Source organism: Stenotrophomonas aracearum, assembly GCF_031834615.1.
Taxonomy (GTDB): domain Bacteria; phylum Pseudomonadota; class Gammaproteobacteria; order Xanthomonadales; family Xanthomonadaceae; genus Stenotrophomonas; species Stenotrophomonas aracearum.
Window position 1 is genome coordinate 2,892,864 of sequence record NZ_CP115543.1, and the last position, 113,516, is coordinate 3,006,379.

Consider the following 113,516-nt stretch of genomic DNA (forward strand, 5'->3'; position numbering starts at 1 on the left):
GCCGACCTGCTGGCTGAGCCGCTCGGCGTGGTAGATCGGGCTGGGCCGGCCCACGTAATGGGTGAGGTCCTTGTCGTAGGCGGCAATGAAGGCCGGATCGCGGCGCGCTTCATCGTAGGCCGCGGCCAGTTCCTGCAGCGGGCCGATCAGGGTTTCGGCGACAAAACTTCCGCCGTAGCGGCCGAAGTGGCCCTGGGCGTCGGGATAGGCGTGGAAATCTGCGATGGGGGATGCGGGGGATGCGGACATGACGCGACAGCCGATGGAGACAGGCTGACAATCTAACGCACCTGTCCCGACCGGAATATCGATATTATCTGCATCGACCCGTCAGGAAAACTCACATGAGCCAGACGCCCCTGCCCCCGCTCAATGCCCTGCGCAGCTTCGAGGCTACCGCCCGGCTGGGCGGCGTGGGTCGGGCCGCCGAAGCCCTGCATGTCACCCACGGGGCGATCAGCCGCCAGTTGCGGCTGCTTGAGGAGCATCTGGGCGTGACGCTGTTCGAGCGTGAGGGACGCGGCGTGCGGCTGACCGCCGCCGGTACCGCGCTGCAGGCCGCGTGCGACGGCGCCTTCACCCAGATTCGCGATGCGGTAGACCGCCTGCAGCGCCGGCAGCGCCCCGACGCGCTCGTGCTGGGCTGCAGTGGCAGCATCCTGGCGCGCTGGATGATTCCGCGCCTGCCAACCCTGCAGGCCGAGCTGCCGCAACTGGCGCTGCACTGGTCGGCGCAGGACGGCAGCTTCACCGAGCAGCAGCAGGCGCTGGACGCGGTACTGCTGCTGGCGCAGCCGCCGTGGCCGCGTGGCTGGCAGGTTCGCGAACTGGCCCCGGAACGGGTGGGCGTGGTGGTCAGCCCGCAGCATACGGCGGCCGCACGGCTACGCCATCAGCCGCCGCATGCCCTGCTGGGCGAACCGCTTCTGCACACCACCTCGCGTCCGCAGGCCTGGCCGGAGTGGGCGCTGTCGCATGGCCTGGACCCGGCGCAGCTGCAGCTGGGCACCGGGTTCGAGCACCTGTACTTCCTGCTGGAAGCGGCGGTGGCCGGGCTGGGCGTTGCGATCGCGCCGGAACCGCTGGTGGCCGATGAGCTGGCGGCCGGGCGGCTGTTGGCGCCATGGGGGTTCGGCGCGACCGGCGGATTCTGGGTGCTGGCAACACGGGCGGGCGCGCAGGATGCGCGGGTCGAGGCGCTCAGCGATTGGCTGGCAGAACAGCTTCGGTAGGGTCGCACCCCAGTCGACCGCCGGTAACGGTGATCGGTGCATTGGGGCATGGACCCTGCCGGGGAACGCGCCTCGCTCCACGGTCATGCCTCCCCGGGTGTTGAACGGTTCATGGCGGTCGATTGGGATGCGACCCTACCGGGATCACCCCGTCGAGTCGGTGGATCAGCGATCGGAGCTCAATCCGCCTCGTGGCAATCCGCGCGGCGGACTTCTTCCACGAACTTGCGCATCTTGTAGCCGTCCTTGATTCCCGGCTCGGATTCGATGCCGCTGGAGACATCCACGCCCCACGGCAGGGTGGCGACGATGGCGTCGAAGACGTTGTCCGGGGTGATTCCGCCGGCCAGCAGGAACGGACGGTGCAGGCCGGTCGGCAGGCGGGTCCAGTCGAAGGCCACGCCGGTGCCGCCGCCGCCGCCTGGGGCGTGGCTGTCGAACAGGAAGCCTGCCGCACTGGGGTAACGCAGCTGCAGCTGGCGCGCGTTGACCTCTTCACGGCCGCCCATGGCCACCGCCTTCAGGTACGGCATGTTGAAGCTGCGGCAGAACGATTCGTCCTCGTCGCCATGGAACTGCAGCAGGGTCGGGCGCACCGTGCGCAGTACCTCGCGCACCTCTTCCTTGCTGTTGTCGCGGAACAGCGCGACCACGTCGACCATCGGCGCGATCGCCTGGCGCATCGCGCGCGCCTCGGCCGGGGCGACCCGGCGCCGACTTTCGCGGGCGAAGATGAAGCCCACCGCGTCCACGCCCAGTTCGCCGGCCAGGCGCACGTCGCCGGCGCGGGTCATGCCGCAGAACTTGATGCGGGTGCGGTAGAAGGAGCGGCTCATAGGGTGACCTCGGCAGGAAGGTGCCAGTTGTCGGGATACAACGGGCCAACGAATACCAATCCCTGCGGCGGTGCGGTGGGCCCTGCCACGGTGCGGTCCTGGCCAGCCAGCAGTTCGGCCATCCACGACACCGGCTTTTCCCCACTGCCGATCAGGATCAATGAACCGACGATATTGCGCACCATGTGATGAAGGAATGCATTGGCCTGAACGCAGACCTCGATGATCTCGCCCTGGCGGGTCACGCTGATCGCCTGCAGCTCGCGGCGGGCATGCAGGGCCTCGCACTGGACGCTGCGGAATGCGCTGAAGTCGTTTTCGCCCAGCAGGGCCTGCCCGGCGGCGTGCATCAACGCCGCGTCCAGCGGGCGGCGCTCCCAGCTCAGGCTCTGCCGGTACAGCGCCGGGCGGATCGCCCGGTTGAGCAGGCGGTAGCGGTAACGCCGTGCACGCGCGGAAAACCGCGCATGGAAATCGTCGGCCACCGGCACGCACCAGCGCACGGCGATCGAGCGTGGCGCCCGGGTGGTGGTACCCAGGGTCCAGCTGCGCGGGTCGCGGACCACGTCGGTGTCGAAGTGGACCACCTGGCATTCGCCGTGCACGCCGGCGTCGGTGCGGCCGGCGCAGACCACCTGGATCGGCGCATTGGCAATCGACGACAGCGCGTCCTGCAGGCTGGCCTGCACGCTGGGACAGCCGCTTTCACCCAGCTGCTGCCAGCCCTTGTACTCGCTGCCGTCGTATTCAACCCCTAGTGCGTAACGCATGCTCAGCCGAGCCGGGCCAGCAGTTCACGGGCCTGTTGCTGGCTGTGGAAGTCGCCTGCCTGGGCGACTTCCAGCAGCAGGGTGCGCGCGGTGTCGGCATCGCCCAGGTCGAGGTAGGCGATGGCCAGTTCGAGGCGGTCGTGGCCCGGGGCGCCCAGCGGTGCGACCATCGGCTCCGCGGCGGGCGGCAGCGCATCGGCCTCGGCCTCGGCAGCCTGCGGGGGATTCCATTCCGGAATCTCGAACACGCCACGGAAGGACGGCTTCGCTGCCGCTTCGCGCGCGTAGGCCGGCACCCAATCGTCGGCCGGTGACATCTCGCCAGGCGATGCGGGTGCTTCCACTGTTTCCTGCGCCAACTGGACCGGTTCCGGCTGCGGCTCAAGAACGAATGCCGGTTCACGACGCCCGTAATCCTGGTCACGGCTGTCCTCGGCGGCCAGCACATAATCCGGCGCATCGCGCAGGTCGGGTTCGTCGGCCTCGACCTCGCGCTGCGCGGCCAGTTCGTCCACGTAGTCGGCTGCCGGGACCGCAGCCGCCAGGCTGGCGGCATCCAGGCCGTCGCGGCGCAGCGGCGGAAGCGGCGAGGGCTTGCGGCGGCGCGAGAGTGCCCAGCCGGCCACCGCCAGGAGCAGCACCGGCAGGCCGAGCCAGGCCCAGCCGCCACTACCGCCTTCGCGCGCGGCCGGGGTTTCGGCCAGGCGCTGCTGCGCGGCGGCCAGGTCGGTGTCCTTCATCGCGATCAGCGAGGCCTGCTGCTGTTTGAGCTTTTCCAGTTCGGCCACGCGGTTGCGCAGCTCCTGGATCTCGGCATCGCGGGTGGCCACGTCTTCCTTGGCCTGGCGCAGTTGTTCGTTGCCCAGCATGTCACCCTCACTGCCGGCGGCGGTGCCGGTGGTTGTACCTGCGTTGTTGTCGGTGGCGGCGACCGCCGGGGCGATCTCCAGGCGTCCGCCTGCGGCCGGAGCGCCGGTACCCGAGGCCGGGGCGGCCGTGGCCGGCGGTGCAGCGGCCACACCGCTGCTGGCCGGTTGCGGAATGGACGAGCGCGCCTGGCGCCACTGCGCGGCGTGCTCGCGCACCATCGCCGCGGCCTGGGCGGCATCGATCTGGGCGTCGGCGCCCGGGTTGCGCAGCACCGCCCCCTGCTTGAGCAGGTTGAGGTTGCCGCGGATGAAGGCTTCGGGATTGGCGCGCAGCAGCGCGATCATCGCCTGGTCGCGGCTGATGCCCTGCTCGCGGGCGACGCTGCCGGCAATCTGCGACAGGGTCTGGCCGCGCTGCACGGTGATGCTGCCGTCGGCGGATACGGTGGCGGCCGCCGATGCGGCGGCCTGGCGCGGCGGTGCAGCCGGGCGTGCGGGTGCGGGGGCAGCACGCGGCGCCGGGGCTTCGGCGGCGACCGCCGGGACCGGCGCCTGCATGGCCTCGGCTTCACGGGCGATGGCATTGGACATGGCACCGGCCGGCGCCACGATCTCCGGTTCGGCCACGGCCAGCGCGCTGTCGGGTGCATCGACCAGCGCCGAATACTCGCGGACCAGGCGGCCCTGGCCCCAATCGGCTTCGATCAGGAAGTTCAGCGACGGCGTGGTCACCGGCGCCTGCGAGCTGACCCGCACCACGGCGCGACCGTTGGCATCGCGGGAGAGTTCGAACTGCAGTTCGCTGACCAGTCCGGTCGGACGGTCCAGCCCGACCCGGGCGAAGGTCACCGGCGAAGCCAGCGCCACGCGCAGGTTTTCCAGTTCGGAGGGGTCGGCGGAAATGACCGGGATTTCAGCCAGCAGCGGCTGGCCAGGCTTGGACAGGACCCGGATGTCGCCCAGCCCGAGGGCCATGGCCGAGCTGCTGGCCAGGGCCAGCAGCAGGGTCGATACCACCTTGAGCGGGCGCGTTGCGCCCGAAGCTCGTTTCTTCATGGCGGCAATATAGCGATTCCCGGCGATTCCAGCCACGCGGGAATGCGCGTGGATCACCCTTCGGCAGCCACCAGCTCCGCCAGCTGTACCGCGTTCAACGCTGCACCCTTGCGGATGTTGTCCGACACGATCCACAGGTTCAGGCCACGCGGGTGCGACAGATCCTCACGGATGCGGCCGACATACACCGCGTCGGTGCCCGAGGCATGCGTCACCGGGGTCGGGTAACCGCCGGCTTCATGCTTGTCCACCACTTCCACGCCGGGCGAACGCGACAGCAGTTCACGCGCCGCGTCCGGGGTCACCTTGTCGCGGGTTTCGATGCTGACCGCTTCGGAGTGGCCATAGAACACCGGCACGCGCACCGCAGTGGGGTTCACCAGGATGCTGTCGTCGCCGAGGATCTTGCGGGTCTCCCAGACCAGCTTCATTTCTTCCTTGGTGAAGCCGTTGTCCTGGAAGTCGTCGATGTGCGGGATCAGGTTGAAGGCGATCTGCACCGGGAAGCGCTGCGGGTCGATGTCCTGGAAGCTGAGCAGCTGGCCGGTCTGCTTGCCCAGTTCCTCCAGCGCCGAACGACCGCCGCCGGAGACCGACTGGTAGGTGGCCACGTTGATGCGCTGGATGCCGTACTGGCGGTGCAGCGGTGCCAGCGCGACCAGCATCTGCATGGTCGAGCAGTTCGGGTTGGCAACGATCCCGCGCGGACGGTTCTTCAGCGCCTCGGGGTTCACTTCGGACACCACCAGCGGCACGTCTTCGTCGTAGCGGAACGCCGAGGAGTTGTCGATCACCACCGCGCCAGCGGCGGCGAACTTCGGGCCGAATTCCTTGGACACACTCCCGCCGGCGGAGAACAGCGCGATGTCCACGCCGCTCGGATCGAACGTGGCCAGGTCCTGGACCTTGATCTTCTGGCCTTCGAATTCGATTTCGCCACCGGCCGAACGCGACGAGGCGAGCAGGCTCAGGGTGGCGATCGGGAAGTTGCGCTCGGCCAGGATGGACAGCATGGTTTCGCCAACGGCGCCGGTGGCACCGACGACAGCGACGTGGAAGCGACGATCAGGGTTGTTCATGGGGTTTCGCTCGGTGATCGAATCAAGTATCAGGCAGGGCTGCAATGCGTCATGGTTGCCGCACTGCAATGTCGCGTGGGGACGCGTTCTTCAGAAGGGTGACGTCAGGGAACCGGGGCGCGGTTCCCTATCGTTTTGCGTCGATTTTTTTGCCGCCCACGGTGGCACCGCCGGCTTTCACGGCAGCGACGGCGTCGGCGTTGAGCGCGCTCGGCGGGCGGCCGGCATGCGGCCCCTGGCCCAGCGCGGCGGTCAGGTTGTCCACTGCCAGCTGCACCATCGCCCGGCGCGTGGCCTGGCTGGCACTGCCGATATGCGGGGTCAGCACGATGTTGCGCAGCGCCAGCAGTTCCGGGCGCACGGTGGGTTCGCCTTCGAACACGTCCAGCCCCGCCGCAGCCAGGCGGCCGTGCGCCAGCGCGTCGGCCAGGGCCAGTTCGTCGACGATGCCGCCACGGGCGATGTTCACCAGGGTGGCGGTGGGCTTCATCTTCGCCAGCGCGGCCGCGTCGATGATGTGGTGCGAAGACGCGCTGTACGGCAGCACGAGCACGAGGTGGTCGGCCTGCGCGAGCAGCGTGTCCAGGTCCACGTACTGCGCGCCCACCTCCGCTTCGGTGGCCTCGGGCAGGCGCGAACGGTTGTGGTACAGCACGCGCATGCCGAAGCCCAGCGCGCCGCGGCGGGCAATGCCCTGCCCGATCCGGCCCATGCCGAGGATGCCCAGCGTGCTGCCGTGGATGTCCGCGCCGAGCATGGTCTGGAACGACCATTGCCCCCACTGGCCCTCGCGCAGCCAGCGCTCGGATTCGGTGATGCGACGCGCGGTCGCCATCAGCAGCGCGAAGCCGAGGTCGGCGGTGGTTTCGGTGAGGACGTCGGGCGTGTTGCTGGCCAGGATGCCGGCCGCGCTGAGCGCGTCCAGGTCCAGGTTGTTGTAGCCCACCCCCACGTTCGCGATGGCGCGCAGCTGCGGCGCCTGCGCCACTTCCGCCGCACCCACGCGCTCATTGAGGGTGATCAGTGCGCCGTCGACCCCGGCCAGCTGCGCGGCCAGGGATTCCGGGGTGTAGCGGGTCACGGCGTCGGTCGTGGTGAGATCGAAATGCTGCCCGAGCTGTTCGATGACGTCATCGAACAGCGGCTGGCTCACCCAGACCTTCGGCCGCGTTTCAGCCATCGATGGACCCCGGAATGCGCGGGGTGATTTCGCCCACGTCGCCGCACTGGGCGCGGTGGCGCAGCGCCTGGTCCATCAGCACCAGCGCCATCATCGCCTCGGCAATGGGGGTGGCACGGATGCCCACGCAGGGATCGTGGCGACCGGTGGTGATGACCTCCACGGCCGCGCCGCTGGCGTCCACCGTCGCGCCGGGCAGGCGCAGGCTGGAGGTCGGCTTGAGCACGATCGAGGCGGTGACCTGCTGGCCGGTGGAAATGCCGCCGAGGATGCCGCCGGCATGGTTGCTGGCGAAGCCTTCCGGCGTGATCAGGTCGCGGTGTTCGGTGCCCTTCTGCGCGGCGCTGGCGAAGCCGTCGCCGATCTCCACGCCCTTGACCGCATTGATGCTCATCAACGCCGCGGCCAGTTCGCCGTCGAGCTTGCCGTAGATCGGCTCGCCCCACCCCGGCGGCACGCCGTCGGCGACCACGTTGACCCGCGCGCCGACCGAGTCGCCGGACTTGCGCAGCGCGTCCATGTAGGTTTCCAGCGCAGGCACCTGCTCGGCCACCGGCCAGAAGAACGGGTTGTCTTCCACCGCCGACCAGTCGTGCCCGGTCGGGGTGATCTCGCCCAGCTGCGAGAGGTAGCCGCGCACGGTCACCCCGTAGCGCTGCAGCAGCCACTTCTTGGCGATCACGCCGGCGGCCACGCGCATGGTCGTTTCACGCGCGGACGAGCGGCCGCCACCGCGCGGGTCGCGGATGCCGTACTTCTGCCAGTAGCTGTAGTCGGCATGGCCCGGGCGGAACTGCTGGGCGATGTTGCTGTAGTCCTTGCTGCGCTGGTCGGTGTTGCGGATCAGCAGCGCGATGGGGGTACCGGTGGTGCGGCCTTCGTACACTCCCGAGAGGATCTCGACCTCGTCGGCCTCGCGGCGCGCCGAGGTGTGCCGGCTCTTGCCGGTGGCGCGACGCTGCAGGTCGTGGGCGAACTCGTCGGCACCGATCTCCAGCCCCGGCGGGCAGCCGTCGATCACGCAGCCGATCGCCGGACCGTGCGATTCGCCGAAGGTGGTGACCGAAAGCAGCTTGCCGAAGGTGTTGGAACTCACGGCCGTTGTGCCGCCAGTTCGGTGATGCGGGCACTGTGCGCGATCAGCTCGCGGCATTCGACCGCGAAGATGCCCATCTGGCCGACCTTGAACTCGACCCAGGCGAAATCCACCTCCGGCAGCAGCTTGATCAGGTGCTGTTCGGACTCGCCTACTTCGCAGATCAGCAGGCCGTCTTCGCTCAGGTGCAGCGGGGCGTCGCGCAGGATCTTCAGGACCAGGTCCAGGCCGTCGTCGCCGGCACGCAGGCCCATTTCGGGCTCATACGAGTACTCCTGCGGCAGCGCGTCGGTTTCGTCGTTGGTGACGTACGGCGGGTTGGTCACGATCAGGTCGTAGTGACGACCGGTCAGGCCGTTGAACAGGTCGGACTTGAGCAGGGTCACGTTGTGCGCCTGCAGGCGTTCCTTGTTCTCTTCGGCCAGGCTCAGCGCCTCGTCGCTCAGGTCCACGCCGTCCACTTCCCAGTTCGGGTAGTAGTGGCCCATGGCGATGGCGATGCAGCCCGAGCCGGTGCACAGGTCCAGCGCGCGGGTGACGTCACGGCCAGCCAGCCACGGTTCGAAGCCGGATTCGATCAACTCGGCAATCGGCGAACGCGGCACCAGGGCGCGCGTGTCGCTCTTGAAGCTCAGGCCGGCGAACCACGCCTCACCGGTCAGGTAGGCGGCCGGAATGCGCTCGTCGATGCGGCGCTGGAACAGGTCCAGCACCTGCAGCTTCTCTTCACGCAGCACGCGGGCCTGGCCATAGGCCGGGCCGAGGTCGTGCGGCAGGTGCAGGGCGTGCAGGACCAGCTGGGTGGCTTCGTCCAGGGCGTTGTCATAGCTGTGCCCGAAGGTCAGCCCGGCGGCGTTGAAACGGCTGGTGCCGTAGCGGATCAGGTCGATGATCGTATGGAGTTCGGCGGCCGTTTCGGCGGTCATGGCAGGGCAACAGACAAAGTGGCCCCAGATTATAGGCGCTGCGGCGCAGCACGGCATCCGTTGCAGTCGAAACGGTGCGGCCGCCGCCCCATCCCCTATCATGGTGGCCCCCTTCGGGAACGGGCTTACATGTTCAATCGCAATGTCGGCATCATCCTGCTCATCGCGCTGGCCGCCGGTCTGGGCCTGGTCGTGGCCCAGAAAGTGTTCGGGCCCGCGCCGACCGGCAACCGCCCGGCCACCGAGTCGATCACCTTCTATCCGCAGCCGCGCCCGCTGCCGGACTTCAACCTGGGCCAGTCCGACGGCACCCGGCTGATCCCCGGCGAGCTCAAGGGCCACTGGACCCTGGTGTTCCTGGGCTTCCTGGCCTGCCCCGACATCTGCCCGACCACCCTGGCCGACCTGGCCCAGGCCCAGAAGCAGTGGGAAACCCTGCCGGACACCCTGCGCCCGCGGCTGGTGTTCGTCTCGGTCGACCCCGAGCGCGACACCCCGGCCCGGCTGGGCGAGTACGTGCACGCCTTCCACAAGGGCACCCTGGCCGCCACCGCCGACGTGCCTTCGCTGGAGCGGTTCGCCACCTCGCTGGGCTTCGTGTTCCAGAAGGTGCCGGGCAAGGACTTCGAAACCAACCCCCAGGACTACACCCTGGAACATTCGGCCAGCCTGGCCGTGCTGGACCCGGACGGCAACCTGGCCGGCCTGATCCGCCCTCCTTTCAATGCGCAGGCGATTGCCCGCGACCTGAACCTGTTGACCGAGAAATCCGCCCCATGAGCCTGACCACCACGCTGAGCTACGTCCTGCCCCACCGCCTGCTGTCGTCGATGGCGCGGCGCCTGGCGTATTCCAGCAACCCGCGGATCTCGCGCTGGCTGATCGACACGGTGACCGAAAAGTTCGGGGTGAACCTGGCCGAGGCGGCCAACCCGGACCCGCGCAGCTACCCCACCTTCAACCAGTTCTTCACCCGCGCCCTGAAGCCGGGCGCGCGCGTCCCCGACGCCGATGCCCGCACCCTGGTAATGCCGGCCGACGGCCGGATCAGCCAGCTGGGCGCGATCGAAGACGGCAACATCTTCCAGGCCAAGGGCCAGTCGTTCACTGCGGCAGAGCTGCTGGGCGATGCGGGCGATGCCGAGGTGTTCCGCCACGGGCTGTTCGCCACCGTGTACCTCTCGCCGAAGGACTACCACCGCGTGCACATGCCGTGGACCGGCACCCTGCGCGAAACCGTGCATGTACCGGGCCGCTTGTTCAGCGTGGGCCCGGCAGCGGTGAACAACGTGCCGGGACTGTTCGCCCGCAACGAGCGGCTGGTGTGCCACTTCGACACCGACTTCGGCCCGATGGTGCAGGTGATGGTGGGCGCGCTGCTGGTGTCGGGCGTGGAAACGGTGTGGGGCGGAGAAGAGATTCCGGCCTATGGGGACCGGATTACCCGCAAGGATTACCGCGGGAAGGGCATTACCCTGGAGCGGTTCGCCGAGATGGCGCGGTTCAACTACGGGTCCACGGTGATCGTGTTGTTGCCGCCGGGCGTGGCGGAGTTCGCGCCGCACCTGGATGCGGAGCATGCTGTCAAACTCGGACAAGCACTTGCTACGTTGCGGTGACGTGCTGACACGCGTGGCGTGCCACTACGCACCATGAAAAACGCCCCGCTTTCGCGGGGCGTCTTGTTTCAGCGGTTGTCCGGGTCGTGCGCGAACTCGACGGGCCCTACGTCCATGCCGTCGTAATCTTCTACGCCGTTGGCTTCGGCCACTGCCTGCAGCTCGTGGTTGCGCTGGTCCAGCGAAGCTTCGCTGTGCACTTCGATCCGCTCCACGTGCAGCACGTGGTACGGCGCCTCGTCGGCTTCCAGCTCCGGCTCGAACACTTCCACCACGGTGTAGCCCTGCCCTTCCAGCACCTTGGCCAGGCCGTGCAGCGGCTCGGGCGTCGTGTTGACGAAGAAGTAGCCCCACACCAGGTCACCGTTGAGATCCCAGTCGGTGTTCTCGCGGATGTTGGCGAACATGTCGTTGATTGCGGTGATGTCCATCTGTAGTCCCTCGGGGGTTATTTGCCGCAGCCCTGCAGCTTGATCGACTGGCCCTGGCGCAGCGCGTACGCCGGCGCCTTCAGCCCGTTGGCCCTGGCCAGCTCGCGCACGTCGCAGTCGAACTTGTCGGCAATCCGGCCCAGGGTCTCGCCCTTGCCGACCTTGTGGCTCTTCACCGCCTTGGGCTTGGCCTTGGCGGCCGGCACGGCCACCGGCGCGGCCGGTGCGGTCGGTACCGGGGTGCTGGACTGCACGCCGGCCATCGGCACCACGCTGCCCACCGCGACGTTGCCGGTGTAGCTGGCGGCCGTCGGGCGGACGATGGCGGCGTTGAGGTCGGCGGTGATCAACGTGCGTGCCAGGTCGGCGCGCGGGCCGCTCACGCAGTAGCGGTTGTACAGGCCGGCGATGCGGGTGGTGGCGTTGATGATCGTGCCGGCCGGGATCCAGCCATCGGCCTCGTAGCGCGGGTTGAGGTTGCGCAGCGCGCGCATGTAGCCGTCGCGGGTGCCGGTGCTGCCCAGGCAGATGGTCAGCTCATAGATGGTGGTGGACTTGGCCAGGCGGATCGTGGCCGGCTGCGCGCTGACCTTGGGGAAGTCGACGCCGTACTGCTGCGGGTGCAGGTAGATCCAGGCCGCGGCGATCACCATCGGCACGTAGTCCTTGGTTTCGGCCGGGAACTGGTTGTACACGTTGTCCACCCAGAAGCTCTGGCCGACATTCTGGCGGTACACGCGCCCCGCACGGCCTTCGCCGCCGTTGTAGCCGGCCAGCGACAGTTCCACATTGTTGTTGAGCTCGCGCATGCGCTCGTTGAGGTAGCTGGCGCTGGCCTCAGCGGCGCTGCGCGCGTCGAAGCGGGTGTCGAAGCCGGTGCCATCCGGGCCCAGCCCGAAGCGGCGGCCGGTGGCCGGCATGAACTGCATCAGGCCGGCGGCGCCGGCGCGCGAGGACGCGTGCACGCGCCCGTTGGATTCCTTGGCCATGATCCCGAACAGCAGCGCCTCGGGCAGGCCGCGCTTCTCCCACTCCGGCCACATCACTGCGCGCAGGGTCTGGTAGTTCTCATAGGTGTTCATCAACGCCGGGCGCATGTCGGTCAGCCAGCGGCGGATGCCGGCCTGCACCGCCGGGTTGTACTCGACCATGTTGTCGAAGGCGTGGCGCTTGTCGTTGAGCAGCGCGGCCGCGCGTGCGGCTTCGGGCACGTCTGCAGCCAGCGGACCGACGTGGTCCGGGTCGGCTTCGAGCAGGCCGCCATCGTTGGCGATCACGTCGCTGTCGTCGCTGTCGCGGGTGTCGGCGTTGTTCTTGAGCAGCCGCTTGTAGGTCACCAGCAGGTTGCTGACCTGGCAGCCCTTCTGGGCCACGCAGTCGCTGATCACGTCTTCCATGTCCTCCAGCGCGGCGTCGCCTTCGTTCTTGCCCTTGGGGTCGGCATTGGTGACCAGCACGAGTGCGTCGGCGTAGCGCTTCTCGGCGGCGGTCATGCGCTGCTGCAGCACCTCGATCTTCGCCTTGTCGCGGGCGGAGACCCGCTGGGCATGGGCCTCGGGCGCGAAGGAGATCAGGGACGCGAGCGCCAACAACGGCCAACCACGGGCAAGCAGGACAGGAACGGGCATTTTTGGCACTGTGGGCGAAAGACAGGGCAGAGTAGCCGTGCCGCTTGTACCGGGGCAACCCGGTCAGCCCGCCTGCACCCGCTCGGGTTTAGAATCCTCCCCATTCACACAGGCCGTCCACTCAGGGAGTTGACCATGGATCCGATCCTGCTCGGCAAAGGCATCACCGACGACATCCCCGTGACCCTGCTGCCGAAGCTGGGCAACCGGCATGGCCTGGTGGCCGGTGCCACCGGTACCGGCAAGACGGTCACCCTGATGACCCTGGCCGAAGGATTCTCGCGGATCGGCGTGCCGGTGTTCCTGGCTGATGTGAAGGGCGACGTCTCCGGCCTGGCGGTGCCCGGCACGGGGACCGAGGCGCTGCTGCAGCGTGCGCAGGAGATCGGCGTGGCCGACTACGCGCCGGCCGGCAGCCCGACCCTCTTCTGGGACCTGTACGGCAAGCTCGGCCACCCGGTACGCACCACCGTCAGCGAAATGGGCCCGACCCTGCTGGCGCGCATCCTGGAGCTCAACGACACCCAGGCCGGGGTCCTGGACATCGTGTTCAAACTGGCCGACGACCGTGGCCTGCTGCTGCTCGACCTGGACGACCTGCGCGCCCTGCTCGGCCTGGTCGCCGACGAGCGCAAGGACATCTCCACCGAGTACGGGCTGGTGAGCGCGCAGACCGTGGCGGCGATCCAGCGTGCGCTGCTGCGCCTGGCGCAGGATGGCGGCGAGGCGTTCTTCGGCGAGCCGGCGCTGGAACTGGCCGACCTGATGCGGGTCAACCATGACGGTCGCGGCGTGATCGGAATCCTGGCCGCCGATCAGCTGGTGCTGAAGCCGCGCCTGTATTCGACCTTCCTGCTGTGGCTGCTCTCGGAGCTGTTCGAGACGCTGCCGGAAGTGGGCGATCTGGAGAAGCCCAAGCTGGTCTTCATCTTCGACGAAGCGCACCTGCTGTTCGACGACGCCCCGGCCGCGCTGGTGCAGCGGATCGAGCAGGTGGTGCGACTGATCCGCTCCAAGGGCGTGGGCGTGTACTTCTGCTCGCAGTTCCCCGATGACGTACCGGCCAATATCCTGGGCCAGCTCGGCAACCGCGTGCAGCATGCGCTGCGTGCGTTTACCCCGCGCGACCAGAAGGCAGTGAAGATCGCTGCGGAAACCTTCGTACCGAACCCCAAGCTCGACGTGGTGGCGGCGCTGTCGCAGCTGGGCACCGGTGAGGCGCTGGTATCCACCCTGCAGGACAAGGGCATTCCCTCGCCGGTGCAGCAGACCCGGATCGCGCCGCCGCGCTGCCGCATGGGCGCCATTACCGACGCCGAACGTGCCCAGGTGCGTGCCGGCAGCCCGGTCGGTACCCGCTACGACACCGCAGTGAACCGCGAATCGGCCGCCGAGCTGCTGGCCCAGCGCGCGGCCAAGGCGGTGGAACAGGCCGATGCACCGAAGGCACGCACGCGGCAGCAGGACGAGGAACAGGAAGGTGGCTTCGGGCAGTCGATCAAGGATGCGATCTTCGGCACCAAGCGGCGCCAGGGCATGATCGAGACGATGGCCAAGCAGACCACCCGGACGGTGGGCACCAAGCTGGGCAACCAGATCGTGCGCGGGATCCTGGGCGGCATCTTCGGCGGCAAGCGCTGATGTCGCGTTGGCGTCCGCCGGCGGAAAAAAGTACGGCGCTGATCACCGCGCAGGGGCACCAGCGCCTGAAGGCCGAGCTGGACGAGCTGTGGCGGGTGCGGCGGCCGGAGGTAGTGAAAGCGCTGGCCGCTGCGGCGGCTGAGGGTGATCGCTCGGAAAATGCCGAGTACACCTACCGCAAGAAGCAGCTGGGCGAGATCGACCGTCGCGTGCGTTACCTGACCAAGCGGCTGGAATCGCTGCGCGTGGTCGACACCGTGCCGACCGATCCGCAGGCGGTGTTCTTCGGTGCATGGGTGGAGCTGGAGAACGTGGACAGCGGCGATGTGAGCCGTTACCGGATCGTAGGACCGGATGAAACCGATGCCGGCGCCGGGTGGATCAGCATCGATTCGCCGCTGGCGCGCGCGTTGTTGAAGAAGCGCGTGGACGATGAGTTCGAGGTGGAGCTGCCGAGCGGGCGGACCGGGTTTGCGGTGGTGGCGGTGGATTACCGCGCAGATTGAATCGACGGGTACTTCCTGCCGTCCCGCAACGGCCGGAAATAGTCGATCTGCGCGAAGAACGCCGCATCCTGGCGGGCATGCCAGCCCGGGATGCCCATCAACGGCAACGGCCGCAGCTCCAGCGGATCGTTGAGCAGGTCGCCCCTCTCGATGGCCTCGGCCACCTGCTGCACCGCCTGCCCGTCATCGTTGCCCTGCACCACCACGCACTTGCCGACCAGCAAACGGCCGGGTAGCAGTGCCTGTTCCATCAGTGCGTGGCCGATGACACCCGACACCGCCATTCGGCCGTCCTGCCATGCAGCGGCACCCTCCACGAACAACGCCTGCCAATCATGCCGATCCCAGGCATGCAGCATCGCCGGCCCCTCCACCCGCACGATCACGCCGGTTTCGTCGAACTGGGTCAGCGCCGCCTGCGCGCGGTCGCGCACGTTCGGCCCATTGGCCTGGATACGCTCGCACTGCCGCGCATTGAGCGCCTGTTTGATTGCCGGGTAGCGCGCCCAGACCAGCGCGTTGAACAGGTCGTGCCAGTTCTCGGCACGCGTAGCAATACGCCCCAGTGCGATGCGCTGTTCGTAGTGCTGGCCGTCGGCCAGCAGGCTCTCGTCCTGCGCCACCAGCCGCTTGCCTGCCAGCGCAAGGCGCTCATCAAGCGCCAACACGGTCGGCCACGCATCGGCAACCAACAGATCGTGGTACTCCGCCATGCCGGCGAACAGCGCATGCGTGAAGCACCCGCGATCAACTTCATCGCGCGCGGGTGCAACAAAACGTCGCCGCGCCGCAGCCACTTTTTCAGGCTCGGCGCCGGCTCCGGCCGCCGCAGGGGCGGCCGCGTCGATCACAACACCTTGAGGTCGAGCTGACGGCCCACGGCGTTCGCCTCGATCAGCGCATCGCCGTAAAGGTCGTGGTCGTCGCTCTCGGTGATCTCCACATTCACGAACTGGCCCACTCGCAGCTTCGCCTCGTCGGCGTTCTGGATGTGCACCAGGCCGTCGATCTCCGGCGCATCGGCCTTGGAGCGGGCCACGGCGATGCCGTCTTCAATCGCATCGACCAGGCACTGCTGCACCGTGCCGATCTTCGCCTCCAGTCGCGCGGCGGAAATCTCCGCCTGGCGGGCCATGAAGCGCGCCAGGCGCTCCTGCTTCACTTCTTCCGGCACCGCGCCGGGCAGGTCGTTGGCGGTGGCACCCGTCACCGGCGAGTAGGCGAAGGCACCCACGCGGTCCAGCTGCGCCTCGTCCAGGAACGACAGCAGCTCTTCGAACTCGGCCTCGGTTTCGCCGGGGAAGCCAACGATGAAGGTCGAGCGCACGGTGATGTCCGGGCACAGCTGGCGCCAGCGCTGCACGCGCTCGAGGGTCTTGTCGACCGCGCCCGGGCGCTTCATCAGCTTCAGGATGCGCGGGGTGGCGTGCTGGAACGGAATGTCCAGGTAGGGCAGGATCCGGTTCTCGGCCATCAGCGGCACCACGTCGTCCACGTGCGGATACGGGTACACGTAGTGCATGCGGGTCCAGGCATCCAGTTCGGACAGCCCTTCGCACAGCGACTTCATGCGGGTCTGGTAGGCCTTGTCGCGCCACATGCGCTCGGCGTACTTCACGTCCACGCCATAGGCCGAGGTGTCCTGCGAGACCACCAGCAGCTCCTTGACCCCGCCGCGCACCAGCCGCTCGGCTTCGCGCAGCACCTCGTCCACCGGGCGCGAGACCAGCTTGCCGCGCATCGAGGGAATGATGCAGAAGCTGCAATGGTGGTTGCAGCCTTCGGAAATCTTCAGATAGGCATAGTGACGCGGGGTCAGCTTGATGCCGTAGTCCGGAACCAGGTCCACGAACGGGTCGTGCTTGGGCGGCAGCGCGGCATGCACCGCCTCCATCACGCTGGTGTAGTCCTGCGGGCCGGACACCGCCAGCACGTCTGGATAGGCCTTGCGGATCTCTTCCGGGCGCTTGCCCAGGCAGCCGGTGACGATCACCTTGCCGTTGGCGTTCATCGCCTCGCCGATCGCGTCCAGCGACTCGGTCACCGCCGAATCGATGAAGCCACAGGTGTTGACCACCACCACGTCGGCCGAATCGTAGGAGGGAACGATGTCGTAACCCTCGGCCCGCAGCTGGGTGAGGATGCGCTCGGAATCGACAAGGGCCTTCGGGCAGCCAAGGCTGACGAAGCCGACTTTGGGGTTCAGCTGGGACATGGATCGCGGGACTCTGGGGGCCTGGGCCCATGCCGGAATGGCGTGGGGACCTGGGGCCGGAAACGGCGGCAAGTATACCGGCGTTGGGGCCTCGGCCCTGAATGCATCGACTGTCCGGGCAAGGCCAACCGCCAAGGCGTGCATGGCCGCGACGCCCCGCTAACCCGGCCGGGCCCGATAATGAACGCCTGAACCAATCGGAGTCCGGCAATGGGTGAGTGGATTACGTTCGATACGCATCATGGCCCGGTCCGGGCCTGGCAGGCCCTGCCGGAAGGCAAGCCGCGCGGGGGCTTGGTGGTCATCCAGGAGATCTTCGGCGCCAACGCACATATCCGCGAGGTGGCAGAGGGCTTCGCCGCCGAAGGTTATGCGGTGCTGGCGCCTTCGTTCTTCGACCTGCTGGACGGCACCGGGGCCGATCCCGACGCCCTGCCCTACGACCCGGACGGGGTGAAGCAGGGCCTGGCGCATGTCACCGCGCTGGGCATGGAAAAGGCGCTGGAGGTGGTCCGCGCGGCCGCTTCGCGGCTGACCCCGTCCGGCAAGGTCGGCACGGTGGGCTACTGCTGGGGCGGCAGCGTTGCCTTGCTCGCGGCCCTGCGCCTGGGCCTGCCCTCGGTCAGCTACTACGGCGCGCGCAACACCCAGTTCCTGGATGAGCCGGCCAAGGCCCCGGTCATGTTCCACTTCGGCGCCCAGGACAAGAGCATTCCGCCCGAAGCCGTCCAGGCCCACCGCGAAAAGCTGCCGCAGATGGCCACCTTCGTCTACCCGGCCGACCACGCCTTCAATCGCAGCGTCGGACACGCGTATGATCCAGACAGCGCCGCCCTGGCGCTGCAACGCACCCTGGACTTCTTTTCGGAGCATCTTGGATGAGCGATTTTGAACTGGATTCACGCCTGGCCGCCAACAGCGTACTGGTGGACGAAGGCCCGCTGTCGCAAGTGCGGTTGATGAACGACGAACGTTTCCCCTGGCTGGTGCTGGTGCCGCGCGTGACCGGCATCACCGAATGGATGGAGCTGAGCGGCGACCAGCAGGACAAACTGCGCATTGAACTGTCCCGCGCCAGCCGGGCCCTCAAGGGCACCGACGGGGTCGAGAAGATCAACATCGCCACGCTCGGCAACATCGTGCCGCAGCTGCATTTCCATGTGGTCGGTCGGCATAACGGCGATCCGCTGTGGCCGGGCCCGGTGTGGGGCAACGGCCAGCCGCGCAAGTTCGACGACGCGGTGCTCAAAGAGCATGTCGCGATGTGGAAGGAACGGCTAGGATATTCGCCCCAGCCCTAAGCGGACCCTGCCCCTGATGCGCTCCAACCTCGTCGCTGCCATCGTCCTGATCCTCGTCGGCCTGTTCCTGCTGGCCAGCAACCTGGGCTGGACCAACATGAACCTCGGTCGCCTGATCCTTACCTGGTGGCCGGTGATCCTGGTGGCGGTGGGGATCGGGCTGTTGTTCGGTCGCGGGAAATAACGCGTTCGGCGGACACAAAAAAGCGCGGAGCGATCCGCGCTTTTTTTGTTTGCGTCAGCCGGGCAGAGCCCGGCGCTACATCAGGTGCGCGGCAGGGTCACGCCGGTCTGGCCCTGGTACTTGCCACCGCGGTCCTTGTACGAGGTCTCGCAGACGTCGTCGCTGTCGGCCTGGAAGAACAACATCTGCGCCACGCCTTCGTTGGCGTAGATGCGCGCCGGCAGCGGCGTGGTGTTGCTGAATTCCAGGGTGACGTGGCCTTCCCACTCCGGCTCCAGCGGGGTCACGTTGACGATGATCCCGCAGCGCGCGTAGGTGCTCTTGCCCAGGCACACCACCAGGGTGTCGCGCGGAATGCGGAAATACTCCACGGTGCGCGCCAGCGCAAAGCTGTTCGGCGGAATGATGCATTCGTCGCCGACGATGTCCACGAAGCTGCCCGGGTCGAAATGCTTGGGGTCGACGATCGTGGAGTTGATGTTGGTGAACACCTTGAACTCGCGCGAGCAGCGCACGTCGTAGCCGTAGCTCGAAGTGCCGTAGCTGACGATGCGCTGGCCGTTGGCCTGCTTGACCTGGCCCGCTTCGAACGGCTCGATCATGCCGTGCTGTTCGGACATGCGGCGGATCCAGCGGTCACTCTTGATGCTCATGGGGGTCCTGGGTGTGGGGCGCGGTGGGCACTGATTCTAAACAGCTCAGAGCAGCGAGGACAGGATCGGGATGCTGGCGCGCGGGCGCTTGGCCACCTCTTCCACCAGCCGCTGCGCGGCACGCAGGTAGGCCTGCGCGGCCGGGGAGTCCGGCGCGGCGGCGGTGATCGGGGTGCCGACATCGCCCTGTTCGCGGATGCCGATGTCCAGCGGCAGCGAGCCCAGCAGCGGCACGCCGTACTGCGCCGCCATGCGCTCGCCACCGCCGTCGCCGAACAGGTGCTCGACCTGGCCGCAGTTGCTGCAGGTGTGCACGGCCATGTTCTCGACGATGCCCAGCACCGGCACTTCCACCTTTTCGAACATCTTCAGCGCCTTTTTCGCATCCAGCGTGGCGATGTCCTGCGGGGTGGTGACGATCACCGCGCCGGCCAGCGGAATCTTCTGGGTCAGGGTCAGCTGGATGTCGCCGGTGCCTGGCGGCAGGTCGATCAGGAGGTAGTCCAGGTCGTCCCACAGGGTGTCGTTGAAGAACTGGGTCATGGCCGAGGTCGCCATGGGGCCGCGCCAGATCATCGGTGTCTCGTCCTCGATCAGGTAGCCGATCGACATGGTCTCCACCCCGAACGCACGCAGCGGCTCGATCGACTTGTTGTCCGGGCTTTCCGGACGGCCGCTCAGGCCCAGCATCATCGGCACGCTGGGGCCGTAGATGTCCGCGTCCAGCAGGCCGACCCGGGCCCCGAGCTTTGCCAGCGCCACCGCCAGGTTCACCGCCGTGGTGGACTTGCCCACCCCGCCCTTGCCCGACCCGACCGCGATCACGTTGCGGACGCGCGGATGAAGGGACAGCCCCTTCTGCACCTGGCTGGCATGGGGACGTCGAGACGGGCTGGCACTCACTGCGGGCACTCCGGAAAAGCATTGCGGGAAGCTGCCCATGATAGAGCAGCCGACCGACGGGCGCGGGGGACTGTCCTGCGTTGTCCGAGGCCTGTCCTGTAGCGCCCCGACCGGTCATCACGCAGACATCTACGGATTCGGATGGCGCATCCGGCCAAAAACTAAACCGTGCATACGTCACAGTATTGAAAAATTGGTTTCAGGCAAAACCAATAGAAGGTCCTTCATAAACAGGTAGTTGCATTGCAAATGAGAATGAAATCTTTCATTTGCCTATCCTGTCTTTATGACTTCCTGATGAATAGTTGACAGGCCGCGTTAAGGGTGTGTTAACTTCAAGTCATCAGCACGTGAAGCTGATATTCAGGGGCAAGACACCCATCGCAGATCGCCCGCCACCTCGGCGCCGCAGGTCGCAGTCACCGGGGTTTTGACGACACATCCGTTCCAAGGGGATCCACAGATGATGAATCGCAAGTCGCTCAGCCGTAACCCGCTGAGCTTCGCACTGGCCAGCGTGCTGGTGCTGGGAGCGTCCGCTTCCGCTTATGCGCAGGACAGCGCCAGCTCGACCCAGACCGCTGAAGAAGCGGCCAAGGCCAAGGCCACCAATCTGGAAGCCGTGACCGTTACCGGTTCGCGCATCAGCCGTGACGTGTTCAACTCGGTCTCGCCGGTCCAGGTCATCACCCGCGAAGAAACCACCCTGGCCGGCTTCCAGTCGACCGCCGGCGTGCTGCAGAGCACCGCCGTCACCGCCGGTGCCGCGCAGATCAACAACGCGTACGGCGGCTACGTCACCAACGGCGGCCCGGGCGCCAACACCGTGGGCCTGCGTGGCCTGGGTCCGACCCGCACCCTGATCCTGATGAACGGCCGCCGCATCGCACCGGCCGGCTCGCGCGGTTCGGTCGGCGCCACCGACCTGAACGTGCTGCCCGACGCCATCGTCGACCGCGTGGAAGTGCTGAAGGACGGCGCCTCGTCGATCTACGGCTCCGACGCGGTTGCCGGCGTCATCAACATCATCACCAAGAGCAAGATCGACGGCGTCACCTTCGAAGCGCGCCAGACCGCCACCGACGGTGGTGGCGGTGAAGAGCGCCGCTACGCGATCGTGGCCGGCAAGACCGGTTCCTCGGGCCACATCTCCGGCTCGTACGAGTACTACAACCGCGACGCGCTGACCCTCAACGACCGCGAATGGACCCGCTGCAACACGGACTACCGTCGCCTGCCCACCGGCGGCGGCTGGGGTGGTGCCGACACCATCGACCCGCTGACCGGCCAGCCGAAGTGCTACCCGATCACCGGCACCGGCTCCAACGGCGTCACCATCAACACCATCGGTACCCAGAACCTGACCGGCGTTGCCGCCGCAGGCGCGCGTGGCACCACCTTCAACCGCTGGCGCCCGAACTCGGCGGTCAGCACCGGCCTGGTCGGTTTTGAAGGCGTGGGCGGTGGCCAGACCACCAACAGCAACATCCGCGACACCTTCGACCCGCGCACCCTGAACCGTTCGCTGATCTCCGGTGCCGAAACCCACACCGCCTACCTGCAGGGCGGTTACGACCTGGGCTTCATGGGCGACGCCGAGTTCTACGGCGAACTGCTCGGCAGCCGCCGTGAGTCCGAACAGACCGGTTACCGCCAGCTGTCGCTGGACTACCTGCGCGGCAGCCCGCTGATCCCGGCCAACCTGGCTTCGTCGAACTTCGGCGGCGGCGTGGGCGTGCGCGCCTTCATCGGCTTCGGCAACGACAAGAGCTCGCAGAAGGTCGACTTCTTCAAGGGCACCGCGGGCGTGCGTGGCCACGTCAGCGACACCTGGGACTACGACTTCTACCTGAGCCATGCGCGCTCGGACGCCGACTACACCATGCAGTCGTTCCTGACCGACCGCCTGAACCAGAGCCTGCGCGTGGTCTCCAACGGCGCCGGTGGCTTCAGCTGCGTGGACCCGTCCAATGGCTGCGTTGCCGCACCGCGCCTGACCAGCGCCGTGATCGGCGGCGAGCTGCCGCGCGACTGGGTGAACTACGTGTTCCGCCCGGTCACCGGCAACACCCTGTACACCGAAACCACTGCCAACATCTCCTTCAGCGGCCCGCTGTTCTCGCTGCCGCACGGTGATGTCCAGGCCGCCATCGGTGCCGAGTACCGCCGCGCCAAGATCGACGACACCCCGTCGATCGATTCGATCAACAACAACCTGTACAACCTGACCTCGTCCACCCCGACCCGCGGCAAGGACGCGGTGAAGGAAGTGTTCGGCGAGTTGGAAGTGCCGGTGCTGTCGGGCGTGACCGGTGCCGAGGAGCTGACCTTCAACGCCTCCGCGCGTTGGACCGACTACGACTCCTACGGTTCGGACCAGACCTACAAGATCGGCGGCCTGTGGACCCCGGTCAGCTGGGTGTCGTTCCGTGCGTCCTACGGCACCTCGTACCGCGCTCCGGCGCTGTTCGAACAGTTCCTGGGCGCCACCAGCGGCTTCCTGAGCAACCAGGTCGACCCCTGCAACACCTGGGGCAACGACCCGGGCACCCCGCTGGCGCGCAACTGCGCCTCGGAAGGCCTGGCACCTGACTTCCAGGCCACCCAGTCGGTCGCGGTCATCCAGGCCGGCGGCGCCGAAAGCGGCCTGAAGGCGGAAACCTCGAAGAACTTCACCGGTGGCATCGTGCTGCAGCCGGAGACCCCGGCCTCGTGGGGCGACTTCTCGCTGGCCGTGGACTACTTCGACATCAAGGTCGAGAACGGCGTCTCGCGCGCCGGTGGCGCCAACATCCTGGACCTGTGCTACAACAGCCCGGACTTCCGCGATGGTGGTGGCTTCTGCCGCCTGGTGGACGCGCGCAACCCGGTCAACAACGCGCTGACCGTGCATGACAGCTACGTCAACCTGGCCAACGACAACGTGCGCGGCCTGGACTACACCCTGCGCTACACCCGCGACATCGGTCCGGGCGCCCTGCGTGCCACCGCACAGCTCACCCGCTTCCTCGAACAGTCCAACAAGCTGTTCCAGGACGATCCGCTGATCGACTACAACGGCATGCTCAACACCCCGGACATGACCGGCACGCTGGACGTGGTCTACAGCTGGGACAAGTGGCGCGTCCGCTACGGCCTGGAGTGGATCAACGCGATGCAGAGCTACGACTACTACGAACTGGACCCGGCAACCTCGGTCTACAAGTTCGACGTGGCCAGCTACTTCCTGCACTCGCTGTCGGCCGAGTACAAGGCCGACACCTGGTCGGTGATCGCTGGCGTGCGCAACCTGCGTAACGAAGAGCCGCCGGTGATCTCGTCGGGTGCGTACAACCGGGTCGGCAACGCCCCGCTGTACAGCGGCTATGACTACGTCGGCCGTACCTACTTCGTGAACATCAGCAAGAGCTTCTGATAGCAGTACAGGACCGCCGCCCGGCTTCGGGCGGCGGTTTTTTTTTGCCTACCGAATGTTCCAGGAAGGAGTAGTTGATGCGTTTGAAATCCTTGGGCCTCGCCGCACTGGCGATCGCACTGGCGTCCCCGCTGCCCGCGCTGGCCAGGCCGACCGTGCCGACCATCGAACAGATGGCCGCATTCCCCGACGTCTCCAGCCTGTCCCTGTCGCCCGACGGCAAGCAGATCGCCGGCCTGCAGGCACGTGGCGAAGACCGCGTGATCCTGGTCTGGAAGACCGATGCGCTGGACGCGGCGCCGACCGTGATCGGGGCCGGCCGCATGAAATTCCAGGGCGTCAGCTTCATCAAGAACGGCCTGCTCGCGGTGACCCTGTGGCAGCCGTTCGACCTGCGCACCGACCGCCTCAACAAGACCTTCATCAGCAAGTTCTTCATCACCGACACCGAAGGCAAGCAGTGGAAGGAGCCGATCAGCCCGCCGCGCGCCACCAGCCGCAATGAAGAGCTCGAGCAGGCGCTGTCCAATTCCAGCGTGCTCGACACTCTGCCCAACGACCCGGACAACATCCTGGTGATCAACGGCTCGGGCAGCAACTCCGGCGACGTGTACAAGGTCAACCTGCGCACCTTCAGCGCGCAGCGCATCCAGAAGACCGAAGAGCGCGTGGCCGGCTACGTCACCGACCTCAACAGCGAACTGCGCGCGCGCCTGCGCCAGGACCTGGACGGCACTGGCGCCTACATCGCCACCGAGTTCCGCAACCCGGCGACCAATGCCTGGGAAGAGCACTTCCGCTCGTACGTGAAGGACCGCGACATCACCCAGGTGGTCGGCTTCGCCGAAGACCCGAACATTGCCTTCATCCAGAGCAACGTCGGTCGCGACAAGACCGTCATCTACGAATACGACATCAGCGCGCGCAGGCAGAAGGAAGTGCTGTTCGAGCACAAGTTCTTCAACGCCGGCAGCGTGGTACTGAACCGCTACAAGGGCGTGGACGGGGTCCCGTTTGGCGCGCTGCTCGGCGTCGGCTACAGCGGCCCGCGCCAGAATGAGATCCAGTGGACCGACCCGACCTTCAAGGCGCTTGAACAGGGCCTGCGCCAGGCCCTGCAGATCACCTCCAGCGAGGTGACGTTGATCGACCCGGCCACGGGTCAACAGGCCACCACCGCGCTGGACACCGGCAAGGCGATCCGCCTGCTGGATTACAGTGCCAACCTGAAGACCTTCCTGGTGTCGGTGTCCGGCCCGGCCGATCCGCCGGCCTATTACCTGTTCAACAACGGCCAGCTCACCCTGTTGGCCCGCACCTACCCGAAGCTCGATCCCGCCGCACTGGGCAGCACCCGCCTGGTCTATTACAAGGCGCGCGACGGGCTGGACATCCCTGCGTTCCTGACCACCCCGAACACCGAGCTGTGCGGTGCCGGCCCGTGGAAGGCGGTGGTGCATCCACATGGCGGCCCGTGGGCCCGCGACGGCATGGACTTCGACGGTTCGATGTGGGTGCCCCTGATGGCCTCGCGCTGCATGGCGGTACTGCGCCCGCAGTTCCGTGGCTCGGCCGACTGGAGCCGCAAGCTGTGGATGGCCGGCGACGCCGAGTGGGGCCAGAAGATGCAGGACGACAAGGACGATGGTGCCCAGTGGATGATCGACCAGAAGATCGCCCAGCCCGGCCACATCGCCATGTTCGGCTTCTCCTACGGCGGCTACTCGGCGTTCGCTGCGTCGGTGCGTCCCAATGGCCTGTACAAGTGCGCCATTGCCGGCGCCGGCGTGTCGGACATCAAGAAGATCTGGTCGCGGTTCTACACCAACCCGTTCTTCCGCCAGGCCCAGGCCAAGACCGTGGCCGGCCTGAACCCGCTGGACAAGGCCGGCGAGATCAAGATCCCGCTGATGGTTTACCACGGCGACCGCGACCGCACCGTGCCGATTGAACAGTCCGAATGGTTCGTGGCCAAGGCAAAAAACTCCGGCCAGCCGGTGGAGTACCACGCCATCGAGGACTACGCGCACGGCCCGGCCTGGACCCGCGCGATCATGGGCGACCAGCTCAAGCTGATCGACGACTACCTCGGCAAGGGCTGCGGCGGCGGCGGTCTGTAAACCTTGGCGCGGGGACGCGCCATGCGTGTCCTCGCAGACCCAACATCGGCCACCTTCGGGTGGCCGATGTCATTTCAGCCCGAGAGAATCACCTTCGCCGCATTGTGCCCGGGCGCCCCTGTCACCCCACCACCGGGATGCGTGCCTGCCCCGCACAGATACAACCCCGGCAGCGCCCCGCGATAATCCGCCTGCCCCAGCATCGGCCGCGCACTGAACAGCTGGTTGAGGCTCAGCGCACCGTGGAAGATATCGCCGCCGATCAGCCCGAACGTGCGCTCCAGATCCAGCGGGCTCAACACCTGCCGCCCGAGCACCAGATCCGCAAACCCCGGCGCGTGCCGGTCCACGGTGGCGATCATCAGATCCGCCACCTCATGGCGATGGTCATCCCAGCTGCGCCCACCCGGCAGCACCGGTGCCACGTGCTGGCAGAACAGACTGGCCACATGCTGTCCGGGGGGCGCCAGCGAGTCGTCCAGGGTGCTGGGAATCAGCAGCTCCACGATCGGTTCGCGCGACCAGCCGAACTGTCTGGCATCGGTGTAGGCGCGCTCCATGTACGCCAGGTTCGGCGCAATGATGATGCCGGCGGTGAGGTGGTCCCCTGCCCCCGGCAATACGCTGAATGACGGCAGCGCGGACAGCGCCACGTTCATGCGGAAGGTGCCCGATGCGCACCGCCAGTTGGCCATGCGTTCGCGCGTGGCGATCGGCACCTGCTCCGGCGCAAGCAGCTGCTCGTACAGCAGCTTGGGATTGACGTTGGCCACCACGGCACGCGCGTGGATGCGTTCGCCGTGCAGCGTTTCCACCCCGACCGCGCGGCCGTGTTCGACCAGCACCCGCGCCACCCCGCAGTCGGTACGAATCTCCGCACCGGCGGCGATGGCAGCGCGCGCCATCGCCTGCGTGATCGCGCCCATGCCACCCATCGCGTGGCCCCAGGCCCCCTTGACGCCGTTGCTCTCGCCAAACGCGTGGTGCAGTACTACATAAGCGGTACCCGGCGCCTCCGGGCTGGCGTAGTTGCCGACGATTCCGTCGAACCCAAACAGCGCCTTGACCGGCTCGCTGTCGAACCAGCGGTCAAGGTACTCGGCAGCGGAAATGGTGAACAGGTCCAGCAACTCCTGACGCAGTGCCGGCGGCAACCCGTGCAGTCGCCGTCCGAGCTGACCGGCCTGCCACAGTGCTGGCAGCTGGGTCAGCCAATGGCCGTCACCCACGTTCGGCGGCGCCTGCAGGGCCAGGTCGCGCAGCACGTCGGCAAAAGCTTCCAGGCGACGCTCGAACGCGGGCAGGCGCTCGGCGTCGCGCGCGGAGAAACGCGCGACCTCGGACTGGGTCAGCCCGGCACCGGCCAGCAGGTAGTCGCCCTGCAGCGGCAGGAAGTTGTTGATCCGGCGGGGAACCACGCGCAGGCCATGCTCGGCCAGCGCCAGCTCCTGGATGATGCGCGGCTGCAGCAGCGACACCGTATAGGACGCGACCGAATTGCGGAAACCGGGATGGAACTCCTCGGTGACCGCCGCGCCCCCGACCACCCCGCGCCGCTCCAGCACCAGCACGCGGCGCCCGGCCCGGGCCAGGTAGGCCGCGCAGACCAGGCCGTTGTGCCCGCCGCCAATGATGACCGCATCCCACCCACGCGCGTTGGAAGTGCCCATGGACGGTTGTATACACCGGCGCGCGGCCGCTTGTCCTGCGGTGGCAGTCGTGTGAAGACCTGTCACGGGGTGGCGGCTTGTGTTCGGCCATGACCTTCGACACCCTTGCAGGCCGGTCCAGCGGCGTATCGTCTGGCCCACGGCCCCGGGTGGGGCCACCCTGAAAGATTCTTCGGCCCGGAGGCCAACACGTGATCTCTCGCACTCCCAAAATGATTCTGCTGACCCTGGCCGTTTCGGCCGCGCTGGTCGGCTGCGGCAAGAACGAAGCACCGGCTACGGACAGCGCGGCCTCCACCGCCACCCCGACCGCCGCTGCCCCGGCCGCCACCGAGTTCAAGCTCGACGAAAGCAAGCTGCCGGCCTACAACGCCTTCCACCCGTCCGACCTGGACAAGAGCCTGGACGCCTGCACCGCGTTCGGCGACTACGTGAACAGCAAGTGGCTGGCCGCCAATGAAATCCCGGGCGACCGCACCAGCTGGGGCGCCTTCACCATCCTGGACGAGCGCTCGGTCGCCGTGCAGCACCAGCTGGCCGAACAGGTCGCGGCGGTGAAGAACCCGACCGGCATCGAAAAGATCGTCGGCGACTTCTGGGCCACCGGCATGGACGAAGCCAAGATCAACGCGCAGGGCATCGAGCCGATCAAGGCCGACCTGGCCGCCATCGACGCGCTGCAGGACAAGGACGCCATCGCCAACTACCTGCGCACCAGCGCGGCCAAGGGCGAGAACGTGCTGTTCGGCTTCGGACCGGAAGCGGACTTCAAGAACTCCTCGCAGAACATCGCCTATGCCAGCCAGGGCGGCCTGGGCCTGCCGGACACCACCTACTACACCGACGCCAAGAACGCCGACAAGCTGAAGGCTTACCAGGCGCACGTGGCCAAGGTGCTGGAACTTTCCGGCGCGACCGCTGAAGATGCCGCCAAGCAGGCTGCGGACGTGGTGAAGTTCGAAACCCGCCTGGCCAAGGCGTCCAAGTCCAGCGAGCAGCTCTCGCGCGACGTGTCGCTGTACTACAACCCGGTCAGCGTTGCCGACGCGGACAAGCTCACCCCGAACTTCAGCTGGACCGAGTTCTTCAAGGCACAGGGCATTGCCGCGCCGGAGAAGTTCTCGCTGGCCATTCCAAGCTTCCACCAGGAAGTGAGCAAGGCGCTGGGCGACACCGACCCGTCGGTGTGGCGTTCCTACCTGCGCTTCCGCACCATCGACGGCGCCTCGCCGTACCTGTCCGACGCCTTCGCCGACCAGAACTTCCAGTTCTACGGCAAGACCCTCAACGGCCAGAAGGAAATGAAGCCGCGTTGGAAGCGCGTGCTGGGCACCATCGAAAACGATGCCGGCGAAGCGTTCGGCCAGCTGTACGTCAAGGTCGCCTTCTCGCCCGAATCCAAGGCCAAGATGGAAGAGCTGGTCAAGAACCTGGCCGCCTCCCTCAAGGAGCGCATCCAGGGGCTGACCTGGATGAGCGACGAAACCAAGGCCAAGGCCATCGCCAAGTGGGAAACCTTCACCCCGAAGATCGGCTACCCGGACAAGTGGCGCGACTGGAGCGGGCTGACCACCGGCCGTGACAGCTACTTCGGCAACGTGCGCGCGGCCAACGAGTTCAACTACAAGTTCGCCCTGTCCAAGATCGGCAAGCCGGTCGACAAGACCGAGTGGGGCATGACCCCGCAGACGGTCAACGCGTACTACAACCCGCTGCAGAACGAGATCGTGTTCCCGGCCGCCATCCTGCAGCCGCCGTTCTTCGACCCGAAGGCCGACGACGCGCTGAACTACGGCGGCATCGGTGCGGTGATCGGCCACGAAATGACCCACGGTTACGACGACCAGGGCAGCCGCTTCGGGCCGACCGGCAACTTCGAGAACTGGTGGAGCGAGGCTGACACCAAGAACTTCAGCGGCCTGACCGGCAAGCTGGTCAACCAGTTCGACGGGTACAAGGTGGGCGACACGGCGGTGAACGGCAAGCTGACCCTGGGCGAGAACATCGCCGACCTGGGTGGCCTGGCGACCGCGTACGACGCCCTGCAGAAGGCCAGTGCCGGCAAGGATGACCCGATGGTGGACGGCCTCAGCCGCGACCAGCGCTTCTTCTTCAACTGGGCCACCGTGTGGCGCACCAAGTACACCCCGGAAAACGCAGCGGTCCGCCTGAAGACCGATCCGCACGCCCCGGCCGCGTTCCGTGCCATGGGCGCGCCGTCGAACCTGCCGACCTTCGCGAAGGCGTTCGAGTGCAAGCCGGGTTCGCCGATGGTCCGCGCCGGCGACAAGCAGGTCGTGATCTGGTAATCCATCACGTCCCTGCGTGATGCGTGAATGCGCACGAAGGCCCGGGCACTGCCCGGGCCTTTGTGTTTGCATGCGGCGTTTTCATTGGGTCTTGCTATAGTGCGCCGGTCTTCAATCCTTCCGGATTTGCTTCGCATGCCCAACCTTCGTCCGCTTGCCATCGCCCTGGGTCTGGGCCTGGCCACCCTGGTCGTCACCGACGCCTCCGCCGCCCCGAAAAAGAAGGCTGCCAGCCGCGCACCTGCCGTTGCCGCGCAGTGCAGCGACTTTCATGACGTCACCAATGCCGGGTGGTTGAAGGCCAACCCGGTGCCGCAGACCGGCGCCACCACCGCGCTGGGCCAACTGGCCGAACGTACCCGCGTGCAGCAGCGCGAACTGCTGGATGGCGCGATGAAGGCGCCGCAGGGCAACGTGCAGAAACTGCTGGGCGACTTCTGGGCCAGTGGCCTGGACGAAGCCGCGGTGGAGGCCGATGGCTCGCAGCCGATCGCCCCGCTGCTGACCCGCATCAACGCGATCAAGAAAGCCAAGGACGTACCGGCCTCGATCGCCGCGCTGCACCAGGTCGGCATCCCGGTGGCGTTCAACTTCGCCCCGGACATCGACCTGAAGGCGCTGGACCGCCACATCGGCTACTTCATGCAGGGCGGCATGGGCCTGCCCGACCCGGCCTTCTACACGCGTACCGACGCCGACACCGTGGCCCTGATGGCCCGTTACCGCGCCTACGTCAAGCAGATCCTGGCGCTGACCGGCACCAAGGCCGCCGACCTCGACGCCGAGTCGCAGGCGGTGATCGCGCTGGAAACCGAGCTTGCGCGCAACGCGCAGTCTCTGGCCGGCATCAACAACCCGTTCAACAACTACGCGCCGATCTCCACCAAGGAGCTCAACAGCCGCTACCGCAACCTGCAGCTGGACGCCTTCCTGAAGGCGCAGGGCGTCAACGACGACCTGGTCTCGCTGTCCGACCCGGCGCTGTTCAAGGCGCTCGACGGCATGGTCACCCGGATCAAGCCCGAGCAGTGGAAGGCCTACCTGCGCTGGCGCGTGGGCGACGCGATGGCGCCGTACCTGTCCAAGGCCTACCGCGATGCCGAATTCGAATTCCGCGGCCGCGTGATCCGTGGCGAGACCATCGCCCCGGCACGCTGGGAGCAGGTGCTCGACGCCATCAACGTGGCCGCCGGCCCGATGGTCGGCCGCGAATACGCCGCGCGCCATCTGTCGGCTGAAGATCGCCGCCAGGCGGCAGTGATCGCCGACAAGATCCGCGAGACCCAGATCGAAGCGGTCAAGGCCAACAGCTGGCTGAGCGCGGAAGCCAAGACCGAAGCGCAGGCCAAGCTGGCCGCGATGAAGATCGAGATCGGTACCCCGCTGCGCGACCTGGACTACAGCGTGCAGCCGATGGGCCGTGGCAGCTTCGGCAGCAACATGCTGATCGCCTCGACCTGGCGCCACCGCGAAGAAATGAAGCGGATCGGCAAGGGCAACGCCGACCGTCGCTGGGACGTGCTGCCGCAGCAGCCGGCACTGGCCTATGACATCGCGCAGAACCGCCTGATCGTCACCGCCGCCGCACTGCAGGGTCCGATCTTCAACGCCCGGTCCGACACCGCCGACAAGTACGGCAGCTACGGCGCGCTGGTCGCGCATGAGCTGACCCGTGCGATCGACGCCAAGGGCTCGCTGGTGGATGCCAAGGGCGAGCTGCGCAGCTGGTGGACCCCGGCCGACAAGACCGCCTGGAACCTGCTGGGCAACCGCGTGGCTGCGCAGTTCAGCGGCTACGAGTTCCCCGGCGTGAAGGGCGCCAAGGTCAACGGCGAACTGACCCGCGAAGAAAACCTGGCCGACCTGGCCGGGCTGGAGTTGGCATGGGCGGCGTACAACGCCGTGGAGCCGGGCGCCAAGCCGGCCACCCAGCAGGGCTTCTTCCGCGCCTGGGCCAGCCTGTGGCCGCAGCAGCTGTCGCCGAACGAAGCCGCGCAGCGGCTGACCTCGGACACCATGGCGCCGGGCAAGTGGCGCACCAACGGTCCGCTGTCGAACCTGCCGTCGTTCGGTGCCACCTACAGCTGCAAGCCGGGCCAGCCGATGCAGCGCGTGGAAGGCGACCAGATCAAGGTCTGGCGCTGAGGAAACCGCGGGATACGCGGAGCCGGGCAGAGCCCGGCTCTACGCTCGGAAATGCCGCGATCCTGGTCGCGGCATTTTTCGTTGTGCGTTCAACGTCGATTACACGCTGCGCAGATGGTTGGGCCGCTTCGGTCCACCCGGCGGGCGCCGCTTGAACGGCGGTTGGCCGCGCCAGTAGCGGATCAACAGCCAGCCGAACAGCATGCCGCCCAGGTGCGCGAAGTGGGCCACGCCCGGCTGCCAGCCGGTCGCGCCCAACACCAGTTCCATGACGCCGAATACGATCACGAAGGTGCGTGCCTTCATCGGAATGGGCGGGAACAGCAGCATCACGCGCTGGTTCGGGAACAGCATGCCGTAGGCCAGCAACAGGCCGAACACGCCACCGGAGGCACCGAGCACGGTCGCCGGGTCGGTCAGCATCGCGCCGACCAGCAGCTGGCACAGGCCGGCGCCGGCCACGCAGACCAGGTAATAGATGAGGAAGCGCTTCTCGCCCCAGGTCTGCTCCAGCGGCGCGCCGAACATGAAGAGCGCCAGCATGTTGAAGAACAGGTGGCCGAAGCTGCCATGCAGGAAGCCATAGGTGAGCAGCTGCCACGGCTGGAAGTTGCCGCCCGGCGAGAACGGGTCGAAGCCACCGCGCAGCGGTTGCAGCATGAACGGCTCGAAGGTGCCGTTGCCGAGCAGGAACGGCTGCTGCAGCAGGAACAGCACGATGTTGGCGATCAACAGTGCCTTGGTAACGGTGGGCAGTCGCGGAAACATGGGGGCATCCTTTGGAACCGGGCCCATCATAACGTCAGCCCGGGCCCCACACCGCAGCATCCAGGTCGTCTTCGGCCCGGGGCATGTGCTTGACCCGGCCGCGCTCCATCACCACGCCTTCGGCGCGCAGCCGCTGGTTCTGCTCGCGCCAGCCGCGCGAGCCTTCCGGCATGGCGATCCGACCGTCCGAGCGCAGCACCCGGTGCCAGGGCAGGTCCGGGTCGTCGTTCATGCCCAGCACCCGCGCGGTCAGCCGGGCCCGGCCCGGCAACCCGGCCTTGGCCGCGACCTGGCCGTAGCCCATCACCTGCCCGCGGGGGATCGCGCGGATCACCGCCACGATCCGCGCACGTGCCTGCGCGGCGGCATCGGCCGCGTCGTCGGCGCTGGGCGAGGACTTTTTCATGCGCGGGACCTCCTCAACGCATCAGTACGATTTCTTCGGACGAGGTCGGGTGGATGGCCACGGTGTCGTCCAGCTGCGCCTTGGTTACACCCATTTTCACCGCCACCGCGAACCCCTGCAGGATTTCGTCGGCGGCTTCGCCGAGCAGGTGCACGCCGACCACGCGTTCGTCTTCGCCTACGCACACCAGCTTGAACAGGCTGCGCTGCGAGCCGTCGGCCAGCGCCTGGACCATCGGGCGGAAGTTGGTGCAGTACACGCGCACGTCGCCGTGGCGCTCGCGCGCCTCCTGTTCGGTCAGGCCTACCGCGCCCAGCGCCGGGTGCGAGAAGACCACGCTGGCGACGTTTTCGTAGTCCATCTTCGCCTGCGGCTTGCCACCGAACAGCCGGTCCATCAGCTTGCGCGCAGCGGCGATCGCCACCGGGGTCAGGCCGACCTTGCCGGCGATATCGCCCACTGCATGCACGCTGGGCACGGCGGTGGTCTGCCAGTCGTCGACGTCCACTTCGCCTTTGTCGCCAATGGCAATTCCCAGCGCTTCCAGCCCCAGTCCGGCACTGTTGCCACGGCGGCCGGTAGCGAAGAACAGCTGGTCGAAACGCGGTTCGGCCGGGCCGTCGTGACCGTAGGCGATGACATCGTCACCGTCGCGGCGCAGCTCGCGCAGGCGGTAATTGAAGTGCAGCTGCACGCCGTGGTGGCGCAGGTTCTCGGCCAGCTGTGCGGTCAGTTCCGCGTCGAAGCGTTCCAGCAGGCGTTCGCCCCGCACCAGCAGGGTGACCCGGCTGCCCAGCGCCTGCAGCAACCCGGCCAGCTCGACCGCGATATAGCCGCCGCCGACGATCGCCACGCGCTCCGGTGCACTGCACAGGTTGAAGAAATCGTCGGACACCGAACCCAGTTCGGCCCCGGGAATGTCCGGGCGCTGCGGGTGCGCGCCGGTGGCCAGCAGGATGTGCTCGCCGCTGATGCGGATGCCGTCGCTGCATTCCACCGTGTGCGCATCGACCAGCCGCCCCTTGCGCGGCACGCGCACCACGCCGGTGTCGTCCAGGCGCTTGAGGTAGCTGGCATGGATGTTGGCGATGTAGCCCTGGCGGTGCACCACCAGTTCCTTCCAGTCCAGCGTCGGCCGGGTAGGCACGTCGAAGCCCATTGCGGCGGCGAGCGTCACCCGGCTGGAGAGGTCGGCAGCCAGCCACATCGCCTTCTTCGGCACGCAGCCGACGTTGACGCAGGTGCCGCCGAGTTCGCCCGGTTCGAGCATCGCCACGCGCTTGCCATGCTGCGCGGCGCGGAACGCGGCCGCGAGGCCGCCGGAGCCGCCACCGAGCACGATCAGGTCGTAATCAAAGTGCGTTGTCATGTGCGCAAGCATGCCACGCCCGCCTGCGCCTCAGGCGTGAGGATGGTGCAACGCTGGCCAGCGCCCGTAGGTCATCGCGCGCCACACCCATTCCAGCGGGCCGAAGCGGAAGTGCTTCAGCCACAGGTGGCTGAGCAGCACCTGCAGCGCGAACAGGGCCAGCGCGAACGGCACCTGCCAGGCACGCGGCAGCGTTTCGAATGCGCCCAGGCCGTAGCCGTAAAACAGCCAGGTGCAGACCAGCGACTGCAGGATGTACTGGGTCAGTGCCATGCGCCCCATCGGCGCGAGCACGCGGAGGTGACGGTGCCAATGCACGATCCACGCCAGGTACCCCAGGCACATCAACAGGCTGGCCAGCGACGACAGCGCGTAAGCCGCGCCGGTGGTGGGGGTGAAGGTGCCCGGCGCCAGGTACGGGACCCACAGCGCGCTGAGCAGCATAAGGCCCAGGCCGACCGGCAACGCCCCCAGGCGCAGCCGCCGATACAACCGCTCGAAGCGCTTCGGCTCGGCCAGTGCACCACTGCGCGCGAACCAGCTGCCGAGCAGGAACATGCCGAGCACTTCCGGACCGATGATCAGCGCGCCGGACAGGGCCGTGCCGAGGTCGCTGGCGCGTTGCGCCACGGCCTGGACAAACGTGCCATGCCCATACGCCTGGCGCTGCAGTTCAACGGTGTGCTGTCCCTGCGCGATGGCGCTGGCCATGCTGCCGCCCTCGCCCTGCGCCTGTGCGGCAAGGCCGACCACGGCGCCCAGCAGCAGCATCATCGCGGCCGCGCACAGGTAGGTGAGCACGCCCATGGCCGGCAGCCAGCGCTGCGGCGCTTCGCGGGTGGCCAGCAGTGGCAGCGAGACCAGCGCGTAGATCACCAGGATGTCGCCGGACCAGACCAGCAGCGCATGGCACAGGCCAATGAGCAGCAGGCCGGCGCTGCGGCGCAGGTAGAACGGGGTGAAGTCGCGGCGCGCGGCTTCGGCACGCTGCGCCATGATCGCGAAACCGGCGCCGAACAGCAGCGAGAACAGGGTGAAGAACTTGCCCTGCACCAGCACGTACACCGCCGCATCGACCCCGTAGTCCAGGCCGGTCCAGTGCGGGTCGATCCCGGTGAAGGCCAGGTCCAGCGGACCGCTCAGCGCTTCCATGTTCATCAACAGGATGCCGAGCAGCGCGACCCCGCGCAGGATGTCGATGACTTCAATGCGGTCGCCACCGGCCAAGGGCTGCAGCGACGGGGTGGCAGGCTTCACGGGCGACTCGCGGATCGGGGCGGACAGTATGGAGCAGACACGCAACGGCCCGCCGAAGCGGGCCGTGGGTGTTACGCGGTGGCCTGCACTCAGTGCTGGTGGCCGCCGTCGCCGTGCACGTGGCCGTGCTCGATTTCTTCCGCGCTGGCTTCGCGCACGTCCACGATCTCCACCGAGAAGTGCAGGTCCTTGCCGGCCATCGGGTGGTTCAGGTCGACGTCGACCACGCTCATGCCGACCTTCTGCACGGTGACCGCGCGCGGACCGAAGTTGGTCTGCAGCACGACCTGGGCGCCCGGGGTCAGCTTGGTGGTGCCGAAGTGCTTCTTGGGCACGCGCTGGGTCAGGCCTTCACGACGTTCGCCGTAGGCATCGGCCGCCTTGACGTCGACCTCGAAGGTCGCGCCGGCTTCCTTGTCCATCATGGCGTTTTCCAGGCCCGGGATGATGTTGCCGTGGCCGATCAGGATTGCCAGCGGGTCGCGGTCCTTCGAGCTTTCGATCGGCTCCTGGCCCTGCTCGGCAACGGTGTAATGGAAGCGGACAACGCGGTCTTTTTCGATCTTCATGCGGGAACTCTTGTTCTGGGGCTGCCAGGGCAGACGGGTGGGACGGGTTGTCGCCCGCCGGATACGCCGCCATCATGACGGCCTTCTGAGGTCGCGCATTATCCGGACATCACGCACATGACGCCAGTTCCGCGCTCGATCGGCCCGTTCGCCCGGGGCGCCGCCCTGCTCTGCCTGGCCCTGCTGGCCGCCTGCGGCGGTGGCAGGCCCCCCCGCCCGAGCGCGCCGCCGGCCTCCACCCAGGTCTGGCCGACGGTGGTACCGAACGACCCGCAGGCGGCCAACGCGGTGCTGATGCGCGCCATCGGGCTGGTCGGCACGCCCTACCGCTACGGCGGCAACACGCCGGAGTCGGGGTTCGACTGCAGCGGGCTGGTCGCCTACGTGTACCGGGAAATGCTCGACCTGAAGCTGCCGCGCACCTCGCGCGACCTGGCGGCGGTGCAGGGCCCGAAGATCGACCCGCAGCGGCTGGCGCCGGGCGACCTGGTGTTCTTCGGGGACCGCGGCAACGTGTTACACGTCGGCATATATGTGGGTGAAGGACGGTTCGTGCACGCGCCGAGCACCGGGGGAACGGTGCGGCTGGACTCGCTCGGCGGGACGTACTGGAAGCAGCACTACACGGGAGCGAAACGCGTACTTCACTGAAATGAATGGGGCAAAGGTTCAAAAGTGTGACTTGAATCACGTTGTTCTTAACGAACATTTAACGGAATTTGTACCAAATCACACGACTTACACGGCATCATCACCCATCGTTTTTATTCAGTGACCGCCGCGTGACGACAGCCGACCTGACGTGCCAAGGCCAGACCGCCACTTTCCGGCGCACTGCCCGCCCCGCTCTTCTCGCTTTCGCCCTCTGCCTGGCCAGTGTTCCGGCCTGGGCACAGACAGCACCGACGACCGCCGTCGATGCCGTGCCGGTTGCCGCTGCTGCCGTCGCCGAAGCACCCGCCGCCGCCAAGCCGAAGGCTGAAGCGCCGGCCCGCAGCAAGGCCGATGCCGCTGCCAGCGCCACCCTTGCCGCCCTGCTGCCGCACCTGGCGGCCAACGACACCATTCCGCTGATGGACCGCTCGGCGATGTTCGCCGGCGATCTGAGCCGCCTGCTGGCCAACTACGACGCCAGTTCCGGTGCGAACGGGGTGGTGGTCGGTGGCGAAGCCGACAACGGCAAGGTGCAGTCGCTGCTGCGCCGTGCGATGACCCTGCTGGGCACGCCGTACCGCTGGGGCGGCACCTCGCCGGACAGCGGTTTCGACTGCAGCGGGCTGGTCGGGTATGTGTTCAAGACCGCGCTGGGCATCGAGCTGCCGCGCGTGTCGCGTGAAATGGCCCACGATGGCGAAGCCCAGCTGATCAACGACCGCAACGCGCTGGCCGCGGGCGACCTGGTGTTCTTCGGCCGCAAGGGCCGGGTCGACCACGTGGGCATCTACGTGGGCGAAGGCCGCTTCCTGCACGCGCCCAGCACCGGCAAGGACGTCCGCGTGGACAGCCTGGTCTCGGGCTACTGGGGTGGCAAGTTCATGCAGGCCCGCCGCGTCGAGCTCTGAGCCGACCCGACCGATCCGCCTGCCGTGAAGAAGGCCGCTGCCCTGCAGCGGCCTTTTTCGTTGGGGCGGGCGGTGGCCGGTCCGGGCGGCAACCGGCGTTGTCCCTACTGTCGTTCGAGCAAATCGCTTTGCACGCGACCAGCCCAGGCCGGGTCCGGCGGGGCTGTTGATCCCGGTGGGGGGCGGCCCGTCGGGGCACGCCGACCCTGTAGACACCGCCCGGGATGTTTTCCTCAAAGGTGACGCATGGCGGCAGTCCCTGAATTTCCGGCCCGGTGTGTAATCTGGTTTGGGCACCCCCACGCGGCCGAGCGGGCCGCCCTTGCAGCGGAAGGTTGGCAGGTACGCGGGGTCGCGAGCGACCAGTGCGTGGCGATCGGCATGCGCAGCAACGACCTGGTGGTCGGGCTGCTGGACCTGCGCGGTACGCCGCCGGGCAACCTGGAGCATCTGCAGGGACTGTTGGAACAGCACCGGCACATGCGGCTGCTGGCGATCCTGCCGGCCGGTCCGCTGCCGGCCGATCCGGCGTTGCAGGCGTTGCTGGGCTGCTGCGCGGAGACCTACACGACGCCGCTGGACGTGACCGGGCTGGTGCTGCGGCTGCAGCAGCTGGCCGACGGTGAGGCGGCGGGACAGCCGGCCGGTGCGCAGGCGCTGGTCGGGGACAGTGCGGTGCTGCAGGTGGCACGGGCGGCGCTGCGCAAGTTCGCGCCGGTGGATCTGCCGGTGCTGATCACGGGGGAAACGGGCACGGGCAAGGAGCTGGCGGCGCAGGCACTGCATGCGCTGTCGCCGCGCCATGGGCGTCCGTTCCTGGCGGTGAACTGCGGGGCGATTCCGGCGGCGCTGGTGCAGTCGGAGTTGTTCGGGCATGAGCGCGGGGCATTCACGGGCGCGGCGACGCGGCGGCTGGGCCTGTTCGAGACGGCGACGGGCGGGACGGTGTTCCTGGACGAGATCGGGGACCTGCCGCTGGACGCGCAGACCAATCTGCTGCGGGTGCTGCAGGAGGGCACGATCGAGCGGGTGGGCAGCAATCATCCGGTGTCGGTGGATGTACGGGTGGTGGCGGCGACGCATGTGGACCTGGAGCAGGCGGTGGAGCGCGGGCAGTTCCGCCGCGATCTGTTCTACCGGCTCAATGTGCTGCGCTTGCCGATGCCGCCATTGCGTGAGCGTGGGACGGACATCGTGTTGCTGGCGGAGCATTTCCTGGCGAGCTTCCGGCGCCGGCATGTGACGCGGGCGCGGGGGTTCAGTACGGAGGCGGCGCGTGCGCTGCAGCGTTTCAACTGGCCGGGCAATGTGCGGGAGCTGTTGAACCGGGTGCAGCGGGCGGCGATCGTGAGCGAGGCGGAACTGATCAGCGTGGCCGACCTGGAGCTGCTGCCGCCGCAGGTGGAGATGCCACAGCGGATGCTGCACGACGCGCGCCAGGCGGCGGAGCGGGATGCGCTGCTGCAGGCGTTGCGCGACAACGCGTTCAACATCACCGCGTGTGCTCGGACGATGCAGGTTTCTCGGGTTACGGTGTATCGGTTGTGCCGCAAGCACCAGCTGGCGTTGCCGGAACTGCGTTGAAGTCAGAGTTCCTGACGCTGATGCCTACACCAATCGTGAGCAGAGCCCCCTTCGTGTTGAAGGGGGCGCGCCAACGGCGCGGGGTTTAGGTGGAATGCTCGGCCATACATGCTTTGAGCGTGCTCAAAGCATGTACGGCACCTTGAATGCCAACGTGAAATCTGGCGCATCCGGCGTGAGGCCGATCCCCAACAAACTCACCAATGTCGTCTTCTGGTTCAACGCGTACGTGATACCCAGATTCAACGTCGCCGCATTTGCATCGCTCCCCACGATCTTCACCCACTGCCCACCCTGGAATCGCGTGGATGCACGCGCACTGAGCTTGTCGCTGAAAGAGATGCTCAGGCTGGTGCGTTCGTTGAAGGCGAACGCCACGCCGGCACCGAAGTAGTACGAGCCACCCAGCTTCACGTCGCCCGGGTTGATGGTGTCCGGGTTGGCATCGAGGTCGTCGAAGCTGGCTTCGAAGGAGTGGATGTAGCCGATGTTGGCGAACAGGATCGCAGGGTCGGCGGTCTTGACGGCGGAGAGGCCGACGTTGGCCTGCCAGACGCCGTTGCCGGTGGGTTGTTCGGCGGGCACGGCGAAGCGGATGAAGTCGTCGTCGTCGCGCTGCAGGACCTTCCAGTCCAGCCCGTAGGGTTCGCGCCCGGTGGGGGCGGTGGCGCCGACGGTCAGCACGGTTTCCGGCCTGCGGCCCTGCTCGGAGAACAGTTTGTAGTTGGCGCTGACGCTGACGTCGCCGATGCCGTTGCCGGTGGTTTCTTCCTGGGCGATGGCGGCGGCGGCGCCGCCGGCGCCGCCCTTCTGGAACACGGTCTTGCGCGCCAGGTAGGGGACGTCGAGGTTCAACGCCAGGCGCGGGGTGAGGCCCCAGCGGGCGGCGAGGTTGTAGGTCAGGGTGTCGGACTCGACGTTTTCGATGGCGATGTTGCCGAGGAAGATCGCGTCGAGCGCGAGGAAGCCGTTGAGGGTGAGCTGCTTGCGGTCGTAACGCGCGTAGGTGAGGCTGTTTTCCAGGGTGAAGCGTCGGGTGAACAGCGTGGAGGTCTGCTGTTTGACGTCGTCGACGCTGCGCCGCGAGGCCTGCTTGGCTTCCTGTGCTTCGGAGGCGGTGCTGGCATAGCCGTCACCGCTGGGCGGTGCGGCCGGTGCGCTGGACGGCTGCGGCGGAGCGGGTGCGGTACCGGCCAGCGGCGCGGTCTTGCCGCTCAGGCGGGCCTGCATGGCCTGCACCTGCATGTCCAGTTCCCGCAGCCTGCGCACTTCCTGGGCGTAGTTGGCCTTGAGCAGTTCCAGTTGCTGGATGAGCGCCTTGACGTCGGCTTCGTCGGTCGGCGTGGCTGGCGCGTTCTGTGCGCCTGCGCTGGCCGATGCGATCAGTGCCAGCGCCGCCAGCGCCAGCGGTGTTCTGCGGATCGAGGTGTGCATTTCCTTGCCCTGCGGTTCTGTGTGGTTCCCCCACCGGCCAGGATTACTGGCCGGGCCCCATGCCAACACCGCGCACCAGGTTCATCGCCTGGGCTACGTTCTGGTTCAACGATGCACCGCTGGCCAGCGTCTGCCGGACCAGGTCGATCTGCATGCGATTGCGGACCGCCTGTCCGTCGCTGCTGATGGCGATGCTCTGTCCGACGCTGCCGTTGCGGATCCACTGCTGGACCTGGCCCACGCCCTGGATGTCCAGCTTCACGCTGGCGCTGTTGCCGTCCTGCTGGGCCACGGCGCTGACGCCGCCCTGCTGTGCGGTGGCTTGTTGGGCCGGCGCCTGCTGAGCAACGGCCTGCTCGACACTGGGCTGCTGTGCCGTCGCCTGCGGGGCGGCGGACTCCTGCGGGCTGGTCTGCGCGACCGCCGCCGGCGCTGCAGGTGTTTCGGTGGTGGGCGGCGCACTGCCGTCACGCACGTTCAACTGGGTGGCGTTGCTGGCCACGTTGTTGTCGCCGGCAACCTGCACGCTCTGGGTGAGGCCCGCTACGTTCTGCAGGCCGCTGGAGTCGACGCTGCGTCCCGGCGTGACCGGCAGCGGTGCGTCGGCGGCGGTCACGGTGACGCTGGGCGTGAACGTGACCTTCGGAGTGCTGGTGCTGTTGCGGAAGTCCATGCCCAGGGTCAGCGCGGCCTGCGCGGACTGGTTGCCGGCCTGCCACTGCGAAATCATGGTGACGCCGAACCAGGCGACCGAGGTGCCATTGACCGTGTAGCGGCCGCGCATCAGGTTGAGTTCCGGGTCGGGGATCTCGTTCAGTCCCTTGCCGGGGCGCCCCTGCTCTGCCTTCGGCGCGTCGGCCGCATGGGCCGGGGCGATGCCTGCGAGGGCAAGCAGCAGTACGGCGGGCGTCCATGGTGCGATGTTCATGTTGCCTCCTAGAACAGATCGGCGTGGGCAAAACCGAAGTCGACCAGTTCCGCGTCGGTTATCGGCCCTTGCCGGGCATACAGCGAACGGGCGCTGGGCCGTTCGCCGGGCTGCAGCAGCACGGTGTTGCGGTCGAAATCGCTACCGATCACGACGAACACGGCGCGCGACGGCCATGATTCGAGAAATTCGTTGATGGGAATGCTGCGGTTGCCCAGGATCGGGTCGGCTACGTCCACCACGTCGTCACGGACCTGCTTGAGGACCACGAAGTGGCGGAACCCGCGTACATCCATCAACACCAGTCCGGGGATGCGCATTGAACGCAGACGGTCTTCGTCGACACGGTAACCGCGCCCTCGCATGCCCAGCGATTCCACATAGCGTTTGATGTCCAGCAGCGAGAAACCACGCTGGTGGACCAGTTCGGGGTCGGAGACTCCCATCATTCCTTCGATCACCGTGCCTTCGTCCGCGTCCAGGTGGTAGGCGTAACGCAGGATGGTGGCCAATGCGGCCGCGCCGCAGCTGTAATCGGTGTGTTGGCGCACCATGTTGCGGAAGCGCCGTTCCTGCATGCTCTCCACTTTCTGGGTGAATACCGCGCCATTGGGCAGCACGCCACTGAAGGCCACGTCACCGGCGCGCGTTGCGCCTGCCGGCAGCAGCAACAGCAGCAACATCACGCAGCACAGGGCTCGGGTCGACCACATCGGCGAAGGCTCCGGAAGGTGAGGAAGGAGCCCCTGCCCCAAAGGGGGAGGATGGGACAGGGGCTCCCGGGGGAACCCGGCCATTGGCGGATGACCGGGCTTGTTGCGCTCAACGCGTGTTGCTTGCGAAAACGGACAGGCTTACTCGCCGCCACCGCCGCCCGGGTTGCCGCCACCGGTGGACGGCTGGGCCACGGCCAGGGCCAGGCTGTTGGCCTGCAGGTTGCCGGTGCCGGCCGCGACGTTCACGCCGATGTTGCCGCTGGCGCCGCGGAAGGCGTCACCGGACAGCGAGGCGTTGTTCTCGGCCTTCTGCACGATCCACTGGGTCGACGACACAGTGCCGCTCAGGCTCGCATGCAGGTCGGCATAACCGACTTCACCGTAGGCCAGGACGCCCTGCTCTTCGGTGTCGAACGCAAAGCCGCCCACGCCTTCGCGGTTCGGGTTCTGTACGGCACCCTGAGTCTGGTTGTCATAGTCGATGTGACCGGTGGAGTCGCCACCCGAGTGCGACGGACCATCCCAGCTGTCCGCATACAGGTTGGACTGCTGGTAAGCCGCACCTTCGCCGCGATAGCCGCCGACGCCGATGGCCGCCGTACCACCGCGGACCGTGCCACGCAGGGTGACCTGGGTGGTGTCACGCATGGCCTTGGTGTAGCCCTCGTTGGACACGCTGTTGTCGGTGGAGATCTGGTTCGAGCTGATGCTCGCGGTGGCCATGCGTGCGGTCGAGACCGATGCGGCCAGCGCGTTCTTCTGCTCGTTGTTGTTGCCGGCCGCGCTGTTCACGCCGATGTTGCCGGTGGCACCACGGAAGGCGTTGCCGCTGAGGCTGGAGTTGTTGGCTACGCCATCGTTGTAGGTGTGGTTGCCCGCACCGTACTGGTTCACGTACACCTGGGCATCGGACATGCCGAAGGTGAACGAGGCGTCGGCGGCGGAGAGCGCCGCAGCGTTGTCCTGGGCATTGTTGTCACCGGCGGCGGTATTGAAGCCGAGGTTGCCCGAAGCGTCCTGTGCGGTGTTTTCGCTGATCGACGAGTTGTTGTCCAGCAGTTCGTTGTCGCCATGGTTGTCGGTGACCGACTGGCGGTTGTCGATGATGGCGATCGCCGCCGAGTCGACTTCCAGGTCACCCGACACGGTCGGACGACCGCGGAACTGCACGTCCGCACCGACCTGCAGGTCCGATTCCAGGTTCACGTCGACGCCGTGGTTGTTCTTTTCCTTGCGCTCGTCGGCCTGGATGTTGCTGTTCTTCTGCACGTCCTCGTTCACGGTGACATTGCGCGTGTGATTGACGTCGCGGGTGTCACTGTACGACTTGGTGGTGGTTTCGGTGGTGGTGGTGGTATCGGTGTTGGTGGTGCTGTTGTTGCGTACGCGGGTACGCGAATCCCAGTCGTTGCGGATGTTGGTATCGATGTCGGTATCGATGGCGGTGTTGATATCGGTATTGATGTTGGTATCAACGTCGGTATCGATATTGGTGTCGATGTTGGTGTCGACGTCGGTGTTGAGGTTCGTGTTGGCGTTGGTATTGAGGTTGGTGCGCGTTTCCCACACGTTGTGGATGTGGTTGATGAACGCGCTCTGGTTCTGATTGTCTGCAGCCGCAGCGGAAGCGGTAGCCGCAACAGCGATGGCCAGCGCCAGTACCGTCTTGTTCATGGTGTTCATGATGCCCTCTCTCTTCACGGATCAATCGGGTGGATGAAACAGATCACGGGGTGGACTGCACCGACATGCCCAACTGGTTGGCGGTGATGTTTCCGGAACCCGCGATTTGATTGAGTTGCAGAACGCCGTCGAATCCCTGCAGTGCGGTGTCCTCCACGGCGACACTGCGGGTACCGGCGGAACCACCGCGTGCTGCGGTGCCCTGCCCCCCTGCTGACGCGAGTGCCCCCGACGCGGCCAGGGCCTCGTCGTTCGTCTCGCGTATGCCCTGTTGCGCCAGCGTGGCCGTGACGATGTTGAGCGTCGCGTTGCCGATGCCGCTGGCCTGGTTGATCATGGCGACGCCGCGGGCGCCGCTGAGTGCCTGTCCGCCAATGCTGGCGCTGGCGTCGAGTGCGCCATTGGCGCGCACCCGGTTGTTGGACTGGAGCTGGCGCGCGTCGACCTGCACCTGCGCGTTGTCGCCGCTGGCGATGCCCATCAGGTTGCCCTGCAGGTTGAGGTCGCCGGCGGCCATGTTGACCGTCACCGCGCCGTCGGCGTTGCTCAGCGCGCGGCCGTCCAGGCGGGTGTGGTTGAGGTAGCCGAGCATGCTGGCGTAGTCGTCTGCGTGCTGCGCATGCAGCGGCAGTGGCAGGACGGAGAGCAGGCCGAGCGACAGAAGGACAGTGACACGCTTCATTTGCCGGGCCCACCTGCAGGCTGGCCGAGCGGGAACTGGGCCAGTGCGCCCCGTACCTGGTCGCCGATGCCGCGGGTGGTATTGCCCACCGCGCCCATCGGGCCGCCGATGGCGCGGCCGAGCGTGTTGCCGGAAAGCACGCCACTGGTGGTGGCACGGCCCAACGTGTTGTTGACGGTGCCGGTGGTGACCCGTTCGACCGTGGTCTGGTGGTGGGTCGATGCGATGCCGGCGTTGGAGCCGAGCGAGGCGTAATCGTCGTCGCTCAGTTCATCCATGCCGGTGGAGGTGCCCAGCGTGCCGGCGACTTCACGGCGCGGGGACGGGTCGGCGATCAGCGCCACGCCCGGGGGGGCGGGCCGGTAGGCCGGCCGTGCGGAGACATCACGCAGCAGCACGATCTCACCCGGTTGCTGCTTCACGCCCTGGCGGGCACCCGAAGCCTGTACCGCGGCCGGCACCAGCAGCACCGCTGCCGCCACCAGCCATGCCATCGCGGTTGCCTTGCCTGATACGTGAACGCTGTCCATTGCGACCTCCCGTCAAGATGCGGGAGGGATGGAGCAGCAATCGTGCCAACTTCAAAAAGCCCGTTTCATGGGCCTTTGGACACCTTCTGGCGCCGCGCCTGCAACGCAGGTGTTACACCCGCGTCGAAGTTCACATCACCTGAACGCGACCGTCATCGGCACGAACCCTGATAACACTTGCTTCACAGTTGGGTGTATCAGCGCTGTTACACCCGGAGATACAGGTGTCACAGCGCGCAGTCAGCGTTCTTCCACGCCCAGGTTTGTCGAGGGATTGTCGTACACCTCGCGGTCGAGCAGGCCGGTTTCCTTGGCCACCAGCACCGGCACCAGCATCTGCCCGGTCACGTTGGTCATGGTGCGCATCATGTCCAGGATGCGGTCGATCGCATACAGGTAGCCGATGGTTTCCAACGGCAGGTTGGCCGCGCTCAATACCACGGTGGCCATCACCACTGCCGTGCCCGGGACGCCGGCGGTGCCGAAGCTGCCCAGCACCGAGGCGATCAGCACCACCACGTACTGCTCGGGGGTGAGCGGCACGCCGGTGTACTGCGCGATGAACACTGCACAGAGCGCCGGATAAATCGCGCCGCAGCCGTCCATCTTGATGCTGGCACCGAGCGGGACCGCGAACGAAGCGTAATCCTTGTTCACACCCAGGTTGTGGGTGATCGAGCGCATCGCCGCCGGCATCGCCGCGAAGCTGGAGGAACTCACGAACGCCACCTGCATGCCCGGCGCCGCGCCGCGAAAGAACTTCAGCGGGTTCAGCCCGTGCGCCAGCAGCAGGCTGCCGTACACCAGCACGATATGCAGCGCGCAGGCCACGTACAGCGCCAGCACGAAATTGCCCAGCGGCAGCAGCTTCTCGAACCCGTAGCTGCCGACCAGGCCGGCGATCAGGCCGAAGGTACCGAGCGGGGTCATCTCCAGCACGAAGCGCGTGACCTGGATCATGATGTCGCTCATCTGCCCGGTCAGCTTGCGTGCTTCGGCGACCTTGTCGCCCAGCTTGACCATGGCAAAGCCGAGCAGGCCGGCGAAGAAGATCACCGGCAGGATCGAACCACGGCCTGCGGCCAGCACGGTCTCACCGGCGGCGTTGACCCGGGTACCGATCCCGGTGAGGGCGTAGAACACATTGGAGGGCACCACGTCCATCAGCACCTTGACCACGCTCGGCACCTCACGCGGGGTGTAGCCGTGGTCCATGCTCAGGCTCAGCGCGCCGGTGCCCGGCTGCATCACGGTGCCGACCAGCAGGCCGATGCCCACCGCCAGCGCGGCGGTGATGATGAACCACAGGAAAGTGCGCCCGCCCAGCGCGGCCACCGACTTCTGGCCATGCAGCGAGGAGATCGCGTTGATCACCGCGAAGAACACCAGCGGCACCGCGATCATCTTGATCAGGGTCACATACAGGTCGCCCAGCGGGCCGAACCAGACCTCGGCAGCGGGACCAAGCAGCCAACCGGCCAGCGCGCCCAGCACGAAACCGCCGAGTACACGCTGCCAGAACGGGATCCGCAGCCAGGCAGATACCAGCGTCATGAGCATTCCAGGGAGAGAGTGATACAGCGGATCACCATAGCCCAAGCGGCCCGCCGGAACGAGGCATGCCGGGGGAATCCAGCGTGTCATCGGCGTGCCTTGCGGCGTTAGGCATAATGAATGCCCGTTTCATTCATGAGATCCGCGCGTCCATGCCCCGTTCCACCCCTTTGCTGGCGGCTGTCGCCACCACCCTGCTGCTCGGCGCCTGCGCCACCCCCGCCTCCTCCTCCCGCGCCACCGGCACCGTTCAGGTCGATGTACCGACCGTGGCCCACCCGGCCGGTGAAACCCCGCAGTGGTGGTACCGCAGCGGCGCCGCCCGCGCCGCCGGCAGTGGCGCGATGGACGGCCGCGCCAAGAACGTGATCCTGTTCCTGGGCGACGGCATGAGCCTGACCACGGTCGCGGCCGCGCGCATTTTCGAAGGCCAGCGCAACGGCAATCCGGGTGAAGAGAACCTGCTGTCGTGGGAGCGCTTCCCGGCCACCGCGTTCAGCAAGACCTACAACACCGATTCGCAGACCCCCGATTCGGCCGGCACCATGACCGCCATCACCACCGGCGTGAAGACCCACATGGGCGCGATCGGGGTCAGCGCGGGCACCCGCAGCGACTGCGCCGACAGCCTCGACAAGGGCCTGCTGACCTGGCTGCAGCTGGCCGACAGCGCCGGCATGGCCACCGGCGTGGTCTCCACCGCGCGCCTGACCCACGCCACCCCGGCGGCGACCTACGCGCATTCGCCCGAACGCAACTGGGAAAACGACACCGACCTGCCCGAAGCCGCCAAGGCCGCCGGCTGCCAGGACATCGCCCAGCAGCTGCTCTCCACCTCGCGCTACGGCCAGGGCCCGCTGGTCGCGCTCGGCGGTGGCCGCGCGCAGTTCACCACCGTGGAAGAGACCGACCCGGAGTACGACGACAAGGTCGGCCTGCGCCTGGACGGGCGCAGCCTGGTCAGCGAGTGGAAGCAGGCGCACCCGCAGGGCGCCTATGTGTGGAACGCCGAACAGCTGAAGGCGGCGGCGAATGCGCCGGCGCTGCTGGGCCTGTTCGAGCCGGACCACATGCGCTACGAGATCGAGCGCAAGGATGACCCGTCCGGCGAGCCGAGCCTGGCCGAGCTGACCAAGGCCGCCATCGCCAACCTCTCGCGCCACCAGGAAGGCTACGTGCTGATGGTGGAAGGTGCGCGCATCGACCACGCCAACCACAGCGGCAACGCCTACCGTGCGCTGAGCGACACCGTGGCGCTGTCCGACGCGGTACGCGCGGCAGTGGAGGCGACCTCCGACCAGGACACCCTGATCATCGTCACCGCCGACCATTCGCACACGCTGAACTTCGTCGGCTACCCGGCGCGTGGCAACCCGATCCTGGGCAAGGTCAAGGACAAGGGCGGCGAAGACGGCGCCGGCGCACTGGACCTCGCCCGCGACGGCACTGGCCTGCCCTACACCACGCTGAGCTACGCCAATGGCCCCGGTTTCACCGGCGCCACCAACCAGCAGCCGGCCGGCCCCAAGACCTATCCGCACGGCCCGAGCAGCTTCGACCCGGTCAAGGGTCGCCCGGACCTGACCCACGTGGATACCGAGCACCCGGACTACATGCAGGAAGCGCTGGTGCCGATGAAGAGCGAAAGCCACGGTGGCGAGGACGTCGGCATCTGGGCCCGTGGCCCGGGCAGCAAGGCGGTACGCGGCACCATGGAGCAGAACACGATCTACCACATGATCGTCCAGGCCACCCCGCGACTGCGCGAGCGCCTGTGCCAGGCCGGCACCTGCGACGCCAAGGGCGTGCCGGTGGAACTACCGACCCCGAAGGCGTTCGAACGCAAGGCGGAATGATCGCAGCGAGGTAGCGCCGGGCTCTGCCCGGCCAGCCACGTCCGCAACAATTCCGATGGCGGTGAAATGCGTCAAAGCCGATACTCCAAACGTGCCTGACCCAACCGCCCCGACCAGCCCCCTGCCCCCCGCCCCCGACCTGCCCGCGCCGGTGCTGGTCGGCTTCAGCGGGGGCCTGGACTCCACCGTGCTGCTGCACTGGCTGGCCCAGTCGCCCGCGCAGCGGGCGGCCGGGCTGCACGCGGTGCACGTGCACCACGGGCTGCAGGCCGAGGCCGACCGTTGGGCAGCCCACTGCGAGGCGGTCTGCGCGGCATGGTCCATCCCCCTGCAGGTGGTGCGCGTGGACGTACCCCGCGACAGCGGCGAGGGTCTGGAAGCCGCCGCCCGCCATGTCCGCCGCGAGGCCTTCGCCCGCGTGCTGCGCGAGGGCGAACACCTGGCCCTGGCCCACCACCGTGACGACCAGGCCGAAACCTTCCTGCTGCGGGCCCTGCGCGGCTCCGGCGTGGACGGGCTGGCCGCGATCCGCGCGCATGCGCCGTTTGCGGCCGGTTCGATCTGGCGGCCGCTGCTGCAGCACCCGCGCAGCGACCTGCACGCGCATGCGCTGGCGCACGCGCTGCGCTGGATCGAAGACCCCAGCAACGCGAGCGACGCGGCCGACCGCAATTTCCTGCGCCTGCGCGTGCTACCGCTGCTGCAGCAGCGCTGGCCGCAGGCCGATGCGGCGTTCGCACGCAGTGCCGAACTCAGCGCGCAGGCGCAACGCCTGCTCGACGCGTCAGACCACGATACGCTGCGTCGCTGCATGGTCTCACCCGGCGTGCTCGACTGCGCGCGCCTGCAACGGCAACCGCGCGAGCGGCGTGCGCGACTCCTGCGGCACTGGGTGCGCAGCGCCGGTCAACCGCCGCTGCCGGCGGCGGGGGTGCAGGCGATCGAACGCGAGCTGCTACCTGCCGCGCATGACGCCGACGCGCAGTTTGCGTGGCAGGGCGTTCGCATTCGTCGTTGGCGGGGCCACCTGTACCTGTTGCCGATGGCGTTGGCGCTGCCGCTGGACTGGAGCGTGCACTGGGAGGGCAGCACCCCGCTGGCACTGCCCGACGGGGGCGAACTGGAACTGCTGGGCAGCGCGCGATTGGCCGAGCCGGTACAGGTCAGCGCGCGCCGGGGCGGCGAGCGCATCCAGCTGCCGGGCCGCAGCCATTCGCATGCACTGAAGGACCTGCTGCAGCAGAGCGGCCTGCCGCCCTGGCAGCGCCGCCAGCTGCCGCTGCTGTACGCGGGCGAGACCCTGCTGGCGGCCGGCGACCGGGTGATCGGCGCACCACTGCAGCAGTGGCTGGATGAACACAACGCGCAGTTGCGCTGGACACCGGGCACGGCGTGAATTGACCCCCCGGGGCTGGCGCATCACACTTGCCGCATGGCCAAGAAATCCCCCACTGACGCCTCCCCGGTCGCCCACTTCGAGCATTCGCTGGAAGAACTGGAGCAGCTGGTCGAGAAGATGGAAACCGGCGAAATGAGCCTGGAACAGTCGCTCAGCGCCTACGAACGCGGGGTCGGGCTGTACCGGCAGTGCCAGCAGGCGCTGGAACAGGCCGAGCTGCGCGTGCGCCTGCTCAGCGATCCCGCCCGCCCGGAAACCGCCGAGCCGTTCGACCCGCCCAGCCATGACGGTTGAGTCCACGTTCGCGCGTTGGCGCGACCGCATCGAAAGCCAGCTCGACGCCAGCCTGCCCGCCCCCGACCTCGCCCCACAACGCCTGCACCAGGCAATGCGCTATTCGGTGCTGGGCGGCGGCAAGCGCATGCGGCCGCTGCTGGTGTATGCCAGCGGGCAGATCTTCGGTGCCGACGAAGCCGCGCTGGATGCGCCGGCGATGGCGGTGGAGCTGATCCACGCGTATTCGCTGGTGCACGATGACCTGCCGGCGATGGACGACGACGCCATGCGGCGTGGTCGGCCTACCACTCACATCGCCTTCGATGAAGCCACCGCGATCCTGGCCGGCGATGCATTGCAGACGCGCGCGTTCGGCCTGCTCGCCGACGCACCGCTGCCGGCGTTGCTGCGCGTGCACTGCCTGCAGGCGTTGAGCCACGCGTCGGGCGCGGCCGGCATGTGCGGGGGCCAGGCGCTGGACATCGATGCCACCGGCCACGCGCAGCCGCTGGCCGACCTGCAGCGCATGCATGCGTTGAAGACCGGTGCGCTGATCCGCGCAGCAGTGCGCATGGGTGCGTTGTGTGGTGAGGCGCCGCAGGCCGACCTGCTGCAGCTGGACGCGTTCGCCGACGCGTTGGGCCTGGCGTTCCAGGTGCGCGATGACATCCTGGATGTGGAAGCCAGTTCGGAACAGCTCGGCAAGACGGCCGGCAAGGACCAGGCGCAGGCGAAATCCACGTTCCCGGCGTTGTTGGGGATGGGCGGGGCGAAGGCGGAACTGGCGGCGCTCAGCCAGCGCATGCGCGAGAGCCTTGCCGTGTATGACGAGCGCGCCGATGCATTGCGAGCTCTCGGCAGACTGGCAGTCGAACGTAACCACTGACGTAGTGCCGGCCGCCGGCCGGCTCCTCATTCGGCCGGCATCATGCGGATCCGGCCAGCGGCCGGCACTACGGCGGGTTTACGTCATGCGGGAGAACGCCCGTGCGGTTCACGTCATGCATAAAAAAACGCCCGGCATTGCCGGGCGTTCTTTTTTCCACCACTGCGTCGCTTACTTCACCAGGCGCAGGGTGAACGGGTAGCGGTACGCTTCGCCGTTGTTGGCCTTCACTGCGGCGATGATGCAGAACACGATGTTGAGGATGCCGACCAGCGGGGCCAGCAGGCCGCCAATGATGATGATCATCAGGATGAAGCAGATGATCATCGCCAGGGTGATGGTGATCTGGAAGTTCAGCGCTTCCTTGGCCTGGTCGGTGACAAAGCCCTTGCTGCTGTCGTCCTTGCTGATCAGCCAGATGATGAGCGGGCCGATGAACCAGGTGAAGATGCCGAGCAGGTGCGCAGCCAGCGCCATGGTGCGCTGGTCGCTGGGGACCGGGCCGACGCTGGTCGGCGGCGGCGGCGGGGCGGTGACGTTGTCGAATTCGCTCACGTGAAACTCCTTATCCAGTGTGTGGGTGGTGCGTGGCAGGCTCCCCGCCTGCCGCGTCAGCCAGCACAGGATACGTCAATCGATGCCGTCAATCGTTACCGGCTACCGTCATTCGCCCGACCAGGATCGAGCCCACCTGCACGTGCGAACGCCGGTCGATGTCGCTGCCCACCGCTTCGATCGCGGCGAACATGTCCTTGAGATTGCCGGCGATAGTGATGCCGTCCACCGGGTACTGGATTTCGCCATTCTCCACCCGGAAACCGCCGGCGCCGCGCGAGTAGTCGCCGGTCACGCCGTTGACGCCCTGCCCCATCAGCTCGGTCACCAGCAGGCCGTTGCCCATCTGGCGCGCCATCGAGGCAAGGTCGCCGGCATTGGCGCGTACCAGCAGGTTATGCACGCCACCGGCATTGCCGGTGGTGACCAGGCCGAGCTTGCGCGCTGAATAGCTGCCCAGCACGTAACGCTGCAGCACCCCGTCTTCGATCAGCGACGAATCGCGGGTGGCCACGCCGTCGCCGTCGAACGCGGTCGAGCGCAGTCCGCGGCGCAGCAGCGGCCGCTCGTCCACCGCGAACCAGTCCGGGAACAGCTGCGTGCCCACGCTGTCGAGCAGGAAGCTGGCGCGGCGGTACAGCGCCCCGCCGGAGACCGCGCCGAGCAGGTGGCCGATCAACGAGCGCGCCACTTCGGGTGAATACAGCACCGGCATCTGCGCGGTGGCCATCGAGCGCGGCTGCAGGCGGGCCACGGTCCGCTCGGCGGCGCGGCGGCCGATCGCGGCGGCGTCTTCCAGGTCCTCACGGGCCAGCGCGCTGCTGTACCACCCGTCGCGCTGCATGCCGTCGCCCTGCCCGGCGATCAGCGCGCAGCCAATCGAGTGGTGGCTGCTGCGGTCGCGGCCGATGAACCCGTGCGAGTTGGCGTACACCGACAGGCTGGTGGCGGTGGCCGCCGAGGCGCCGTCGGAATTGCTGATGCGCGGGTCGGCGCCACGCCCGGCCGTTTCACAGGCCAGCGCCAGGTCCACGGCCTGGTCGGCCTGCAGGGCCCAGGGGTGCCAGCTGTCCAGGTCCGGAAACTCCCGGGCCATCAGCGCCGGGTCGGCCAGGCCGGCGGCCTCGTCGTCCTCGGTGTGGCGGGCGATCGCGCAGGCCTGGGCCACGGTGGCCTCCAGGCTGGCCGGCTGCAGGTCGGCGGTGCTGGCACTGCCCTTGCGCTGGCCGAAGTACACGGTCACGGCAATGCCGCGGTCGCGGGTGGATTCCACCGTTTCGACCTCGCCCAGGCGCACGTTCACGTCCAGCCCGCGCTCTTCGCTGCAGCTGACTTCGGCCTGGCTGGCGCCCAGCGCCCGTGCCCGCTCCAACAGCTGCTGGGAGATGTCGGCCAGCTGTTCCAGCCGCTGCAGGCTGTCGTCGGCGGCGGCGGCTTCAGGGGAGATCACGTTCAATGCTTTATCCTGTACGGGTGAGTGCCGGGCGCAACGCCGGGCACAGTTCTGGATGTGGAAAGAAGACGATGCGCGGACGCGACGAAGAAACCGGTGAATTCCTTGATATCAGCCGCAGCCAGAACCGGCGCGACGCGCTGGACGTGCTGGCCTTGGGCGAGAAGCTGGTGTCGCTGACCCCGGCCCAGCTGGCCCGCGTGCCGGTCCCGGAAGACCTGCTGCCGCACATCGCCGAAGCCAAGCGGATCACCGCGCATATCGCCCACAAGCGCCAGCTGGCGTTCCTGGCCAAGCACATGCGGCGCGAAGACGAAGCCACGCTGGACGCGATCCGCGACGCGCTGGATGTGAACAGCGAAACCTCGCGCCGCGAAGTGGCCGCCCTGCACCGCGCCGAAGACTGGCGCGAGCGCCTGCTCAAGGACGGCGACAAGGCGCTGTCGACGCTGCTGGAGGAATACCCGCAGGCCGACCGCCAGCAGCTGCGCACGCTGGTGCGCAACGCACAGGCTGAGCGGGCGAAGAACAAGCCGCCGCGCGCCTTCCGCGAGCTCTACCAGGTGCTGCGCGCGCTGTTCGTGCCGGCTGCACTGGGCCTGGACGCGGTCGCGTCCGACAGCGACGCTGACGCCGACGACCTCGACGACGACAGCAACGACTGAACCGGGCAGGCGGGACGGCATCCGGCGATCAGGCCTGGGTGCCGCCCACGGTGATGCCGTCGATCAACAGCGACGGCTGGCCCACGCCCACCGGCACGCTCTGGCCGTCCTTGCCGCACACGCCCACGCCTTCGTCCAGCGCCAGGTCGTTGCCGATCATGCGCACCTTCTGCATCGTTTCCGGACCGTTGCCGATCAGGGTGGCGCCCTTCACCGGCGCGGTGACCTTGCCGTCTTCGATCAGGTAGGCCTCGGTGGCCGAGAACACGTACTTGCCGCTGGTGATGTCGACCTGGCCGCCACCGAAGTTCACCGCATACAGGCCACGCTTGACCGAGCGGATCATCTCTTCCGGGTCGTGCTGGCCGGCACGCATGTAGGTGTTGGTCATGCGCGGCATGGTCATGTGCGCGAACGACTCGCGGCGACCATTGCCGGTCGGGGCCACGCCCATCAGCCGCGCGTTGAGCGAGTCCTGCATGTAGCCGACCAGGATGCCGTCCTCGATCAGCGTGGTGCACTGGGTCGGGTGGCCTTCGTCGTCGATGTTGAGCGAGCCGCGGCGGCCGTCCAGGGTGCCGTCGTCGACGATGGTCACGCCCTTGGCGGCCACGCGCTCGCCGATGCGGCCGGCGTACACGCTGGTGCCCTTGCGGTTGAAGTCGCCTTCCAGGCCATGCCCGACCGCTTCATGCAGCAGCACGCCCGGCCACCCCGGGCCGAGCACCACGGTCATCACGCCGGCCGGGGCCGGGATCGCCTCCAGGTTGACCAGCGCCTGGCGCAGCGCTTCGCGCGCGAAGGCTTCCGGGCGCCCGTCGGCGAACAGTTCCCCGTAGCTGTAACGACCACCGCCGCCGGCATAGCCGGATTCGCGGCGGCCGTGCTGTTCCACGATCACCTGCACGTTCAGGCGTACCAGCGGGCGGATGTCGCCGGCCAGCACGCCGTCGCTGCGCGCGATCAGCACCGTGTCGACGCCGCCGGACAAGCTCACCATCACCTGCTGCACGCGCGGGTCGGCCGCGCGCAGGTAGCGGTCCAGGCGCTTGAGCACCTCGACCTTGGCTTCATTGCCGATCCCGTCGATGGGGTCCAGCGCGGGGTACAGCGCGCGGGCGTTGCCGCGCACCAGGGCACGGGCCGGCTGCGCGCCGCCGTCGCGTGAGATCGCGCGCGCCGACTGCGCGGCGGCCAGCAGCGCGTCGCCGTGGATGTCATCGGAATAGGAGAAGCCGGTCTTCTCGCCGGCGATCGCGCGCACGCCCACGCCCTGCTCGATGGAGTGGGCGCCGTCCTTGACGATGCCGTCTTCCACGCTCCAGCTTTCGCGGCGGGCGTGCTGGAAGTACAGGTCGCCGAAATCGATGCCCGGCCCCAGCAGGGTGCCGAAGGTGCGCTCCAGGCCACCGGCGTCGAGCCCGGCAGGCAGCAGCAGGCGGTCTTGGGCAAGGGTGAGTGCGTTTTCAGTCATGGTCTTGATCTATGGGCGCCGGGCGGGAGTGCAACCCGGTCGCGGGAAAAAGGGGGTCAACGTGCCACCGGCGCGGGTGCGGCCGGTTTCGGCGCATCGTCACGGTCGATCACGTCGACCTTGGGCTCGGCCCACGGGCCGGTCACCCGGTAGGTCTTGGCGCCGATCTCGCCCAGCGGCTTGGACAACACCGCATTGGCCGCCGCACCCACCGCCGCGCCCACCGGGCCGCCGGCGACCGCGCCGACCACGGTGAGCAGGTTGCCCGCGCGCGGATTGACGTCGATGGTCTGGTCGAACTGCTGGCGGCGCAGGTCGGTGCGCCCGCGGATGCTGATGTTGGCGGCCGGGCCTTCGATCAGCACCTTGTCGGTGGTGGCCATGCCGTCGGCGAACGCCAGCGTGCCGCCGATCTGGTTGAAGGCAAAGCCCTTGGAGAAGAAGTCGCGGAAGTCGAACATCAGCCGGCGCGGCAGCTGGGCCACGCTGAGCAGGCCGAGCACGCGGCCAGCGCCGGGCTCCAGCTCCAGCAGCTGGCCATTGCGCGCGTGCACCTCCATCCGGCCCTGCAACGCGCCCAGCTGGAAGTCCGACGGACCGCCCTGCCAGCCGGCCTCGAGGGTGATCTGGCCCTGGCCGCTGCGCAGCTGGCCGCCGTAGTCCAGGTTCTGCATCAGGCCGCCCAGGTCTTCGCTGTCTACCTTGACCTCGACATGGGTACTGGCCGCGGGGCCCATCCCGAGCCAGCGGCCCTGGATGTCGATGGCCTGCTTCGGCGCGCGGAACTGCAGTTTGTCCACGCTCAGGCCGTTGCCGAACGGGCGCGTGCGCAGCACCGCCTGGCCCAGCCGCGCCTTGCCGAACTGCAGGTCGGCCACGTCCAGCGACAGCGGCGGAATCTTCGCCGGGTTGGTGTCGTTGGCGCTGGCCTGCACACGCGCGGGCAAGGTGGCGTCGGCGGGCAGCAGGATCGGCGCGCCGTCGCCCGGCGCCTTCACCGGCGACGGCGGCGACTGCCAGTGCACGCGGTCGAGCGTGCCGACAATCGGTGCGCCGTCGGCACTGGGCACGCTCAGGTCACCGGCCAGCGACGGGCCGTCCAGGCGCACGTCGATCCCGCTGTTGGAGGGCCGCAGCTGCAGGCGCGTCTGCGGGAACATGCCGCCGGCCAGCAGCAGCTGGCCGACCTGCACGTCGACCTGGCGCAGCGGCATCGGGTCGGCGTCGGGGGTGCCCCCCGGCGAGCGCGCCAGCGCGATCCAGTCCAGCGCATCCAGCGAGCCACTCTGGCCGTTGACCACCAGCCCGCTGGCCGGCGGTTCGCGGTCGACCGTGTCGCTGCCCAGCGTGACCTGCACGCCGGTCTGGTTGTTGTGCGTGCGCGCCGCCAGCGCCAGGCGCTGGCCGAACGCCACGTCCACCCGTCCCGCGCCCATCGGCAGCTGCGCGGTGACCGAGGTGGCCAGCGGGGTGTCAGCCGGCTTGTCCAGCGGCGCCGGCAGGTCCAGGCGGGTGCCGACCAACTCCGAATCCAGGCGCAGCATCGTCGGCGGTTGCAGCTTGCTGCCCGCCGCGACCTTGGGAAGGGTGACCCCGATCGTCCATCGCGACGTGCCCTGGATGTACGGTTTGAGCCAGCCCAGTTCCGGCGCCCGGTCGAGCAGCAGGCCGGCGTCCAGCGCGGCGCCGAGCTCGGCTTCGAACGCCTGCTGCGGGTCGCGCACATAGCCACCGGCACGCAGGCTCAACTGGCCGTCCTGGCCCAGATGGCGCACGGCCAGCGCCTCGGCACCGAAACCGTCCCGGCTGTACTTTGCCAAGCCCCGCATCGCATCGAAGGTCAGGTCGAAACGCTTGTCCGACAGCGTGGCGCCGTCCAGCTCGACCGTGCCCTGCAGGTGGCCGGGGCCCTGGTCGTGGTGCAGCGGCTGCAGCAGGTCGAAGGTGACCGCTGCGGGGCCCTTGGCGCTCAGGTTGTCCAGCGAATCCGCATAGGTGGCATGCAGCGGGCTCTGCTTGAGCATCGCCAGCAGCGCGCCGGCGTCGCTGCGGGTGGTCGCCTTCACCGTCAACGCGGATGGGCCGAAATCTGCGATACCTGCATCGAAGTGGTCCACCACCACCCCGGCCAGGTCGCCGCGACCGTGCATTTCAAACCCCGGGCCGATGAAGGCGATATCGCCATCCACCTTGTCCATGGTCGGCCAGTCGTGCTGGAAGCGGATGTTGCCGTTGTCGATATGCCCGCTGGCCTCGAAGCGGCCGTTGTTCCTGTCGAACGGCCAGTCTTCCAGGTCGCCGGTGACCAGGCCGATGCCGCCGCGCACATAACCGCCCACCAGCGCCGCGTCCAGCCAGTCGGTGGCGCCCTTGCTCATCTTGGAATGGATCCAGAAGCGCTTGGCCGCCGTCATCGGCACGTCGTCCAGCTTGGCCGCCAGCTGCAGCCACGGGCGGGTGCCATTGCCCTGGAACCACACCGTGCCGCGCACGTCGGCGGCGTAGTCGGTACCCTGCACGCGCAGCGCCGGGGTGCCGATCCGCCAGCCGCCGCCTTCATCGCGCCAGCCGACCATGCTGCCGGCCAGGCGCACGTCGTGGCGCACGCCGAAGCCGGTGGGCCAGTCGAACTGCATCACCCGCGACGGTTGCAGGTCCAGCCGGAACCCGTTGGCGTCGCCGTTGAAGTGCCCGCCCACCCCGCTCAGGCCCGGCGCGTGGCCGGCCGCAGCGAACTGGATGTCCTCGAGGTCGCCTTCGAACTGCAGTGCACCGTCGCGCTCGCCGGCCACCCGCACGCGGCGCATCCGCACCTGCGGTGCGGCGTCATGCAGCCAGGCACGCAGGCCCGGATCGATCCGGTCGGTCAGCGCCAACCCGCGCAGCAGTGCGGTGGCGTCGATGTTGTCGCCGGCCAGCGCCAGGTGCTGGCCGCCGGCGATCAACAGGCCATCGAGCTGTTCGGTGCGCCCGTCCAGGCCGATCCGCAGGCGCGGCGCGTCGGCCCGCCAGCCGCCCTGCACCCAGCGCCAGCGCGCACGCAGTTGCAGCGCGTCCAGCTGCAAGGTGGGGCGCTCGCCGTCGGCCAGGGTCGCCCCGTGCAGCTGCACGCCCTGCAGGTCGGCGTCGGTGGTGAGCATCACCACGCGGTGGTCGCGCAGGTCCACCCAGGTGTTGAAGGTGCCGGTGCCCTGCTGCAGCGACGCCCCGCCGAAGCTCAGCAGCGCGGACCAGGCGCGGAAGTCGGCCGGGTCGGCGGCGAGCCAGGCCTGGCCGTCGCCCTTGGCACGGTTGAAGTCGAGCACGGCGGTGAGCGGCGCGGCCTGCACGTCGGCCCAGGCACGGGCGCCGACCGAGACGCGCTCGCCGTTCACGCGCAGGCGCAGGTCGATCCGCGGCAGCTCGGCCTGCACCTTCAGCGACGGCGCATCCACCCGCAGGCGGCCGCCGATGACCTGCAGCTCGCCCAGGCGGCGCAGCGTTTCCAGCGGATCGCCGCCGGCCTTGGGCTGCGGCAGGCCCTGCACCGACCAGCGGCCGTCCTCGGCCCGCTGCAGCACCAGCGCCAGCCCGCGCAGGCGCAGCTCGGTCAGCGAATGACCGGGCAGCAGCCCGGAATACAGCGACACCAGCACCTCGGCCTCGCCAATGCGCAGGCCCTCGCCCGCGCCGATGCGCAGGCCCTTGAGCGCCAGCAACGGACCACGCCGGGTCCAGCGGGTCTGCAGTTGATCGAACGCCACCGGCTGCCCGGCGCGCGCGCTCAGCCAGCCGGCCACCTTGTCCGGGTAGCGCTCGGCCAGCGGCAGCAGCTGGCTGATGGTGCCCACCAGCAGGGCCACGCATACCAATACGATCGCCATGGCATAGGCAGCATGGCGGCGAATCCTTCGCAGTCGCAGGCGCAGCGGCGCGCTCATCGGTACTCAGAGCAGGACGACATCGAACTGCTCCTGCAGGTACTGCTCATCGGCCTGGAAGCGGATCGACTTGCCCAGGAATTCCTCCAGCTCGGCCACCGCCGCCGATTCCTCGTCGGTGATCCGGGCCACCACCTTGGACGAAGCGATCACCAGCAGCCGCGCTGCGTCGAACTGGCGCACCGCGCGGGTGATCTCGCGGAAGATCTCGTAGGTGACCGTCTCGGCGGTCTTGATCGAGCCGCGCCCGCTGCATTCCGGGCACGGCTCGGACAGCTGCCGCTCCAGGCTTTCCACGGTGCGCTTGCGGGTCATCTCGACCAGCCCCAGCGGCGAGAACTCATAGACCGTGGTCTTGGCATGGTCGCGGGCCAGCGCCTTTTCCAGCGTGCGCAGCACCTGGCGGCGGTGTTCGGCATCGTCCATGTCGATGAAGTCGATGATGATGATCCCGCCCAGGTTGCGCAGCCGCAGCTGGCGCGCCACCGACTGGGCCGCTTCCAGGTTGGTGCGGAACACCGTCTCTTCCAGATTGCGCTGGCCCAGGAACGACCCGGTGTTGACGTCGATGGTGGTCATCGCCTCGGTCTGGTCGATCACCAGGTAGCCACCGGACTTCAGCGGCACCTGCTTGTCCAGCGCGCGGCCGATTTCATCCTCGACCCCGAACATGTCGAAGATCGGGCGGTCCCCGCTGTACAGCTCCAGCTTCTCGGCCAGCACCGGCATGTACTTGGCCACGAACGCCTGCAGCTGGGTGAAGGTTTCCTTCGAGTCCACCTTGACCTTGTCCACGTCCTTGCGGATCAGGTCGCGCACCGAGCGCAGCGGCAGGCTCAGGTCTTCGTAGATCACGCTGCACGGGGCGGCCTCGCGGCCACGGCGCTCGACCACGTTCCAGACCCGCGACAGGTAGGCGATGTCCTCGGCGATGGCCTCGGCCGGCTGGCCCTCGGCGTTGGTCCGCACGATGTAGCCGTAGCCGCCGTGCTGGGCCGAAAGTTCGGTCACCAGCGTCTTCAGGCGCGCCCGCTCGGCCTCGTCCTCGATCCGTGCCGACACCCCGACCACCTTGGACTGCGGCAGCAGCACCATGTAGCGCGAGGGAATGCTGATCTGGGTGGTGAGCCGGGCGCCCTTGGTGCCGATCGGATCCTTCACCACCTGCACCACGATGTCCTGCCCGTCGCGCAGCAGCTCCACGATCGGGACGGAGGACGGCGGCGGCAGGGTGGTGCCTTCGGTGTCGGCACTGGCCACCGGGGCCGGGCGCACCACATCGTTGGCGTGCAGGAAGGCGGCGCGTTCCAGCCCGACCTCGACGAACGCGGCCTGCATGCCCGGCATCACCCGCTGCACCTTGCCCTTGTAGATGTTGCCGACCACCCCGCGGCGCCAGCCGCGTTCGATGTGCAGCTCCTGCAGCATGCCGTTTTCAATGACCGCCACCCGGGTTTCGCGCGGGGTGACGTTGACCAGGATTTCCTCAGACATGGGCGACTCCCTTCGATTCGAATGCCTGCAGCAGCTGTTCGGTCTGCTGCAGGGGCAAGCCCATCACGCCCGAATAGCTGCCCGCCAGGTGGCGGATGTAACGTTCTGCGCCGCCCTGGATGGCGTAGGCACCGGCCTTGCCCATCGGTTCGCCAGTGGCGACATAGGCGGCAATGGCCGCGTCGTCCAGCGCGATGAAGCTGACCTCCGAGACCACCTCCACCACCTGCTCGATTCCGGCGGCGACCAGCGCCACCACGGTCATCACCTGGTGGGTGCGGCCGGACAGACGGCGCAGCATTGCGGCGGCGTCGGCGGTATCGACCGGTTTGCCGAACACCTCCCCGTCCAGCACCACTTCGGTATCGGCGCCCAGCACGCACGCGTGCGGGTCATCGGCGACCAGGGCCAGGCCGGCACGGGCCTTGTCCACGGCCACGCGCCGCACATAGTCCTGGGCGGTTTCGCCGGCGGCCCGTACTTCGGGCACGTCCAGGTCCAACGCGCGGAACGGTCGGTCCAGGCGCGCCAGCAGATCGGTTCGTCGGGGGGAACGGGAGGCAAGATAAAGCATCGCGGAAGCATAACCTGCGCGCCCTGTCTGAATCGCGAGCAACCACAACCAATTGCGTCCAACCCCGCCGCTTCTCACCAGACGTTCATCGCTCCGACACCAACCTCAACGCCTTCACAAGGAGATCCACATGCGTCGCCACGCCCTGTCCCCGCTGCTGCTCGCCCTGTCGCTTGCCCTGGGAACCTCGATGACCGCCCACGCCCAGTCCCAACCCGCCATCGCCGTGCCGGCCGACGGCACCCTGCTCAACATTTCGGCCAACGCCGAGGCGCGCGGCGTGCCCGACGTGGCCACGCTGTCGGCCGGGGTGGTGACCCAGGCCACTGACGGCAACACCGCCATGCGCCAGAACGCCGAGCAGATGGTGAAGGTGCTGGCCGCCATCAAGGCCGCCGGGATCGCCGAGCGTGACGTGCAGACCAGCGGGGTCAACCTCAGCCCGCAGTACCGGTATGCCGAGAACGAGGCGCCGAAGATCACCGGCTACCAGGCCAGCAATACGGTGAGCCTCAAGGCGCGTGACATTGCGAAGCTGGGCAAGGTGCTCGATGCGCTGGCCGCACAGGGCGCCAACCAGATCAACGGCCCGCAGTTCGAGATCGACCAGCCCGAACCGGTCTATGACGAGGCCCGCCTGGCCGCTCTGAAGAAGGCCCAGGCCCGCGCCGAAACGTATGCGAAATCGCTGGGCCTGCGCGTGCGCCGGATCGTCAGCATCTCTGAAAGTGGCGGTGGCAACTTCCGCCCGGTGATGATGCGCGCCGCGGCCGCGCCGATGGCGGCGGACATCTCCACGCCGGTGTCGCCTGGCGAGTCGACGGTGTCGGTAAACCTGGACGTGGTGTTCGACCTGGGCAGGTAAGACCAGAGCGGTGCACCGCTGGACAACGAGACGGCGCCTTCGGGCGCCGTCTTCTGTTTATGACCGGCAGCCAAACACCCACATCGCCCCTGACTTCCAGCCCGCGCCCGGCTCCGGTAATCCTGTCATTGCGCGGCCCCGTCTTCCGCAGTCCGCAACCCCGTCGGCCGCGCCCGTACGTTGATGTTCCCGCACGCACATCTGGCAAGGAGAGTGGCGCATGGTCCGTACGCATCCCCCGCTGGTCCCGCTTCATATCGACGTCTCGCGCGTGCTCGGCTGGAGCACCGCGCTGGCCCTGCATCTACTGGCGCTGATGCTCCTGCTGATCCCCGCCGCTTATGTGGCCGCGCCCCTCCCGCGCGACCGCATGGTGATCAACATGATCGTGCCACCGGTCGCCCAGCCCGAACCGCCCAAGCCGCTGCCGCCCACCGAACCGGTGCCGGTCCGTGCCCCCACCACCACCCCGCGCGTCGCTCCGCTGCCGCCACCGACCGCCACGGCCGACGACATGCTGGCCGTGCCCCCGCTGCCTGCCAGCGACATCCAGGCCCCAACCCTGGCCCCGGTGGAACCCGCCCCGGCCCCGTCAGGCGAAGGCGTGCAGCTGCAGTACCGCTCGGCCCCGCCGCCGAGCTACCCGATCGCCGCGATCCGCGCCGGCGAACAGGGCACGGTAGTGCTGCGGGTCCAGGTCGATGCCGATGGCCGGCCGGCCAGCGTGGCGATCGAACGCAGCAGTGGCTCGCGGGTGCTGGACAACGCCGCCCGCCAGCAGGTGCTGCGCCACTGGCGCTTCGTGCCGGCGCAGGTCGACGGCCAGGCAGTGCCGGCCACCGGGCTGGTGCCGGTGAGTTTCTCGCTGCCCGAATAGGCTATTGCGGGGGGAATATCAATGGATTTCCCCCCACATTTTGACGGCCGTCACTTTTGACACGAATTAAGCAAATTTTCACGACTTCGTCACCTGCCGGAAACCTAGATTGTCGCCGACGCCCCGCAAAGACGGGCGCGCCAACAACTTATTAATTGGTTTTCCAGTCAGGAGAGAAACTGTGAAACACCCGATCCAACGGCCCTACCGTGGCCGCCGCAACCCGCTGGCGCACTCTGTTTCCTCCGTACTTACCGGCAGCGTGCTGCTGCTGGCCGGTGCCTTCGCCTCCTCCTCGGCCATGGCCCAGGACTCGGGTGCCACCAACCTGGACCGCATCACCGTCACCGGTTCCAACATTCCCCGTACCAATACCGAAACCCCCTCTCCGGTGCAGGTGGTAACGCGCCAGGAAATCGACCGCAGCGGCAAGACCACCGTGGCCGAATACCTGCAGACGCTGACCTCCGACGGTGCAGGCTCCATTCCCAAGACCTTCGGCAACGGCTTCGCCGGCGGCGGTGCGGGCATCTCGCTGCGCGGCCTGGGCGCCGGCTCCACGCTGGTGCTGTTGAACGGCCGCCGCATGGCCACCTATGGCCTGGCCGATGACGGCCAGAAGGTCTTCACCGACCTGAGCACCATTCCGCTGGACGCGGTCGAGCGCGTGGAAGTGCTGAAGGATGGCGCGTCCGCCATCTACGGTTCCGACGCCATCGCCGGCGTGGTCAACATCATCCTGCGCAGCGACTTCGAAGGCGCCATCCTGCGCGGTTCGTACGGCCTGTCCGGCGACAGCGACGGCGACGCCAAGAAGGCGACCCTGACCGCCGGTACCGGCGACATCGCCGAAGACGGCTGGAACGCGTTCTTCAGCCTGGACGTGGGCAAGACCGACGCGATCGCGATCAGCGACCGCAAGAACCGCGACTGGATCGGCACCGGCGACCTGCGCCAGTGGGGCATCGACCCGGCCGACGCACAGTTCCTCGGCGGCGCCTACCTCAACGGCCGCACCGGCGGCGGTTCCGGCCCGAACGGTTCGCTGTTCACCAACACTACCCCCGCGCTGCTGGTGCCGCTGCCGGGCTGCCAGGGCCTGACCACCATCCCCGGCCAGACCGATGCCTCGATCGCCGAACAGGGCTGCCTGTGGGATCCGGCGCAGCAGTTCCGCTCGCTGAGCCCGAAGGAGGAATACGTCAACGTGTTCGGTCGCGCCAGCTTCGCCTACGGCGAAGGCGGCGAGATCTACACCGAAATCGGCTACTCCAAGAAGGAAACGGTGTTCAGCAACACCCCGTCGGGCGTGTCCGGCAGCTGGGGTTACCCAGGCGGCCCGGTCAACGCCAGCAGCGGTCCGGGTGCCGTGGTACTCAACGCCGCCCATCCCGACAACATCCTCGGCGAGACCGCGCGCCTGCGCTATTCGGCCTGGGACGTCGGTCCGCGCGTGACCACCAACACCAATGAGTTCACCCGCTTCCTGGTCGGCACCAAGGGCAACTGGGGCGACTGGAGCTACGACACCGCCTACCTGCATTCGGGTACCAACCTGGTCAACAAGCGCACCGGCTTCCTGCGCTACAGCGCCGTGCAGTGCGCACTGGGCGACCCGAACTGCGCCGGCGGCGTGTGGCGGATCGGCGACAACGCCGGGCAGAACTCGCAGGCCCTGTACGACTACATCTCGCCGCAGATCCAGGCCAACGCCAAGTCCAGCCTGGACATGTTCGACTTCACCGTGTCGCGCAGCCTGATGGACCTCAAGGGCGGCCCGCTCGGCCTGGCCATGGGTACCGAGTGGCGCAAGACCAGCAACAGCCTGACCCCGCAGACCTACACCGACATCGGCGACATCATCGGCCTGGGTTACTCGGCCTATGACGGCACCCAGAACGTGTACGCCGGTTACGTCGAACTCTCGGCGCCGGTGCTGGAACAGCTGGAACTGTCCGGCGCGCTGCGTTACGACAAGTACGAAAGCGGTGAAGGCAAGGCCACGCCGAAGCTGGGCGTGAAGTGGACCCCAGCCGACTGGATCGCCCTGCGCGGCTCCTACGCGGAAGGCTTCCGTGCCCCGAACCCGGCCGAAAACGGCGACGGCGGCCTGGCGGCGTTCTCCACCGCCCGCGACCCGGTCCGTTGCGCGGTCAGCCCGCCGGACGATGTCACCACCAACTGCGGCGCGCGCTCGGTGGCGATCATCACCAGCCCGAACCCGGACCTGAAGCCGGAAGAGTCCAAGAGCTACTCGTTCGGTATCGTGCTGCAGCCGACCGCCACCACCTCGCTGACCGTGGACGCCTGGGAAATCAAGCGCACCAATGAAATCGCGCAGGGCAGCACCGCCGATGCCATCGCAGCGGGAGACGTGCTGCGCGACACCGACCTGATCAACGGCATTCCCGGCACCGGCACCATCCTGGCGGTCAACACCGCCTACGTGAACGCCAACTCGTCGCGGGTCCGTGGTATCGACACCGATATCCGCCAGACCTTCGACATCGGTCCGGGCCAGCTGGAAATGGACCTGCAGTGGAGCCACGTGCTCAAGTTCGAGCGCACCGAAGGCGACAGCACCGTCGATTACGTGGGCACGCACGGCAACTGCGACGTGACCAACTGCATCGGCACGCCGGAAGACCGCATCAACTTCGGCACCACCTGGAAGCAGGACGCGTGGAGCGTGAGCGGCGTGGTCAACTACATCAGCAGCCTGGAGAACAAGGACCGCCGCGGTGGCGACTACCTGGCGTTCTACTGGGACGGCACGCCGGTGGAGAAGATCGCCTCGTTCACCACCTTCGACCTGTCCGGTCGCTACAACATCACCGACGCGTTCGAACTCAACGCCTCGGTGCAGAACGTGTTCGACCGCACCGCCCCGCTGGATCCGACCACCTACGGTGGCGTGAACTACAACCCGCTGCACTTCAGCGGCGCCATCGGCCGCTACTTCACCATCGGTGCGAAGTACACCTTCAACTGATCGGTGCAGGTGTGAAACGAAAAAGCCCGGGCATTGCCCGGGCTTTTTCATGCACGCTCCGCGCAGACAAAAAAAAGCCTCGCATCGCTGCGAGGCTCTCAAAACTTGGCGCCCGAAGTTGGACTCGAACCAACGACCCCCTGATTAACAGTCAAGTGCTCTAACCGGCTGAGCTATTCGGGCGGGGTGCGCATTGTAACCGGCTTTTTGCTGCTTGTAACCCTTCCGTGCGTAATTTCTTCACGCGCGGTGATATGGATGGTTGGCCAGCATCGCCGCTGCACGGTACAGCTGCTCGGCCACCACCAGGCGCACCAGCATGTGCGGCAGGGTCAGCGGGCCGATCGACCACTTTTCATCGGCCAGCGCGGAGACTTCGGCCGAATGCCCTTCCGGGCCGCCGATCAGGAAGGCCAGGTCGCGGCCCTGCCCCCGCCAATGCTCCAGCCGCTGCGCCAGCTGTTCGGAGCTGAGCTGTTTGCCGGGCACGTCCAGCGCGACCACGTAGGCATTCTTGGGCAGCGCGGCGATCACCCGCTTGCCTTCGTCATCGGTGGCACGGCGTGCGTCGCGGCCCTTGCCGCGCAGGCCGGGTTCAATCTCCACCAGCTCGAACGGCAGCCAGTGCGACAGCCGCTTCTGGTACTCGGCAAAGCCCTGCGCTACCCAGCTCGGCGCGCGTTCGCCGGTGGCAATCAACCTGGCCTTCATCGTCGTACTCCTTGAAATGACAACGGCGCCACCGGGGCGCCGTTGTCGCTACTGCGTGCGCGGGGTTCAGCGCGCGGCGTAGTCGTCTTCGTCTGCTTCGTCTGCTTCGTCGTCGAGCAGGCTCGGCCCCTGGTCGCCCACGGTCCACAGGCGCTCCAGTGCATAGAACTCGCGCACGCGCGGCAGCATCACGTGCACCACCACGTCGCCCAGGTCCACCAGCACCCACTCGGCTTCGCGCTCGCCTTCCACGCCCAGCGGCATGACGCCCAGCTGCTTGGCAAACTTCATGACTTCGTCGGCAATCGACTTCACGTGGCGGCTGGAGGTGCCCGAGGCGATCACCATGAAATCGGTGACGCTGGACTTGCCGATCACGTCGATCTCGACCACGTCCCTGGCCTTCAGTTCTTCGGTGGCATTACGCACGCACTGGAGAAGCTGTTCGGTGGACGGCGCCGGATTCGGCAGTTCGACCTTGATGGTCTGGGGCTGGACTTGGTCGCTCAAAGCAGGGGGACTCTATAGATTTGGGGGCGATTATACGGGTCCAGCGACCTGAACGGGTTCACGGGATGCCCAATCCGTACAGCCGGTGGTCGGCTACGTAGTCGGCGACCTTGCCCGGCAGCAGCGCGCGCCAGTCGCCGCCGCTGGCAATCCTCTCCCGGACCTCGGTGGCCGATTCGCTGCGCAGCGGCGCCTGCAGGTGCAGCAGGCGGCCGGCCGGCGCGCCGAACAGGTCGCCCTCCTTCGCGGTCCAGCGCCCCTGCAGGACGTCCTGCAGGCGGGCGGGGAGCTGCCGCTGCAGCGGGCTGCCCGGGCGGTCGGCGACGATGAAGTGGGCCAGTTCGAACAGCGCCTCCCATTCATGCCAGCCGGTCAGGCCCAGCAGGCTGTCGGCGCCCACCAGCCAGGCGATCGGCTGGCGCGGGCCCAGCTCGTCGCGCAGCTCGCGCAGGGTATCGACGGTGTAGGACGGCACCTCCGGCTGGCGCTGCGCCCGCTCCAGCTCGCGCAGGTCCAGCAGCAGGCCGGGTTCGTCGTCGATGGCAAGCGCCAGCATCGCCGCACGCTGGGTCGCGTTGGCACCCGGCGCGGGACGGTGCGGCGGGTCGGCCGCCGGCAGCAGGCGCACCGCGACCTGGAGCTGGTCGCGCGCGGCGCGGGCAATGGCCATGTGGCCCTGGTGGACCGGGTCGAAGGTGCCACCGTAATGGATGCGCAGGCCCATCGGGCTCACGCACGGGCCAGCAGGCGTACCGCGCGTGCTTCGGCCACCGCCACCAGCAGCCGCTCCAGGCCCACCCAGGCGTCGCCGTCGGCGCGCCCTTTGGCCATGCGGTCGACCAGCCCGGCTTCGGCCACGAAGCGCTCCCAGCGCTTGGCCTCGGGGTGGCGCTGCAGCGCGCGCTTGAACGGCGCCTGGCGCGATTCCCAGATGCCGCGGCTTTTCATTTCAGCGGCCAGGTTGCCGCCACGCGCCTGCACGCGTGCAAGGGCCGCAGTAGCCAGCATTTCGCGGATCACCATCGGCATCAGCGCGGCCACCGCCTCGCCTTCGGCGCGCAGGCCGGCGAGCATGCGCAGCACCGCCGCCGGTTGCCCGGAGAAGGTGGCTTCCAGCAGCCGGAACACGTCGTAGCGGGCGGCGTCGGCCACCAGCGATTCCATGGTGTCCACGTCCAGGTTCTGGCCGCTGGCCAGCAGCGCCAGTTTGTCGATCTCCTGCGCGGCGGCCAGCAGGTTGCCTTCCACCCGCTCGGCCAGCCGCTGCACGGCGGCCGGGTCGGCGCGCAGGCCCTTCTGGCGCAGGCGGCGCTCGATCCACTCGGGCAGTTCGTGCGGTTTGATCGCCCAGGCCACCGACAGCACGCCGACGCGGCTGACCGCCTCGGCCCACTTGCCCTGGTGGGCCTTGCTCCATTCGTTGCAGGTGATCAGCAGGATCACGTCCGGCGCCGGGTTGGCGCAGAACTGGCTGATCACTTCCCCGCCCTCCTTGCCCGGCTTGCCCGTGGGCAGGCGAAGCTCGACCAGCCGGCGCGCACTGAACAGGCTGGGGGCGTTGAAGGTGGCATCGAGCTGGTTCCAGTCGAAATCGCGGCCGTCGGCGTCGAACACTTCGCGTTCGGTGATGCCTTCGGCACGTGCCTTGGCACGCACCGCGTCGGCGGCCTCGAGGACCCGCAGCGTTTCCGGCCCGGCAATCAGGTACACCGGCACCAGCGGTTGGCTGGCCGGTTGGCTGGCGAACTGTTCGGGGCGCAGTTCCATCGTGCGGCCGGTCCGTGCGGACCGGTCAGCCGCCCTGCGGCGGCTTGGTGGCGGCCGGGACCGTGGCCGGCGCAGCAGCCGGCGCAGCGGCCGGCACCTCGGCAGGCTTGGCCGCAGGCGGCGTCAACGTGCCACGCTGCAGTTCGGCGCGGACCACGCTGTCGATGCGGCGCAGGATCGAGGCGGACATTTCGCGGCGCAGTTCGTCGGCCAGGATCTCGCGCTCGGTGGTGGTACCGGTGGCGTCACTGGGCGGCGACACGTAGTCGCGCGAAAGCTCGATCACCTGCTGCGGCACCAGGTCGCTGCCATCTTCGCGACGGAACACGAAGATCACCGCGTAGCGCAGGCTGTATTCCTGGGCGCGGCCCTGTGCGTCGATCGCGATGGGCAGGTCGCCCCAGCGCTCGGACAATACCTGCAGCTGCGCGGCGGGCGCCTTGCTGTCGGCTTCGGCAATGGTGGCGCCGGAGGCCATCAGTCCGCGGCGCAGCAGCTTGGCCAGTTCGCTGTAGGGCGCGGTGGAGACCACCTTCACCGCAGCGGTGTCGGCCGGCAGCATCAGCTTGTTGCGCAGATGGAAGCCACACCCGGCAAGGGTTGCGGTGAGAACGAGGGCAAGCAGGAATCGAGTCATGTTCACAGTCTGGCGGAGCCGGGCGAAGCCGGCAACAGGGGGCGGACGACACCATGCCCGATTGCGCGTGAACAAAGCACGTAGGGCGGGGCCCTGCCCCGCCCCCCATGGCGTTACGCGGCGACGATGTTCACGATCTTGCCCGGCACGATGATGATCTTGCGCACGGTCAGGCCTTCCAGGAACTTCGCCGCATTCGGCTCGGCCAGGCCCAGCGCTTCGATCTGCTCGCGCGGAACGTCGGCACCCACTTCGATGGTGCCACGCAGCTTGCCGTTGACCTGCACGGCCAGGGTCACTGCATCACGCACCAGTGCGCCTGCGTCGGCCTGCGGGAACGGCTGGTCTTCCAGCAGCGTTTCGCCATGGCCCAGCACCTGCCACAACGCATGGCTGGCATGCGGGGTGATCGGGTTGAGCAGCAGCACGGTGGCCTGCAGCGCTTCCTGGCGGACCGCACGGCCCTGCTCGGAGCTGTCATCGAACTTGGCCAGCGCGTTCATCAGTTCCATGACCGCGGCAATGGCGGTGTTGAAGCTGTGGCGGCGGCCATAGTCGTCGCCGACCTTGCCGATGGTTTCATGGGTCTTGCGGCGCAGCGCCTTCTGCTCGGCGGTCAGCGCAGCGGCGTCCAGCGCCGGGGCGGCGCCGTCGGCCGCGTGCTTCTGCACCTGCGCCCACAGGCGACGCAGGAAGCGCGCCATGCCGTCCACGCCGGCTTCGTTCCACTCCAGCGACTGCTCCGGCGGGGCGGCGAACATCGAGAACAGGCGCACGGTGTCGGCGCCGTAGCGGCTCACCATGGCCTGCGGGTCCACGCCGTTGTTCTTGGACTTGGACATCTTCTCGGTACCACCGATCTCCACCGGCTGGCCGTCGGCGATCAGCACCGCACCGGTGATGCGGCCGCGCTCGTCGCGCTGCACGTCCACGTCGGCCGGGTTGATCCAGTCCCTGGAGCCGTCCGGATTCTGGCGGAAGTAGGTATCGGCGATCACCATGCCCTGGCACAGCAGGTTCTGCGCCGGTTCGTTGCTGTCCACCATGCGCGCATCGCGCAGCAGCTTGTGGAAGAAACGGAAGTACATCAGGTGCAGGATCGCGTGCTCGATGCCACCGATGTACTGGTCCACCGGCAGCCAGTAGTTGCCGCGCTTGTCCACCGCGTCGCGGGCACCGGGCGAGGTGTAGCGCGCGTAGTACCAGCTGGACTCCATGAAGGTGTCGAAGGTGTCGGTTTCACGCTCGGCCGCGCCGCCGCAGTCCGGGCAGGTGGTCTTGCGCCATTCCGGGTCGGCCTTGATCGGCGAACCGGTACCGACGAAATTCACGTCTTCCGGCAGCACCACCGGCAGCTGCTCTTCCGGCACCGGAAGGGCGCCGCACTTCGGGCAGTAGATCACCGGGATCGGGCAGCCCCAGTAGCGCTGGCGGCTCACGCCCCAGTCGCGCAGGCGGTAGTTCACGCGGCGCTGACCCTGCGCCTTGCGCTCGAAGCGTTCGGCCAGCGCCTCGAAGGCGCCCTGGAAGTCCAGGCCGTCGAATTCTTCGGAGTTGACCAGCTCGGTTTCGCGGGTCTTGTCGCCGTACCAGTCCTGCCAGCGGGTCGGGTCGTAAGCGCCCTCGTCCTTGCGCGGCGACTTCAGCGCGATCACCTGGCGGATCGGCAGGCCGTACTTGTTGGCGAATTCATTGTCGCGCTGGTCGTGGCCGGGCACGGCCATGACCGCGCCGGTGCCGTAGCCCATCAGCACGAAGTTGGCCACCCACACCGGCACCTGGGCGCCGGTGACCGGGTGCACGGCGCGCAGGCCGGTGTCCATGCCGCGCTTTTCCTGGGTTTCCAGTTCCGCTTCGGACACACCGCCCTGCTTCATCTCGGCCAGCAGGGCCGCCAGCGCCGGGTTCGACTTTGCGGCGTGCAGGGCCAGCGGATGCTCGCCGGCGATCGACACGAAGGTCACGCCCATCACCGTGTCCGGGCGGGTGGTGAACACACGCAGCGGGTCCAGCGCGCTGCCGTCGGCGTCGCGCACGTCGAACTGGATCTCCAGCCCTTCCGAGCGGCCGATCCAGTTGCGCTGCATGGTCTTGACCGACTCCGGCCAGCCCGGCAGTTCATCCAGGCCGTCCAGCAGTTCCTGGGCGTAATCTGTGATGCGCAGGAACCACTGCGGAATCTCGCGCTTTTCCACCAGCGCGCCGGAGCGCCAGCCACGGCCGTCGATGACCTGTTCATTGGCCAGCACGGTCTGGTCCAGCGGATCCCAGTTCACCACCGCATTGCGGCGGTACGCCAGGCCCTTGCGCATCAGGCGGGTGAACATGCGCTGCTCGTGCACGTAGTACTCGGGCGTGCAGGTGGCGAACTCACGCGACCAGTCGATCGCATAGCCCATGGCCTTGAACTGGCCGCGCATGTGCTCGATGTTGGCGTAGGTCCACTTGGCCGGCGCCGTCTTGTTCTTGATCGCCGCGTTCTCGGCCGGCAGGCCGAACGCATCCCAGCCCATCGGCTGCAGCACGTTGTGCCCGGTCATCCGCTTGTAGCGGCTGATCACGTCGCCAATGGTGTAGTTGCGCACGTGGCCCATGTGCAGCGCGCCCGACGGGTACGGCAGCATCGAAAGGCAGTAGTACTTCGGCTTGTCCGAAGACTCGGTCACTTCGAAGGCGCGGGTGGCGTCCCAGAAGCTCTGGGCGGCCGATTCAACCTGCTGCGGATCGTATACGTTGGGTTCGACGCTGGTCATGGAAAACTAAGGATGCGGCGGCAAAGCGGCACAGCGTACCGCAGTGCGGCAAACGGCTCCAATCGCCGCCCCGGCCAATACCGGACCAGATCGACATCCTGTTGATAAATCAGGGAATTAACCTTTCCAATCAGATCGCAGGCGGCATACCTGCGCGCATTACCGCGTCGATTCCGGCCGGAACCGTCAACTCAGCGGTGGTGGACCCGGCTGGCCACCGGCAGCGCGGCGGCCAGCCACAGCGCCCAGGCCACGAACGCCACCCGCTGCGCCACCGGCGCCGGGATCAGCGCCTGCAGCACGAACGCCCCGACCAGCACGGCCAGGCCGGCCGCCAGGTGCAATGCCACCAGCCGGCCCCATCCGGGCAGGCGCCGTGCACCGAAACCGGACATCAGTGCGCCGGGCACGAACGCCAGCACCCAGACCATCCACGCGCTGGCGTGGTACTGGCTGGCCGGGCTCTCGATATCGTTGGCGTCCAGCGGCAGCACGCCCATCGCGGCGAAGGCCAGCCCGGACAGCACCAGCATCTGCCCGCCCACGCGCAGCGTCCACGGCGCGGTCACCGGCACCCGCGCCAGCAGCCGCAGCGCCACCGCGGCGGCCAGCAGCCCCGGCAGCACGAAGCCCAGCAGGTCGAAGGCACCGGCATGGGGCACCCCGATCGCGCCCAGCAGGGCCACCGGGTGGCCCAGCGGCAGGTAGCCCGGCAGGGCCGCGCCGAAGCCCAGCACCGAGGCCAGGAACAGGACCGCGCCCACGGCGCCCAGCAGTGGATCGAAACGTCGCAGTGTTTTCATCATGGGCATTGCTTATGAATATGGTCGGCACCATACACTGGGTACATCTTTACCGTTGAATCCGACCATGAGCGAGCTGTCCTACGTCTTTGAAGCCACCACCGAGACCTTCGAGGCACAGGTCCTGCAGAAGTCCCTGCAGACCCCGGTGCTGGTCGATTTCTGGGCCACCTGGTGCGAGCCCTGCAAGACCCTGGGCCCGATGCTGGAAAAGCTGGCGGGCGAGTACAACGGCGCCTTCGAGCTGGCCAAGGTCGACGTGGACAAGGAGCAGCAGATCGCCGCCGCTTTCCAGATCCGCTCGGTACCGACCGTATTCCTGGTCAAGGGCGGCCAGATCGTCGACGGCTTCCCCGGCGCGCTGCCGGAAGGCCAGCTGCGCGAGTTCCTGACCCAGCACGGCGTGCTGCCGGCCGAAGCCCCGGCCGAAGCGGCCGCCGAGCCCGCCGCGCTGGACCCGCAGGCGCAGGTGGACGTGCTGCGCGCGAGCATCGCCGCCGAGCCGGACAAGGAGGAGCTGAAGCTTGAACTGGCGCTGGCCCTGCTGCAGACCGGCGGCACCGACGAAGCGCGTGCGCTGATCGACGCGCTGCCGGCCAACCTCTCCACCGACGACCGCGCGGTGCGTGCCCGCGCCCGCCTGGATTTCGCCAAGGCGCTGCAGGACGCGCCCGCCGCAGAGCAACTGGACGCGCGCATCGCGGCCGATGGCAACGACCTGCAGGCCCGCCACCTGCGCGGCGTGCAGCTGCTGCTGGGCGGCCAGGACGAGGCCGCGCTGGAGCAGTTCCTGCTGATGCTGCAGAAGGACGCCAGCTACAGCGAGGGGCTGCCGCGCAAGCTGCTGATCGACGCCTTCCGGGTGATCGACGATGCCGCGCTGGTCGGTCGCTACCGTCGTTCGATGTCGGCACTGCTGTTCTGAAGCCCTGCGGTTACGCGTAAAGCAGTAGCGCAGCCGCGCGCTACCGGGTAAAAGCGGAGTATGAACCCGATCACGCTCCCATGGCCCCGGCGCATCCTGATTTCGGTGCTGCTGGGAGCGTTGGCCGCGCTGGCCAGCTACGCGCAGGTGTTCTGGAAACAGGACGAGGCGATCTTCGATACGTTCGTGGGGTCGTGGGAGTACCCGCCCGATCCGCGCCTGCTGGTAGTGGCGATCGACGACGCCAGCCTGCAGCAGCTGGGGCAGTGGCCGTGGCCGCGCTCCACCCATGCGCGCCTGCTCGACCGCCTGACCGCCGCCGGCAGCCAGCGCGTGGCGCTGGACCTGGTGCTGTCCGAACCGGACCGCCAGGACAGTGCGCAGGACGCCGAACTCGCCGCCGCGATCCGCCGCAACGGAAACGTGGTCCTGCCGGTGCTGGCCGCGCCGGCCAGCGGTCCGCGCATGGCCGAGGAACTGCTGCCGATCCCGCTGATCGCCGCCAACGCGAGCACGCTCGGCCACAGCGACATCGAGGTAGAGGCCGACGGCGTTGCGCGTGGCCTGTACCTCACCGCCGGAATCGGCTCACCGCACTGGCCCGCCTTCGGCCTGGCGCTGGCCAACCTGCGCGGCCCGCTGCCGGGCCTGCGCGACCCGGACATCGACACCTCATCGCCTTATCAGTGGCACCGCAACCACTACGTGCGGGTGCGCTTCGCCGGTCCGCCCGAGCGGTTCCCGCAGGTGTCCTACGCCGACGTGCTCAATGGCGAGGTCGACCCGGCAGTGCTGCGCGACCGCCTGGTGCTGGTCGGCCTGACCGCCAGCGGCATCGCCCCGCGCCTGCTCACCCCGACCACGCGCGAGCATTGGATGAGCGGCACCGAGTACCAGGCCAACGTGGCTTCGATGCTGCTCAGTGGCAAGGTCATCAACGTGCTGGCGCCACCGTGGCAGGCGGCACTGAGCGCACTGCTGGTGGCGTTGTGCGCACTCGGCCTGACCCTGCCGCGTGCGCTGCTGTGCGCAGTGCTGGCGTTGCCGCTGACCCTGTTGGGCAGCTTCGCGCTGCTGCGCGTCGGCCAGTTCTGGTTCGCACCGGCCGCCGCGCTCGGCTGCATGCTGGCGGTGATCTGCGCGTGGGTGCTGTGGCGGATCAGCGCCTGGCGCCGCCAGGCCAACAGCGACGCGCTGACCGGCCTGGGCAACCGCCTACGCTTCGAACAGACCCTGCAGCAGGAACACGAGGCCGGCCGCCGCAGTGGTCGCCCGCTGACCCTGGTGCTGATCGACGTCGATCATTTCAAGCAGCACAACGACCGCCACGGCCACCATGCCGGCGACGCGGTACTGCGCCGCATCGCCACCGAAATCCGCGCCCACGCCCGTCGTCCGCGCGACATGGCCGCACGGTTCGGCGGCGACGAATTCGCCCTGATCCTGCCGGACACCACCTCCGAAGGCGCGGTGCAGGTGATCCAGGACCTGATCGCCTCGGTACGCGCCATGTCGCTGTCGCTGGGCGACGGCCACGATGCACAGATCACCTTGAGCGTCGGCCTGTTCACCCGCGTTCCCAGCGCCATCACCGAACCGCGCCACTATTTCGAAGGCGCCGACGCCGCCCTGTACCGCGCCAAGGCCGCCGGCCGCGACGGCTACGCTGCGGAAGAACCCGGCCAATAAGCCGTCCACCTCGAACCATACGCCAACGAATGGTAAGCTTCGGGGTACCTCCCCTGCCCCAGTCCGTCATGAAAGCCAGCCTGTTTCGCCACGGCATCAACCTGTGGCCGCCGTTCCTGTTTGCCGGCATCCATGTGACCGAGGTCAGTGCCGATTACCGCTATGTGCGGGTCGAACTGCGCATGCGGCCGTGGAACAGGAACTATGTAGGCACGCATTTCGGCGGCAGCCTGTTTGCGATGACCGATCCGTTCTGGATGCTGACGGTGATGCAGAATCTGGGCAGCGATTACTACGTGTGGGATCGGGCTGGGGAGATCGAGTTTCTGAAGCCGGGCCGCGGCACGGTCACCGCCGAGTTCCGGTTGGACGATGCGATCCTGGACGAGCTGCGCGCGGCTACTGCCAGTGGCGAGAAGTACCTCCACTGGTTCAGCAACGACGTAGTGGATGAAAAAGGCGAAGTGGTGGCCCGCGTACGCAAGCAGGTTTACCTGCGGCTGAAGCCGAAGGCCCGGTAACGGCACGTCATCCGAGCCCGCCGCCCCGCTACAATGCGCCGATGTCGACCGAAGCCCCCCACCTCGTTCCGCGCCCTTCCCTGCAGCGCCTGTTCCTGACTGGCCTGCTCACCCTGCTGCCGATCTGGCTGACCTGGGTGGTCATCAAGTTCGTGTTCGTGCTGCTCTCGGGCATCAGCAGCCCGCTGGTAGTGCCGTTGTCGGCGCAGATCGCCGCTTCGTTCCCGCACTACCTGGGCTGGGTCAAGGTCGAGTGGATGCAGAACGTGATCGGCCTGCTCGCCACCCTGCTGGTCATCCTGAGCGTGGGCGTGCTGAGCCGGCGCGTGATCGGCCAGCGCCTGCTGCGCTGGTTCGGCGCGGTTATCAAGCGCATTCCGCTCGCCAGCACCATCTATGAAAGCGCCAAGAAGCTGCTGGACATGCTGCAGACCGAGCCGGGCACTACCCAGCGCGTGGTGCTGATCGACTTCCCGCACCGCGACATGAAGGCGGTGGGGCTGGTGACCCGGGTGATCCGTGAACAGGGCACCGGGCGCGAGCTGGCGGCGGTGTATGTGCCGACTACGCCGAATCCGACCTCGGGGTACCTGGAAATCGTGCCGGTGGAGCTGCTGACCCCGACTGACTGGACGGTGGACCAGGCGATGAGTTTCATCATTTCCGGCGGCGCCGTGGCGCCTGAGAGCGTGCCGTTTACGCGGGCTGGGGAACGCTGAATAGGTAGTGGTTCCGGTTGGTTTTCCGTGGGACACGCGTGGCGTGTCGCTACGCGGGCCTTGTTCGTCCCTATGTTCCGGCCGTACGCAGGGTGTATGGCCCGTCCCGCACGGCTGGTCTGGGGCGGGCTGATCAGGCAAGCTCCCGGGTCTGTATAGGATTTACGGAAGCGTTCCATGCCTTACCCCGCCCGTGCCTTGGCGCTTGCCATCGCCTCGCTGCTGGTCTTCAGCGCCGCCGCGCCTGCCGAGGCCGCCAAGAAGAAGGCCAACCGCCCGGCTGCCGCGCAGACCCGGCAGGCCAAGCCGAAGGCCAAACCGCGCGCCCGGCCCACCGCCGCACCCACGCGCCAGCCACTGGTGCGCCAGCAGAGCAAGGCCGCCCAGCTCGAACGCATCTACGACGAGTACTGGGACGCCTCGATGCGGCTCAATCCGCTGCAGGCCACCTTCCAGGGCGACAGCCGCCACAACGACCAGCTGCCCAACATCCTCTCCGCCGCCTACCGCCAGCAGTCGCATGACTTCACCCAGGAGTGGCTGGGCAAGGTCGAGAAGATCGGCCCGGACGGCCTGACCGGCCAGGACCTGCTGAGCTACCAGATCTTCGTGCGCGACGCGCGCATGTCATTGGCCGCCGAAAAGTACCCGGCCTGGATGCTGCCGGTAAGCCAGTACTACAACCTGGGCAGCATCATGGCGATCCTGGGCTCCGGCTCAGGCGCGCAACCGTTCAACACGGTGCAGGACTACGACACCTGGTCCAAGCGCGCAGCGGGTATTCCTCCGCTGTTCGACCAGGCCATCGCCAACATGCGCGAAGGCATGCGCGCCGGCGTGGTGCAGCCGCGCGACCTGATGGAAAAGGTGCTGCCGCAGCTGGATGCGGTGCTAAAGCCGACCGCCGAAGAGAGCATCTTCTGGGCGCCGATCCGCAACATGCCGGACGATTTCTCCGAAGCGGACAAGGCGCGCATCACCGCCGAGTACAAGCGGATGATCGACTTCCGGCTGATGCCGGCCTACCGCGCGCTGCGCGGTTTCATCGCCACCGAGTACCTGCCGGCCACCCGCACCACCGACGGGCTGTCGGCCCTGCCCAACGGCCAGGCTTGGTACGCCCAGAACATCGTGCAGACCACCGCCAGCACGCTCACTCCGCAGCAGATCCACGCGCTGGCCGAACAGCGCGTGACCAGCCTGCAGGAGCAGATTACGGCGGTGATGAAAGAGAACCGCATCCGAGGCTCGCAGGCCAAGCTGATGCGCAGCATGCGCACCGACAAGAATTTCCAGTACAACACGCCCGACGCACTGGTGATGCGCTACAAGCAGCTGCAGCAGCAGGTGGGCGCTCGCCTGCCGACCTTGCTGAACACCCTGCCCAAGGCGCCGCTGCAGATCCAGCCCGTGGAAGCAGACCGAGCGACCAGCGCCGCTGCCGTGAGCTATCAGCCGTCCTTGCCCGACGGCATGCGTCCGGCCGTGCTGTACGTCAACACCAATGCCCTGCCCAGCCGCCGCACCTGGTCGGCGCCGGCGCAGTACCTGCATGAAGGCATTCCCGGCCACCACGTGCAGCTGGGCCTCCAGCAGGAACTGGACAAGCTGCCGCGCTTCCGTCGCCTTGGCGGGGATATCGCGTTCGTGGAAGGCTGGGGGCTGTATGCCGAGTCGCTCGGCGACGAACTGGGCGTGTACCAGGATCCGTACGCACGGATCGGTTACCTGCAAGGTGCGTTGACCCGCAGTGCGCGCATGGTCGCCGACACCGGCGTGCATGCGCAGGGCTGGAGCAAGAAGCAGGCGGTGGACTACCTGGTGAAGACCGCCGACCTGCCGGTGGAAGACGCCACTGCCGAAGTCGAACGCTTCATGGCCCTGCCCGGCCAGACCCTGGCCAACGGCCTGGGCGAGCTGAAGATGATGGAGCTGCGCGACAAGGCCAAGGCCGCGCAAGGGGCGAGCTTCGATCCACGTCGTTTCCACGCCGAGGTGCTGCGCGACGGCTCCATGCCGCTGGATATCCTGCAGGCCAAGATCGAGCGCTGGATGGCGGCACCGGGCGCTGGCGCCACGGCGCCGACACCCTGAAACGATTGCGGGCCGCATCACGCGGCCCGCTTTGTATCTGCCGTACCGGACGTCAATACTCGTCCGGCTTCGGCATCATCTCGTCGTCCCCGAAGATCATCTTCTGGGTGAACTCGGTGACCCACCACTGCACGGCCATCTGCCGGGTCAGCTCGGCGATGTCCGGCGGCATCGGCTTGGTTTCATGCTCGGGGTCCTCCGGCGTCGGCTTGGTTTCCTGCCCGGACTCCTCCGGCTTGGTCGACGCCGCATCGATCGCGGCGCGCAGGCGCCGCATCAGGTTCTCCTGTTCGGCCTGCGGGCGATCAGGGTTGAAGGGCATGGCAACGCCCAACGGTTCAATGAACATCACTCCACTCCATGCACGGGTTGGGGAAACGGCAATCGCTTGAGCCGGGCATTGATGCCGGCGGCATAGTCACTGGCGCGCTGGCGCGCAGCCGCCTCGAGTGCGTTGGCGTCCACGCTGGCTTCCACGGCGGCGCTCATGGCGCCCGCCGGGTCCAGTTCGAACAACAACGGGCCTGCTTTCAGCATCGGCAATGCCGAACGTGCGGAAAGCAGTTGCAGTGCAGGCGCATCCGGCTTCTGCGCAAGCTGCGCCCGCACCGCGTCGCCCAGCGCCGACATCTGCTCGGGGACGTAGAGGACCAGTCCGGAATCGGCGTTGCCGAACAACTGTTCGCAGCGCCGCACCACCAGTGCCGCGTCCACGCCTTCGGCGGTAAGGCTCGCCGCGATCACCTCGCGGACCTGGCCCAGCACTGCCTCGCGCACGGCCTGCACATTGCCCAGCGCGGCGGCCAGCAATGGCACCGCCTCACTGATGGCATCGGCATAGCCTTGGCCGAAGCCGGCCAGGCGCGCTTCGGTCGTGGCGGCGTCCACCTGCCCAGGCAACGCGCCCAGCACTTCAGAGGCGCGACGGCGCGCCGCCGATTCCAGCTGGTCGGCGCGTGCGGCCTGGCCGAGCGCGCTGGGTGCGATCACGCCGCCTTGGGCGTGCGCCAGGACGTGCTCAGGAAAGCTTTTCAACATAGGTCACCGCCGTCCAGAAAAGATCGAGGTCCGCGCGCTCGCCGGTGGGTGGGCGCGCGGGGTCTGCCGGGGCCGAGGCAAACGGCAGGCTCAGCCTGGCCGAGAGCCAGCTCGGCAACTGCGGCGCCAGCGACTGCACTTCGGCCCCGCCCCACAGCAGCAGGGTGTCGGCGAGGTCGGCATCGGTGGTTTCCGGCACCACGCTCGCGGGTTGCGATGCATGACCGGCCCGCATGAAGGCCTGCAGCGTGGGCGGCAGCGCCGCGCAGCCGCGTTGCGATGGCAGCCAGTCACGCAGCCTCGCGGCGGCCATCAGGCTGGCCACCTGTGGCAGGCGGGGCCACAAGCCAATCAACCGCCGCGGCAGAAGCTCCGACGGTGGCGCCAGCGACGCCGGCATCGGCAGGCGTCGCTGGCGGATCAACGCGGTGTTCAACCAGCGCTGCTGCTCGTGGCTGGCGTTGGCGTACAGCGCCTGCCACGGCCGATAGTAGGCAGCCGGTGCGTAGGCGATGCGCATGGCGTCATGCACCACGCCAGCGCCTCCAGCCGGTGGGGCCTTCGCGACGCAAGGTGGCACGCTGCCAGAGACTGCGCACACGGGTACCGACCGCCGGCACCAGCCGGACCAGGACCCAGCCGCCCAGCACCAGCAGCACGGCGCCGACTGCGCAGAGCAGCATGAATGCCAGCGGCAGGCTGCGTTCGCTGCCGGTGGTCACCGCCAGCGTGCGTGGGCCTTCTACTTCGGTCAGGATCACCGACACGTTGTCGTACTCGATGCCGTCGAAGGTGTTGCGCAGGAAGCGCTTCACCGACTGCAGCAGCACTTCCGCGTCGATGCCCGGGTCATGCGCGATCACGGCAGCCACGTGCATGCGGCGACGTTCAACGCGGCGACCCTCGGTGCCCAGGTTGGCGTCGTAGTTCAGGTGCACGCGGCTGGACTGCACGCCGTCGAGCAGCGCCAGCGATTCTTCAAGCCGCTGTTCCACGGCGGAAATCAGCCGCGCCCGCTCGCCCAGCGGCGTGCTGACCAGCGAGTCGGCCGGGAACGCGGCAGCGACCTGGCTACGCGGCGCCGATGGGAGATCATTGCGCTGCATCAGTTCAATCGACTCGGGCAGGTCGCGCGGCGCCACCTGCACCTGGTAACCGCCCTTGCCGGCGTTGAGTTTCTCGGCGGTGATGTTATGCCGCAGCAGCACGGCGATGACTTCATTGGCCTGGCGCTCGTCCAGGTTTTCCAGCAGTGGCTTGCGCGCGCAGCCGACCAGCAGCAGCACCGCAAGCAGGGGAGCACCACGCGCCACCGGCACAGGCGGCGCGCAGCGGCCGTGAATGACGGCATGTTCATGACTTGAGCAGCGTCTCCACGGTCTTGTTGGCGTGGTTGGCCAGGCCGGCCGCCACGATCATGCGTTTGGTGTAATCGGCCAGGTTCAGCTGCAGCTCGATCAGTGCGGCCGGGCTGGTGGCGGTGTCGGCGTTGTTGCTGGCTGCCTGGATCCTGCCCAGGTCCTGGCCGGCGCTGACATAGCTGTTGGCCAGGGCGTGGCTCATGCGGTCCGACAGCGTCATGGTGCCGCCTGTGGCGTCGCCACCCACGTTGAGTTCGGTCGCGATCGGGGTCACTTGCATGGGGGTATCTCCTGCGGGGGTTCCGCCTGCGGTCCGGGTACCGGCAGCGGCGCTGCTGGTACCGGATGTCATCAACCCAGGTTGCGGGCGTTCTGCTTCTGCATGTCCGACAGGCTCTTGGCCGAGTTGGACTGCAGGGTGCGGTAGGTGGTGTAGCCGGACAGGGCGGTCTGGTAGTCGGCCAGATGCGCCGGATTGGTGGGGTCGCCGCCGTTGCCGTCCTTGTCCCCCGCCAGCTTTGCGAAGGCTGCGTCGAGTTCCCCCTTCAGCTTCTCCACGCCCTTGTCGAAACGGTCACTGTGATCGCCCAACCAGCCCCAGGATTTGCTCGGGTCGGGCTTGTCGCCATCGAAGTCGCCACCAACGGGGACAGGATTAATAGTTGCCATGCTCATGTATTTGCTCCAAGAAAAACAGAAAGGTCAACGGCTACCTGCCGTGGAAAACTCCCAGCGACCCTCGCCCACCGAGAGCAGTTGATCCTGGGAATACTGGTAGGAACGCCCTTTCAACAGGTCGTCCCACAATCGGATGCTGATGCGCACGCGGCGCTCGCCCCACTGCTGCACGAAGTCGTCGCGGTAGCGCGCCATGGCGTGCAGGGAGGCGTCATCAAGAAACACGTCGTTGGAGATGCTGGCCCGCCCGGCCTGCCCACCGGCGCGGGTGCTGATGCCGCGCGCGCGCAGCTCGGCGCGTGCCAGCGACACCAGTTCGCCATCGCCGACCGAGCGCACGTCGATCTCCGCTGCGTAGGGCATCTGAGGCGCCAGTAGCGCCTGCACCTGGCGGCGGCGTTCCACATCGTTCATGCCCAGCGCGGTGATCACCACTTCCGGACGCTGCGGGCTGCGCAGGCGCACGATGGCGTAGTCGACGCGGGCGCTGTCGAGCACACTGCCGATGCGCGCCGCTTCCACGTGACGGTCGCGATACTGATCCTGGAGCCGGCCGGCGCGCTGGCTGGCGCGCTGGCCCCACGCCACAGCTTCGGCGTTGTCGGCCAAGGCGTACAGGCGTCCCGTTGCGTCGTGCACCACGGTGTAGTTGTAGGGGGATTTGGCAAGCACCGCTTCCAGCGTGCGCACCTGGGTGGCCGGGCGCTGCGTGTCATACAGCCACCAGCCGCTGGCGCCCAGCACCACCGTCACCACTGCGACAGCGGCCCAGCGGCGTACGCCGCCCGCGCGTGCGGGTCGCTTGATGGGCGGAAGGGTCAAGCCCTCGTCCACCACCACCGGCAGCCGATGGTCCAGGACCGCAGCCGACCAGGATTGATCTTCAGCACGCACCGCCATCGCCAGCCCGGCCACATGCACCACGGCGTTGAGCGGCAGTTCCTGCGGCGACCAGAACTCGGCGCCTTCCGCCCGAACTTCGAGCCGTACCTCATCGTCGGTGAGGTGGATCCGGAACGATGCCGGGGACAGGTCACCCGGAATGTAGAACACGTTGTCGGCGTTGGCCAGGGTGGTGCCCAGCTGTCCCTGGTGCAGGGTGCGGGCCGGGCCGACATGGAAGACGGTGTCGCCGGGGGAGAGCGTGAATTCCACGCCATCGAGCTGGCCGGAAAGCAGTTTCAACTTGTGCGCGGGAAGCATGGGAGTCCGGGGAAAGCGGGAGCGAGAAGGCCGCTGCACAAGGCATTGCGGCGACGACGCGCAGACTGACAGCTCCCCCGGAGCCCCTCCATGAAATATCTTTCAATGTCCGATTACTACGTTTTCTTGTAGTCAGTGCACGCCGCGATACAACGCCGTGACTTTCTCGACATAACGTCGGGTTTCACTGAACGGCGGGACACGGTTGCCGTGGCGCTGCACGGCGACCTCGCCGGCGTTGTACGCGGCCAGCATCAGGGTCAGGTCGCCATTGAAGCGACGGTGCAGCCAGACAAGGTAGGCGGTGCCCGCCCGCAGGTTCTGCAGGGGGTCGAACAGGTCGTTGGCGCCGAAGCGTTTGCCCGTGGCCGGGATGACCTGCATCAGGCCGAGCGCACCGGCGTGGGAACGGGCCTGGTGGTTGTAGGCGGATTCGACGCGAACGATCGCGTGCAGCAGGCGTGCGTCTACTCCGTGTTCAGCAGCAACCTGTTCGATCATCGGACTCCAGCGGGACGCCGCCTTGGGCATGGCGGAGGGTGCGACGGTCTTCACCGTCGCAACGCGTGCCGCTGGCTTCGGTCCTGCCGGCACGAAGGGACGATGCGGATCAAACGCCGTTGCCCCCGCGAGGGGGGCATCGGAGACCTGCAGTTTTCCATGACGGTCCAGGCTGGCGAACACCTGGCTGGCCGCAACCGGCGTGGCGATGGCGAGAAGCGCCATCGCCAGCCCTGCATTCAGGCCGACCACGGCGGTGCGTCCGGCCCGGCCATGGCGAGATGCAGGTCAGCCAGGGTGACCACGTCGCGCAGCGCTTCAGCATCGGGCAGTGTTCCACCGGCCTCCTCGATCTGGATCAGCAGCGCGTGCATTTCCAGGGAGTCGATCTCCAGGTCTTCGACCAGGCGCTGCTGCGACCCTATCTCCTCCAACGGCCGACCAAGATGGTCGGCCGTCAGACGGCGGAGGTCCTGCAGGTTCAACACGTTGTTCACAGCGCCGTCCGCAACTGACGAGGACTCAATTGCTTGAGCTCGGCGATCACCTCGCCCATCTGCGCCTTCGCCGTGCGTGCCTTCAGCTCAACCGGCGCACGGTCCGCGACACGGTCGACCCGCTGGGGCTCCCAGTCGGCGCTCGACGGACCAAGGGGCGACTCATTGCCGGAATCAGCACTTTCCCCCGCACCACTATCGCTATCGGAGAAGTACTCGACCTTATCGTCAAATCGGACATGACGTTCAACAGTGCCTCGCGGAGAGCGCGAGTCGGCGACAATCCGGTCACGAAGCGGGTCCGGGCGGCTGCCAGTCGAACTGACACTGGCCAGCGAATCGGAGCGACTGCGTAGCGTTGTCGTCGTGGCAGAGGAACCCGGCGGCCAAGAGATGGAGCGGGCCAGCGCCGCCAGCTGCGATGGGATGCCCGCAGGCGCTCCGCGCTCCAGATTCTTCCCTGTCACCGAAACAATAGGCGGAGAGGAAAGCTCCTTCTGACGTCCTGCGAGGACCTGTTGGGCATTGGACACTACGTCTCGGGCGTGCTCGGGCGGCGACATCCGGGGCGGAGTCTGCGGTGCAATCATGCGGGTCTCGCTGACTTCAATACCCTCATCGTCGCGATCAGACTCAGGATGCTCCGCATCCGAGAGCTTGTTCAAAGAATCAAGCACGGCGGCTTGCCTGACTGCATCGCTGACAGGCGACGACAGCGGCGAACGCAGCGGCGTCGACGTCACACCAAGCGCAAGCGGCTCGATCCGCAGCTCATCGCGTCCCAACCACTGCTGACCGGAGAGCAACCTCGCAAGCCGGTCGAGCTCCGCGGACCGCGGAACGGCGTCCGACACAGGTTTGGGACGGAAGTCTACGTTGCCGGGCCGGTCATTCCTGCCTGCCTCGCCTTGGGCGACCTTCAGCTTCCGGGCGGCCAGATACTGCTTCAGATCGACCGCCGACAGCGTCCGGTTCGGCCGCGTAGCAGCAGCCTCGGAACTGTTGAAGAGGGAACGCTGGCCTACCGGCTGGTAGGGATCCTCAGGCGTTCCGGCGGGCGCGATGTCGAGTGCCGCAAGGTAGTTGAGCCACTCCCGATCCACATCGTCGGTGGTACCCGGCGCGCCGGATACGTTGAACCGGTTGGTACGATCAAGCTTGATTCTAATCGAGGTGTTGGTATCGGTATCGCTCTTGATGCGCTGCATGTCGTCGTCGCCCTTCTGCTGAAGGTTGCGATCAGAGCGGGTCAGATCGAGCTGGTCGCCACCGTCCGGCCGCTTCGGGTCGGACGGTTGCTTCGGCGGCGACGAACGGCCGTCCGTCTGATCTTCCGATCCACGCGGAGTGCGACGCGTCCCATCATTGCCATTCCCGCTTCCGCGCTCCAAAACGTTTTCCGTACGATCATCCTGGCGGATGATCTTCTGCGTGCTGTCATTCGATCCCTGCTGCTTGCGCTCGGCCACATCGACGCGCCGGGGCGAGGGAGTGCCAAGGCTGTCAAGCGAGCCCAGGTCGATACTTTGGGTGGATAGGGTCGCGTGGCGCTCCCGCAGTGTGTGACCATCAAGGTCATTACGCGCGTCAGTGCCCCTGCTCTCGAACTCGGTTCGACTCACGATGTTCCGAAGGCGCGCATTGTCCTCCAGCAGTTTGGCAATGAGGTCCGACTGCGACCGGAGCCGCTCCTGGGTCGCGCCCAGCCTCTGGCCGATACGGTGTGCATCCTTGACCAGGTTTCGCACCTCGTTCAATGGGAGCGAACGATCGCGCTCCATGAACTTGACAAGATCGCCGAGCTCATTGACCACCTTCACGGGCGAATGCACGTTGTTGTAGAGCACGGGGGCGCCGGGCCCCGCGAGGTTACGCAGCTCGTCCGGCCGAACCGGTGCGTTGACATCCACCGGATCAGCGGGTGACTCGCCCGCCTGCCCCTTTTGTCCGGGCACGATGTATTCCGCTGTCTTCAGAATATCCAGAACGGCACCGCTGAACGACTCGGCGCCTCCCGTTCCGATGTGTGATATCAACCCAGCTTCCAGCTTGTGTGCGGCGGTGGACACGATCACGTCGAGCAGCTTCTTTGCGCCATCGGGCTCCTGGAAGGCTTCCACCAGATGCGGCTGACGTTCCGTGAGGCTCTGCAGGATGGAATTGGGAAGAATGGACTGCGCGACACCGCGCAGCAATTCTTCCGATCCCACCTCGCCTGCGCACTTGACCATCAGCTTCTTGCCGGCTTCCACCGCATCGCACACTTTCCCGGTGTACTTGTTCCTGGCTGCGTCCGGGATGCCTTTGCACTCCCCCATCCGGATTCCGATGGTCACAAGGTTCTTGTCGAACTTGTCCAACAGCGGCGCCAGGCGCTCCGCATCCGCGCCTTCGCGCAGCAGCTCGACAATTGCGCCACGCACCGCACCAAACGTCGTCAGGTACTCCACCAGCACGGGACCCAGCTGTTCGGCACTCCTCGTGCCGAGCAGGTCAATCCCCTTTCCGATGGACACCTGCTCATCTCTGGACAACGATGCCTTGCCCGCCTCCATGACGCTGCGGGACACGCTCATCGCATCCGCATAGGCCATGCGCTCATGCGTTCCGCGCGCGTGCGTCAACCGGCAACGGGCCGGGCCCACCCCATTTCTGACGTCGTTGAGCACCATCCGGCTGAGCATGGCGCGCAGTACGGGGGTTGACGCTGGACGAGCAGCGGCGGATGCGCCTGAAAGCGCGTTGGAAATACCGGGCATAACTAAATCTCCAGTAAAATTACGCAACTCAGGTGTTGCGCACGTAACTCATGTTGGCTTCGGTCATCTTGTCGATGGACGAGCTCAAAATCTTTACAATATTGTCGAACTTCTGGGTCGCCTCATTCAGTTTCTCGCCCAGCACTTTGCTGACGTGCTTGACCTGCTCCATGTTGCTGTCCTTGGCGGATATCCAGGCGTTGTACTGGGCGCTGTCCATCTTGTGGTCCTTGGGCAGCGGATCGCCATTCTTGTCTTCCATGCTGGATACAAGGTCGTCCACGGCAGATGTATCCATTGTCAGGCGGTACACTCCGTCCGCACCTGGCCCATACAGATTGAGGCCAGGAAGGCCCACGGACTTCATGAATGCCTCGGCTGCCGCCTGCGACGTGAACTTTCCCAGCACCATCGAGTCGTTCAGGGTTTCATTCGCAAGCCTTTTGAGCTCTGCGTGCACGAGCGTGAAGTCGATCGTTATGTCGCCTTTGTCGCCTGAGGCGACCGGCTTGAGCATCTCCATGATGTTGGAGAAGCGGTCATAGAAGACCAGGAACTGGCTCAGCGCATCCTGGAACTTGCTCAGGTACTCGCTCTGCAGGATGGCAATCAGGGCGCTGATCTGCTCGAAGAACTGCGCGTGGGAGGACCAGACCAGTCCACCCGCATCCAGGTCCTTTGCGCTGCCGGAGCCGCCCTCCTCCAACTGGCTCTCCTCTTCTGAACCCGACTCCCCGAAGGCACGCGGCATCAGGAAGTTGAGCGCCCGGAGGAGATCGGACTGGGATTGCTGCGTGCGCATGTACGCCGCCTCGAACATTTCCCGCTGATCCGGAAGTCCCGCCTCATGTTCGGAAACAATCTGGCCGAAGACGATGGCGTCACGCTGCGCTCCGCGAGCCATTCCATTCAACTGCCGAAGCCGCGATTGCAGTTCGGGATCGAGAGACGCTGCTTCAAGGCTGGCCGCCGGGGTTTCGGCGGTCTGGATTCCAAAGGCACGCAATGCAAACTGCGCGTTCGTAGTACTGATGGCGGTTGCCATGGTGGAGTTCCTCGCTTCATACCGCCAGGGGGATTCCGGGCGCCGTTGTCCGGCGCCCGGGAGCTGGTGAACTACTACAGAACGCGGCGTTTCAGTCGCCGCCGGTACGCGCAGGTCAGGTGTTGTGCACGTAGCTGTTGTTGGCTTCAGACATCTTGTCAATCGACGAGCTGAGGATCTTCACGATGTTGTCGTACTTCTGGGTCATTTCATTGAGCTTCTCGCCAAGCACCTTGCTGACGTGCTTGATCTGCTCCATGTTGCTGTCTTTGGCTGAAACCCAGGCGTTGTACTCCGCTGAGTCCCAATAGGTTGTGTTGTGAAACATGCTCCGAACGATGTCATCGACGGCATCGACATCCATCAGGACCCCATATGTGCCATCCGCATAGGCCTGAACCTTCATTCCTGGCAATCCCAACGATTCCTTGAATGCTGTGGCCGCCCCTTCCGTCGAGAATAATGCGAGCGGCTCACTAAAGCGGTACTTGTTGGCAAGGGCGTACAACGCCTCGCGAACCTCCTTGAACTCGATCTTGACATTTCCCTTGTCGCCGTCCGCCGTGACGACGATTTTCTCCATGATGTCTGAGAATTCCTTATAGAACTCAAGGAAGTTCGACAGTGCATCCTGGTATTTGCTCAACCACTCGGTCTGCAACACGCCCAGAAGAGCGCTGATCTGCTCGAAGAAGTCGGCATGCGAGTTCCAGATCAGGCCGCTCATGTCCAGATCAGCAGGATTCTCCATCGGCGACTGGAAGCCCGGCAGGCCCACCGAATCCTCGTCTTCGATGAGCATCTGCGGCATCAGGAAGCCGATGGCGCGAACCATGTCGTCCTGGGTACGGGAGGAGCCCTGCAACGCGTGGCGCAACCCGGCGGTCAGCTCGGATTCCTTCTGCTGTCTGCGCTTCAGCTCTTCCATCGCTACCGCGTCGTTCAGCGACTCCGCCGTTGTCGGCCCCGCCGCTGACAGCCCGGTCGTGGCGAGCTCCTCGGCGAGGCGTATCTGCTGCGCGGAGGCAGTGCGTGCACTTCTGGCGACGTGACCTAGCTGCAGCACTCGGGACCGGGTTTCGGGGTCGAGCGTCGGGGCTTCCAATGCTGCCTGTTTCACCTGCCCCTGCAGTGCCTGCAGGGGGCGCATGGACATGACCGCAGTGGCGGTGTCGATGGGGGTCGTCATGGTGTGCCTCAGTACTTCGAGATGATGTGCGCGCTGGTGCCGGACATCAGGTTGAGCATGCTTTCGAACAGCTGCGCAGCGGCATCGCGTGTCGCGGGTCTTGGCGGACTGGTCCTGCTGCTCGTCGGCGATGCGACGGAACACGTCTGCCACCTGCAGTGCGAGCTGGCGTTCGGCCTCGGTCATTTCGGACTCGATCTGCACGCCCGATGAGACAGTGGCACCGATGCCCGGAGCCAACATGTTCAGCATCATGCCCTGGCTGGCGGGGATCTGGGACCTTGCCATTTCCATGCCGTGGTTGAGCTGCTGCGCTTCCTCGGTGGTCTTCTGACCGGTGGCCTTCATTGTCGCGTCGATGGCGTGACGGTCGACCGAGGTATCTGCCTGCAGGTCTGCCGCTGCGCGCTCGCTGCCCCGTGCCGATTCGACCGGGCTGCCGTTGAGGTTGCGGGCCGGACGCAGTTCATCACTGGGCGTGGCGCTGCTGCGAATGCCGCCCGAGGAAGCCTCCGCACTGACTTTGGTGTTGTTGCCAGCATTGAGATTGCTCTTCATGCTGTCGGTCTGGATCGAGTTCGACTTGAAGGTCTGCTTCAGCGCCGCGCCCCCGATCGCACCGGTCATGACGGCGGCGCCGATGGTACCCCCCAGGTTTTCTCGCGCCTTTTCCACGCCCTTGTCGCCGGCGAGAATGGTGATCTCACGCTGCATGATCACCATCTTGGTGCTGTTGTCGCGGTCCAGCTTCTCGAACTTGAGCAGCAGCTGGCGCAGCAGTGCCAGCAGATTGCTGAACGGACTGGACGCGATCCAGGCCCCGGCATTGGCGGAGCGGTCGCCCACGTCGGCGTCCACGCCGGTCGTGCCCTCGGGGGTTGTAGCCATCGCGGCGCCATCGCGAGGTGCGATGAGCGGTGCCTGGGCGGCGGCCCCTTCCGCAGCGCGGACAGTCGCACCCTCCTCGCTCTTGAGCGGATCCTGGGTGCCCAGCAGCGCCGAGAGAATCACGGGCAGCTCGCTGACGATACCGGCCAGCCTTTCGCTGGCTTCGCGCAGCGAAATGGTGGAGGCACGCAGGTTCGCGACCGGCGCTTCGGCGGTGCGGCCGTCTCCGTTCTCGCCTTCCACCAGCATTCTGCTGGCGACGGCCTCGGTGAGCGTACGCAGGGTCTGCGCATCCATCGGTACCGTCTGGGTGGATTCGACAGTGGTTTCAACCGGGGCTTTCAGGTTCAGCAGGTCCAGCATCCGCACCGGCGTCGCGTGCTGAATCGGTATCGAGGTGGTCATTTCGTTGTCCTTGAAAAGAGTGAGGGGTAAGCCGAGTGCCGATCAGGCAGCGTGGCCGACGCGGGAGGTGACGAACTGCGCGGTTTCGTATTCCGATTCCTGCACGTTGGTCATCTGCTTGAAGAGGTCGGCGACCAGGGTGTTGGTCTGCATGAAGTACTCGAGGATCTTCTGGATCAGGTCGCGGAAGATCTGGCTGTCGGCCAGGCCGACCTCGAGCTTTGCGAGCAACTCGGCGGCGTTGATCTGCATGTCGGCAATCACGATGGCGCCCACGCCCTGGCTGGTCTGGTTGGCGAACTGCAGGGTGTGCGACGCCTTGGTGGCGTAGCCCGCGCGGGTAGCCAGGGTGTCGGCGTTGCTGCTGGTCACCTTGCTGGCCGTCTTGGCGATGGCCTTGGCCACGTCATCCACGGCACTCTTGGCCGACTGCGCCAGCATCTTGATCATCTGCGGCAGTGCCTTGCTGATCGCGTCGGTCACGGCGCGGGTCACCGCCTTGGCCAGCTGCTGCACGGCCACGGTGCCCGCCACGCGCTTGGTGAGCACGACCGCGGCGATGATCAGTGCGGCAACGACGATGACGCCGAGCACGTCCTTGATCTTGTCGACGAAGGCAGAGGAGACGCCGAGCTTGGTCAGCACGTCCCCCATCACATTGCCCACCGCCTTCACCAGCTCCATCACCAGCTTCATGATGGGCTCCATGATCTTGCCCATGATGTTCAGCCCCAGCTCTTCGCCGATGGCGAGGGCCAGGCCGATCCCGGCCAGCACCATGCTGGCGCCACCGGTGAAGGGTGCTGCGACGACAGCGACCACGGTGACGACCCAGCCAATGATCTTGCCGATGCAGCCCATTTTCTTCTGCGCCGCCTCTGCCTTGGCCAGTTCGTCCTGGTATTCCTGCGAGCGACGCAGGTTCTCGGCTTCGCGCAGGCGCAGGACTTCCTGGACCAGGCGGGTGTCGGCTTCCAGCTTGGCGTCGTTGGCCTTACCGATGATTTCCTGCAGCACGGCCAGCAGTTCGCTCAGGGCAGCGGCATTGGTACGGGCTTTCTCATCGCCGCGGACACTTACGCTGCCATTCGGGTCCAGTTTGTCAGCCTGGCTCTTGAAGTCTTCCAGATCGGCCAGCGCCTTGTTCAGCGCGTTCGAGGCCTGGACGAGGGTACTGATGCCATCGTCCACCCGCGTCTGAGCTTCGGCGGCCTTGCCCTTGGCGGTTTCCAGCTGTGCGCGAAGTGCCTCCTGGTCTTCCGGCAGAGCTTCGGCCAGTGCCTTCTCCAGCCGCTTCACTTCGGCTTCGGCCTCCTTCAGCGCCTCGGCCGCAGCAAGCAGCTCGCCCTCAGCCGCTCCCATGTCGGCCATGGCCCCGTCTACCACTTCCTGCGCCAGGCGAATGGCCTCGGCCAGCTCCTGCGCGCTCGCGGCGCGCTGGGCCAGGCGCTGCTTCACCAGTTCCAGCTGCGAGGACAGGCTGCGGGAGTTTTCGGTGGTGACCAGTTCGCTGAGCTGCATGGCGAGCAGGGTCATCGCCGCTTCCGGCGTCATGCGCGGCGGGGTGGTGCCGGTCGCCTGGGCCTGGGCCTGCACGGCGGCGCGCACCAGGCGCTGCATGTCCGCCCTGCGCAATACCGGCGCATTCGGGTTGGGTGCTTCCGCCTCAGCGCTGCTGCTGTTGCTGTCACCGGCTGCCTTGGCCAGCAACTCCAGCACTTTGCGGTCGATGGCTTCGACCTGCTGCAGCGGGGCCGAGCCAAAGCCGGCGGCGATGGAAGGCGCGTCGTCGCGTGCAGCGGTCTTGCCGGTGAAGGCCAGCGGCGTGTGGCTGGCGGAAGCGGTGATGATCATGCGGAATCGGTGTCCTCTGTGGAATCGGGAGGGGCGGTGCCGTTACTGGCCAGCGCCTGCAGGTAGACCTTGGCCCGCGCAAGCAGGTCCGGATCGGTGGAACGCAGCTGCACGGTTTCGAAGCAGCCCTTGGCCAGGGTCAACTTGCCCATGGCCAGGTGGCACTGGCCGACATGCAGCATCGGCCGTTCGTCGCCCTTGAGCAGTGCGTAGGCCAGCGCATACATGTCGATGGCCTTGGCGTAGTCCTTCTTCATCTGCAGCACCGCGGCCAGGCCGAGTGCGTAGTCGCCGTTGTAGAAGTCGTACAGGTACAGGAAGCGGAAGAACGTTTCGGCTTCGTCCAGGCGACCGTCGGTGTAGAAACGGTGCGCATAGGCGTAGACGCTTTCCAGCAGGTCATCGCTGACCCCCTTCAGATCCTTGATTGCGGCACCGCTCTGGGCGCCTTCGAACAACAACTGGGCCAGTTCGTCCAGCTGGGCCTGTTGGGTCTGGGAATCGGTGGGGGCGTCGTGGGCTTGGGTCATGGTGGGTTACCGGTTGGGGCCGACGGCGCTGCAGGACACGCACAGTCTGGCGGGGATGCGAAGGGGGGACTTTCGGGTTTCCCTCATTCCGCGGACGGGCGCGGCGGGGTGCCGTCAAGCGGGGGTGTCGATTCCGGCGCGTTCTCGCCGTCGTGACCGGAATCTGGTGGCGGCGGCGCGTTGTTGCGTTCGATGTCCTTCAGCCACAGCAGGATCCGGGTGATCGGCGCAGTGAGGTCGGCCGGCACGAACTGGTAGCGGCGGGTCTTGAAGAACACCGCGCGTGCGACCGGAATGTCGCGAACGACCGGAATGCCCCACTTTTCAGCCAGTGCGATGACCTTGCGTGCGCGGTTGCCGCGCTCGCGCAGGGAGACGAACTGCAGGCCGGGGTAGTCCGGATGGATGAAGATGCCCACCGCGATGTGGGTGGGGTTGGCCAGGATCAGCGAGGAGCCGGCGATGTCGGCCTGGGTCTGGCCGGACAGCTCTTCGCCGATCTGGCGGCGGCGCTGCTTGATTTCCGGATTGCCGTTGTGGTCCTTGTGCTCTTGCTTGACCTCGTGCTTCTCCATGCGCATCTCGCGGATGTACAGCCGGTATTCGATGAAGGCGGCGGCAAACACGATCGGCGACAAGACGGCCAGCAGCAGCGCGGTGCTGCGCCAGCCCACGCTGTGCCACAGCGCACCGGCCGCCTTGTCGGGCATCTGCACCTGGGCAAACAGGCTGGGCGCGAACAGGTTCCAGGCCAGCACCACGAACACCAGGCCGGCCAGCAGGTACAGGGTGGCGCTGACCACGCCCTTGACGGTCTTGAGCGAGAACAGGTTCTTGAAGCCGGAGATGGGGTTCACCCGGGCCAGGTCGATGCGCACCGCTTCGGCCGCGATCACGCCCCGGCTCTGCACCAATGAGATCAGCACCGCCGCCACGATGGCGGCAACCCCCACCGGCACGGCAATCCACAGGAACGCCTGGGTGGCCTGCCAGGCGGCCTCGGCCGGGGTCAGGCTGAAGCCGCGCACGGCCATGCCACGATAGAACCCCTGCAGCGCCTGGGTGGAGGTCATGGTGGCCAGCGCGACCAGCCCGGCCACCAGCACCGCCAGGCCGGCCAGGTCGCGGCTGACGTAACTCTTGCCCTTCTTGGATTCCTTGAGCAGGCGGTGCGGTGTCGGCTTCTCGGTCTTCACTTCGGCAGCTCCAGCAGCAGCTGCAGCGCGTCGGTGCTGTCGCGGATCAGCGGCACCTGGGTGATGATGGTCGGCATCAGGTAGAACAGCAGCGCGATGAAGGCGATGAACGACTTGATCGCCAGCGACAGCGAGAACGGGTTCATCTGCTGGGAGAAGCGCGACAGCGTGCCGAGCAGGACTTCGACCAGGAACAACAGCAGCAGCACCGGCAGTGCCATGCGCGCCGCGCCGGCCAGCAGGGTGCCGGCGAAGTTCTGCAGACGCGCCAGGTCGAGGGTGAAGCCGCTGCCCATCGGAATCAGCTGGTAGCTGTCCTGCAGCACTTCGAGCAGCACGATCATGCCGTCGGTGGCCAGGAACACCACCACGCTCATCAGCTGCAGCAGGTTGGACAGCTCGGTGGCTTCCATGCCGCTGACCGGGTCGAGCATGGCGCCGATGCCGGCGCCGCGCTGGTTGTCGACGATCGCGCCCATGCCGTGGAAGATGTGGAACGGCAGCGCCACCACCAGGCCGATCGCGGTGCCGATCAGCACTTCGCGCAGCACCACGCCGGCCATGGACAGGATGTCTGGCGGGATCGCGGCACCGGCGGTGGACGGCCACAGGCCGATCACCACCATCACCGCGATCACCGACCGGGTCATCTTGGCCGGCATCACGCCCGGCGACAGGTACGGAATCCAGACCAGGCAGGCGCCGATCCGGGCCATGCCGAGCAGCGCCGGCAGGCCGTGGTCGCGCGCCAGCGCGACCAGTTCGGTGTCGAGCGGGGAAAGCTGCACTTCCCTACCCGTTCAGCGCGGTGTGCAGCGCGAGCCGTGCGTAGTCCAGCATGCGCGCGCTCATCCAGGTCATCAGCACCAGCAGGCAGGCGATCACCGCCAGCAGCTTGGCACCGTAGGGAAGGGTCTGCTCCTGCAGCTGGGTGACGGTCTGGAACAGACCGATGGCCAGGCCGACGATGGTGGCCACCGCGACGGGAGCGGCGGACAGCAGCAGGATCAGCATCAGGCTTTTGTTGCCCATGAACATGATGGAATCCATGGCTACATCGGCACGTCGAGATACTGGCGGACCAGGCCCTGCGAGAGCAGGCTCCAGCCGTCCATCGCCACGAACAGGATCAGCTTGATCGGCGCGGAAATGGTCACCGGACTCATCATCATCATGCCGAGCGACAGCAGCACGCTGGAGACCACCAGATCGATCACCACGAACGGGAGGTACAGGTAGAAGCCGATACGGAAGGCATCCTTCAGCTCGCTCAACGCATAGGTGGGCATCAGCGCGAACAGCGAACGCTCATGCGGCTCCAGGTCGGGCACCGGCATGCCGGGCTCGACGTGCCGCGCGCGCTCGAAGAACTTCAGCAGTTCCGGGTCGGAATACGTGGCCAGGTAGACCTTGTAGCCGTCGAGGCTGCTTTCCAGGAAGGTGACCACGGCGGCCACCGAATTGAGCGGCGCGTCCAGCGCGAGGTAGGCGTCGTACATGTTCTGCACGATCGGCTGCATGACGTAGAAGGCCAGCATCAGCGCCAGCGCGTTGAGCACCATGTTCGAGGGCACCTGCTGCAGGCCGAGCCCGTTGCGCAGCAGCACGAACACCACCGAGAACTTGAGGTAGCAGGTACCGGCCGCGATCAGGAACGGAAGCATCGCGGCCATCGACATGACCGCGATCAGCGAGATGTCGTTGTTGACGAAGTTCATGGCAGCACGAGCGCCTGCGCCAGCTGTATGCCCAGCTGGTCGCCGACCTGGACCAGTTCGCCGCGGGCGATGAGCTGGCCGTTGACGCGCAGCTGCAGGTGCTTCCAGGCGTCGTCGGGCAGGTTGAACACGGTGCCCGGCTGCAGTGCGTCGAGCTCGCCGATGGCGTGCTGCAGCTGGCACAGCACCACGTCCACGGCAACCGGCAGGCGCCGGATGTCGATGCCGTGTGTGGTTTCGGCGCTGGCTGCGGCGGTGGCGGAAGCGGCGGCGATGTCGGTGCCGCCGTCGTCGTCGTCGAGGAAATCGAAGGGTGTATTCACGGAAATGGTCTCAAGGGTGAAGTCGAAGGAGTACAGGCGGCGCTGCGCATGGCGCGCGACCGGCTGCAACTGGTCGAGCAGCAGCACCGCGCCTGGTGCCAGGCTGCGCAGGCGGTGCATGGACAGGTGCAGGCGTGCGATGGCCAGCTCCACCGGCACGCGCAGCGCCAGGGTGGCGGGGGCGAGCGCGGCGCCGGCGTCGCAGTCGGCGCGTTCGATCCAGGCCAGGCCCTGCGCCGTTTCCAGGCAGGGGTGCGGGCCGCTGCCCAGCGCCAGCGCGCTCACCGGGATCACTTCGCGCAGGGTGACGGTCGCGCCGTGGAACGGTGCGGCGGCAATTTCGAGCAGCGGCTGGTCGGGCAACCAGCAGTCCACTGCGCTGCGGTCGACCAGTTCCGACCAGGCGAAGCCGGCCATGGCCGGCAGCATCGCCGGGCACCACTGCTCTGCCGGCACCGCCAGGCGCAGGTCGCCGCCACGGCCGCTGACGTCGAAGCGCAGCATCGCGCCGCGCGCCGGCAACGGGTGCCACGCCGGGGTGATGCCCGCGCGTGCGCACGCGGCGGCGATGGCAGCCTGCGCTACTGCAGACGGGGTCAGGGCCGGAAACGGCCAGCGCGTTGCGTTCATGCGTGGCCCTGGTCGCCGCGACGCTGGCGACGCTCGTCGGTGGCGGTGTCGGTGCTGTCCACGGCGATCTGCAGTTCAACGCCGGCCGGGGCCGCGGCCGCAGACAGCGCCTGCCCCACCCGCGCCGACGACGGCTGCATGTGCAGGCGACCGCCGTCCAGCCGCGCCTTGACCGAATGCCCGGCGCCCCAGCTGCTGAAGGACACCTGGATCTGGCTGGCCGCTTCTGCACGCTGGACCATGGCGGTCTGCAGGGCCTCGGCCTGGCGCACCGCGCGCACCTGCTGGCGGGTGCCGACGTTGGCGTCGGCGCGGCGCGCGTCGGCCAGCGATTGGCTGTCGGCACCGGTCTCTGACTGCGTCGCGGTCGAGGTGGGGGCGGTGATCGCCGCCGGCGGCGCTGCGGCGTCGCTGCGGGTTGGCTTGTCGTCGGACGGCGACTGCGCTGCTGCGGGGGCCGCTTGGCCGGGCTTCGCACCTGCACCCTGCATCGGCGCGGATACCGGCTGGCTGCGCGCGGCGGACGCAGGCGAAACAGCGGATGCCTGAGCGGCGACTGCAGCAGGGACGCGGTGTGTCGGCGTCGCGGGGCGTGGTGCCTGGACGGTCGTCGACGCGGCATCGCTGGCCACTGCCGTGGCGGGCGCACTCGCTGCATCGCCCTGCACCACGGCAACGGCGGGCGTGAGCGGCTGAGCGGTTGCGATGGCTGGATTCGCAGACGGGGGGGCAGTCACGGCAGGCGAAGTCGACGGCGGAACCGCAACCGAACCCGAAGATGTGTTTGCACCATCGGACATCGGCACCGTGCCCTGCACCACCTTCGGCATCGCTGGCTGCGCAGGAATGCCCGGCCGCAGGCGCGGCGCCGGGGTGTCCAGCATGGAGATCGGGACCTGCAACGTCACCGTGGGCAACGCGCCCGCCAACAGCGGCGCGCCCGAAGACGCGCCGGCAGCGCTGCGCTCGCCGTCATCACGTCGGGTCATGGCCTCACGCGCAACCGCAGCCGCAGCGTCGTCAGGCGTAGGCGGCAGGTCCAGATCCACCGGCGCGACATCCGCCAGCGTGGCCTCGAACGCCTCCTGCGGGCGGCTCTGCGGCTGGCGTGCCTGCACGCGTTCGCTCAGCGGCACCGGCTGTACGGGGCCCACTGCGGCAACGGCAGCCTGAGCGTCTTGAATGTTCAGCGACATGTGTATTCCTCTTGGATCTGGCGGTCCTGGCGGCGCAGGCGCGCCTTGCGGTGGTGCTGGTCGAGGTGTGCGCCGACGGCCTGCAGCCGGCGTGCGCGTGATTGGTTGCCGGCGGCGGCCTGGCGCAGCCGCTGTTCCTGTTCGCGGGCCTCGACCGCCTGTTCCTGCAGGTGGCCGGCACGCAGCTCGCACTCCAGGACGTGTGCACGCGCGATGGCGACACCGCGCAGCCGTTCGAACAGACGCTGCCGGTCCAGTCCGGGCTCTTCGCCCAGCTGCGCCTGCTGCAGGCGTTCGTCGGCGGCGCTGCGCAGGCTCTTCGCCTCGCGGTCGTGGTGAGCGGCCTGCGTGGCCTGGCCCTGCGCGTCGCGCCGCAGGCGCTGCGCACGGTGTTCCAGCAGCGTGGCCAGGCGCGCGGGGTCAGCGGGCGAGCGCATCGAGCGCCTCCAGCGCGGCGTCCATCGCCACCGGTTCGTGCAGCGGCTGGCGCAGGAACGCCAGCAGCCGGGGTTCGCGCGCGATGGCGTCGTCCTGTTCCGGCTGCACGCCCGGGCGGTACTCGCCGATGTCGCGCAGCAGCTGCAGGTCGTCGAGCCGGCCCATCACCGCACGCACGCGGGTGGCCGCAGCCGCCTGGCGCTCGGTGGCCAGCTGCGGATACAGGCGGCTGGCGCTGCGCAGCACGTCGATGGCCGGGAAGTGACCGCGCTGGGCCAGCCGAGGGCTGAGGTACACATGCCCGTCCAGCAGCGACTTGACCTCTTCGCCGACCGGGTCGGGGTCGGCGTCGTCTTCGAGCAGCACCGTGTAGAACGCGGTGATGCTGCCGCACTGCGCGTTGCCCGGCCGTTCGACCAGGCGCGGCAGCGCTTCGAATACGGAGGCCGGGAAACCCCGGCGTGCGGGCGGTTCGCCGGCCGACAGCGCCACGTCGCGCAGCGCGCGTGCGTAGCGGGTAGCCGAGTCCATCACCAGCAGCACGCGGCTTCCCTGGTCGCGGAAGTACTCGGCAACGCGGGTGGCGACCATGGCGGCGTTGACCCGCGTGGCCGGCGACGAATCGGAGGTGGCCTGCACGATGATGGTGCGCGCGGCGGCCGGGCCGTTGCGGATGGCGTCGACGAACGACGCCACTTCACGGCCGCGCTCGCCCACCAGCGCCACGACGCGCACGTCGCAGTCCGCGTGGCCCAGCAGCATTTCCACCAGCGTGGTCTTGCCGCAGCCGGCGGCCGCGAAAATGCCCATGCGCTGGCCTTCGCCTACGGTGAGCAGTGCGTCGAGCGCGCGGATGCCGGTGGCGAACGGCACCTGGATCGCGCGGCGCTGGCGGTAATCCAGCGGTGCCGCCTGCACTGGCGCGGGCACGCCCGCCGTCTCCAGCGGGTCGCCGTCGCGCAGCCGTTCCACCACCTCGCCGAAGCCGTCCAGCACGCAGCCGAGCAGATGCGTGCCCAGCGCCACCTGCAGCGGTTGGCCGGTCGCCGCCACCACGACGTCGGCCGCCAGCCGCACCGGCGCGCCGATCAGCGCCAGGGTGGCCACGCCGTGGTCGACCCGGGTCACCACGCCATGGGTCAGCACGCGGTCGTCGCAGGCCGAACGGCGCACGTGGCAGTGCTCGCCCACGGCCACGTCCGCCAACGGCACGCGCAGTTCGCCTGCGCGCATCGCCAACGGGGTGGCACAGGGCCGCCAGCAGGGCACGGCCGTTGTCACCGCAGCAGCGCCTGCAGTTCGAGCACGCGGGCGTGGGAGCCTTCGATCGCCGAGGCCAGCAGGCTGGACTCTTGGCGGCAGTCGGGCTGCAGCGCGCCGCCTACCAGGCAGCCTTCGTCCAACTGGCGCAGCGCCAGGCAGCCGTTGGCGAAGTGGGCCGCCGGCGACGACAGCGCGGCCAGCAGTTCATCGGCGCGGTTGCTGAAACGGTCGGCCGGCGAGGTGTCCAGCCGCCCCCACAGGTAGACCATGTCGTCGACCGGGTCGAGCAGCAGCTCGCCCACGTCGGCAAAGCCCATCACCACGGAGGAATGGGTGTCGAACTGGAAGCGCGACGGGTCGCAGCCCAGCTCCTGGAGGGCGGCGTTGAGGGTGTCCAGCAGGGAGGTCATATGCTTCTCATCACATCAAGGGTGACCGTGTCGGAGATCTCGGCAAACGAGAGCACCGGGGTCGCGGGAAGGCGGTTTTCAATGAAGCGTTTGACGAAGCGGCGGATGTCCGGCGCGACCATCAGCACCACGTCGGGACGGCGCGCGGTGATTTCGCCGACATGCAGCGCGAAGCGGTCCATCAGTTCGCCGGACTCGGCCGGCTCGAGGTTCAGGTAGGCCGCGCCCTGGCTCTGGCGGATGCCGGCGCGGATCTGGTCTTCGACCGGGCTGGACACCAGGATCGCGGGGATGCGTCCGTCGCGGGCGAAGCGCGCGGAGATGTAGCGCGCCAGCGCGCCACGCACGTGTTCGACCAGCAGGATCACGTCCTTCTCGCGCTGGCCCCACTGCGCGAGGGTTTCCAGCACGACCTTCATGTTGCGGATGGAGACGTCTTCGCGCAGCAGGCGCTGCAGCACTTCGGCCACGCGCTGGATCGGCATGTGCCGGTAGGTTTCCTTGACCAGCTCGGGGAAGCGCTTTTCCAGCGCGTCCAGCACATGCTTGGCTTCCTGGATGCCGAACAGCTCGCCGACGTTGCGCAGCACTGCGCCATGCACCAGCCGGCGCAGTTCTTCATAGTCGCTGGACACCTCGCAGCCCAGCGCGCGCACGTCCTGGTGGGCCTCGGCCAGCACCCAGCGCGCACTGCCGCCGTCGTGCGGCACCACCAGGCCCATGTCCAGCGCCTCCAGTTCGTCCTGTCGGCCCCAGACCCGCACATGCCCGCTTACCACGTGCGCGCTGGCCGCCGGGATCTCGTTGATCAGCACCTTTACTTCGTGGTCCTTCACCGGTTCATGGCTGCGCAGCACCAGCGGCGCCAGCTGCATGCCGGTGTTGAGGAACGCGTCGTGGCGCAGCTGCTCTTCCCACTGCCCGGCGACGCCCGCTTCATGCAGCGGCGGCGGCATCAGCAGGATCAGCGGCAGGGTTTCGCTGGTCAGGCGCGCGGCGGTTGCATCGCCCTGCCCGGCCGGCGCACCGGCAGCCCCGGCCCCAGTGCCTGCAGCGGCGTCGCGTTCCGCGGTCGCGCCACGGCGCAGGCGCCACACCAGCATCGCGGCCAGGCCGACCGCCAGGCCGGCGAACACCGGCAGCGGGAAGCCTGGCAGCAGGCCCAGCAGCAGCACCAGCACCGCACCGGTGCCGAGCACCAGGTTGCTGTTGAACAGTTCGCCCAGGATGTTGGCGCCGAGGTTGTTGCTCTCGCCGCTGACCCGGGTGACGATGAAGCCGGCGCTGATGCAGATCAGCAGCGCGGGGATCTGCGCGACCAGGCCGTCGCCGATGGTCAGCAGGGTGAAGGTGTTGAGGGCCTGCGAGAACGCCATGCCATGTTGCAGCATGCCGACGGCGATGCCGCCGAACAGGTTCACGAACACGATCACGATGCCGGCGATGGCGTCGCCCTTCACGAACTTCATGGCGCCGTCGTAGGAGCCATACAACTGGCTTTCACGCTCCACGTCGCGGCGGCGGCGCTGCGCTTCTTCGGAGGTGATGGCTTCGGCGCGCAGGTCGGCGTCGATGCTCATCTGCTTGCCGGGCATGCCGTCCAGCGAGAAGCGTGCCACCACTTCACCGATACGCTCCGAGCCCTTGGTGATGACGATGAACTGGACCAAGGTGATGATCGCGAAGATCACCGCACCGACCACCAGGTTGTCGCCGACCACGAAATCGCCGAAGGCGCTGATGACCTGGCCGGCATCGGCGTCGAGCAGGATCAGGCGGCTGGTGCTGACCGACAGTGCCAGCCGCATCAGCGTGGTGAACAGCAGCACCGAGGGGAACGTGGAGAAACTGAGGATGCGTTCGACATAGAACGAGCTCAGGAAGATCACGATCGCCACGGCCATGTTCAGGCCGATCAGGAGGTCGACCAGGAAGGTCGGCAGCGGGATGATCAGCATCGCCACGATCACCGCCATCAGCACCACCAGCGCCAGTTCCGGGCGCAGCACGCCACGCGCGCGGGCGGCAAAGCCCGTCGTGGACGGGTTGGTCACGCTGTTCATACGTTCACCCCTGCGACGTGGCTGGCCTGCCAGCGTTCGCGCTTCATGCTTTCCACCACCACGACCTCCAGGGACTGCACCGCGCGTTCGCGCGCCACGTCATCGCTCCACACCGCGTCGGGCAGGCCGCCCAATGCGCGTCGCAATGCCTGCACCAGCCGGGCGCGCTCCGGCGCCGACAGCGCCACGCGCGCATCGGCCAGCGGGCCGGCAAACAGTCCGGCCCAGTCCTGCAGGCCGCGCACCACGTCCAGCAGGCCGCCGATCACCGCTTCGGCGGTGGTGGACAGCCGCGCCAGCAGGCGGTCGCGGGTGGCTTCCTGGACCAGCAGCTGGTCGGTGGAGCGCAGCACGGCCAGGTTGCGCACCTGGCGCAGCAGGCGGCCGAATTCCAGGTGCGAGGCACTGGGGTCGAGCGAATACATGTCCGCGCCCAGCGCCTGTTCCATGAAGTCGACCACCTGGGCGCGACGTTCGAAGCCGTACAGCGCGATCCAGCCGGCGTACTCGCCCACGCAGTCCTGGTGGTTGCCGATGAAGTCGCGGTAGCTCTGGCGCAGCGCGCGAGCGGAGAACTGGCTGCCGCGCGCGGCCAGGCGCGCCTTGACCGCGACATTCACGCCGCCGCGCAGGGCGGCACCCTGCCCCAGCGCCGCCTGTTCGGCCAGCAGCTGCTCCATCGCCTGCTGCAGCAGCTCGCGGACCTCCTCAAGTTCGTCATCGGCCAGCAGCGAACGCAGCACGGCCAGCATGTCGCTGGGATCCGGGAAGAACTGCTTGAGCAGGGCGAGCAGCTGAACCGGGCTGCGCATGCCGTCGAGCAGCGCGCGCAGGTTGCTGACCTTGCCGTACACCTCGTCGTCCAGCACATGGTCGATCCAGGCCTGCGACTCGCTGCTGCCGCTGGTCTGCTGGCCGTCGCGGCGGCGCTGCAGCGAGGCAACGAGCGCGCCGAGGTCATCCTGCATGGACAACGCCGTGCTGAGCATGCCCGGGCGCGACGGCTTGCCCGAGGCGGCCGTGATGTCGCGCGATGCGTCGTCGCGGTCGCCCTGCGCGGTGGCCTGGCGCGGCGTGATCGGCAGCGGTGCGGTCTGCGGTCGATTAATGGCCGGCAGTGCCATGCGCGCCCTCCACAGCGTTGAAGCCCGGGTGCAGTGCGCGGAACGTGTCGTGCACGGCTTCGCCTACGCCGGGGCCGTAGACCTCCGGCATGCGGTACGTGTCCACCGGGTCGCTGCCGTTGAGCAGGCGCGGCTGGATCAGGAACACGCGCACCAGGTTTTCGGCGGACTGGCTGTCCTGTCCGAACAGCCTGCCCACGCCGGGAATGCGGCGCAGCCCGGGAATACCGGCATGGCCGACGTCGGACTGGCTGCGGGTGTAGCCACCCACCAGCAGGCTCAGCTCCTGCGGCACACGCGCGACGGTGTCGATCACGGTGCGGTTGACCAGCGGCAGGGTGTCCACCAGGCGGCTGGTATCGGCAGTACCATCTTCGATCTTCAGCTGCATTTCCACTTCGTTGCTGCTGGAAATGCGCGGCCGCACGCTGATGAGCGTGCCGTAGGTCACCGGCTCCAGCGAGGTGGCGCGCTCGCCGACCAGCTGGGCGTAGAAGGTCTGGTTGCTGTCGAAGTAGGCCGGGATGTTTTCCTGGGTCAGCAGCACCGGGCGCGAGACGATGTGCGCGTCGCCCTTGCTGGCCATGGCCTGCACCGAGGCGAGGAAACGGGTGCCGTCCAGCGTGCTGACCGAACCGGACTGGTTGATGCCGATCTTGAGCCGGTTGCCGACGTTGATGCCGCCGCTCCAGGTGACGCCGAGGCGGTCGAGCTGGGTCTTGCGGATGTCGATGATCCACAGCGAGAGTTCAATCTGCTTGCGCGGCACGTCCAGTTCACCGACCAGGCGCTTGACCTGTTCGATCTGGGCCAGGGTGCCGCGCACGATCAGGCTGTTGGTTTCGGCGTAGGCCATGATCACCGCCGGCGACGGGCCGACCGGCACGTTGCCGACACGCTGCGTCTCCGCAGCCGGCGCGGGCGTGGCGGGCAGCAGTTCCTCGGTGATGCTGGCCGGGTCGACCGGCAGCGAAGGCTGCTTGACCACGGCACCGAAATCGCCGAGCTGCAGCACGCCGGCCAGCACGTCGGCCATGCCCGGCAGCGAGGTTTCGGCGGTGCGCAGGCCGAAGCGGCGGCCATTGACGAAGCTGTGCTCCAGCTTGAGCACTTCCACATGGTGCGGGCTGGCGTCGGCGCCTTCGTACAGGTCGTCGAGGTAGCGCGCTGCGTTGAGCACGATATCCACGTACACCGGCGGTCCGGCCACGTAGAACGTGCCGTCGGCGCCGCCCCCGCGCACCGGATAGCGCGCATCCGAGAGCCGTGCCTTGCGCAGGAAGTCGGCCAGGGTGGCCACCGAGGTCGAGCGCAGGCGGCCGACCGCGTTCTTCTGCTCGCTGGCGTCGTACACATAGATCGAGGTGCTGTCGCTGTACCAGACCAGGCCCAGCTCGGCGGTGACCTTTGCCAGCGTGTCGAACGGGCGGGCCAGGTCGAAGCTGCCGGACACCTTTTTCTTGTGGGCCTTCGGGCTGATCACCACGGCCTGGCGCGCGCGCGCGCCGATCGCATTGAGCAGGTGGTCGGCGCTGTCGGCGCGTGACACGAAGCCGGTGGCATGCGGCAGGTCGGCGCGGTCGGAAATCGCGGTGCCTTCCAACGGGGTCTGCGCCAGTGCAGGCGCGCTGACGAACAGCAACAACAGGAACAACGACAGGGAACGCATGGATCACTCGTTGGGCGTCGGAACGGCCCGGTAGACGGAAAGGGGAGAACAGCCGATCAGCGACTTCACGTCGGTGCAGAAATGCGACAGCGACGCGTAGCCGTGGTCGGCCGCGAGGTAGGTGAACGAGCGCGCACGCCCGGGATAGGCGAGCAGCGCCCGCGCGGCGCGCTGGATGCGCAGCTCGCGCTTGAGCGGGCGGCCCAGCACCTGGCGGCAGCGCCGGTGGAACTGGGCCGAGGACAGCCCGTAACGCTCGGCCAGCGCAGCGACCGTGCTTTCGCCGCCTTCCTCGAGCAGGAAGCGCATCAGTCCGTAGCTTTCGCTGCGGGCCAGGTGGCGAAGCAGGCAGGCGGCCGGGGGGTCTTCGTCCTGCCCGGCGCCGCGCGCCAACTGGCCGATCAACCACGCAGCCGCCACGTCCGGCACGTCCAGCGCGGCCGGCACCGCCCAGCACAGCGGCGGCGGCTCGGCGACCGGGCGCTGCACGCCGGAGGCGTGGTCGTAGTGGGCCAGCGCGCGGGCCATGCCACTGCCCGCCAGCGCCACCGCCTGCAGCCCGGTGCCACGCGGCAAAGGCAGGCCGGCCAGCAATAGACGCTCACCGGCCGCGAGTTGCACACGCTGGCCACCGGCGCTGATCGGGACCGGCGCCTGCCCTACATTGACGATGACGTGCATCCGACCCCTCCCTTCAACAAGGGCTGCATGGTGAAGACGGGGTGGGGGCAAGGCTTTACAAGAAGTTAGAAAGCCGACGCGAGTTGGGGTATTTGTATCGGTCCCGCTCAGACAGTTGCGCGTTCGCGCCACCAGGAATCGATCCCATGACACCGCTGCTCGGCATCCACCACGTCGCCCTGATATGCGCCGATTACGACAGATCGCGCGATTTCTACGTGCGCATCCTCGGCCTGACGGTGAAGGCCGAGCACCATCGCGCCGCGCGCGCCTCGTGGAAACTGGACCTGGCGCTGCCCGACGGCGGGCAGCTGGAGCTGTTCTCGTTCCCTGCGCCGCCGCCCCGGCCCAGCCGCCCGGAGGCGCAGGGCCTGCGCCACCTGGCGTTCCGGGTGAAGGCGCTGGAGCCGATGATCGAGCGCCTGGCCGCTGAGGGCGTGGCCTGCGAACCGATCCGCACCGATGAGTACACCGGCCAGCGTTTCACCTTCTTCGCCGACCCCGACGGGCTGCCACTGGAACTCTATGAAGTCAACTGAATAGGTTGTAGTCGACGAAAAACTTCCGTTCCGTACCAGAGCGAATGGGTATACAGTCCAGCTGTCCCGGCCGAGCGCCGGCATCCACGTACATCCCTGGGAGGGGAAACATGCGCAAGACGTTCAAGACCCTGCTGCTGGCGCTGCCGTTGGTGATGGCCGCACTGTCCGCTTCGGCCGCCGACAGCCCGGTAGGCCGCTGGAAGACCATCGACGACAAGACCGGCCAGGTGAAGTCGATCGTGGAGATCACCCAGGCCACCAACGGCACCCTCAGCGGCAAAGTGGTGGAAGTGCTGAAGTCGGACAAGGGCCCGAACCCGGTCTGCGACGACTGCAGCGGCGCCAACAAGGGCAAGCCGGTCAAGGGCATGACCATCCTGTGGAACCTCAAGCCGGACGGCGACCACAAGTGGGCCGGCGGCACCGTGCTGGACCCGGCCAACGGCAAGACCTACAAGTCCAAGGTGGAACTGCACCAGGGCGGCAAGAAGCTGGACATGTCCGGCTGCGTGGCCTTCATCTGCCGCGCCCAGACCTGGGTCCGCGAGTAAGCGCAAACCCCGCAGGATCAAGCACATGGGGCCGCAGCGGGTTGACCGCTGCGGCCCTTCGTCTTTGCGGGGAGCATGCGATAATCCCGCGTTCCCCCGGCACCCACGCAGACCATGACCCGCACCGCTCTCGTCACCACCGCCCTGCCCTACGCCAACGGCCCGCTGCACCTGGGCCACCTGGTCGGCTACATCCAGGCTGACATCTGGGTGCGCGCGCGGCGAATGAGCGGCGGCAAGACCTGGTTCGTGTGCGCCGACGACACCCACGGCACCCCGATCATGCTGGCCGCGGAAAAGGCCGGGGTGACCCCGGAGGCGTTCATCGCCAACATCCAGGCCAGCCACGAGCGCGATTTCGCCGCGTTCGGTGTCGCATTCGACCACTACGACTCGACCAATTCGGCCGGCAACAAGGCGCTGACCGAAGCGTTCTACCTCAAGCTCGAGGCGGAAGGCCACATCACGCGCCGTTCGGTGGCCCAGTTCTACGACCCGGCCAAGGGCATGTTCCTGCCCGACCGCTACATCAAGGGCATCTGCCCGAACTGCGGCACGCCCGACCAGTACGGCGACAACTGCGAAGTGTGCGGCGCCACCTATGCGCCGACCGAGCTGAAGGACCCGCGTTCGGTGATTTCCGGTGCGACCCCGGAAATCCGCGATTCGGAGCACTTCTTCTTTGAAGTGGGCCGCTTCGAGAGCTTCCTGCGCGAGTGGCTGGCCGGCGACGTGGCCCTGCCCGGCGTGAAGGCCAAGCTGGGCGAGTGGCTCAATGCCGAAGGCGGCCTGCGCGCGTGGGACATCTCGCGCGATGCGCCCTACTTCGGCTTCCAGATTCCCGGCCACCCGGGCAAGTACTTCTACGTGTGGCTGGACGCGCCGATCGGCTACCTGTCCAGCTTCCAGGCGCTGTGCGCGAAGACCGGCGAAGACTTCGACGCGCACCTGCGCGCCGGCACCAGCACCGAGCTGCACCACTTCATCGGCAAGGACATCGTGAACTTCCACGGCCTGTTCTGGCCGGCGGTGCTGCACGGCACCGGCCACCGCGCGCCGACCCGCCTGCACGTCAACGGTTACCTGACCGTGGACGGCGCCAAGATGTCCAAGTCGCGCGGTACTTTCGTGATGGCCCGTACCTTCCTGGACGCCGGGCTGGAGCCGGAGGCGCTGCGCTACTACTTCGCCGCCAAGTCCTCCGGCGGCGTGGACGACCTGGACCTGAACCTGGGCGACTTCATCGCGCGGGTCAATGCCGACCTGGTCGGCAAGTTCGTCAACCTGGCCAGCCGCTGCGCCGGCTTCATCAGCAAGCGCTTCGACGGCCGCCTGGCCGACGCGCTGCCCGATGCCGCCCAGTACGACCGCTTCGTCGCGGCGCTGGCACCGGTGCGCGAAGCCTATGAGCGCAATGATCCAGCCGCCGCGCTGCGCCTGACCATGGCGCTGGCCGACGAAGCCAACCGCTACATCGACGAGCAGAAGCCGTGGGTGATCGCCAAGCAGGACGGCGCCGACGCGCAGCTGCAGTCGGTCTGCACCCAGGGCCTGAACCTGTTCCGGGTGCTGGTCACCGCGCTCAAGCCGGTGCTGCCGGCCACCGCCGCGCAGGCCGAGGCCTTCCTGGCCGCGCCGGTGCAGCGCTGGACCGACATCGCCTCGCCGCTGCTGGCCCACACCATCGCCGTGTACAGCCCGCTGTTCACCCGTATCGACCCGAAAATGATTGACGCCATGACCGACGCTTCCAAGGACACCCTCGCCGCCCCCGCGCCTGCCGCCCCGGTCAAGCCGGCCAAGCCGGCAGCGCCCGCCGCTGCACCGGCCGCCGCGCCCTCTGCCGCCGCTGCCGAAGGCCCGGCCTACATCGGCATCGACGACTTCGCCAAGCTCGACCTGCGTATCGGCAAGGTGCTGGCCTGCGAATTCGTGGACGGCTCTGACAAGCTGCTGCGCTTCGAACTGGACGCCGGCGACCTCGGCACGCGCCAGATCTTCTCCGGCATCCGCGCCAGCTACGGCGAGCCGGAAAAGCTGGTCGGCCGCAGCGTGGTGTTCATCGCCAACCTGGCCCCGCGCAAGATGCGCTTCGGCCTGAGCGAAGGCATGATCCTGTCGGCCGGTTTCGACGGTGGCGCGCTGGCGCTGCTGGACGCCGACAGCAGCGCGCTGCCGGGCATGCCGGTCCGGTAACACCGTGGAACTGGCGCTGTTCGACTTCGACAACACCATTACCGACTGCGACACCTATGCGCGTTTCCTGCGCCGGGTGGCCACGCCGGAACAACTGGCGCATGCCTGGTGGAAGGTCGGACCATGGCTGCTGGCGTATCGGCTGAAACTGATCTCGGCCGAGCGCATCCGCGCGCGCGTCACCTGGCTGGTGATGCGCGGCCGCCATGGCGACGACATCGCCGCCCAGGCCGCCGGCTTCGCGCGGGACGTGCTGCCGGGCGTGGTGCATCCAAAGATGCTCGAGCAGATCCGCTGGCACCAGCAGCAGCGCCACACCGTGGTGGTGGTGTCCGGTTCGCTGGACCTGTATCTGCGCCCGTGGTGCGAAAGCATGGGCGTGGAGATGCTGTGCAATCGGCTCGAGGGCAAGGAAGGGCGGCTGACCGGCCGCTACGCCGACGGCGACCTGGGCCCGCGCAAGGCCGAACGGATCCGCAGCCGCTACGACCTGTCGCGCTACCTGCGCATCCACGCCTACGGCGACAGCCGCGAAGACCGCCCGATGCTGGCCCTCGCGCATGAGCGCTGGTATCGCGGCAAGCTGCTGAAATGATCGCTCTTGTCGAACGCCTCGACCGGTTGCTGCCGCAGACCCAGTGCGGGCAATGCGGCTTCGACGGCTGTCGCCCGTATGCCGAGGCGATGGCGCGCGGCGACGCGGGCGTGGACCATTGCCCGCCCGGTGGCGATGCCGGCGCGCGCGCATTGGCGAAGGTGCTGGGCGTGCCGGCCCTGCCCTACGACCGCAGCCGCGGCCAGCACCTGCCCGCGCAGGTGGCGCGGGTGGTGGAGGCCGACTGCATCGGCTGCACCAAGTGCATCCAGGCGTGTCCGGTGGATGCGATCGTAGGCGGTGCCAAGTACATGCACACGGTGAATGCCGACCTGTGCACCGGGTGCGAGTTGTGCATTCCACCGTGTCCGGTGGATTGCATCGAGCTGGTACCCACGGATCACGTCAGGGCAGCGCAGCCGTAACCACGATTTCGACCTTCCAGTCCGCGTCGGCCAGCTTCGCTTCCACGGTGGCGCGGGCCGGGGTCATGCCGGGCACCACCCATTCGTCCCACGCGGCGTTCATGCCTGCGAAATCGGCCATGTCGGCCAGGAAAATCTCGGCGCGCAGCACGTGCTGCTTGTCGCTGGCCACCAGTGCCAGCAGCTTGTCGATCTCCTCCAGCACCTGGCGGGTCTGGCCGGTGATGTCCTGGCTGGTGTCTTCGGGGATCTGCCCGGAGAGGTAGGCGACCTTGTTGTGCACGGTCATCTCGGACATGCGCGGACCGACATCGTAGCGTTCGATCATGGCGTGGACTCCTCTGTGATGGTGCGGCCATTGTCGCCGATGCCGCCACACCGCGCACACGCACCCCGCTTGGCAACGGCGGGCCGGAAGCGCACGATTCCCCGGCAAGGCACGGTGTCGTGCCGGAACCCGCTGCCTCGATGACCGATTCCGTCACTGCCCCTTCGTCCCGCCTCGGCTGGCGCCGCGCGGCGACCATCCTCTTCAGCCTGGGGATCCTGGCACTGGCCCTGCGTGGCCTGGCCAATGAGTTCGACGATCACGGTTACCGTGCCATTCGCGACGCATTCCACCCGCTCGGCGCCGGCCAGATCGCGCTGGCGGTGGTGCTGGGGCTGGCCAGCTACGCCTGCCTGATCGGGTTCGATGCGATCGGCCTGCGCCGCAGCGGCAAACGCCTGCATCCGGCGCGCGTGGGCATCACCGCCTTCCTGGCACACACGCTGGGCCAAACCCTGGGATTTGCCGCGCTCACCGGCGGCGCGGTGCGCCTGCGCGGCTACGGCGGTGCCGGGCTGAGCCTGGCCGAGATCGGCCAGGTGGTGCTGATGAGCACGCTGGGCTTCGTGTTCGGCGCCTGGTTGCTGCTGGCGCTGGCGTTCCTGCTCGAACCCGGTGCGGCGGCGCTGGCGCTGCCGGTGTCCGCGCAGGTGGTACGCGTGCTGGGGGGCGTCGCGCTGCTGGCGTATGTGGGCACCGTGCTGCTGGTCGGCCGCGACGGACGCACCTTCCACATCCGCGGGCACGCGCTGTGGCTGCCGGACCGCCGCACCATGCTCGGGGTCACCGCGCTCAGCGTGGTCGAGCTGGTGCTCGCCAGCGCCGCGTTCTACGTGCTGTTGCCGATGGATACCCCGACCGGCCTGCCTGGCTTTGTGGGGCTGTACCTGGTGGCGGTGCTGGCCGGGCTGATCTCCAGCGTGCCGGCCGGGCTGGGCGTGTTCGAGTGGAGCCTGCTCAAGCTGCTGCCGCAGGTGGCACCGGCCGCCGTGCTGGCGGCCGCCCTGATCTACCGCGTCACCTACTACGTGCTGCCGCTGCTGCTGGCCACGCTGCTGGCGGTGGTGCCGGCGCTGCGTCGGCCGCTCAAGGTGGGCGCGGGTGCCACCCGCGCCGGCTGGACCGCGCTGCGTCCGTGGCTGCCGCAGATCATCGCGCTGGCGGTGTTCAGCGTGGGCGCGGCGCTGGTGATCGACGGCACCCTGCCGACGCCGCGCCGGCACCTGCTGCACGCCTCGCTGCCGATCCTGGAAACCTCGCACCTGCTCGGCAGCCTGGCCGGCGTGGTGCTGCTGCTGATCGGCCAGGGCCTGCAGCGCCGCAGCCATGCGGCGTGGGTGCTGGCCTTGGCGATCTGCGTGATCGCGCCGCTGCCGATCTGGCTGCGCGGCGGCCAGGTGCTGATCGCGCTGGCCTCGGTGCTGGTGGCGATGGCGCTGTGGGCCTCGCGCCGCGAGTTCTACCGCCAGGGCGCGCTGCTGGACGAAGCATGGTCGTGGCCGTGGATCCGCAACCTGGGGTTGGTGCTGGTGGCGGTGATCTGGCTGCTGTTCTTCGTGTACAGCCACGTGGAGTACCAGAACGAGTTGTGGTGGCAGTTCGCCGCACAGGGCAACGCGCCACGTGCGCTGCGCGCACTGCTGGTGGTGGCGATCGCGCTGGCCATCTTCGGATTGGCGCGACTGCTGCACAGCACGCGCACACCGTTGCCGGCGGCTGACGGCGCCACCCTGGAGGCGCTTGCGCCGATCCTGCAGGAAGCGCAGGACACCCAGGCCTGCCTCGTGCTCACCGCCGACAAGGCGGTCCTGCGCGACGCGGCCGGGCACGGCTTCGTGATGATGCAGCGCTATGGCGGTTCGCTGATCGCAATGGGCGACCCGGTGGGACCGCCGGAGGTGGCCCGCGCATTGATCTGGCGCTTCCGCGAGGAAGCCGACCGGCTCGGCCTGCGCCCGGTGTTCTACCAGGTCGGCGAAGCGTATTGGCAGACGTACCTGGATCTGGGCCTGACCCTGGTCAAGCTGGGCGAGGAAGCGATGGTGCCGCTGCAGGACTTCGGGCTGGAGGGCCGTGAGCGCGCCGACCTGCGCCAGGCCTGGAACCGCGGCAAGCGCGGCGGACTCAGCTTCCGCGTGGTGCCGCCAGCCGAGGTACCGGCGTTGATTCCCGCACTGGCGGTGGTCTCGCAGCAGTGGCTGGACGACAAGGCCGGCGACGAAAAGGGCTTCTCGCTGGGCAGTTTCGATCCAGCCTACCTGGCCCGCTTTCCGGTCGCCGTGGTGGAAGCGGAAGGACGCATCGTGGCCTTCGCCAACCTGTGGCAGGCCCCGGCCGGCCATGAGCTGTCGGTGGACCTGATGCGGCACGTGGACGACGCGCCCAAAGGGACGATGGATTTCCTGTTCATCGAGCTGTTCCGGTGGGGCCGCGAAAACGGCTTCCACCGTTTCTCGCTGGGCATGGCGCCGCTGTCGGGCCTGGCCCAGCACCGGCTGGCCGGTCGCTGGAACCGCTTCGCCAATGTCGTGGCCCGCCACGGCGAGCGCTTCTACGGCTTCAGCGGGCTGCGCCGCTTCAAGTCAAAGTTCGCCCCGCAGTGGCGCGCCCGCTACCTGGCCGCACCCGGTGGCATGCACCTGCCGGCAGCGCTGCTGGATGCAACGCGCCTGATCTCGCTCTCGCCCCGCAAAGGGTAGAGCCGGGCCCTGCCCGGCTGCCCTGCCCGGCTAACGCGGCGAACCTGCTCCCGTAGCGCCGGGCGCTGCCCGGCCAAGATGCTCAAGCAGCGTCTTCGCCAAACGGTCATAGTCGCCCTTGAAATGATGATCGCCGGGCAGCGCGATCACCGTTGCATGCCCCTTCGGCAGCTCCGGGCACAGCGCGTCCCCGTCGTTCTCGCCATACAGGCACAGCGTGCGGCCGGTCGGAAGCTTCGCGATTTCGGGCGCGATCGGCAGTCCACCGCCGCCACCGCCC

Annotated in this window: 102 protein-coding genes, 1 tRNA gene and 1 pseudogene (2 of these 104 cut by a window edge); 34 read left to right on the forward strand and 70 right to left on the reverse strand. The window is 67.6% G+C overall.

What is annotated here, in order from left to right; translation table 11 throughout:
• A protein-coding gene (gene trpB, locus PDM28_RS13215; RefSeq protein ID WP_102944520.1) for a tryptophan synthase subunit beta crosses the window boundary here: on the reverse strand, window positions 1-249 show its beginning. 978 nt of this gene lie to the left of the window's left edge; the window shows 249 of its 1,227 coding nt (coding positions 1-249); its start codon is at window positions 247-249; the stop codon falls past the left edge of the window.
• A gap of 95 nt (window positions 250-344) precedes the next feature.
• On the opposite strand from trpB, the gene PDM28_RS13220 reads away from it, so the two are divergent.
• The gene (locus tag PDM28_RS13220; RefSeq protein ID WP_311182374.1) at window positions 345-1,232 is read left to right on the forward strand and encodes a LysR family transcriptional regulator; all 888 of its coding nucleotides are present in this window, start codon (window positions 345-347) and stop codon (window positions 1,230-1,232) included.
• A gap of 179 nt (window positions 1,233-1,411) precedes the next feature.
• Here PDM28_RS13220 and PDM28_RS13225 read toward each other — a convergent pair whose 3' ends face one another.
• The 7 genes from PDM28_RS13225 to prmB form a co-directional block, all read right to left on the reverse strand.
• Window positions 1,412-2,068 carry a phosphoribosylanthranilate isomerase gene (locus PDM28_RS13225; protein WP_102944514.1) on the reverse strand — a complete coding sequence of 219 codons (657 nt, stop codon included), beginning with the start codon at window positions 2,066-2,068 and terminating at the stop codon, window positions 1,412-1,414.
• Window positions 2,065-2,838, reverse strand: a complete 774-nt coding sequence (truA, locus tag PDM28_RS13230) for a tRNA pseudouridine(38-40) synthase TruA (protein WP_070207206.1) — start codon at window positions 2,836-2,838, stop codon at window positions 2,065-2,067. Before truA ends, PDM28_RS13225 begins: the two co-directional genes overlap by 4 nt.
• 2 nt (window positions 2,839-2,840) lie before the next feature.
• Window positions 2,841-4,763 carry a type IV pilus assembly protein FimV gene (locus PDM28_RS13235; RefSeq protein WP_311182377.1) on the reverse strand — a complete coding sequence of 641 codons (1,923 nt, stop codon included), beginning with the start codon at window positions 4,761-4,763 and terminating at the stop codon, window positions 2,841-2,843.
• Between the two features lie 53 nt (window positions 4,764-4,816).
• Complete coding sequence (locus PDM28_RS13240) at window positions 4,817-5,842, reverse strand: aspartate-semialdehyde dehydrogenase (RefSeq protein WP_311182378.1); 1,026 nt, start codon at window positions 5,840-5,842, stop codon at window positions 4,817-4,819.
• Between the two features lie 127 nt (window positions 5,843-5,969).
• Window positions 5,970-7,022: a 2-hydroxyacid dehydrogenase gene (locus PDM28_RS13245; protein ID WP_311182379.1), complete on the reverse strand. Its 1,053-nt coding sequence runs from the start codon at window positions 7,020-7,022 to the stop codon at window positions 5,970-5,972.
• Entirely contained in the window at window positions 7,015-8,118 is a 1,104-nt protein-coding gene (aroC, locus tag PDM28_RS13250) for a chorismate synthase (protein WP_102944511.1), read from the reverse strand. Before aroC ends, PDM28_RS13245 begins: the two co-directional genes overlap by 8 nt.
• Entirely contained in the window at window positions 8,115-9,044 is a 930-nt protein-coding gene (gene prmB, locus PDM28_RS13255) for a 50S ribosomal protein L3 N(5)-glutamine methyltransferase (protein WP_102944510.1), read from the reverse strand. The genes aroC and prmB overlap by 4 nt, the downstream gene beginning before the upstream one ends.
• Window positions 9,045-9,173: 129 nt before the next feature.
• Between prmB and PDM28_RS13260 the strand changes: the two genes are divergently transcribed.
• Together PDM28_RS13260 and asd are read left to right on the forward strand one after the other, a co-directional pair.
• On the forward strand, window positions 9,174-9,824 hold the full coding sequence (locus PDM28_RS13260) for an SCO family protein (RefSeq protein ID WP_311182380.1): 651 nt from the start codon (window positions 9,174-9,176) through the stop codon (window positions 9,822-9,824).
• Window positions 9,821-10,663 carry an archaetidylserine decarboxylase gene (gene asd / locus PDM28_RS13265; RefSeq protein ID WP_311182381.1) on the forward strand — a complete coding sequence of 281 codons (843 nt, stop codon included), beginning with the start codon at window positions 9,821-9,823 and terminating at the stop codon, window positions 10,661-10,663. The genes PDM28_RS13260 and asd overlap by 4 nt, the downstream gene beginning before the upstream one ends.
• A 68-nt stretch (window positions 10,664-10,731) precedes the next feature.
• Here asd and PDM28_RS13270 read toward each other — a convergent pair whose 3' ends face one another.
• Window positions 10,732-11,094 carry a ribonuclease E inhibitor RraB gene (locus tag PDM28_RS13270; RefSeq protein ID WP_311182382.1) on the reverse strand — a complete coding sequence of 121 codons (363 nt, stop codon included), beginning with the start codon at window positions 11,092-11,094 and terminating at the stop codon, window positions 10,732-10,734.
• Window positions 11,095-11,111: 17 nt separating this feature from the next.
• Window positions 11,112-12,722 (reverse strand): transglycosylase SLT domain-containing protein, encoded by a 1,611-nt coding sequence (locus tag PDM28_RS13275; protein WP_311182383.1) that lies wholly within the window; start codon window positions 12,720-12,722, stop codon window positions 11,112-11,114.
• Between the two features lie 135 nt (window positions 12,723-12,857).
• Between PDM28_RS13275 and PDM28_RS13280 the strand changes: the two genes are divergently transcribed.
• On the forward strand, window positions 12,858-14,363 hold the full coding sequence (locus tag PDM28_RS13280; RefSeq protein ID WP_311182384.1) for a helicase HerA-like domain-containing protein: 1,506 nt from the start codon (window positions 12,858-12,860) through the stop codon (window positions 14,361-14,363).
• A complete protein-coding gene (gene greB / locus PDM28_RS13285) occupies window positions 14,363-14,869 on the forward strand; it encodes a transcription elongation factor GreB (RefSeq protein WP_102944504.1) in 507 nt (168 codons plus the stop codon). Before PDM28_RS13280 ends, greB begins: the two co-directional genes overlap by 1 nt.
• Here greB and PDM28_RS13290 read toward each other — a convergent pair.
• Together PDM28_RS13290 and rimO are read right to left on the reverse strand one after the other, a co-directional pair.
• Entirely contained in the window at window positions 14,854-15,720 is an 867-nt protein-coding gene (locus PDM28_RS13290) for a DUF3025 domain-containing protein (RefSeq protein WP_425507601.1), read from the reverse strand. The genes greB and PDM28_RS13290 overlap by 16 nt on opposite strands.
• Window positions 15,717-17,084 (reverse strand): 30S ribosomal protein S12 methylthiotransferase RimO, encoded by a 1,368-nt coding sequence (rimO, locus tag PDM28_RS13295; RefSeq protein WP_311182385.1) that lies wholly within the window; start codon window positions 17,082-17,084, stop codon window positions 15,717-15,719. Before rimO ends, PDM28_RS13290 begins: the two co-directional genes overlap by 4 nt.
• A 210-nt stretch (window positions 17,085-17,294) precedes the next feature.
• Here rimO and PDM28_RS13300 point away from each other — a divergent pair, with 210 nt between their 5' ends.
• The 3 genes from PDM28_RS13300 to PDM28_RS13310 are packed head-to-tail and all read left to right on the forward strand — an operon-like array spanning window position 17,295 to window position 18,569.
• Window positions 17,295-17,966: a dienelactone hydrolase family protein gene (locus PDM28_RS13300; RefSeq protein ID WP_311182386.1), complete on the forward strand. Its 672-nt coding sequence runs from the start codon at window positions 17,295-17,297 to the stop codon at window positions 17,964-17,966.
• Window positions 17,963-18,385 carry an HIT domain-containing protein gene (locus tag PDM28_RS13305; RefSeq protein ID WP_102944501.1) on the forward strand — a complete coding sequence of 141 codons (423 nt, stop codon included), beginning with the start codon at window positions 17,963-17,965 and terminating at the stop codon, window positions 18,383-18,385. The genes PDM28_RS13300 and PDM28_RS13305 overlap by 4 nt, the downstream gene beginning before the upstream one ends.
• Window positions 18,386-18,401: 16 nt before the next feature.
• Window positions 18,402-18,569: a LiaI-LiaF-like domain-containing protein gene (locus PDM28_RS13310; protein WP_093533394.1), complete on the forward strand. Its 168-nt coding sequence runs from the start codon at window positions 18,402-18,404 to the stop codon at window positions 18,567-18,569.
• Between the two features lie 80 nt (window positions 18,570-18,649).
• Here the strand turns inward: PDM28_RS13310 and dcd are convergent, their stop codons facing one another.
• Together dcd and apbC are read right to left on the reverse strand one after the other, a co-directional pair.
• Window positions 18,650-19,222: a dCTP deaminase gene (gene dcd / locus PDM28_RS13315; RefSeq protein WP_070207643.1), complete on the reverse strand. Its 573-nt coding sequence runs from the start codon at window positions 19,220-19,222 to the stop codon at window positions 18,650-18,652.
• Between the two features lie 45 nt (window positions 19,223-19,267).
• Window positions 19,268-20,164 (reverse strand): iron-sulfur cluster carrier protein ApbC, encoded by an 897-nt coding sequence (gene apbC / locus PDM28_RS13320; protein ID WP_311182387.1) that lies wholly within the window; start codon window positions 20,162-20,164, stop codon window positions 19,268-19,270.
• Between the two features lie 424 nt (window positions 20,165-20,588).
• Between apbC and PDM28_RS13325 the strand changes: the two genes are divergently transcribed.
• Entirely contained in the window at window positions 20,589-23,540 is a 2,952-nt protein-coding gene (locus tag PDM28_RS13325; protein WP_311182388.1) for a TonB-dependent receptor plug domain-containing protein, read from the forward strand.
• Between the two features lie 77 nt (window positions 23,541-23,617).
• Window positions 23,618-25,660: an alpha/beta hydrolase family protein gene (locus PDM28_RS13330; protein ID WP_311182389.1), complete on the forward strand. Its 2,043-nt coding sequence runs from the start codon at window positions 23,618-23,620 to the stop codon at window positions 25,658-25,660.
• Window positions 25,661-25,734: 74 nt separating this feature from the next.
• On the opposite strand, the gene PDM28_RS13335 is transcribed toward PDM28_RS13330, so the two are convergent.
• Window positions 25,735-27,330 (reverse strand): phytoene desaturase family protein, encoded by a 1,596-nt coding sequence (locus PDM28_RS13335; RefSeq protein ID WP_311182390.1) that lies wholly within the window; start codon window positions 27,328-27,330, stop codon window positions 25,735-25,737.
• A 194-nt stretch (window positions 27,331-27,524) separates the two neighbouring features.
• Between PDM28_RS13335 and PDM28_RS13340 the strand changes: the two genes are divergently transcribed.
• Together PDM28_RS13340 and PDM28_RS13345 are read left to right on the forward strand one after the other, a co-directional pair.
• Window positions 27,525-29,639, forward strand: a complete 2,115-nt coding sequence (locus PDM28_RS13340) for a M13-type metalloendopeptidase (RefSeq protein ID WP_172448082.1) — start codon at window positions 27,525-27,527, stop codon at window positions 29,637-29,639.
• 135 nt (window positions 29,640-29,774) lie between these two features.
• Window positions 29,775-31,784, forward strand: coding sequence for a M13 family metallopeptidase (locus PDM28_RS13345; RefSeq protein ID WP_311182391.1), 2,010 nt, complete (start codon window positions 29,775-29,777; stop codon window positions 31,782-31,784).
• Between the two features lie 99 nt (window positions 31,785-31,883).
• Here the strand turns inward: PDM28_RS13345 and PDM28_RS13350 are convergent, their stop codons facing one another.
• The 5 genes from PDM28_RS13350 to PDM28_RS13370 all read right to left on the reverse strand — a co-directional run bounded on the left by PDM28_RS13350 (window position 31,884) and on the right by PDM28_RS13370 (window position 36,153).
• Entirely contained in the window at window positions 31,884-32,552 is a 669-nt protein-coding gene (locus tag PDM28_RS13350; protein ID WP_311182392.1) for a rhomboid family intramembrane serine protease, read from the reverse strand.
• A gap of 34 nt (window positions 32,553-32,586) precedes the next feature.
• Window positions 32,587-32,958 carry an MGMT family protein gene (locus PDM28_RS13355; RefSeq protein ID WP_311182393.1) on the reverse strand — a complete coding sequence of 124 codons (372 nt, stop codon included), beginning with the start codon at window positions 32,956-32,958 and terminating at the stop codon, window positions 32,587-32,589.
• A 13-nt stretch (window positions 32,959-32,971) separates the two neighbouring features.
• Window positions 32,972-34,327, reverse strand: a complete 1,356-nt coding sequence (gorA, locus tag PDM28_RS13360; RefSeq protein ID WP_311182394.1) for a glutathione-disulfide reductase — start codon at window positions 34,325-34,327, stop codon at window positions 32,972-32,974.
• 30 nt (window positions 34,328-34,357) lie between these two features.
• Entirely contained in the window at window positions 34,358-35,584 is a 1,227-nt protein-coding gene (locus PDM28_RS13365; protein ID WP_311182395.1) for a DUF418 domain-containing protein, read from the reverse strand.
• 89 nt (window positions 35,585-35,673) lie between these two features.
• Entirely contained in the window at window positions 35,674-36,153 is a 480-nt protein-coding gene (locus PDM28_RS13370; protein WP_070207632.1) for an FKBP-type peptidyl-prolyl cis-trans isomerase, read from the reverse strand.
• Window positions 36,154-36,270: 117 nt separating this feature from the next.
• Between PDM28_RS13370 and PDM28_RS13375 the strand changes: the two genes are divergently transcribed.
• The 3 genes from PDM28_RS13375 (at window position 36,271) to PDM28_RS13385 (ending at window position 39,299) form a co-directional block, all read left to right on the forward strand.
• Window positions 36,271-36,804, forward strand: a complete 534-nt coding sequence (locus PDM28_RS13375) for a C40 family peptidase (RefSeq protein ID WP_311182396.1) — start codon at window positions 36,271-36,273, stop codon at window positions 36,802-36,804.
• A 146-nt stretch (window positions 36,805-36,950) separates the two neighbouring features.
• Window positions 36,951-37,715, forward strand: coding sequence for a C40 family peptidase (locus PDM28_RS13380; protein WP_311184691.1), 765 nt, complete (start codon window positions 36,951-36,953; stop codon window positions 37,713-37,715).
• Between the two features lie 246 nt (window positions 37,716-37,961).
• The gene (locus tag PDM28_RS13385) at window positions 37,962-39,299 is read left to right on the forward strand and encodes a sigma-54 interaction domain-containing protein (protein ID WP_311182397.1); all 1,338 of its coding nucleotides are present in this window, start codon (window positions 37,962-37,964) and stop codon (window positions 39,297-39,299) included.
• Between the two features lie 123 nt (window positions 39,300-39,422).
• On the opposite strand, the gene PDM28_RS13390 is transcribed toward PDM28_RS13385, so the two are convergent.
• The 7 genes from PDM28_RS13390 to PDM28_RS13420 form a co-directional block, all read right to left on the reverse strand.
• Entirely contained in the window at window positions 39,423-40,733 is a 1,311-nt protein-coding gene (locus PDM28_RS13390; protein ID WP_102944489.1) for a transporter, read from the reverse strand.
• A gap of 43 nt (window positions 40,734-40,776) precedes the next feature.
• Window positions 40,777-41,661 (reverse strand): hypothetical protein, encoded by an 885-nt coding sequence (locus tag PDM28_RS13395; RefSeq protein ID WP_311182398.1) that lies wholly within the window; start codon window positions 41,659-41,661, stop codon window positions 40,777-40,779.
• Window positions 41,662-41,669: 8 nt separating this feature from the next.
• Window positions 41,670-42,374 carry a C39 family peptidase gene (locus PDM28_RS13400; protein WP_425507602.1) on the reverse strand — a complete coding sequence of 235 codons (705 nt, stop codon included), beginning with the start codon at window positions 42,372-42,374 and terminating at the stop codon, window positions 41,670-41,672.
• A 141-nt stretch (window positions 42,375-42,515) separates the two neighbouring features.
• Window positions 42,516-44,060, reverse strand: coding sequence for an adhesin (locus tag PDM28_RS13405; RefSeq protein ID WP_311182399.1), 1,545 nt, complete (start codon window positions 44,058-44,060; stop codon window positions 42,516-42,518).
• A 43-nt stretch (window positions 44,061-44,103) separates the two neighbouring features.
• Window positions 44,104-44,742, reverse strand: a complete 639-nt coding sequence (locus tag PDM28_RS13410; protein ID WP_311182400.1) for a hypothetical protein — start codon at window positions 44,740-44,742, stop codon at window positions 44,104-44,106.
• Window positions 44,739-45,272 (reverse strand): hypothetical protein, encoded by a 534-nt coding sequence (locus tag PDM28_RS13415; RefSeq protein ID WP_425507603.1) that lies wholly within the window; start codon window positions 45,270-45,272, stop codon window positions 44,739-44,741. The genes PDM28_RS13410 and PDM28_RS13415 overlap by 4 nt, the downstream gene beginning before the upstream one ends.
• 240 nt (window positions 45,273-45,512) lie before the next feature.
• Complete coding sequence (locus tag PDM28_RS13420) at window positions 45,513-46,826, reverse strand: dicarboxylate/amino acid:cation symporter (protein ID WP_311182401.1); 1,314 nt, start codon at window positions 46,824-46,826, stop codon at window positions 45,513-45,515.
• Between the two features lie 152 nt (window positions 46,827-46,978).
• Here PDM28_RS13420 and PDM28_RS13425 point away from each other — a divergent pair, with 152 nt between their 5' ends.
• The 4 genes from PDM28_RS13425 to PDM28_RS13440 all read left to right on the forward strand — a co-directional run bounded on the left by PDM28_RS13425 (window position 46,979) and on the right by PDM28_RS13440 (window position 51,243).
• The gene (locus tag PDM28_RS13425) at window positions 46,979-48,682 is read left to right on the forward strand and encodes an alkaline phosphatase (protein WP_311182402.1); all 1,704 of its coding nucleotides are present in this window, start codon (window positions 46,979-46,981) and stop codon (window positions 48,680-48,682) included.
• Between the two features lie 91 nt (window positions 48,683-48,773).
• Window positions 48,774-50,078 (forward strand): tRNA lysidine(34) synthetase TilS, encoded by a 1,305-nt coding sequence (gene tilS / locus PDM28_RS13430; RefSeq protein WP_311182403.1) that lies wholly within the window; start codon window positions 48,774-48,776, stop codon window positions 50,076-50,078.
• Window positions 50,079-50,114: 36 nt separating this feature from the next.
• Window positions 50,115-50,375: an exodeoxyribonuclease VII small subunit gene (locus PDM28_RS13435; protein WP_102944484.1), complete on the forward strand. Its 261-nt coding sequence runs from the start codon at window positions 50,115-50,117 to the stop codon at window positions 50,373-50,375.
• The gene (locus tag PDM28_RS13440) at window positions 50,365-51,243 is read left to right on the forward strand and encodes a polyprenyl synthetase family protein (protein ID WP_311182404.1); all 879 of its coding nucleotides are present in this window, start codon (window positions 50,365-50,367) and stop codon (window positions 51,241-51,243) included. Before PDM28_RS13435 ends, PDM28_RS13440 begins: the two co-directional genes overlap by 11 nt.
• 171 nt (window positions 51,244-51,414) lie before the next feature.
• Here the strand turns inward: PDM28_RS13440 and PDM28_RS13445 are convergent, their stop codons facing one another.
• Both PDM28_RS13445 and pmbA read right to left on the reverse strand, forming a co-directional pair.
• On the reverse strand, window positions 51,415-51,798 hold the full coding sequence (locus tag PDM28_RS13445; protein WP_102944482.1) for a DUF4870 domain-containing protein: 384 nt from the start codon (window positions 51,796-51,798) through the stop codon (window positions 51,415-51,417).
• Window positions 51,799-51,886: 88 nt separating this feature from the next.
• Complete coding sequence (gene pmbA, locus PDM28_RS13450) at window positions 51,887-53,254, reverse strand: metalloprotease PmbA (RefSeq protein ID WP_311182405.1); 1,368 nt, start codon at window positions 53,252-53,254, stop codon at window positions 51,887-51,889.
• Between the two features lie 68 nt (window positions 53,255-53,322).
• Here pmbA and yjgA point away from each other — a divergent pair, with 68 nt between their 5' ends.
• Window positions 53,323-53,916 (forward strand): ribosome biogenesis factor YjgA, encoded by a 594-nt coding sequence (yjgA, locus tag PDM28_RS13455; RefSeq protein ID WP_311182406.1) that lies wholly within the window; start codon window positions 53,323-53,325, stop codon window positions 53,914-53,916.
• A gap of 28 nt (window positions 53,917-53,944) precedes the next feature.
• On the opposite strand, the gene tldD is transcribed toward yjgA, so the two are convergent.
• Genes tldD through PDM28_RS13475 form a run of 4 tightly spaced genes read right to left on the reverse strand, consistent with a single transcriptional unit; the run spans window position 53,945 to window position 61,378 of the window.
• On the reverse strand, window positions 53,945-55,390 hold the full coding sequence (gene tldD, locus PDM28_RS13460) for a metalloprotease TldD (protein ID WP_311182407.1): 1,446 nt from the start codon (window positions 55,388-55,390) through the stop codon (window positions 53,945-53,947).
• A 56-nt stretch (window positions 55,391-55,446) separates the two neighbouring features.
• Window positions 55,447-59,310, reverse strand: coding sequence for a YhdP family protein (locus PDM28_RS13465; RefSeq protein ID WP_311182408.1), 3,864 nt, complete (start codon window positions 59,308-59,310; stop codon window positions 55,447-55,449).
• Window positions 59,311-59,316: 6 nt separating this feature from the next.
• Window positions 59,317-60,804, reverse strand: a complete 1,488-nt coding sequence (gene rng / locus PDM28_RS13470) for a ribonuclease G (protein ID WP_070208402.1) — start codon at window positions 60,802-60,804, stop codon at window positions 59,317-59,319.
• Window positions 60,797-61,378, reverse strand: coding sequence for a Maf-like protein (locus PDM28_RS13475; protein WP_102944477.1), 582 nt, complete (start codon window positions 61,376-61,378; stop codon window positions 60,797-60,799). Before PDM28_RS13475 ends, rng begins: the two co-directional genes overlap by 8 nt.
• Window positions 61,379-61,508: 130 nt before the next feature.
• Here PDM28_RS13475 and PDM28_RS13480 point away from each other — a divergent pair, with 130 nt between their 5' ends.
• From PDM28_RS13480 to PDM28_RS13490, 3 genes are all read left to right on the forward strand, one after another.
• Window positions 61,509-62,243 (forward strand): SIMPL domain-containing protein, encoded by a 735-nt coding sequence (locus tag PDM28_RS13480; protein ID WP_311182409.1) that lies wholly within the window; start codon window positions 61,509-61,511, stop codon window positions 62,241-62,243.
• A gap of 220 nt (window positions 62,244-62,463) precedes the next feature.
• Entirely contained in the window at window positions 62,464-63,120 is a 657-nt protein-coding gene (locus PDM28_RS13485) for an energy transducer TonB (RefSeq protein ID WP_311182411.1), read from the forward strand.
• A gap of 181 nt (window positions 63,121-63,301) precedes the next feature.
• Complete coding sequence (locus PDM28_RS13490) at window positions 63,302-66,112, forward strand: TonB-dependent receptor (RefSeq protein WP_311182413.1); 2,811 nt, start codon at window positions 63,302-63,304, stop codon at window positions 66,110-66,112.
• Between the two features lie 106 nt (window positions 66,113-66,218).
• Here PDM28_RS13490 and PDM28_RS13495 read toward each other — a convergent pair.
• The 8 genes from PDM28_RS13495 to PDM28_RS13530 all read right to left on the reverse strand — a co-directional run bounded on the left by PDM28_RS13495 (window position 66,219) and on the right by PDM28_RS13530 (window position 73,302).
• Window positions 66,219-66,295, reverse strand: a tRNA-Asn gene (locus tag PDM28_RS13495).
• A gap of 57 nt (window positions 66,296-66,352) precedes the next feature.
• Window positions 66,353-66,823 carry a 23S rRNA (pseudouridine(1915)-N(3))-methyltransferase RlmH gene (rlmH, locus tag PDM28_RS13500; RefSeq protein WP_102944473.1) on the reverse strand — a complete coding sequence of 157 codons (471 nt, stop codon included), beginning with the start codon at window positions 66,821-66,823 and terminating at the stop codon, window positions 66,353-66,355.
• A gap of 66 nt (window positions 66,824-66,889) precedes the next feature.
• Entirely contained in the window at window positions 66,890-67,333 is a 444-nt protein-coding gene (gene rsfS, locus PDM28_RS13505) for a ribosome silencing factor (RefSeq protein WP_311182416.1), read from the reverse strand.
• A 58-nt stretch (window positions 67,334-67,391) separates the two neighbouring features.
• The gene (nadD, locus tag PDM28_RS13510; protein WP_311184694.1) at window positions 67,392-68,057 is read right to left on the reverse strand and encodes a nicotinate-nucleotide adenylyltransferase; all 666 of its coding nucleotides are present in this window, start codon (window positions 68,055-68,057) and stop codon (window positions 67,392-67,394) included.
• A gap of 5 nt (window positions 68,058-68,062) precedes the next feature.
• Window positions 68,063-69,100 carry a DNA polymerase III subunit delta gene (gene holA, locus PDM28_RS13515; protein WP_311182417.1) on the reverse strand — a complete coding sequence of 346 codons (1,038 nt, stop codon included), beginning with the start codon at window positions 69,098-69,100 and terminating at the stop codon, window positions 68,063-68,065.
• Window positions 69,101-69,125: 25 nt separating this feature from the next.
• Complete coding sequence (locus PDM28_RS13520) at window positions 69,126-69,737, reverse strand: LPS-assembly lipoprotein LptE (protein ID WP_311182418.1); 612 nt, start codon at window positions 69,735-69,737, stop codon at window positions 69,126-69,128.
• Between the two features lie 113 nt (window positions 69,738-69,850).
• Complete coding sequence (gene leuS, locus PDM28_RS13525; RefSeq protein ID WP_311182420.1) at window positions 69,851-72,490, reverse strand: leucine--tRNA ligase; 2,640 nt, start codon at window positions 72,488-72,490, stop codon at window positions 69,851-69,853.
• Between the two features lie 191 nt (window positions 72,491-72,681).
• Entirely contained in the window at window positions 72,682-73,302 is a 621-nt protein-coding gene (locus PDM28_RS13530; RefSeq protein ID WP_311182422.1) for a DUF998 domain-containing protein, read from the reverse strand.
• A gap of 58 nt (window positions 73,303-73,360) precedes the next feature.
• Between PDM28_RS13530 and trxA the strand changes: the two genes are divergently transcribed.
• The 5 genes from trxA (at window position 73,361) to PDM28_RS13555 (ending at window position 79,241) form a co-directional block, all read left to right on the forward strand.
• Complete coding sequence (gene trxA / locus PDM28_RS13535; RefSeq protein ID WP_311182423.1) at window positions 73,361-74,218, forward strand: thioredoxin; 858 nt, start codon at window positions 73,361-73,363, stop codon at window positions 74,216-74,218.
• Between the two features lie 60 nt (window positions 74,219-74,278).
• Window positions 74,279-75,907, forward strand: coding sequence for a CHASE2 domain-containing protein (locus PDM28_RS13540; RefSeq protein ID WP_311182424.1), 1,629 nt, complete (start codon window positions 74,279-74,281; stop codon window positions 75,905-75,907).
• A gap of 68 nt (window positions 75,908-75,975) precedes the next feature.
• Window positions 75,976-76,428, forward strand: a complete 453-nt coding sequence (locus PDM28_RS13545) for a DUF4442 domain-containing protein (protein WP_070208387.1) — start codon at window positions 75,976-75,978, stop codon at window positions 76,426-76,428.
• A gap of 41 nt (window positions 76,429-76,469) precedes the next feature.
• Complete coding sequence (locus PDM28_RS13550) at window positions 76,470-77,147, forward strand: DUF502 domain-containing protein (RefSeq protein WP_311182427.1); 678 nt, start codon at window positions 76,470-76,472, stop codon at window positions 77,145-77,147.
• Between the two features lie 177 nt (window positions 77,148-77,324).
• On the forward strand, window positions 77,325-79,241 hold the full coding sequence (locus PDM28_RS13555) for a DUF885 domain-containing protein (protein WP_311182428.1): 1,917 nt from the start codon (window positions 77,325-77,327) through the stop codon (window positions 79,239-79,241).
• Between the two features lie 52 nt (window positions 79,242-79,293).
• On the opposite strand, the gene PDM28_RS13560 is transcribed toward PDM28_RS13555, so the two are convergent.
• From PDM28_RS13560 to PDM28_RS13690, 27 genes and pseudogenes are all read right to left on the reverse strand, one after another.
• The gene (locus PDM28_RS13560; protein ID WP_102944461.1) at window positions 79,294-79,590 is read right to left on the reverse strand and encodes a hypothetical protein; all 297 of its coding nucleotides are present in this window, start codon (window positions 79,588-79,590) and stop codon (window positions 79,294-79,296) included.
• Window positions 79,590-80,276, reverse strand: coding sequence for a hypothetical protein (locus PDM28_RS13565; protein WP_311182429.1), 687 nt, complete (start codon window positions 80,274-80,276; stop codon window positions 79,590-79,592). The genes PDM28_RS13560 and PDM28_RS13565 overlap by 1 nt, the downstream gene beginning before the upstream one ends.
• A complete protein-coding gene (locus PDM28_RS13570) occupies window positions 80,260-80,814 on the reverse strand; it encodes a hypothetical protein (protein ID WP_311182430.1) in 555 nt (184 codons plus the stop codon). The genes PDM28_RS13565 and PDM28_RS13570 overlap by 17 nt, the downstream gene beginning before the upstream one ends.
• The gene (gene sctJ / locus PDM28_RS13575) at window positions 80,804-81,592 is read right to left on the reverse strand and encodes a type III secretion system inner membrane ring lipoprotein SctJ (protein WP_311182431.1); all 789 of its coding nucleotides are present in this window, start codon (window positions 81,590-81,592) and stop codon (window positions 80,804-80,806) included. The genes PDM28_RS13570 and sctJ overlap by 11 nt, the downstream gene beginning before the upstream one ends.
• Before the next feature lie 40 nt (window positions 81,593-81,632).
• Entirely contained in the window at window positions 81,633-81,920 is a 288-nt protein-coding gene (gene sctI / locus PDM28_RS13580) for a type III secretion system inner rod subunit SctI (RefSeq protein ID WP_311182432.1), read from the reverse strand.
• A 71-nt stretch (window positions 81,921-81,991) separates the two neighbouring features.
• On the reverse strand, window positions 81,992-82,315 hold the full coding sequence (locus PDM28_RS13585; protein WP_311182433.1) for an EscF/YscF/HrpA family type III secretion system needle major subunit: 324 nt from the start codon (window positions 82,313-82,315) through the stop codon (window positions 81,992-81,994).
• A gap of 27 nt (window positions 82,316-82,342) precedes the next feature.
• On the reverse strand, window positions 82,343-83,521 hold the full coding sequence (locus PDM28_RS13590; protein WP_311182434.1) for a PrgH/EprH family type III secretion apparatus protein: 1,179 nt from the start codon (window positions 83,519-83,521) through the stop codon (window positions 82,343-82,345).
• A gap of 132 nt (window positions 83,522-83,653) precedes the next feature.
• Window positions 83,654-84,247 carry a lytic transglycosylase domain-containing protein gene (locus PDM28_RS13595; protein WP_311182435.1) on the reverse strand — a complete coding sequence of 198 codons (594 nt, stop codon included), beginning with the start codon at window positions 84,245-84,247 and terminating at the stop codon, window positions 83,654-83,656.
• A gap of 14 nt (window positions 84,248-84,261) precedes the next feature.
• Complete coding sequence (locus PDM28_RS13600) at window positions 84,262-84,519, reverse strand: acyl carrier protein (RefSeq protein ID WP_311182436.1); 258 nt, start codon at window positions 84,517-84,519, stop codon at window positions 84,262-84,264.
• Window positions 84,516-87,278 carry a hypothetical protein gene (locus PDM28_RS13605; RefSeq protein ID WP_311182437.1) on the reverse strand — a complete coding sequence of 921 codons (2,763 nt, stop codon included), beginning with the start codon at window positions 87,276-87,278 and terminating at the stop codon, window positions 84,516-84,518. The genes PDM28_RS13600 and PDM28_RS13605 overlap by 4 nt, the downstream gene beginning before the upstream one ends.
• A 28-nt stretch (window positions 87,279-87,306) precedes the next feature.
• Entirely contained in the window at window positions 87,307-88,323 is a 1,017-nt protein-coding gene (locus PDM28_RS13610; protein WP_311182438.1) for an IpaD/SipD/SspD family type III secretion system needle tip protein, read from the reverse strand.
• A 115-nt stretch (window positions 88,324-88,438) separates the two neighbouring features.
• Window positions 88,439-90,805 carry an IpaD/SipD/SspD family type III secretion system needle tip protein gene (locus PDM28_RS13615; RefSeq protein ID WP_311182439.1) on the reverse strand — a complete coding sequence of 789 codons (2,367 nt, stop codon included), beginning with the start codon at window positions 90,803-90,805 and terminating at the stop codon, window positions 88,439-88,441.
• A 42-nt stretch (window positions 90,806-90,847) separates the two neighbouring features.
• Complete coding sequence (gene sctE, locus PDM28_RS13620; protein ID WP_311182441.1) at window positions 90,848-92,659, reverse strand: type III secretion system translocon subunit SseC family protein; 1,812 nt, start codon at window positions 92,657-92,659, stop codon at window positions 90,848-90,850.
• Complete coding sequence (locus PDM28_RS13625; RefSeq protein ID WP_102944448.1) at window positions 92,656-93,189, reverse strand: SycD/LcrH family type III secretion system chaperone; 534 nt, start codon at window positions 93,187-93,189, stop codon at window positions 92,656-92,658. Before PDM28_RS13625 ends, sctE begins: the two co-directional genes overlap by 4 nt.
• Before the next feature lie 83 nt (window positions 93,190-93,272).
• Window positions 93,273-94,385, reverse strand: coding sequence for an EscU/YscU/HrcU family type III secretion system export apparatus switch protein (locus PDM28_RS13630; RefSeq protein ID WP_311182442.1), 1,113 nt, complete (start codon window positions 94,383-94,385; stop codon window positions 93,273-93,275).
• A complete protein-coding gene (gene sctT / locus PDM28_RS13635) occupies window positions 94,382-95,173 on the reverse strand; it encodes a type III secretion system export apparatus subunit SctT (RefSeq protein WP_311182443.1) in 792 nt (263 codons plus the stop codon). Before sctT ends, PDM28_RS13630 begins: the two co-directional genes overlap by 4 nt.
• Before the next feature lie 4 nt (window positions 95,174-95,177).
• Window positions 95,178-95,423, reverse strand: coding sequence for a type III secretion system export apparatus subunit SctS (gene sctS, locus PDM28_RS13640; RefSeq protein ID WP_343236712.1), 246 nt, complete (start codon window positions 95,421-95,423; stop codon window positions 95,178-95,180).
• Window positions 95,424-95,437: 14 nt separating this feature from the next.
• Window positions 95,438-96,085, reverse strand: a pseudogene (locus tag PDM28_RS13645) (EscR/YscR/HrcR family type III secretion system export apparatus protein); the annotation flags it as partial.
• 14 nt (window positions 96,086-96,099) lie between these two features.
• Window positions 96,100-97,056 (reverse strand): FliM/FliN family flagellar motor switch protein, encoded by a 957-nt coding sequence (locus tag PDM28_RS13650; RefSeq protein WP_311182445.1) that lies wholly within the window; start codon window positions 97,054-97,056, stop codon window positions 96,100-96,102.
• Window positions 97,053-98,252, reverse strand: coding sequence for a SpaN/EivJ family type III secretion system needle length determinant (locus tag PDM28_RS13655; protein ID WP_311182446.1), 1,200 nt, complete (start codon window positions 98,250-98,252; stop codon window positions 97,053-97,055). The genes PDM28_RS13650 and PDM28_RS13655 overlap by 4 nt, the downstream gene beginning before the upstream one ends.
• Complete coding sequence (locus tag PDM28_RS13660; protein WP_311182447.1) at window positions 98,243-98,689, reverse strand: hypothetical protein; 447 nt, start codon at window positions 98,687-98,689, stop codon at window positions 98,243-98,245. The genes PDM28_RS13655 and PDM28_RS13660 overlap by 10 nt, the downstream gene beginning before the upstream one ends.
• Window positions 98,673-99,923, reverse strand: coding sequence for a FliI/YscN family ATPase (locus tag PDM28_RS13665; protein ID WP_311184695.1), 1,251 nt, complete (start codon window positions 99,921-99,923; stop codon window positions 98,673-98,675). The genes PDM28_RS13660 and PDM28_RS13665 overlap by 17 nt, the downstream gene beginning before the upstream one ends.
• 44 nt (window positions 99,924-99,967) lie before the next feature.
• Complete coding sequence (locus PDM28_RS13670; protein WP_311182448.1) at window positions 99,968-100,363, reverse strand: InvB/SpaK family type III secretion system chaperone; 396 nt, start codon at window positions 100,361-100,363, stop codon at window positions 99,968-99,970.
• Window positions 100,360-102,426: an EscV/YscV/HrcV family type III secretion system export apparatus protein gene (locus PDM28_RS13675; protein WP_102944438.1), complete on the reverse strand. Its 2,067-nt coding sequence runs from the start codon at window positions 102,424-102,426 to the stop codon at window positions 100,360-100,362. The genes PDM28_RS13670 and PDM28_RS13675 overlap by 4 nt, the downstream gene beginning before the upstream one ends.
• On the reverse strand, window positions 102,423-103,550 hold the full coding sequence (gene sctW / locus PDM28_RS13680) for a type III secretion system gatekeeper subunit SctW (protein ID WP_102944437.1): 1,128 nt from the start codon (window positions 103,548-103,550) through the stop codon (window positions 102,423-102,425). The genes PDM28_RS13675 and sctW overlap by 4 nt, the downstream gene beginning before the upstream one ends.
• Window positions 103,531-105,219: a type III secretion system outer membrane ring subunit SctC gene (sctC, locus tag PDM28_RS13685; protein ID WP_311182449.1), complete on the reverse strand. Its 1,689-nt coding sequence runs from the start codon at window positions 105,217-105,219 to the stop codon at window positions 103,531-103,533. The genes sctW and sctC overlap by 20 nt, the downstream gene beginning before the upstream one ends.
• 3 nt (window positions 105,220-105,222) lie before the next feature.
• Window positions 105,223-105,900 carry a helix-turn-helix domain-containing protein gene (locus tag PDM28_RS13690; RefSeq protein ID WP_311182450.1) on the reverse strand — a complete coding sequence of 226 codons (678 nt, stop codon included), beginning with the start codon at window positions 105,898-105,900 and terminating at the stop codon, window positions 105,223-105,225.
• 146 nt (window positions 105,901-106,046) lie between these two features.
• Here PDM28_RS13690 and gloA2 point away from each other — a divergent pair, with 146 nt between their 5' ends.
• The 5 genes from gloA2 (at window position 106,047) to rnfB (ending at window position 110,209) form a co-directional block, all read left to right on the forward strand.
• Complete coding sequence (gloA2, locus tag PDM28_RS13695) at window positions 106,047-106,439, forward strand: SMU1112c/YaeR family gloxylase I-like metalloprotein (RefSeq protein ID WP_311182451.1); 393 nt, start codon at window positions 106,047-106,049, stop codon at window positions 106,437-106,439.
• Window positions 106,440-106,549: 110 nt separating this feature from the next.
• The gene (locus PDM28_RS13700) at window positions 106,550-106,993 is read left to right on the forward strand and encodes a DUF2147 domain-containing protein (RefSeq protein WP_102944433.1); all 444 of its coding nucleotides are present in this window, start codon (window positions 106,550-106,552) and stop codon (window positions 106,991-106,993) included.
• A 114-nt stretch (window positions 106,994-107,107) separates the two neighbouring features.
• Window positions 107,108-109,189, forward strand: a complete 2,082-nt coding sequence (gene metG / locus PDM28_RS13705) for a methionine--tRNA ligase (RefSeq protein ID WP_311182452.1) — start codon at window positions 107,108-107,110, stop codon at window positions 109,187-109,189.
• A 4-nt stretch (window positions 109,190-109,193) separates the two neighbouring features.
• Complete coding sequence (locus PDM28_RS13710; RefSeq protein WP_311182453.1) at window positions 109,194-109,784, forward strand: HAD family hydrolase; 591 nt, start codon at window positions 109,194-109,196, stop codon at window positions 109,782-109,784.
• Window positions 109,781-110,209: an Rnf electron transport complex subunit RnfB gene (gene rnfB, locus PDM28_RS13715; protein ID WP_311182454.1), complete on the forward strand. Its 429-nt coding sequence runs from the start codon at window positions 109,781-109,783 to the stop codon at window positions 110,207-110,209. The genes PDM28_RS13710 and rnfB overlap by 4 nt, the downstream gene beginning before the upstream one ends.
• Here rnfB and PDM28_RS13720 read toward each other — a convergent pair.
• Window positions 110,190-110,537 (reverse strand): RidA family protein, encoded by a 348-nt coding sequence (locus tag PDM28_RS13720; protein WP_070206876.1) that lies wholly within the window; start codon window positions 110,535-110,537, stop codon window positions 110,190-110,192. The genes rnfB and PDM28_RS13720 overlap by 20 nt on opposite strands.
• Before the next feature lie 140 nt (window positions 110,538-110,677).
• Between PDM28_RS13720 and mprF the strand changes: the two genes are divergently transcribed.
• Window positions 110,678-113,236, forward strand: a complete 2,559-nt coding sequence (gene mprF / locus PDM28_RS13725) for a bifunctional lysylphosphatidylglycerol flippase/synthetase MprF (RefSeq protein WP_311182455.1) — start codon at window positions 110,678-110,680, stop codon at window positions 113,234-113,236.
• Between the two features lie 30 nt (window positions 113,237-113,266).
• On the opposite strand, the gene PDM28_RS13730 is transcribed toward mprF, so the two are convergent.
• Window positions 113,267-113,516, reverse strand: the end of a protein-coding gene (locus tag PDM28_RS13730; RefSeq protein ID WP_311182456.1) for a virulence factor family protein. 1,136 nt of this gene lie beyond the right edge of the window; the window shows 250 of its 1,386 coding nt (coding positions 1,137-1,386); the start codon falls outside the window, past its right edge — the gene reads right to left on this strand; its stop codon occupies window positions 113,267-113,269.

Bases quoted from the DNA above. Each gene is read 5' to 3' on its own strand.
- prmB (WP_102944510.1), bottom strand. From the start codon at position 9,044: ATGACCGCCGAAACGGCCGCCGAACTCCATACGATCATCGACCTGATC.
- PDM28_RS13370 (WP_070207632.1), bottom strand. From the start codon at position 36,153: ATGAAGATCGAAAAAGACCGCGTTGTCCGCTTCCATTACACCGTTGCC.
- PDM28_RS13225 (WP_102944514.1), bottom strand. From the start codon at position 2,068: ATGAGCCGCTCCTTCTACCGCACCCGCATCAAGTTCTGCGGCATGACC.
- PDM28_RS13555 (WP_311182428.1), top strand. From the start codon at position 77,325: ATGCCTTACCCCGCCCGTGCCTTGGCGCTTGCCATCGCCTCGCTGCTG.
- PDM28_RS13305 (WP_102944501.1), top strand. From the start codon at position 17,963: ATGAGCGATTTTGAACTGGATTCACGCCTGGCCGCCAACAGCGTACTG.
- metG (WP_311182452.1), top strand. From the start codon at position 107,108: ATGACCCGCACCGCTCTCGTCACCACCGCCCTGCCCTACGCCAACGGC.
- PDM28_RS13475 (WP_102944477.1), bottom strand. From the start codon at position 61,378: ATGCTTTATCTTGCCTCCCGTTCCCCCCGACGAACCGATCTGCTGGCG.
- PDM28_RS13335 (WP_311182390.1), bottom strand. From the start codon at position 27,330: ATGGGCACTTCCAACGCGCGTGGGTGGGATGCGGTCATCATTGGCGGC.
- PDM28_RS13550 (WP_311182427.1), top strand. From the start codon at position 76,470: ATGTCGACCGAAGCCCCCCACCTCGTTCCGCGCCCTTCCCTGCAGCGC.
- PDM28_RS13675 (WP_102944438.1), bottom strand. From the start codon at position 102,426: ATGAACAGCGTGACCAACCCGTCCACGACGGGCTTTGCCGCCCGCGCG.
- PDM28_RS13345 (WP_311182391.1), top strand. From the start codon at position 29,775: ATGCCCAACCTTCGTCCGCTTGCCATCGCCCTGGGTCTGGGCCTGGCC.
- PDM28_RS13275 (WP_311182383.1), bottom strand. From the start codon at position 12,722: ATGCCCGTTCCTGTCCTGCTTGCCCGTGGTTGGCCGTTGTTGGCGCTC.
- PDM28_RS13700 (WP_102944433.1), top strand. From the start codon at position 106,550: ATGCGCAAGACGTTCAAGACCCTGCTGCTGGCGCTGCCGTTGGTGATG.
- sctE (WP_311182441.1), bottom strand. From the start codon at position 92,659: ATGATCATCACCGCTTCCGCCAGCCACACGCCGCTGGCCTTCACCGGC.
- apbC (WP_311182387.1), bottom strand. From the start codon at position 20,164: ATGGGCAGCTTCCCGCAATGCTTTTCCGGAGTGCCCGCAGTGAGTGCC.
- rnfB (WP_311182454.1), top strand. From the start codon at position 109,781: ATGATCGCTCTTGTCGAACGCCTCGACCGGTTGCTGCCGCAGACCCAG.
- sctC (WP_311182449.1), bottom strand. From the start codon at position 105,219: ATGCGTTCCCTGTCGTTGTTCCTGTTGTTGCTGTTCGTCAGCGCGCCT.
- PDM28_RS13560 (WP_102944461.1), bottom strand. From the start codon at position 79,590: ATGTTCATTGAACCGTTGGGCGTTGCCATGCCCTTCAACCCTGATCGC.
- PDM28_RS13260 (WP_311182380.1), top strand. From the start codon at position 9,174: ATGTTCAATCGCAATGTCGGCATCATCCTGCTCATCGCGCTGGCCGCC.
- PDM28_RS13325 (WP_311182388.1), top strand. From the start codon at position 20,589: ATGATGAATCGCAAGTCGCTCAGCCGTAACCCGCTGAGCTTCGCACTG.
- PDM28_RS13385 (WP_311182397.1), top strand. From the start codon at position 37,962: ATGGCGGCAGTCCCTGAATTTCCGGCCCGGTGTGTAATCTGGTTTGGG.
- sctI (WP_311182432.1), bottom strand. From the start codon at position 81,920: ATGCAAGTGACCCCGATCGCGACCGAACTCAACGTGGGTGGCGACGCC.
- holA (WP_311182417.1), bottom strand. From the start codon at position 69,100: ATGGAACTGCGCCCCGAACAGTTCGCCAGCCAACCGGCCAGCCAACCG.
- dcd (WP_070207643.1), bottom strand. From the start codon at position 19,222: ATGAGCATCAAGAGTGACCGCTGGATCCGCCGCATGTCCGAACAGCAC.
- PDM28_RS13530 (WP_311182422.1), bottom strand. From the start codon at position 73,302: ATGCCCATGATGAAAACACTGCGACGTTTCGATCCACTGCTGGGCGCC.
- PDM28_RS13300 (WP_311182386.1), top strand. From the start codon at position 17,295: ATGGGTGAGTGGATTACGTTCGATACGCATCATGGCCCGGTCCGGGCC.
- PDM28_RS13330 (WP_311182389.1), top strand. From the start codon at position 23,618: ATGCGTTTGAAATCCTTGGGCCTCGCCGCACTGGCGATCGCACTGGCG.
- PDM28_RS13435 (WP_102944484.1), top strand. From the start codon at position 50,115: ATGGCCAAGAAATCCCCCACTGACGCCTCCCCGGTCGCCCACTTCGAG.
- PDM28_RS13425 (WP_311182402.1), top strand. From the start codon at position 46,979: ATGCCCCGTTCCACCCCTTTGCTGGCGGCTGTCGCCACCACCCTGCTG.
- PDM28_RS13405 (WP_311182399.1), bottom strand. From the start codon at position 44,060: ATGAACACCATGAACAAGACGGTACTGGCGCTGGCCATCGCTGTTGCG.
- PDM28_RS13245 (WP_311182379.1), bottom strand. From the start codon at position 7,022: ATGGCTGAAACGCGGCCGAAGGTCTGGGTGAGCCAGCCGCTGTTCGAT.
- rng (WP_070208402.1), bottom strand. From the start codon at position 60,804: ATGTCTGAGGAAATCCTGGTCAACGTCACCCCGCGCGAAACCCGGGTG.
- PDM28_RS13270 (WP_311182382.1), bottom strand. From the start codon at position 11,094: ATGGACATCACCGCAATCAACGACATGTTCGCCAACATCCGCGAGAAC.
- mprF (WP_311182455.1), top strand. From the start codon at position 110,678: ATGACCGATTCCGTCACTGCCCCTTCGTCCCGCCTCGGCTGGCGCCGC.
- tldD (WP_311182407.1), bottom strand. From the start codon at position 55,390: ATGACTGAAAACGCACTCACCCTTGCCCAAGACCGCCTGCTGCTGCCT.
- PDM28_RS13590 (WP_311182434.1), bottom strand. From the start codon at position 83,521: ATGCTTCCCGCGCACAAGTTGAAACTGCTTTCCGGCCAGCTCGATGGC.
- sctS (WP_343236712.1), bottom strand. From the start codon at position 95,423: ATGTTCATGGGCAACAAAAGCCTGATGCTGATCCTGCTGCTGTCCGCC.
- PDM28_RS13235 (WP_311182377.1), bottom strand. From the start codon at position 4,763: ATGAAGAAACGAGCTTCGGGCGCAACGCGCCCGCTCAAGGTGGTATCG.
- PDM28_RS13585 (WP_311182433.1), bottom strand. From the start codon at position 82,315: ATGAGCATGGCAACTATTAATCCTGTCCCCGTTGGTGGCGACTTCGAT.
- PDM28_RS13280 (WP_311182384.1), top strand. From the start codon at position 12,858: ATGGATCCGATCCTGCTCGGCAAAGGCATCACCGACGACATCCCCGTG.
- PDM28_RS13350 (WP_311182392.1), bottom strand. From the start codon at position 32,552: ATGTTTCCGCGACTGCCCACCGTTACCAAGGCACTGTTGATCGCCAAC.
- PDM28_RS13375 (WP_311182396.1), top strand. From the start codon at position 36,271: ATGACGCCAGTTCCGCGCTCGATCGGCCCGTTCGCCCGGGGCGCCGCC.
- PDM28_RS13465 (WP_311182408.1), bottom strand. From the start codon at position 59,310: ATGAGCGCGCCGCTGCGCCTGCGACTGCGAAGGATTCGCCGCCATGCT.
- PDM28_RS13410 (WP_311182400.1), bottom strand. From the start codon at position 44,742: ATGAAGCGTGTCACTGTCCTTCTGTCGCTCGGCCTGCTCTCCGTCCTG.
- gloA2 (WP_311182451.1), top strand. From the start codon at position 106,047: ATGACACCGCTGCTCGGCATCCACCACGTCGCCCTGATATGCGCCGAT.
- rlmH (WP_102944473.1), bottom strand. From the start codon at position 66,823: ATGAAGGCCAGGTTGATTGCCACCGGCGAACGCGCGCCGAGCTGGGTA.
- PDM28_RS13660 (WP_311182447.1), bottom strand. From the start codon at position 98,689: ATGCGCTCGCCCGCTGACCCCGCGCGCCTGGCCACGCTGCTGGAACAC.
- PDM28_RS13595 (WP_311182435.1), bottom strand. From the start codon at position 84,247: ATGGCGCTTCTCGCCATCGCCACGCCGGTTGCGGCCAGCCAGGTGTTC.
- gorA (WP_311182394.1), bottom strand. From the start codon at position 34,327: ATGACAACGCACTTTGATTACGACCTGATCGTGCTCGGTGGCGGCTCC.
- PDM28_RS13615 (WP_311182439.1), bottom strand. From the start codon at position 90,805: ATGACCACCTCGATACCGATTCAGCACGCGACGCCGGTGCGGATGCTG.
- leuS (WP_311182420.1), bottom strand. From the start codon at position 72,490: ATGACCAGCGTCGAACCCAACGTATACGATCCGCAGCAGGTTGAATCG.
- PDM28_RS13670 (WP_311182448.1), bottom strand. From the start codon at position 100,363: ATGACCTCCCTGCTGGACACCCTCAACGCCGCCCTCCAGGAGCTGGGC.
- asd (WP_311182381.1), top strand. From the start codon at position 9,821: ATGAGCCTGACCACCACGCTGAGCTACGTCCTGCCCCACCGCCTGCTG.
- truA (WP_070207206.1), bottom strand. From the start codon at position 2,838: ATGCGTTACGCACTAGGGGTTGAATACGACGGCAGCGAGTACAAGGGC.
- PDM28_RS13625 (WP_102944448.1), bottom strand. From the start codon at position 93,189: ATGACCCAAGCCCACGACGCCCCCACCGATTCCCAGACCCAACAGGCC.
- PDM28_RS13520 (WP_311182418.1), bottom strand. From the start codon at position 69,737: ATGACTCGATTCCTGCTTGCCCTCGTTCTCACCGCAACCCTTGCCGGG.
- PDM28_RS13720 (WP_070206876.1), bottom strand. From the start codon at position 110,537: ATGATCGAACGCTACGATGTCGGTCCGCGCATGTCCGAGATGACCGTG.
- trxA (WP_311182423.1), top strand. From the start codon at position 73,361: ATGAGCGAGCTGTCCTACGTCTTTGAAGCCACCACCGAGACCTTCGAG.
- PDM28_RS13440 (WP_311182404.1), top strand. From the start codon at position 50,365: ATGACGGTTGAGTCCACGTTCGCGCGTTGGCGCGACCGCATCGAAAGC.
- rimO (WP_311182385.1), bottom strand. From the start codon at position 17,084: ATGTCCCAGCTGAACCCCAAAGTCGGCTTCGTCAGCCTTGGCTGCCCG.
- PDM28_RS13650 (WP_311182445.1), bottom strand. From the start codon at position 97,056: ATGAACGCAACGCGCTGGCCGTTTCCGGCCCTGACCCCGTCTGCAGTA.
- PDM28_RS13610 (WP_311182438.1), bottom strand. From the start codon at position 88,323: ATGGCAACCGCCATCAGTACTACGAACGCGCAGTTTGCATTGCGTGCC.
- PDM28_RS13240 (WP_311182378.1), bottom strand. From the start codon at position 5,842: ATGAACAACCCTGATCGTCGCTTCCACGTCGCTGTCGTCGGTGCCACC.
- PDM28_RS13605 (WP_311182437.1), bottom strand. From the start codon at position 87,278: ATGCCCGGTATTTCCAACGCGCTTTCAGGCGCATCCGCCGCTGCTCGT.
- PDM28_RS13220 (WP_311182374.1), top strand. From the start codon at position 345: ATGAGCCAGACGCCCCTGCCCCCGCTCAATGCCCTGCGCAGCTTCGAG.
- sctW (WP_102944437.1), bottom strand. From the start codon at position 103,550: ATGGCACTGCCGGCCATTAATCGACCGCAGACCGCACCGCTGCCGATC.
- PDM28_RS13310 (WP_093533394.1), top strand. From the start codon at position 18,402: ATGCGCTCCAACCTCGTCGCTGCCATCGTCCTGATCCTCGTCGGCCTG.
- PDM28_RS13415 (WP_425507603.1), bottom strand. From the start codon at position 45,272: ATGGACAGCGTTCACGTATCAGGCAAGGCAACCGCGATGGCATGGCTG.
- PDM28_RS13540 (WP_311182424.1), top strand. From the start codon at position 74,279: ATGAACCCGATCACGCTCCCATGGCCCCGGCGCATCCTGATTTCGGTG.
- yjgA (WP_311182406.1), top strand. From the start codon at position 53,323: ATGCGCGGACGCGACGAAGAAACCGGTGAATTCCTTGATATCAGCCGC.
- nadD (WP_311184694.1), bottom strand. From the start codon at position 68,057: ATGGGCCTGCGCATCCATTACGGTGGCACCTTCGACCCGGTCCACCAG.
- PDM28_RS13420 (WP_311182401.1), bottom strand. From the start codon at position 46,826: ATGACGCTGGTATCTGCCTGGCTGCGGATCCCGTTCTGGCAGCGTGTA.
- PDM28_RS13545 (WP_070208387.1), top strand. From the start codon at position 75,976: ATGAAAGCCAGCCTGTTTCGCCACGGCATCAACCTGTGGCCGCCGTTC.
- PDM28_RS13485 (WP_311182411.1), top strand. From the start codon at position 62,464: ATGGTCCGTACGCATCCCCCGCTGGTCCCGCTTCATATCGACGTCTCG.
- PDM28_RS13390 (WP_102944489.1), bottom strand. From the start codon at position 40,733: ATGCACACCTCGATCCGCAGAACACCGCTGGCGCTGGCGGCGCTGGCA.
- PDM28_RS13655 (WP_311182446.1), bottom strand. From the start codon at position 98,252: ATGTCGCTGAACATTCAAGACGCTCAGGCTGCCGTTGCCGCAGTGGGC.
- PDM28_RS13665 (WP_311184695.1), bottom strand. From the start codon at position 99,923: ATGCGCGCAGGCGAACTGCGCGTGCCGTTGGCGGACGTGGCCGTGGGC.
- PDM28_RS13395 (WP_311182398.1), bottom strand. From the start codon at position 41,661: ATGAACATCGCACCATGGACGCCCGCCGTACTGCTGCTTGCCCTCGCA.
- PDM28_RS13355 (WP_311182393.1), bottom strand. From the start codon at position 32,958: ATGAAAAAGTCCTCGCCCAGCGCCGACGACGCGGCCGATGCCGCCGCG.
- PDM28_RS13480 (WP_311182409.1), top strand. From the start codon at position 61,509: ATGCGTCGCCACGCCCTGTCCCCGCTGCTGCTCGCCCTGTCGCTTGCC.
- PDM28_RS13400 (WP_425507602.1), bottom strand. From the start codon at position 42,374: ATGTGGTCGACCCGAGCCCTGTGCTGCGTGATGTTGCTGCTGTTGCTG.
- greB (WP_102944504.1), top strand. From the start codon at position 14,363: ATGTCGCGTTGGCGTCCGCCGGCGGAAAAAAGTACGGCGCTGATCACC.
- PDM28_RS13690 (WP_311182450.1), bottom strand. From the start codon at position 105,900: ATGCACGTCATCGTCAATGTAGGGCAGGCGCCGGTCCCGATCAGCGCC.